102 protein-coding genes and 1 tRNA gene (1 of these 103 running past the window's edge) are annotated in these 115,343 nt (G+C 71.6%); 38 read left to right on the forward strand and 65 right to left on the reverse strand.

Annotated features, from left to right (window positions below; translation table 11 throughout):
* Nucleotides 1–543: 543 nt before the first annotated feature.
* Nucleotides 544–1,356 carry a polysaccharide deacetylase family protein gene (locus K313_RS20075; RefSeq protein ID WP_169516821.1) on the reverse strand — a complete coding sequence of 271 codons (813 nt, stop codon included), beginning with the start codon at nt 1,354–1,356 and terminating at the stop codon, nt 544–546.
* Nucleotides 1,357–1,580: 224 nt separating this feature from the next.
* Between K313_RS20075 and ccrA the strand changes: the two genes are divergently transcribed.
* The 5 genes from ccrA to K313_RS0104830 all read left to right on the forward strand — a co-directional run bounded on the left by ccrA (nt 1,581) and on the right by K313_RS0104830 (nt 7,268).
* Complete coding sequence (ccrA, locus tag K313_RS0104810) at nt 1,581–2,918, forward strand: crotonyl-CoA carboxylase/reductase (protein WP_029210657.1); 1,338 nt, start codon at nt 1,581–1,583, stop codon at nt 2,916–2,918.
* A 73-nt stretch (nt 2,919–2,991) separates the two neighbouring features.
* Complete coding sequence (locus K313_RS0104815; protein WP_034251846.1) at nt 2,992–4,320, forward strand: AI-2E family transporter; 1,329 nt, start codon at nt 2,992–2,994, stop codon at nt 4,318–4,320.
* A 241-nt stretch (nt 4,321–4,561) separates the two neighbouring features.
* Entirely contained in the window at nt 4,562–5,086 is a 525-nt protein-coding gene (locus K313_RS0104820) for a serine O-acetyltransferase (RefSeq protein ID WP_169516822.1), read from the forward strand.
* Nucleotides 5,086–7,029: an HAD-IIIC family phosphatase gene (locus K313_RS0104825; RefSeq protein ID WP_029210660.1), complete on the forward strand. Its 1,944-nt coding sequence runs from the start codon at nt 5,086–5,088 to the stop codon at nt 7,027–7,029. The genes K313_RS0104820 and K313_RS0104825 overlap by 1 nt, the downstream gene beginning before the upstream one ends.
* A complete protein-coding gene (locus tag K313_RS0104830; RefSeq protein WP_019285639.1) occupies nt 7,026–7,268 on the forward strand; it encodes an acyl carrier protein in 243 nt (80 codons plus the stop codon). Before K313_RS0104825 ends, K313_RS0104830 begins: the two co-directional genes overlap by 4 nt.
* A gap of 17 nt (nt 7,269–7,285) precedes the next feature.
* On the opposite strand, the gene K313_RS0104835 is transcribed toward K313_RS0104830, so the two are convergent.
* The 4 genes from K313_RS0104835 to K313_RS0104850 all read right to left on the reverse strand — a co-directional run bounded on the left by K313_RS0104835 (nt 7,286) and on the right by K313_RS0104850 (nt 11,963).
* Nucleotides 7,286–8,029 (reverse strand): alpha/beta hydrolase, encoded by a 744-nt coding sequence (locus K313_RS0104835; protein ID WP_019285640.1) that lies wholly within the window; start codon nt 8,027–8,029, stop codon nt 7,286–7,288.
* A 130-nt stretch (nt 8,030–8,159) separates the two neighbouring features.
* Nucleotides 8,160–8,438 (reverse strand): hypothetical protein, encoded by a 279-nt coding sequence (locus K313_RS20080; RefSeq protein WP_034251810.1) that lies wholly within the window; start codon nt 8,436–8,438, stop codon nt 8,160–8,162.
* 64 nt (nt 8,439–8,502) lie between these two features.
* A complete protein-coding gene (locus K313_RS20085; protein ID WP_029210661.1) occupies nt 8,503–10,137 on the reverse strand; it encodes a polysaccharide deacetylase family protein in 1,635 nt (544 codons plus the stop codon).
* A 65-nt stretch (nt 10,138–10,202) separates the two neighbouring features.
* A complete protein-coding gene (locus K313_RS0104850) occupies nt 10,203–11,963 on the reverse strand; it encodes a 3-hydroxyacyl-CoA dehydrogenase family protein (RefSeq protein ID WP_338021324.1) in 1,761 nt (586 codons plus the stop codon).
* A 184-nt stretch (nt 11,964–12,147) separates the two neighbouring features.
* On the opposite strand from K313_RS0104850, the gene nucS reads away from it, so the two are divergent.
* Nucleotides 12,148–12,843, forward strand: coding sequence for an endonuclease NucS (nucS, locus tag K313_RS0104855; RefSeq protein ID WP_019285645.1), 696 nt, complete (start codon nt 12,148–12,150; stop codon nt 12,841–12,843).
* Between the two features lie 59 nt (nt 12,844–12,902).
* Nucleotides 12,903–13,817, forward strand: coding sequence for a beta-1,6-N-acetylglucosaminyltransferase (locus tag K313_RS0104860; protein ID WP_156911145.1), 915 nt, complete (start codon nt 12,903–12,905; stop codon nt 13,815–13,817).
* Nucleotides 13,818–13,827: 10 nt separating this feature from the next.
* Here the strand turns inward: K313_RS0104860 and K313_RS0104865 are convergent, their stop codons facing one another.
* From K313_RS0104865 to K313_RS23840, 3 genes are all read right to left on the reverse strand, one after another.
* Nucleotides 13,828–14,451 (reverse strand): histidine phosphatase family protein, encoded by a 624-nt coding sequence (locus K313_RS0104865; protein WP_019285647.1) that lies wholly within the window; start codon nt 14,449–14,451, stop codon nt 13,828–13,830.
* 6 nt (nt 14,452–14,457) lie between these two features.
* Nucleotides 14,458–16,503 carry a protein meaA gene (locus K313_RS0104870; RefSeq protein WP_420804897.1) on the reverse strand — a complete coding sequence of 682 codons (2,046 nt, stop codon included), beginning with the start codon at nt 16,501–16,503 and terminating at the stop codon, nt 14,458–14,460.
* Between the two features lie 68 nt (nt 16,504–16,571).
* Nucleotides 16,572–16,931, reverse strand: coding sequence for an STAS domain-containing protein (locus K313_RS23840; RefSeq protein ID WP_169516823.1), 360 nt, complete (start codon nt 16,929–16,931; stop codon nt 16,572–16,574).
* A 181-nt stretch (nt 16,932–17,112) separates the two neighbouring features.
* Here K313_RS23840 and K313_RS20095 point away from each other — a divergent pair, with 181 nt between their 5' ends.
* Nucleotides 17,113–17,733, forward strand: a complete 621-nt coding sequence (locus K313_RS20095; RefSeq protein WP_034251814.1) for a cob(I)yrinic acid a,c-diamide adenosyltransferase — start codon at nt 17,113–17,115, stop codon at nt 17,731–17,733.
* Between the two features lie 50 nt (nt 17,734–17,783).
* On the opposite strand, the gene K313_RS0104890 is transcribed toward K313_RS20095, so the two are convergent.
* Nucleotides 17,784–18,209 (reverse strand): DUF2550 family protein, encoded by a 426-nt coding sequence (locus K313_RS0104890; protein WP_019285650.1) that lies wholly within the window; start codon nt 18,207–18,209, stop codon nt 17,784–17,786.
* A gap of 18 nt (nt 18,210–18,227) precedes the next feature.
* On the reverse strand, nt 18,228–18,506 hold the full coding sequence (locus K313_RS0104895) for a F0F1 ATP synthase subunit epsilon (protein WP_019285651.1): 279 nt from the start codon (nt 18,504–18,506) through the stop codon (nt 18,228–18,230).
* 343 nt (nt 18,507–18,849) lie between these two features.
* On the opposite strand from K313_RS0104895, the gene K313_RS0104900 reads away from it, so the two are divergent.
* The 4 genes from K313_RS0104900 (at nt 18,850) to K313_RS0104915 (ending at nt 22,737) form a co-directional block, all read left to right on the forward strand.
* Nucleotides 18,850–19,866 (forward strand): glycosyltransferase family 2 protein, encoded by a 1,017-nt coding sequence (locus K313_RS0104900; protein WP_019285652.1) that lies wholly within the window; start codon nt 18,850–18,852, stop codon nt 19,864–19,866.
* A gap of 53 nt (nt 19,867–19,919) precedes the next feature.
* Nucleotides 19,920–20,822: a YveK family protein gene (locus K313_RS0104905; RefSeq protein ID WP_019285653.1), complete on the forward strand. Its 903-nt coding sequence runs from the start codon at nt 19,920–19,922 to the stop codon at nt 20,820–20,822.
* Nucleotides 20,823–20,968: 146 nt separating this feature from the next.
* Nucleotides 20,969–22,180 (forward strand): O-antigen ligase family protein, encoded by a 1,212-nt coding sequence (locus K313_RS0104910; RefSeq protein ID WP_169516824.1) that lies wholly within the window; start codon nt 20,969–20,971, stop codon nt 22,178–22,180.
* On the forward strand, nt 22,177–22,737 hold the full coding sequence (locus K313_RS0104915) for an acyltransferase (protein ID WP_019285655.1): 561 nt from the start codon (nt 22,177–22,179) through the stop codon (nt 22,735–22,737). The genes K313_RS0104910 and K313_RS0104915 overlap by 4 nt, the downstream gene beginning before the upstream one ends.
* Before the next feature lie 78 nt (nt 22,738–22,815).
* Here K313_RS0104915 and K313_RS0104920 read toward each other — a convergent pair whose 3' ends face one another.
* From K313_RS0104920 to K313_RS0104930, 3 genes are all read right to left on the reverse strand, one after another.
* On the reverse strand, nt 22,816–23,703 hold the full coding sequence (locus K313_RS0104920) for a DUF4124 domain-containing protein (protein WP_156911147.1): 888 nt from the start codon (nt 23,701–23,703) through the stop codon (nt 22,816–22,818).
* Between the two features lie 254 nt (nt 23,704–23,957).
* Nucleotides 23,958–24,512, reverse strand: a complete 555-nt coding sequence (locus tag K313_RS0104925; protein ID WP_019285657.1) for a serine O-acetyltransferase — start codon at nt 24,510–24,512, stop codon at nt 23,958–23,960.
* A gap of 4 nt (nt 24,513–24,516) precedes the next feature.
* Nucleotides 24,517–26,061: a lipopolysaccharide biosynthesis protein gene (locus K313_RS0104930; RefSeq protein ID WP_029210669.1), complete on the reverse strand. Its 1,545-nt coding sequence runs from the start codon at nt 26,059–26,061 to the stop codon at nt 24,517–24,519.
* 203 nt (nt 26,062–26,264) lie between these two features.
* Here K313_RS0104930 and K313_RS22105 point away from each other — a divergent pair, with 203 nt between their 5' ends.
* From K313_RS22105 to K313_RS0104945, 3 genes are read left to right on the forward strand one after another with little or no spacing between them, the layout of a single operon-like run.
* Nucleotides 26,265–27,254, forward strand: coding sequence for a glycosyltransferase family 2 protein (locus K313_RS22105; protein WP_019285659.1), 990 nt, complete (start codon nt 26,265–26,267; stop codon nt 27,252–27,254).
* Nucleotides 27,251–28,123, forward strand: coding sequence for a glycosyltransferase family 2 protein (locus K313_RS0104940; protein ID WP_019285660.1), 873 nt, complete (start codon nt 27,251–27,253; stop codon nt 28,121–28,123). Before K313_RS22105 ends, K313_RS0104940 begins: the two co-directional genes overlap by 4 nt.
* A 25-nt stretch (nt 28,124–28,148) precedes the next feature.
* Complete coding sequence (locus tag K313_RS0104945; RefSeq protein ID WP_029210671.1) at nt 28,149–29,423, forward strand: glycosyltransferase family 4 protein; 1,275 nt, start codon at nt 28,149–28,151, stop codon at nt 29,421–29,423.
* A 98-nt stretch (nt 29,424–29,521) separates the two neighbouring features.
* Here the strand turns inward: K313_RS0104945 and atpD are convergent, their stop codons facing one another.
* The 22 genes from atpD to K313_RS0105055 all read right to left on the reverse strand — a co-directional run bounded on the left by atpD (nt 29,522) and on the right by K313_RS0105055 (nt 52,046).
* Entirely contained in the window at nt 29,522–30,982 is a 1,461-nt protein-coding gene (gene atpD, locus K313_RS0104950) for a F0F1 ATP synthase subunit beta (RefSeq protein ID WP_029210672.1), read from the reverse strand.
* Nucleotides 30,983–31,012: 30 nt separating this feature from the next.
* Nucleotides 31,013–31,942, reverse strand: coding sequence for a F0F1 ATP synthase subunit gamma (locus K313_RS0104955; protein ID WP_019285663.1), 930 nt, complete (start codon nt 31,940–31,942; stop codon nt 31,013–31,015).
* Between the two features lie 122 nt (nt 31,943–32,064).
* On the reverse strand, nt 32,065–33,699 hold the full coding sequence (atpA, locus tag K313_RS0104960) for a F0F1 ATP synthase subunit alpha (protein ID WP_029210673.1): 1,635 nt from the start codon (nt 33,697–33,699) through the stop codon (nt 32,065–32,067).
* A gap of 71 nt (nt 33,700–33,770) precedes the next feature.
* Entirely contained in the window at nt 33,771–34,583 is an 813-nt protein-coding gene (locus tag K313_RS0104965) for a F0F1 ATP synthase subunit delta (RefSeq protein ID WP_019285665.1), read from the reverse strand.
* Complete coding sequence (locus K313_RS0104970) at nt 34,583–35,212, reverse strand: F0F1 ATP synthase subunit B (RefSeq protein WP_019285666.1); 630 nt, start codon at nt 35,210–35,212, stop codon at nt 34,583–34,585. The genes K313_RS0104965 and K313_RS0104970 overlap by 1 nt, the downstream gene beginning before the upstream one ends.
* Nucleotides 35,213–35,263: 51 nt before the next feature.
* Complete coding sequence (locus K313_RS0104975; protein ID WP_205621819.1) at nt 35,264–35,476, reverse strand: ATP synthase subunit c family protein; 213 nt, start codon at nt 35,474–35,476, stop codon at nt 35,264–35,266.
* A 109-nt stretch (nt 35,477–35,585) separates the two neighbouring features.
* Nucleotides 35,586–36,386 (reverse strand): F0F1 ATP synthase subunit A, encoded by an 801-nt coding sequence (gene atpB, locus K313_RS0104980; RefSeq protein WP_019285668.1) that lies wholly within the window; start codon nt 36,384–36,386, stop codon nt 35,586–35,588.
* Nucleotides 36,387–36,459: 73 nt separating this feature from the next.
* Complete coding sequence (locus K313_RS0104985; protein ID WP_019285669.1) at nt 36,460–36,702, reverse strand: AtpZ/AtpI family protein; 243 nt, start codon at nt 36,700–36,702, stop codon at nt 36,460–36,462.
* Complete coding sequence (locus K313_RS0104990) at nt 36,699–37,139, reverse strand: Cg1360 family ATP-synthase-associated protein (protein WP_156911149.1); 441 nt, start codon at nt 37,137–37,139, stop codon at nt 36,699–36,701. Before K313_RS0104990 ends, K313_RS0104985 begins: the two co-directional genes overlap by 4 nt.
* A 97-nt stretch (nt 37,140–37,236) precedes the next feature.
* The gene (locus tag K313_RS0104995) at nt 37,237–38,373 is read right to left on the reverse strand and encodes a glycosyltransferase family 4 protein (RefSeq protein ID WP_029210676.1); all 1,137 of its coding nucleotides are present in this window, start codon (nt 38,371–38,373) and stop codon (nt 37,237–37,239) included.
* Between the two features lie 21 nt (nt 38,374–38,394).
* Nucleotides 38,395–39,672 carry a serine hydroxymethyltransferase gene (locus tag K313_RS0105000; RefSeq protein ID WP_019285672.1) on the reverse strand — a complete coding sequence of 426 codons (1,278 nt, stop codon included), beginning with the start codon at nt 39,670–39,672 and terminating at the stop codon, nt 38,395–38,397.
* A 60-nt stretch (nt 39,673–39,732) separates the two neighbouring features.
* A complete protein-coding gene (locus K313_RS20105; protein WP_019285673.1) occupies nt 39,733–40,539 on the reverse strand; it encodes an L-threonylcarbamoyladenylate synthase in 807 nt (268 codons plus the stop codon).
* 10 nt (nt 40,540–40,549) lie between these two features.
* A complete protein-coding gene (gene prmC / locus K313_RS0105010; RefSeq protein ID WP_029210677.1) occupies nt 40,550–41,479 on the reverse strand; it encodes a peptide chain release factor N(5)-glutamine methyltransferase in 930 nt (309 codons plus the stop codon).
* A complete protein-coding gene (prfA, locus tag K313_RS0105015) occupies nt 41,476–42,561 on the reverse strand; it encodes a peptide chain release factor 1 (protein ID WP_029210678.1) in 1,086 nt (361 codons plus the stop codon). The genes prmC and prfA overlap by 4 nt, the downstream gene beginning before the upstream one ends.
* 84 nt (nt 42,562–42,645) lie before the next feature.
* Nucleotides 42,646–42,858, reverse strand: coding sequence for a 50S ribosomal protein L31 (gene rpmE, locus K313_RS0105020; protein ID WP_019285676.1), 213 nt, complete (start codon nt 42,856–42,858; stop codon nt 42,646–42,648).
* A 297-nt stretch (nt 42,859–43,155) separates the two neighbouring features.
* Nucleotides 43,156–45,477, reverse strand: coding sequence for a transcription termination factor Rho (rho, locus tag K313_RS0105025; RefSeq protein WP_029210679.1), 2,322 nt, complete (start codon nt 45,475–45,477; stop codon nt 43,156–43,158).
* Nucleotides 45,478–45,878: 401 nt separating this feature from the next.
* Complete coding sequence (locus tag K313_RS0105030; RefSeq protein ID WP_051274005.1) at nt 45,879–46,820, reverse strand: homoserine kinase; 942 nt, start codon at nt 46,818–46,820, stop codon at nt 45,879–45,881.
* Nucleotides 46,821–46,830: 10 nt separating this feature from the next.
* Nucleotides 46,831–47,919 carry a threonine synthase gene (gene thrC, locus K313_RS0105035; protein WP_029210681.1) on the reverse strand — a complete coding sequence of 363 codons (1,089 nt, stop codon included), beginning with the start codon at nt 47,917–47,919 and terminating at the stop codon, nt 46,831–46,833.
* A 1-nt stretch (nt 47,920) separates the two neighbouring features.
* Nucleotides 47,921–49,255: a homoserine dehydrogenase gene (locus K313_RS0105040; protein ID WP_029210682.1), complete on the reverse strand. Its 1,335-nt coding sequence runs from the start codon at nt 49,253–49,255 to the stop codon at nt 47,921–47,923.
* Nucleotides 49,256–49,438: 183 nt separating this feature from the next.
* The gene (gene lysA / locus K313_RS0105045) at nt 49,439–50,872 is read right to left on the reverse strand and encodes a diaminopimelate decarboxylase (RefSeq protein ID WP_029210683.1); all 1,434 of its coding nucleotides are present in this window, start codon (nt 50,870–50,872) and stop codon (nt 49,439–49,441) included.
* Nucleotides 50,873–50,874: 2 nt separating this feature from the next.
* A complete protein-coding gene (locus K313_RS0105050) occupies nt 50,875–51,636 on the reverse strand; it encodes a hypothetical protein (protein WP_029210684.1) in 762 nt (253 codons plus the stop codon).
* Entirely contained in the window at nt 51,633–52,046 is a 414-nt protein-coding gene (locus K313_RS0105055) for a response regulator (RefSeq protein WP_029210685.1), read from the reverse strand. The genes K313_RS0105050 and K313_RS0105055 overlap by 4 nt, the downstream gene beginning before the upstream one ends.
* A gap of 85 nt (nt 52,047–52,131) precedes the next feature.
* On the opposite strand from K313_RS0105055, the gene K313_RS0105060 reads away from it, so the two are divergent.
* Both K313_RS0105060 and K313_RS22110 read left to right on the forward strand, forming a co-directional pair.
* Nucleotides 52,132–52,203, forward strand: a tRNA-Arg gene (locus tag K313_RS0105060).
* Between the two features lie 142 nt (nt 52,204–52,345).
* Nucleotides 52,346–54,994 (forward strand): S8 family serine peptidase, encoded by a 2,649-nt coding sequence (locus K313_RS22110; protein ID WP_029210686.1) that lies wholly within the window; start codon nt 52,346–52,348, stop codon nt 54,992–54,994.
* Between the two features lie 91 nt (nt 54,995–55,085).
* On the opposite strand, the gene K313_RS0105070 is transcribed toward K313_RS22110, so the two are convergent.
* Both K313_RS0105070 and K313_RS20115 read right to left on the reverse strand, forming a co-directional pair.
* Nucleotides 55,086–55,880 (reverse strand): DNA-3-methyladenine glycosylase family protein, encoded by a 795-nt coding sequence (locus K313_RS0105070; RefSeq protein WP_240483936.1) that lies wholly within the window; start codon nt 55,878–55,880, stop codon nt 55,086–55,088.
* 117 nt (nt 55,881–55,997) lie between these two features.
* Entirely contained in the window at nt 55,998–56,747 is a 750-nt protein-coding gene (locus tag K313_RS20115) for a hypothetical protein (protein WP_029210688.1), read from the reverse strand.
* 69 nt (nt 56,748–56,816) lie between these two features.
* On the opposite strand from K313_RS20115, the gene K313_RS0105080 reads away from it, so the two are divergent.
* The 3 genes from K313_RS0105080 to K313_RS0105090 all read left to right on the forward strand — a co-directional run bounded on the left by K313_RS0105080 (nt 56,817) and on the right by K313_RS0105090 (nt 61,181).
* On the forward strand, nt 56,817–57,620 hold the full coding sequence (locus K313_RS0105080) for a TIGR03089 family protein (protein WP_029210689.1): 804 nt from the start codon (nt 56,817–56,819) through the stop codon (nt 57,618–57,620).
* 364 nt (nt 57,621–57,984) lie between these two features.
* Nucleotides 57,985–59,223, forward strand: a complete 1,239-nt coding sequence (locus tag K313_RS0105085; protein ID WP_029210690.1) for a SpoIID/LytB domain-containing protein — start codon at nt 57,985–57,987, stop codon at nt 59,221–59,223.
* Nucleotides 59,224–59,255: 32 nt separating this feature from the next.
* On the forward strand, nt 59,256–61,181 hold the full coding sequence (locus K313_RS0105090; protein ID WP_029210691.1) for an N-acetylmuramoyl-L-alanine amidase: 1,926 nt from the start codon (nt 59,256–59,258) through the stop codon (nt 61,179–61,181).
* Between the two features lie 139 nt (nt 61,182–61,320).
* Here the strand turns inward: K313_RS0105090 and K313_RS0105095 are convergent, their stop codons facing one another.
* Genes K313_RS0105095 through glf form a run of 5 tightly spaced genes read right to left on the reverse strand, consistent with a single transcriptional unit; the run spans nt 61,321 to nt 68,161 of the window.
* On the reverse strand, nt 61,321–63,345 hold the full coding sequence (locus tag K313_RS0105095) for a DUF6541 family protein (protein WP_029210692.1): 2,025 nt from the start codon (nt 63,343–63,345) through the stop codon (nt 61,321–61,323).
* Nucleotides 63,342–64,094, reverse strand: coding sequence for an ABC transporter ATP-binding protein (locus tag K313_RS0105100; protein WP_240483937.1), 753 nt, complete (start codon nt 64,092–64,094; stop codon nt 63,342–63,344). The genes K313_RS0105095 and K313_RS0105100 overlap by 4 nt, the downstream gene beginning before the upstream one ends.
* 2 nt (nt 64,095–64,096) lie before the next feature.
* Nucleotides 64,097–64,987 carry an ABC transporter permease gene (locus K313_RS0105105; protein ID WP_029210694.1) on the reverse strand — a complete coding sequence of 297 codons (891 nt, stop codon included), beginning with the start codon at nt 64,985–64,987 and terminating at the stop codon, nt 64,097–64,099.
* Between the two features lie 16 nt (nt 64,988–65,003).
* Complete coding sequence (locus K313_RS0105110) at nt 65,004–66,977, reverse strand: glycosyltransferase (RefSeq protein ID WP_029210695.1); 1,974 nt, start codon at nt 66,975–66,977, stop codon at nt 65,004–65,006.
* Nucleotides 66,974–68,161: a UDP-galactopyranose mutase gene (glf, locus tag K313_RS0105115; RefSeq protein WP_029210696.1), complete on the reverse strand. Its 1,188-nt coding sequence runs from the start codon at nt 68,159–68,161 to the stop codon at nt 66,974–66,976. The genes K313_RS0105110 and glf overlap by 4 nt, the downstream gene beginning before the upstream one ends.
* Nucleotides 68,162–68,288: 127 nt before the next feature.
* On the opposite strand from glf, the gene K313_RS0105120 reads away from it, so the two are divergent.
* Entirely contained in the window at nt 68,289–69,701 is a 1,413-nt protein-coding gene (locus K313_RS0105120) for a lipopolysaccharide biosynthesis protein (RefSeq protein WP_029210697.1), read from the forward strand.
* Nucleotides 69,702–69,705: 4 nt separating this feature from the next.
* Here K313_RS0105120 and K313_RS0105125 read toward each other — a convergent pair whose 3' ends face one another.
* Nucleotides 69,706–70,743 carry a hypothetical protein gene (locus K313_RS0105125; RefSeq protein WP_029210698.1) on the reverse strand — a complete coding sequence of 346 codons (1,038 nt, stop codon included), beginning with the start codon at nt 70,741–70,743 and terminating at the stop codon, nt 69,706–69,708.
* A gap of 9 nt (nt 70,744–70,752) precedes the next feature.
* Nucleotides 70,753–71,604, reverse strand: a complete 852-nt coding sequence (locus K313_RS0105130) for a glycosyltransferase (RefSeq protein WP_029210751.1) — start codon at nt 71,602–71,604, stop codon at nt 70,753–70,755.
* Nucleotides 71,605–71,696: 92 nt separating this feature from the next.
* Here K313_RS0105130 and K313_RS0105135 point away from each other — a divergent pair, with 92 nt between their 5' ends.
* From K313_RS0105135 to K313_RS20125, 3 genes are read left to right on the forward strand one after another with little or no spacing between them, the layout of a single operon-like run.
* A complete protein-coding gene (locus tag K313_RS0105135) occupies nt 71,697–72,380 on the forward strand; it encodes a glycosyltransferase family 2 protein (RefSeq protein WP_034251820.1) in 684 nt (227 codons plus the stop codon).
* Nucleotides 72,377–72,820: a DUF2304 domain-containing protein gene (locus K313_RS20120; protein WP_029210700.1), complete on the forward strand. Its 444-nt coding sequence runs from the start codon at nt 72,377–72,379 to the stop codon at nt 72,818–72,820. The genes K313_RS0105135 and K313_RS20120 overlap by 4 nt, the downstream gene beginning before the upstream one ends.
* Nucleotides 72,807–74,132 (forward strand): LCP family protein, encoded by a 1,326-nt coding sequence (locus K313_RS20125; protein WP_029210701.1) that lies wholly within the window; start codon nt 72,807–72,809, stop codon nt 74,130–74,132. Before K313_RS20120 ends, K313_RS20125 begins: the two co-directional genes overlap by 14 nt.
* Before the next feature lie 118 nt (nt 74,133–74,250).
* On the opposite strand, the gene K313_RS0105150 is transcribed toward K313_RS20125, so the two are convergent.
* The 3 genes from K313_RS0105150 to K313_RS0105160 are packed head-to-tail and all read right to left on the reverse strand — an operon-like array spanning nt 74,251 to nt 77,197.
* Nucleotides 74,251–75,084 (reverse strand): glycosyltransferase, encoded by an 834-nt coding sequence (locus K313_RS0105150; RefSeq protein ID WP_029210702.1) that lies wholly within the window; start codon nt 75,082–75,084, stop codon nt 74,251–74,253.
* Nucleotides 75,081–76,022 (reverse strand): glycosyltransferase, encoded by a 942-nt coding sequence (locus K313_RS0105155; protein WP_029210703.1) that lies wholly within the window; start codon nt 76,020–76,022, stop codon nt 75,081–75,083. Before K313_RS0105155 ends, K313_RS0105150 begins: the two co-directional genes overlap by 4 nt.
* 8 nt (nt 76,023–76,030) lie before the next feature.
* Nucleotides 76,031–77,197: an acyl-CoA dehydrogenase family protein gene (locus tag K313_RS0105160; RefSeq protein ID WP_029210704.1), complete on the reverse strand. Its 1,167-nt coding sequence runs from the start codon at nt 77,195–77,197 to the stop codon at nt 76,031–76,033.
* Nucleotides 77,198–77,327: 130 nt separating this feature from the next.
* Between K313_RS0105160 and K313_RS0105165 the strand changes: the two genes are divergently transcribed.
* Both K313_RS0105165 and K313_RS0105170 read left to right on the forward strand, forming a co-directional pair.
* Nucleotides 77,328–77,543: a hypothetical protein gene (locus K313_RS0105165; protein ID WP_029210705.1), complete on the forward strand. Its 216-nt coding sequence runs from the start codon at nt 77,328–77,330 to the stop codon at nt 77,541–77,543.
* A complete protein-coding gene (locus tag K313_RS0105170) occupies nt 77,540–78,814 on the forward strand; it encodes a cupin domain-containing protein (protein ID WP_029210706.1) in 1,275 nt (424 codons plus the stop codon). Before K313_RS0105165 ends, K313_RS0105170 begins: the two co-directional genes overlap by 4 nt.
* A gap of 91 nt (nt 78,815–78,905) precedes the next feature.
* On the opposite strand, the gene K313_RS0105175 is transcribed toward K313_RS0105170, so the two are convergent.
* The 9 genes from K313_RS0105175 to K313_RS0105215 all read right to left on the reverse strand — a co-directional run bounded on the left by K313_RS0105175 (nt 78,906) and on the right by K313_RS0105215 (nt 90,120).
* Nucleotides 78,906–80,969: an acyltransferase family protein gene (locus K313_RS0105175; RefSeq protein WP_029210707.1), complete on the reverse strand. Its 2,064-nt coding sequence runs from the start codon at nt 80,967–80,969 to the stop codon at nt 78,906–78,908.
* A gap of 67 nt (nt 80,970–81,036) precedes the next feature.
* Entirely contained in the window at nt 81,037–82,713 is a 1,677-nt protein-coding gene (locus tag K313_RS0105180; protein WP_029210708.1) for an alpha-amylase family protein, read from the reverse strand.
* 85 nt (nt 82,714–82,798) lie between these two features.
* Nucleotides 82,799–83,755: a TIGR03885 family FMN-dependent LLM class oxidoreductase gene (locus K313_RS0105185; protein WP_029210709.1), complete on the reverse strand. Its 957-nt coding sequence runs from the start codon at nt 83,753–83,755 to the stop codon at nt 82,799–82,801.
* Nucleotides 83,756–83,873: 118 nt separating this feature from the next.
* A complete protein-coding gene (locus K313_RS0105190; protein ID WP_029210710.1) occupies nt 83,874–85,106 on the reverse strand; it encodes an aminotransferase class I/II-fold pyridoxal phosphate-dependent enzyme in 1,233 nt (410 codons plus the stop codon).
* Nucleotides 85,103–86,140, reverse strand: a complete 1,038-nt coding sequence (locus K313_RS0105195) for a GDP-mannose 4,6-dehydratase (RefSeq protein WP_051274002.1) — start codon at nt 86,138–86,140, stop codon at nt 85,103–85,105. Before K313_RS0105195 ends, K313_RS0105190 begins: the two co-directional genes overlap by 4 nt.
* A 2-nt stretch (nt 86,141–86,142) precedes the next feature.
* Complete coding sequence (locus K313_RS0105200; RefSeq protein ID WP_029210712.1) at nt 86,143–87,201, reverse strand: nucleotidyltransferase family protein; 1,059 nt, start codon at nt 87,199–87,201, stop codon at nt 86,143–86,145.
* Nucleotides 87,198–88,376, reverse strand: a complete 1,179-nt coding sequence (gene neuC / locus K313_RS0105205; protein WP_034251823.1) for a UDP-N-acetylglucosamine 2-epimerase — start codon at nt 88,374–88,376, stop codon at nt 87,198–87,200. Before neuC ends, K313_RS0105200 begins: the two co-directional genes overlap by 4 nt.
* The gene (locus K313_RS0105210) at nt 88,373–89,443 is read right to left on the reverse strand and encodes an N-acetylneuraminate synthase family protein (RefSeq protein ID WP_029210714.1); all 1,071 of its coding nucleotides are present in this window, start codon (nt 89,441–89,443) and stop codon (nt 88,373–88,375) included. Before K313_RS0105210 ends, neuC begins: the two co-directional genes overlap by 4 nt.
* Nucleotides 89,440–90,120 carry a NeuD/PglB/VioB family sugar acetyltransferase gene (locus K313_RS0105215; protein WP_029210715.1) on the reverse strand — a complete coding sequence of 227 codons (681 nt, stop codon included), beginning with the start codon at nt 90,118–90,120 and terminating at the stop codon, nt 89,440–89,442. Before K313_RS0105215 ends, K313_RS0105210 begins: the two co-directional genes overlap by 4 nt.
* A 156-nt stretch (nt 90,121–90,276) precedes the next feature.
* Between K313_RS0105215 and K313_RS0105220 the strand changes: the two genes are divergently transcribed.
* From K313_RS0105220 to K313_RS0105230, 3 genes are read left to right on the forward strand one after another with little or no spacing between them, the layout of a single operon-like run.
* Nucleotides 90,277–91,260, forward strand: coding sequence for a Gfo/Idh/MocA family oxidoreductase (locus K313_RS0105220; RefSeq protein ID WP_029210716.1), 984 nt, complete (start codon nt 90,277–90,279; stop codon nt 91,258–91,260).
* Nucleotides 91,257–92,108, forward strand: coding sequence for an acylneuraminate cytidylyltransferase family protein (locus K313_RS20130; protein ID WP_029210717.1), 852 nt, complete (start codon nt 91,257–91,259; stop codon nt 92,106–92,108). Before K313_RS0105220 ends, K313_RS20130 begins: the two co-directional genes overlap by 4 nt.
* On the forward strand, nt 92,105–92,890 hold the full coding sequence (locus K313_RS0105230) for an SDR family oxidoreductase (RefSeq protein WP_029210718.1): 786 nt from the start codon (nt 92,105–92,107) through the stop codon (nt 92,888–92,890). The genes K313_RS20130 and K313_RS0105230 overlap by 4 nt, the downstream gene beginning before the upstream one ends.
* Here K313_RS0105230 and K313_RS23845 read toward each other — a convergent pair.
* On the reverse strand, nt 92,844–93,998 hold the full coding sequence (locus K313_RS23845) for an acyltransferase family protein (protein ID WP_169516825.1): 1,155 nt from the start codon (nt 93,996–93,998) through the stop codon (nt 92,844–92,846). The two genes, K313_RS0105230 and K313_RS23845, sit on opposite strands and share 47 nt — an antisense overlap.
* 121 nt (nt 93,999–94,119) lie before the next feature.
* Here K313_RS23845 and K313_RS22115 point away from each other — a divergent pair, with 121 nt between their 5' ends.
* Nucleotides 94,120–96,378 (forward strand): FG-GAP repeat domain-containing protein, encoded by a 2,259-nt coding sequence (locus K313_RS22115; RefSeq protein WP_029210720.1) that lies wholly within the window; start codon nt 94,120–94,122, stop codon nt 96,376–96,378.
* A 97-nt stretch (nt 96,379–96,475) separates the two neighbouring features.
* On the opposite strand, the gene purE is transcribed toward K313_RS22115, so the two are convergent.
* The 6 genes from purE to K313_RS0105270 form a co-directional block, all read right to left on the reverse strand.
* Nucleotides 96,476–97,009 carry a 5-(carboxyamino)imidazole ribonucleotide mutase gene (gene purE, locus K313_RS0105245; RefSeq protein WP_034251826.1) on the reverse strand — a complete coding sequence of 178 codons (534 nt, stop codon included), beginning with the start codon at nt 97,007–97,009 and terminating at the stop codon, nt 96,476–96,478.
* Nucleotides 97,006–98,238 carry a 5-(carboxyamino)imidazole ribonucleotide synthase gene (locus K313_RS0105250; protein ID WP_029210722.1) on the reverse strand — a complete coding sequence of 411 codons (1,233 nt, stop codon included), beginning with the start codon at nt 98,236–98,238 and terminating at the stop codon, nt 97,006–97,008. The genes purE and K313_RS0105250 overlap by 4 nt, the downstream gene beginning before the upstream one ends.
* Nucleotides 98,239–98,337: 99 nt before the next feature.
* A complete protein-coding gene (locus K313_RS0105255; protein WP_029210723.1) occupies nt 98,338–100,563 on the reverse strand; it encodes a hypothetical protein in 2,226 nt (741 codons plus the stop codon).
* 116 nt (nt 100,564–100,679) lie between these two features.
* Nucleotides 100,680–101,483 (reverse strand): enoyl-CoA hydratase/isomerase family protein, encoded by an 804-nt coding sequence (locus K313_RS0105260; RefSeq protein ID WP_029210724.1) that lies wholly within the window; start codon nt 101,481–101,483, stop codon nt 100,680–100,682.
* Nucleotides 101,480–102,682, reverse strand: a complete 1,203-nt coding sequence (locus K313_RS0105265) for an adenylate/guanylate cyclase domain-containing protein (RefSeq protein ID WP_029210725.1) — start codon at nt 102,680–102,682, stop codon at nt 101,480–101,482. The genes K313_RS0105260 and K313_RS0105265 overlap by 4 nt, the downstream gene beginning before the upstream one ends.
* 61 nt (nt 102,683–102,743) lie before the next feature.
* Nucleotides 102,744–103,544, reverse strand: a complete 801-nt coding sequence (locus K313_RS0105270; RefSeq protein WP_034251828.1) for a biotin--[acetyl-CoA-carboxylase] ligase — start codon at nt 103,542–103,544, stop codon at nt 102,744–102,746.
* 23 nt (nt 103,545–103,567) lie between these two features.
* Here K313_RS0105270 and K313_RS0105275 point away from each other — a divergent pair, with 23 nt between their 5' ends.
* The 6 genes from K313_RS0105275 (at nt 103,568) to K313_RS0105300 (ending at nt 110,773) form a co-directional block, all read left to right on the forward strand.
* A complete protein-coding gene (locus tag K313_RS0105275; RefSeq protein ID WP_029210727.1) occupies nt 103,568–105,172 on the forward strand; it encodes an acyl-CoA carboxylase subunit beta in 1,605 nt (534 codons plus the stop codon).
* Nucleotides 105,173–105,200: 28 nt separating this feature from the next.
* Complete coding sequence (locus K313_RS0105280; protein WP_029210728.1) at nt 105,201–105,500, forward strand: acyl-CoA carboxylase epsilon subunit; 300 nt, start codon at nt 105,201–105,203, stop codon at nt 105,498–105,500.
* Nucleotides 105,501–105,537: 37 nt separating this feature from the next.
* On the forward strand, nt 105,538–107,274 hold the full coding sequence (locus K313_RS0105285) for a DUF885 domain-containing protein (RefSeq protein WP_034251945.1): 1,737 nt from the start codon (nt 105,538–105,540) through the stop codon (nt 107,272–107,274).
* A gap of 186 nt (nt 107,275–107,460) precedes the next feature.
* On the forward strand, nt 107,461–109,320 hold the full coding sequence (locus K313_RS0105290) for a Na+/H+ antiporter (protein ID WP_029210730.1): 1,860 nt from the start codon (nt 107,461–107,463) through the stop codon (nt 109,318–109,320).
* Nucleotides 109,321–109,343: 23 nt separating this feature from the next.
* Nucleotides 109,344–110,069 (forward strand): alpha/beta fold hydrolase, encoded by a 726-nt coding sequence (locus K313_RS0105295; protein WP_029210731.1) that lies wholly within the window; start codon nt 109,344–109,346, stop codon nt 110,067–110,069.
* Between the two features lie 59 nt (nt 110,070–110,128).
* On the forward strand, nt 110,129–110,773 hold the full coding sequence (locus K313_RS0105300; protein WP_029210732.1) for a Maf family protein: 645 nt from the start codon (nt 110,129–110,131) through the stop codon (nt 110,771–110,773).
* A 98-nt stretch (nt 110,774–110,871) separates the two neighbouring features.
* On the opposite strand, the gene K313_RS0105305 is transcribed toward K313_RS0105300, so the two are convergent.
* Both K313_RS0105305 and K313_RS0105310 read right to left on the reverse strand, forming a co-directional pair.
* Nucleotides 110,872–112,422, reverse strand: coding sequence for an acyl-CoA carboxylase subunit beta (locus tag K313_RS0105305; protein ID WP_034251834.1), 1,551 nt, complete (start codon nt 112,420–112,422; stop codon nt 110,872–110,874).
* Nucleotides 112,423–112,461: 39 nt separating this feature from the next.
* Nucleotides 112,462–113,655, reverse strand: coding sequence for an acyl-CoA dehydrogenase family protein (locus K313_RS0105310; RefSeq protein ID WP_019287271.1), 1,194 nt, complete (start codon nt 113,653–113,655; stop codon nt 112,462–112,464).
* A gap of 126 nt (nt 113,656–113,781) precedes the next feature.
* Between K313_RS0105310 and K313_RS0105315 the strand changes: the two genes are divergently transcribed.
* Both K313_RS0105315 and K313_RS0105320 read left to right on the forward strand, forming a co-directional pair.
* Nucleotides 113,782–114,168, forward strand: coding sequence for a MerR family transcriptional regulator (locus K313_RS0105315; protein WP_019287270.1), 387 nt, complete (start codon nt 113,782–113,784; stop codon nt 114,166–114,168).
* A 92-nt stretch (nt 114,169–114,260) separates the two neighbouring features.
* Nucleotides 114,261–115,343 carry the 5' portion of an excalibur calcium-binding domain-containing protein gene (locus tag K313_RS0105320; RefSeq protein ID WP_029210735.1) on the forward strand. Its footprint extends 624 nt past the window's final position, so the window shows 1,083 of its 1,707 coding nt (coding positions 1–1,083); it begins with the start codon at nt 114,261–114,263; its stop codon lies off the right edge, out of view.

Below are 115,343 nucleotides of genomic sequence, written 5' to 3' on the forward strand. Positions count from 1 at the left end.
AATCCATCCTCCGTCCCCAGTCTCGGCGCGCATCCCCCGTCTTGAGCTGCAGCACGAGACGAAGGACGGCAGGACAGACGGGGGACGGACCCTGAGACAGGGGATGGCGGCGCAGACGCGAGGACACGGCGTCAGCGGAGCGGCGGCGTGGTCGGCGGAGCCGGAGCGGCGGCGTGGCGCCGGAGCCGGGGCGGTGATGCGGGCCGGCCGAATCCATCCTCCGTCTGATGCTCCGTCCCCAGTCTCGGCGCGCATGCCCCGTCTTGAGCTGCAGCACGAGACGAAGGACGGCAGGACAGACGGGGGACGGACCCTGAGACGGGAGATGGCGGCGCAGACGCAAGGACACGGCGTCAGCGCAGCGGCGACGGGGACGCCGGAGCCGGGGCGGCGGTGCGGGCCGGCCGAATCCATCCTCCGTCTGATGCTCCGTCCCCAGTCTCGGCGCGCATCCCCCGCCTTGAGCTGCAGCACGAGACGAAGGACGCCAGGACAGACGGGGGACGGCCCCTGAGACAGGGGATGGCGGCGCAGACGCGGGGGTCAGCGGATGCGGCCGGAGCGCACGAGCTCGCCCACCGGCACGGAGCTCAGCCCTCGCGCGGCCAGGGCCTCCAGCAGGTGCGGCAGCGCCTCCACCGTCTGGTCGCGGGGGTACTCCTGGGCCCAGCGTCCCTCCACCCGGCCACCGTCGTGCGCCAGGACCACCGCGCCGGGGTCGAGCGCCTCGCCCAGGCCGGTGCCCCCGACGCGCGCGCCGTCGTGCAGGCACGCCTCGAGGCAGGAGCTCCAGAAGGCCTGACGCTCCCCCAGCGACCGGGCGACCTCGGCCACCGAGGCGCTGGTCCGGCCCACGGGCGGGCGCAGCAGCCGCGGCCCCGCGTCCCCGATGACCCGGCGGCCGCGGGCGATCTGGTCGCGGACCTCGGCGTCGGAGATCTCCGTCAGGTGGGCGTGGTCGTGGGTGTGGTTGGCCACCTCGTGGCCCTGCGCCCGCATCCGCGCGACCAGGTCGGGGTGGGCCGCGGCGTTGGCGCCGACGACGAAGAAGGTGGCGCGGGCGTCATACCGGCGCAGGACGTCCAGGACCGCGGGGGTGTAGCGCGGGTCCGGCCCGTCGTCGAAGGTGAGCGACAGCACGGGCCGGTGGGTCCGGACATAGCTGACGCAGTCGCGGTCCGCCGCGCGGCGCGACTGCGGCGAGGAGGTGGGTCCGAGGGCGAGCTCGAACCGGCCGTCGTCCGCCACGGCGAGGCCGGCACCGGAGACGGCGCACAGCACGGCGCCGGTCAGCGCCGTCCGGCGCGACACGACGAGCGCACCCAGGCCCGACGGCCCGGTCCTCCCCACCCGCATGGTCCCCCGCATCCCCCGAGGCACGAACGACTCCGACTGCCCCATCGCGCTCGGCTCGCCCGGGCGGTGCGGCCATGCTAGCGCCCGTGCCACGTGAGCGACGTCACCCCTGTGTCGGAGGTCTCAGACCCCTATCGCCGTGAGGTGACCCGCCAGTAGCGTCCCGGGTGAGGCGGCACGCAGTGGTGCCCCATGCCCGAGGAGCAGACATGACGAACGACGCCATGACCGCCATCCGCGACGCCATCCTGAGCGGGGACCGGTCGGCCGAGACCTACGCCGGCCTGGCCGTCCCCGAGTCCTACCGGGCCGTCACGGTGCACAAGGACGAGGTCGGCATGTTCGAGGGTCGCGCGAGCCGGGACAAGGACCCCCGCGAGAGCCTGCACCTCGACGAGGTCCCCCTGCCCGAGCTGGCGCCCGGCGAGGCGCTCGTGGCCGTCATGGCGAGCTCGATCAACTACAACACCGTGTGGACCTCGATCTTCGAGCCGGTCCCGACGTTCGGCTTCCTCGAGCGCTACGGCCGCACGAGCGACGCGGGCAAGCGCCACGACCTGCCCTACCACGTCGTGGGGTCGGACCTGTCCGGGATCGTGCTGCGCACCGGGCCGGGCGTGCACATCTGGGCCCCCGGCACCGAGGTCGTCGCCCACTGCCTGTCGGTCGAGCTGGAGCACCACGACGGGCACAACGACACGATGCTCGACCCCGAGCAGCGGATCTGGGGCTTCGAGACCAACTTCGGCGGCCTCGCGCAGCTGGCGATCGTCAAGGCCAACCAGCTCATGCCCAAGGCCGAGCACCTCACCTGGGAGGAGGCCGCATCCCCCGGCCTGGTCAACTCCACGGCCTACCGCCAGCTCATCTCGCGCAACGGCGCTGGCATGAAGCTCGGTGACCGCGTGCTCGTCTGGGGCGCCTCGGGCGGCCTCGGGTCCTACGCCACGCAGATGGCCCTGGCCGGTGGCGCGACCCCGATCTGCGTCGTCTCCTCCCCGGAGAAGGCCGAGATCTGCCGCAAGATGGGCGCCGAGCTGGTCATCGACCGCAACGCCGAGGGCTACCGGTTCTGGAAGGACGAGCAGACCCAGGACCCCAAGGAGTGGAAGCGCCTGGGCGCCAAGATCCGAGAGCTGACCAACGGCCACGACCCGGACATCGTCTTCGAGCACCCCGGCCGCGAGACCTTCGGCGCCTCGGTCTACGTCACGCGCAAGGGCGGCACGATCGTGACCTGCGCCTCGACGTCCGGATACATGCACGAGTTCGACAACCGCTACCTGTGGATGAACCTCAAGTCCATCGTCGGCTCGCACTTCGCCAACTACCGCGAGGCCTGGGAGGCCAACTCCCTCATCCGCCGCGGCCTGATCCACCCGACGCTGTCCAAGACCTACGCGATGGACGAGGTCGGTCAGGCGGCGCTCGACGTCCACCGCAACGCCCACCAGGGCAAGGTCGGGGTCCTCACCCTCGCCCCCGAGCAGGGCCTCGGGGTTTCCAGGCCCGAGATGCGGGCCGAGCTCCAGACCGAGATCGACCGGTTCCGCGACGTCTGAGCCGTATGACGAGGGGCCCGGCCGCCCGCGTGTGACCCACGTGGCGGCCGGGCCCGCGTCATACCCTCGGACCGTGAGGATCCCCCTGGTCGACCGGACGGTCGCGGCACGGCGACGCTGGCACGCCTATCGCGCCCGCCAGCGCGAGGCCCTGGCCGAGAGCAACCGGATCAGGGGCGACGCCGCCGACCTCCCGGTGGGCGGGGACGCGGGCGAGGGTGTGGGCGGGGACGTGGGCGGCGGCGTGGACACCACGCTGACCGGCGGGACGGTCGAGCCGACGGCGTCAGGGACCGGCGACCCGACCACCACGACGACCACGTCCGGCGCGACACCTTCGGCCCCCACGCGGACGGGCGTCCCGCTCATCCATCAGTCGCCGTTCACCGTCGGCTTCGTCGGCGCCATCGGCGTGCTCGCCGCCGCGACGCTGTGGAGCATGATCGGCGCGCTCAGCCTCACGCTGACCCTGCTGACCGTCGCGTTCTTCCTCACCCTCGCCCTCGACCCGCTGGTCCAGCGGCTCGTGACGGGTGGGCTGCGCCGCGGCGCCGCGGTCGGGATCGTGTTCCTCGGCCTGCTCGTCGTCTTCGCGCTCCTGGCGGGCCTCGTCGTCCCGCCGGTCGTCGAGCAGTCCTCCGCCCTGATCAAGAACGCCCCCGACTACGTCACCCAGCTCCTCGGCCAGCCCTGGGTGCAGAACCTCGACAAGGACTACAACCTCACGGCGCAGGTGCAGCAGCAGCTCACCGAGCGGCTGCGCGACCAGACCTTCCTGTCCACGGTGGCGGGCGGGCTCATCGGGGCGGGGCAGGCGCTCGGCAGCGGCATCTTCCAGACCTTCACGGTCCTCATCCTCACGCTGTACTTCCTCGCCAGCCTGCCCACGACCAAGAAGGCGGCGTACGCGGTCGTCCCGGCCAGCCGTCGCGCCCGCGTCGTCTACCTCTCCGAGGAGATGATGCGTCGGGTCGGCAGCTATGCGATCGGTCAGGTGGGCGTGGCGACGATCAACGGCCTCCTCAGCTGGATCGCCATGCGGATCCTTGACGTCTCGTATGCCGAGGTGCTCGCCGTCACGGTCGCGTTCCTCGGGCTGATCCCCATGGTCGGAGCCACCCTGGGTGGAGCGCTCGTGACCGGCGCCGGCCTGATCCAGAGCCCCCAGACAGGGCTGATCCTGCTCGTCTACTACGTGATCTACCAGCAGGTCGAGAACTACATCATCGTGCCGCGGATCATGCAGCGCACCGTGGCGGTGCCCGGGGCGGTCACGGTGGTCGCGGCCCTCGCCGGCGGCACGCTGCTGGGCATGCTGGGTGCGCTGCTGGCGATCCCGACGGCCGCGGCGCTGCTCCTGCTCTACGAGGAGGTGCTCGTCCCGCGTCAGCGGCGCCTGTGACCTGCCGCTCACCTGCTGCCGACGCAGCGTGATGCTTCGTGATCGTGAGCGCCCGGTCCGGTGAACCTTGCGCCGCCCCCCAGCCCCAGCCGCACCCCGGACGCAACCCTGCCATAACGTGAGTGTTGTCGAGAGCGCGAGGGGGAATCGCATGACGGTGGAGAGCACGACTACGCCAACGACAACGCCGACGACCGTGCCACGACGGCCCTGGGTCAGGTGGCTGCGGACCCACCTCTCGGTGGTGGACCAGCTGCGCGAGGACCGCCAGGCTCACGACGGCGACGTCACGACGCCAGGATTCCAGGCCGTGGCGTCGGCGCGGATCGGCGCCTGGGTGGACGCCGGCGAGGCGCCCCGGTGGGCGCGGGTCCCCGCAGACCTGGTCAGCCGGGCCGGATATCTGATGTGCCGCAACGTCTACGGCATCGAGCTTCCCCGCACGGTCGCGCTCGGCCGGCGTGTGCGGATCGCGCACCAGAGCGGCATCGTCATCCACCCGCACGCCACGATCGGCGACGACTGCGTCATCCGGCAGAACGTCACGCTCGGCGCCGGCAGCGGCAAGCCCGAGACCTTCCGTCGGCAGGCGCCGCGCATCGGCAACGGCGTCTCCATCGGCGCTGGCTGCGCGATCGTCGGGGGTGTCCGGGTCGGCGACGGGGCCAACCTCGGGCCCAACACCACGATCATGACCAACGTCCCCGAGGGCGCCACCGTCGTGGACCAGCAGCCCCGGGTCCTGCGCATCCCCACGGTCCGCTGATGGCCGGGGAGCTGATCGCCCGCGCCCGCGGCCAGCTGGCCGAGCACGACCTCGCGCAGGGCCTCGCCACCCTGGGGCGGGTGGCCACCGAGACGGACGACCTGACCACCTGGCTCGCCGCCGACCGCCTCCTCGGGCAGCTGTGGCAGCGCGCGGACGGGCACGACGCCCCTCCCGGGCTGCGCAGGACCGTGCGCCTCGCCCTCCTGAGCAGCCACACGAGCGGCCAGCTCGCGGTCGCGCTGCGGGTGGCGGCGCTCGCGCACGGCATCCGGCTGGAGGTCCACGAGACCCCTTACCGGGCCTACGAGGAGCAGGTGCACGATCCGACGTCGGCGCTCTACGCCTTCGGGCCGGACGTGGTGGCCCTCGTGATCGACCGCCGTGACCTGCACCTGCCGCCGATCAGCGACGACCCGGTGGTGGACGTCGCCGCCGAGGTCTCCCGCTGGACGCGCCTGTGGCAGGTGCTGCAGGAGCGCACCGGCGCCCGGATCGTGCAGACGACCTTCGTCCCGCCCACCGACGACCCCTACGCAGGCCTGGCCTTCGCGTCGCCGGGTGGCCGCGTCGCGATGATCCGCCGCCTCGGGCTGGAGCTGGCGGCAGCAGCCCCCGACGGCGTGCACCTCGTGGATGCCGAGACGGTGGCCGCCCGGGTCGGCGAGGCGCAGTGGCACGACCCGCGCTACTGGTACCACTCCAAGCACGCCGTCGGCCTGGCGGCGCTCCCCACCCTCGCCACCGCGATCCTCGACGTCACGGCCTCGGCCCTGGGGCTCGGACGCAAGGTCGTCGTGCTGGACCTGGACAACACGTTGTGGGGCGGTGTCGTCGGCGAGGACGGCGTCGGCGGGATCCAGCTCGGATCGGGAGCCGCCGGCGAGGCCTACGTCGACCTCCAGGCCTGGCTCAAGGAGCTCACCCGCCGAGGCATGCTGCTCGCGGTCGTCAGCAAGAACAACCCCGACGACGCACGGGAGCCCTTCGAACGCCACCCGGACATGCGGCTGACCCTGGACGACATCGTCGCCTTCGAGGCCTCCTGGGACGACAAGCCGCTCGCCGTGCAGCGCGTGGCCGCGCACCTGGACCTCGGGCTCGACGCCCTGGTCTTCGTCGACGACAACCCCGTCGAGCGGGAGGCCGTGAGGCAGGCGCTGCCCCAGGTCGGTGTCGTCGAGCTGCCGGCCGCACCGACCGAGTACCTCCGCACCATCGCTCGGTTCCCGGGGCTGCAGGCCGTCGCCCTGACGCACGAGGACACCCGCCGCACCGCGCAGTACCGCGCCCGCGCACAGGCCGGCGCGTTCGCCGCGCAGGCCGGCTCTCGGGAGGACTTCCTCGCCGGGCTCGAGCTCGCGGCCACGATCGAGCCGTTGGACGAGGTCAACGCCCAGCGGATCGTGCAGCTCATCGGCAAGACCAACCAGTTCAACCTCACCGGCCGACGGCATTCGGCGGCCGACGTGGAGCGTCTCGCCGGCGTCGACCGGGCCGTCGTGTGGGGGATGCGCGTGCGGGACCGTTTCGACGACCACGGCCTGGTCGCGGCGCTCGTCGCCGTGCCGGACGGGGACGACCTGGTCGTGGACACCTTCGTGATGTCCTGCCGCGTGATCGGGCGCACCGTCGAGCAGAGCCTGCTCGTCGCACTGGCCGAGCACGCCCGCGACGCCGGGTTCGCGCGCCTGCGCGGCGAATTCGTGCCCACCGCAAAGAACACCCCCTCGCGAGACGTCTACCGGTCCAGCGGGTTCACCCGCGACGAGCGTCGTGCCGACGCTGCCGACGCGGGCGTCAGGCCCGACGCTGCCGACGCCGCACCCCGGCCTCAGGACCCGGACGCCCCGCAGACCTGGAGCCTCGACCTCACCCGGCCCCTCCCGCAGCCGCCGACCTATGTCGCCGTCGCGCTGCCTGCCCTGAAGGAGCATCGATGACCGAGCCGACCACCCTCGAGCAGGTCCAGGAGATCTTTCGCGACGTCCTGGCCGATCCCGACCTCACGCTGACGCGCGAGACCGTCGCCGACCAGGTGGACGGCTGGGACTCCCTGGCGCACGTGAGCCTCATGTTCAGCGTGGAGAACGCCTTCGGGATCCAGCTGTCCGACGCGGAGATGTCGGGGCTGAGCGACGTCGGCGCGCTGGTCGACGTCGTGGACGCCAAGCGCGGCTGAGCCGCCCGCCGGCGGGCTCAGTCCTCGACGACCTCGCCGTCCCACGTCGTCGGCAGGGGGCCGAAGCCCGGTCGCACCCGGGCAACGATCTCGTCCAAGGCGCGGCGGACATAGGTCTCGCCGACCCACAGGTGCTTGCACCCGTCGACGCCGACGACCTCGGCCTGCGGCACGACCGAGAACTTCTCCCGCGCCTCGGCGGGCTGCAGGTAGTCGTCGTGCTCCGGCACCAGCGCGACGAGGGGCCGCCCGTCGACCGCCCACTCCCGCAGGTGCTCGGACCCGGTCCAGCGCAGCGGCGGGCTGAGCAGGATCGCGCCCTCGATCGCCGGGTCGAGGCCGTACATCAGGGTGAGGTCCGTGCCGAAGGACCAGCCGACGAGCCAGCGGTGCGGCAGCGGCGGCGTCTCGTGGAACTCGGCGTACTCGATGGCGGCCGCCACGTCGAACCGCTCCCCCTCGGCGTGCTCGAACTCCCCCTCGCTGGTGCCGCGAGGCGAGCTCGTGCCGCGGGTGTTGAAGCGCAGCACGGCGACGTCGGCCAGGGCCGGCAGCCGGTTGGCGGCCTTCTTGTAGACGTGGCTGTCCATGAAGCCGCCGTGCGTCGGCAGGGGGTGCAGCGTCACGAGGGTCGCCACGGGGTCGCGGTCCACGGGGAGCGCGAGCTCGCCGACGAGTCGCAGCCCGTCGGCGGTGTGCAGCTCGATCTCCTCCCTGCGGGACGGGAGGACGGTGTTGGCACGGATCTCGTGGCTGGGCAAGGGGGTTCGGCTCCTCTGACGGTAGGGGCGGGGTCTGGGCGGCGGGCGGTGTGTCGGGACGATGGGCGGTCGCGGGACGGCGGGCGGTGGGGACGGACGGACGACGGGTCGACGGGCCGTATGCCGGGGGCTAGTGGCGGTGGTCCCGGGCGGACCAGCACGGGGTGTGCCAGTGCCGCCGGTCCGGCAGCCCTCGCAGCCCCTCGGCCGGCCACGCCACGACGTGCGCGATGGCATCGCTCAGGGTCTGCTGGCAGCCCGGGCAGCGATAGACCTTGCCCGTCGAGGCCCCACGGACGCCCCGCACGATCCACGCGCCGTCGGGGTGGACCTCACGGCGCTCCATCCCCGCCAGGCGGCCCATCGCGAGCGGGACGTGCTGCTCGCTGCGTCGGTTGGCTCGGGGCATGCGCCCATTGTCGCAAAAGCTGTGGCCGCAGGCGCGCACCCGCCGTCGGGCCGGACCCCCTCGATCAGCCGCGGCTGCGCTGGGCGGAGTAGTAGCTGCGCCCGGCGTCGAGGTCACCGAGCAGCTCGGAGACGGTGACGAGGGAGTAGCCGCGGGCCTTCAGCTGGTCCACGATCCCAGGGACGGCGCGCGCGGTCGACGGGTGGATGTCGTGCATCAGCACGATCGCGCCGCGGTGCGCCCCGGCCAGCGCGCGACGGGTCGTCGCCGCCGCGTCGCGGTTCTTCCAGTCCTCGGTGTCGACGTCCCACAGCACGAAGGGCAGCCCCGCGTGCGGCGTGCTCGCCGAGAAGGCGCCGTACGGCGGACGGGCCGCGACCGGGTCCGCCCCGGTGACCTCGCGGATGGCGGCGGACGTGCGGGTCAGCTCGCCCCTGGCCTGCTCCGCCGGGATCCGGTTGAGCTGCTTGTGGGTCCAGGTGTGGTTGCCGACGTCCATGCCGAGGTCGCGCATGCGGCGCACGACACCCGGCTGGGCCTGCACCGCCGGTCCCATGGTGAAGAACGTCGCCCGGGCGCCTCGCGCCGCGAGGGCGTCGAGGATGGCCGGCGTATGACGGCCCGGCCCGTCGTCGAAGGTCAGGGCGATGCACCTCGCCACGGCGCAGTCCACGCGAGCGCCGGCCTTTGGTGACCTGGTGGTGGCGGGCGTGGTGGCGGGCGGGGCGGGCACGGTCGTCGGCTCCGTCGAGGGGGTCGGGGTGGGCGGTTCGCTCGGGGCCGGGACCTCTGGTGAGGCTGGCGGCCCGGCGGGGGCCGAGGTCGTCGGTGCCGCCGCAGGTCCGGTGTCCGGCCGGGACGCCACGGCGGCGTCGCGCACGCGGCGTCCCGCCTCGGTCAGCAGCTCGTCGCTGCGGGCGCGGTCGATCGTCACCATCAGGCGGCCCGCGTCGCTGGCCGCGAGCTCCCCGGACGCGACGACGAGCCGCAGCCCTCCCTCGCGGGTGAACGACACGTCCGCGAGCAGCGCCTCGGCGGAGGGCGTGTCACCGGGCTCGGCGGTGCCACCCTCGGGAGCACGGACCACACCCGCGGCGCGGGCGGACGCCAGGACGTCGGTCACCAGGCGCTCGTGGCCGTCGCCCCGCACCAGGTCGGCGCCCCGCCATACCGTCGAGCCGTCCCGCGTGCCGTAGGTGGTCCGTGAGTCGTCGCTGGTGCTCGCGCCGCCGAACTCGGTCGAGGTGAGGCGGATCCCGACGACGCCGTCGTGGTCGGCCGTCACCGACCACGTCGTCGTCAGGTCCGGGACGGCGTCGCCGAGCTCGGCGCCGGCGTCCTTGCGGAACGACGCGATGCGCCCGCGGACGGTCGCGTCGAGCGCCTGGTTGAGGCGCTTCGCCCCGGGAACGAGGGGCCACTTGGCGTGCAGCGTGGGACGGGCCCACGAGTCCTCCGTCACCACCTGGAGCTCGGGGACGTCAACGGCGCCGGGGTCCTCGCCGTCCCCCAGCGCCCGCACCTGCACGCCCGGGACCGCCCGGGACGCGGTGCCGGAGGCCGTGCCGGAGACGGTGGCGGACGTGGCGGAGCCGCCGCCCGGACCCGTCGGGGCCGCGGTGCAGGCGCCGAGGGCGACGACGAGGGCGACGACGAGGGCGGCAGCGATCACGGCGGGGGCGGTGCGTCGAGCGGTCACGCTCCTATGACGCCGCACGTCCGCCCCCGGTGAGCCGCGACCCGCCGACGGGTCCCCCGTGCGGGTCAGTAGGTGCGGAAGCCCCGCTTGGTCTTGCGGCCGAGGTAGCCCGCCGTGACCATGTGCTCCAGCAGCGGCGCCGGGGCGTAGCCGCGGTCGCGGAACTCGAGGTAGAGCTGCCGCTGGATCGCGTAGGACACGTCCAGGCCCACGACGTCCAGCAGCTCGAACGGGCCCATGGGCAGGGCGCAGCCGTTCTTCATCGCCGTGTCGATGTCGTCGGCCGTCGCGTAGTGGGCCTCGAGCATCTTGACGGCGTCGTTGAGGTAGGGGAAGAGCAGCGCGTTGACGATGAAGCCGGCGCGGTCGCCGCAGCGGACCGGCACCTTGCCGATCGTGCGGCACAGCTGCAGCACGGTCTCCTCGACGTCGCCCTCGGTGGAGACCGTCGTGACGACCTCGACGAGCTTCATCACCTGGGCGGGGTTGAAGAAGTGCATGCCGATGACGTCGCTGGGACGGCTCGTGGCCGCCGCGACCTGGATGACGGGCAGCGAGCTCGTGGTGGTGGCGAGGATCGCCCCCTGCTTGCAGACCTCGTCGAGCCGGCGGAACATCTCGGTCTTGACGTCGACGTCCTCGGCGATGGCCTCGACGACGAGGTCGACGTCGGCGAGCGCGGACACGTCGGTTGCGGTGGTGACGCGACCGAGCGCCTCGGCCTTGGCCTCCTCCGTCGCGCGCCCCTTGCTGATCGCCCGGTCCATGCTCGTGGCGATGGCGGCGGGCACCCCGGCGGCCTTGTCGTCGGTGCGGCCGACCACGACGACGGGGTAGCCCGCCTTGGCGAACACCTCGACGATGCCGGCGGCCATGGTGCCGGTGCCGACGACGCCGACCGTCGCGACGTCACGGGTGGGCCGGGGAGACTCCGACTCGACGGGGGTCAGCGCGTCCGCGACGATCCTGCCGGAGCCGGGCGCCTCATAGGTGTAGAACCCGCGGCCGGTCTTGCGGCCCAGCAGCCCGGCCGTGACCATCTGCTTGAGGATCGGGCTGGGGGCGTGGAGCTTGTCGCGTCCCTCGCGGTACATCGTGTCGAGGACCTGGTAGGCCGTGTCCAGGCCGATCAGGTCGAGCAGCGCCAGCGGGCCCATCGGGTAGCCGCAGCCGTGCTGCATGGCGGCGTCGAGGTCCTCGCGGGTGGCGTAGCGCGACTCGTACATGCTCATGGCGTGGTTGAGGTAGCCGAAGAGCAGGTAGTTGCCGATGAACCCGGCCTTGTCGCCCACCACCACGGGGGTCTTGTCGAGGCGCTCGGCGAGCTCGCGGGCGGCCGTGACGATGTCGGGGTCGGTGACGACGGTGGAGATGATCTCGACGAGCTTCTGCACGGGAGCGGGGTTGAAGAAGTGCAGGCCGAGCACGCGCTCGGGGTGGCTGGTCGCCACGGAGATCTCGGTCACGGACAAGCTCGAGGTGTTGGTCGCGAGGACGCAGGACTCCTTGACGATGCCGTCCAGCCTCGCGAACAGGTCCCGCTTGATGGCGAGGATCTCGGGGACCGCCTCGACGACCAGGTCGCAGTCGACGACCGCCTCGAGGTCGGCCGCGAAGGTGATCCGTCCGAGGATCTGCTGCTGCTCCTCGGCCGGCATCTTGCCGCGCTCGACGGCCCGGTCCGTCGACCGCTCGACGTGCCCACGACCACGGTCGACGGCGGCGTCGTCCATGTCGACGGCGACGACGCTGAGGCCGTGCCGTGCACAGACCTCGACGATGCCCGCACCCATGGTGCCGAGCCCGACCACTCCGATGGTGTCCAACGATCGCTCCATGCCTGGAAGTCTTGAGGGGGGTGATGCTGGTGGCAAGACTGTCGGACTGCGGGCTTGGTCACAAAACTACTGGCGGGTATGCCGGTCGCCCGGCGCTCTCGCGGTGGTTCGGGCACGCGGCGGGCCGGCGGCATACGGCCCGGACCGCTCGCGCGGACTAGGGTGATCTGTCGTGCGACTCGTCATCTCCCGCTGTGCCGTCGACTACGAGGGCCGGCTCGCCGCCCACCTGCCCCTGGCCACCCGGCTGCTGATGATCAAGGGCGACGGCTCGGTCCTGGTGCACTCCGACGGCGGCAGCTACAAGCCGCTCAACTGGATGACCCCGCCGTGCGCCCTGGCCGAGATCAAGCCCGACGAGACCGAGGCCGCCGAGGGCGCCACGGCCGTGTGGGTCGTCCGCAACGCCAAGTCGGGCGACGCCCTGCGCATCGTGATCCACGAGGTCCTGCACGACAGCTCGCACGACCTGGGGGTGGACCCGGGCCTGGTCAAGGACGGCGTCGAGGCGCACCTGCAGAAGCTCCTGGCCGAGCACATCCACACCCTCGGCGACGGCTACTCGCTGGTGCGCAGGGAGTACATGACGGCCATCGGGCCGGTCGACATCCTGTGCAAGGACGAGGGCGGCGGCCACGTGGCGGTCGAGATCAAGCGGCGCGGCGAGATCGACGGCGTCGAGCAGCTGACGCGCTACCTCGAGCTCCTCAACCGCGACCCCGCCCTCGCTCCCGTCACCGGCGTCTTCGCCGCCCAGCTCATCAAGCCGCAGGCCCGGACGCTGGCCACCGACCGGGGCATCCGCTGCGTGACCCTGGACTACGACGACCTCAAGGGCATCGACACCTCGGCCTCCCGCCTGTTCTGACCTCGCACTCACCCGGGAACGGCCACCACAACCCTCACCGCCCGGTAGAGTCGGTCGGTGTGACCGAGCCCCGATTCTGCTACGTCCTCATGTGCCACACCCGTGGTGATGCCGTCGCTCGTAATGCCCGGCGCATCCGCGAGCTGTCGCCGACCAGCGACGTGATGCTGCGCTATGACGTCCCGGGGCTGATGGACGAGCGGGCGTGCGCCGAGATGGGCGTGCAGACCTACGAGGACGACATCACGGTGCGCTGGGGAGACTGGACGATGGTCGAGGCGCAGCTCCGTGCCCTGCGGGAGGCACGGCGCCGGTCGGACGCGTCGCACTTCGTGCTGCTCTCCGGTCAGGACTACCCGATCCGTGACCTGGCCTCCTGGGAGTCCGGCGTCGCCGCGGACGGCAGCGACGCGGTGCTGGACCTGCACGGCGACTCCCCCGAGACCTACACGTGGACCTGGCGCCACCTCCCGGGGCCCGAGATCCTGCGGCGCGTCACCGGCCCCCTGGCCTGGCGAGCAGCCCACCGGCTCCCGGGCCAGCTGCAGGCCGTGCGCTCACCGACGTCCCACCACTGGTACGTCGGCGTCCCCCGACGAGCGGCCGCGCCCGTCCCCGTGGTCAAGGCCGCTGTATGGACCACGTTGTCCGCCCGGGCGGTGGACCGGCTCCTCGCCGTCACCGACCAGCGCCCCGAGCTCCCCCGCTTCTTCCGCACCACGAGGACGCCCGACGAGCTCTACACATCCTCCGTGCTGTCCGCCCAGGCGGACCTCCAGGTGCGCACCGGTCGCACCACCTACGCCGACTTCCCGGAGGACGCCTCCAACCCCGAGTGGGTCGATGCAGCGCTCTTGGCCCGGGCCGCGGACACCCCGGCCGCCTTCGTCCGCAAGATGCATCCCGACGTCGACCCCGACGTGCTGCGGCTGGCGGACGAGCTCGTGGACGCACGACCTTCGCCCTCGCACTGATCCTTTGCGCTCAGGCTCGCCGGTGACCGGGCCACTCGTCGAGGACCCAGCCGTCGGCGTCGACGCGCACCCGTGCGGGCACGCCGTGCGGCACCACGTGGTCGATCGCCAGGTCGTCACGCACGTTGTGGCACAACCGGGGCAGGACGACGGACATGATCCACCGGTGGGCCAGCACGAGCACGGACTCCCCACGGTGCTGGTCGGCGATGGACTCCATCGCCTGTCGCGCGCGGCGGACCACCTGGTAGCCGTCCTCGCCCCCCGGGACGGCGGCGCTCAGGTCGCCGGTCGTCCAGGCGTGCATGACGTGCGCCATGACGGGGTTACCCACCTGCTGTCCGGCCAGCTCCCCGACCGCGCGTTCCTCCAGCCCGCCGACCACCTCGTGGGGCACCCCGAGCGCGTCGGAGACGAGTCGCCCGCTCTGCACGGAGCGCGCGAGAGGGCTGCTGTAGACGGCGGAGATGCGCACCGACGGGTCCGCGGCCAGTCGCTCGGCCAGGACGACCATCTGGGTGGCGCCCACGTCCGTGAGCCACCCGCCGTCGTCGGTGAGGAGGCCCGGGTGGGCGTACGCCGCATGGCCGTCGCGGGCGACGAGCAGCGTTGCAGGGCACTGCAGGTCGCTCATGGGCCCTCACTCTAGCCGCGGTGCGAGCCCTCGTGCCTCACGGATGACGTTAACCACCTGGACCATGATGTCGTTGAGCCCGAAGTCTCGAGGCGTGAACGTCGCGGCCACCCCCAGCTCCCGCAGCCGGCGGGCGTCGGCGTCCGGGATGATGCCACCGACCACGACGGGCACGTCCGTCACGCCGGCTTCGCGCAGACCGTTCAGCACCTCGGGGACCAGGGACATGTGCGACCCGGACAGGATGGACAGGCCCACGACGTGCACGTCCTCGGCCACCGCGGCAGCCACGATCTGCTCTGGCGTCAACCGGATGCCCTGGTAGACGACCTCGAACCCCGCGTCACGTGCCCGCACCGCCACCTGCTCGGCGCCGTTGGAGTGCCCGTCCAGCCCCGGCTTGCCCACGAGGAAGCGCAGGTGCGTGCCGAGCTCGTCGCCGGTGCGCCGCACCGCGTCCCGGACGTCGGCCAGCTCACCGCGCCAGTCGGTGACCCCGCTGTCCTCGGCGGTCGACATACGGTCAGGACCGCCCGCCACCGGCGCGGAGGAGACGCCCGTGTGCGCGCGGTACTCGCCGAAGACCTCCCGCAGCGCGTCGGTCCACTCCCCCGTGGTGACGCCGGCCCTGGCGCACTCGATGGACGCGGCCATCAGGTTGGTCGTGGAGGCCGCGTCGGTGCGCAGCCGCTCCAGCGCGTCCCGGGCCGCCGCACGTCGGTCCGGGTCAGCGTCGCGCTCGTCCCGCCAGCGGCGCACCGCCTCGACGGCTCGCTCCTCCACGTCGGGGTCGGCCACGTGGATGGCCGTGTCGAGGTCCGCCGTGAGCGGGCTGGGCTCGGTACCCTGGAAGCAGTTGACGCCGACGACCTTGTCGACGCCCGCCTCGATGCGCCGCCGGCGCTCGGCGTGCGAGGCGACGAGCGCGGACTTGAGGTAGCCGGACTCCACCGCCTCGATGACGCCACCCATCGCCTCGATCCGAGCCATCTCCTCCTTGGCCCCGGCGACCAGCTCGGCGACCCTGGCCTCGACCACGGTGGAGCCGGCAAAGATGTCCTCGTGCTCGAGCAGGTCCGACTCGTAGGCCAGCACCTGCTGGATGCGCAGGGACCACTGCTGGTCCCAGGGCCGCGGCAGACCGAGGGCCTCGTTCCAGGCCGGCAGCTGCACGGCCCTGGCGCGGGCGTCCTTGGACAGGGTGACGGCGAGCATCTCGAGGACGATGCGCTGCACGTTGTTCTCCGGCTGCGCCTCGGTCAGGCCCAGGCTGTTGACCTGCACGCCGTAGCGGAAGCGACGCTGCTTGGGGTCCTGCACGCCGTAGCGCTCCTGCGTCAGCTCGTCCCAGAGCTGCACGAACGCCCGCATCTTGCACATCTCCTCGACGAAGCGCACGCCGGCGTTGGCGAAGAAGGAGATGCGGCCGACGACGTCGCCCAGGCTCTCCTGAGGCACCTGACCCGCGGCGACGACGGCGTCGAGCACGGCCGTGGCCGTCGACAGGGAGTAGGCGAGCTCCTGCACGGGGGTCGCGCCGGCCTCCTGCAGGTGATAGCTGCAGATGTTGATCGGGTTCCACCGCGGGATCTCGGTGACGGTGAAGGCGATCATGTCGGTGATCAGCCGCAGCGAGGGTCCCGGGCCGAAGACGTGGGTGCCGCGGCTGAGGTACTCCTTGACGATGTCGTTCTGCGTGGTGCCCGCCAGCCTGCGCCGGGTCTCGAGGGGGTCGGCTCCAGCGGCCTCGGCCTGCTCCTCCGCCACGGCGTCGTAGAGCGCGAGCAGCCACATGGCGGTGGCGTTGATGGTCATGGAGGTGTTCATCTCCGCGAGCGGGATGCCGTCGAAGAGCGCGCGCATGTCGCCGACGTGGCTCACCGGGACGCCCACCTTGCCGACCTCGCCGCGCGCGAGCACGTGGTCCGGGTCGTGCCCCGTCTGGGTGGGCAGGTCGAAGGCGACGGACAGACCCGTCTGCCCCTTGGCGAGGTTGGTGCGGTAGAGCGCGTTGCTGGCGGCGGCCGAGGAGTGGCCCGCGTAGGTCCGCATCACCCACGGTCGGTCCTTGGGGCGCTCGGTCATCTGCTCGTCAGCCATGTCGGCAAACTACCGGCGGGTCAGGCCTGGGCGGGAGGCCTGCCGACGGTGATGGTCGACACAGGTGCGGAGGTCGCACGACGGCGGCGCTGCAGGACCTTGCCCAGGCGCATCGCGGCGACCACCCGCTCGAAGCGGTCGGAGGGGTCGACGATGACCAGCGTGCGTCCCTCGCGCGCCGCCCTGTGGTGCACGCCGGCCACGAGGGCGAGCGCGGTCGAGTCGTGGATCTCGGCCTCCGCCAGGTCGAGGACCAGCTCACCCTCGCCGAGGACGATGGCCCGGTGCAGCTCCTCGCGCAGCTGGTGGTCGTTGCCGGCGTCCAGTCGACCGGTGACCCGCAACTCGGCCCCGGGCACGACGACCTCCACCGTCGTCACCGAAGGATGCGTGCGCGCTCTGGCCATGAGGGCCCCCACGTGGCTGACCGGTGCGACCACCGGCAGCCGAGTACTCAAGTGATGTGTCGTCACCCATTGAACACCTAGGGTGCCCTTCCTCGACAGGGCTGCGTCGGTTCCCGGCCGAGGCCGGCTCAGACGCGCGTGCGACGATGCCGTCATGGTCAACCTCACGCGCATCTACACCCGGACCGGCGACGACGGCACCACCCACCTCGGAGACTTCTCGCGCACCAGCAAGACCGACCCGCGACTGCAGGCCTACGCGGACAGCAACGAGGCGAACGCGGCCCTCGGGATCGCGGTCGCCGCCGGGTCGCTGCGCGAGGACGTCGTCTCCACCCTCACCCGGATCCAAAACGACCTTTTCGACGTTGGAGCGGACCTGTGCAACCCGCTGCGGAGCGAGACCCCGGAGTACCCGCCCCTGCGGGTCCAGGCGCCGTGGATCGACGAGCTCGAGGCCGACTGCGACCGCTACAACGGCGAGCTCGACAAGCTCCGGTCGTTCGTCCTCCCGGGCGGGACGCCCGGATCGGCCTACCTGCACCTCGCGTGCACCGTCGTGAGGCGGGCCGAGCGGAGCACCTGGGCGGCCATCGAGCGGTATGGCGACCAGCCCGCACCCGAGGGAGCCGACAAGGGCGAGGGCGGCGTCAACGTGCTCACCGCGAAGTACCTGAACCGCCTCTCGGACCTGCTGTTCATCCTCGCCCGCGTCGCGAACCTCGACGCAGGTGGCGACGTCCTCTGGCAGCCGGGCGGCGGTCGTTCCAGCTGATCGTCCAGTCACGGCTGAAGGGCTCTGTGGCCCCCGCGCGCGGGGCGAGCTCAGGCTGCGCGCGGGGGACGCCCTGGTGGCCGCGCCTCCTGCCAGGACCGGACCGCGGTGCAGTCGTCACGAGGCAGAGCCAGGTCGAAGGCCACCTCGCCCTGGGCGCACCGCATGACGAGCGGGTCGTCGATCAGGGACGGGGACTCTCCACGGGACGGCGTGTGGACGCCCAGCACCTCGACCCCCGCTCGCGGCATGACGTGGCTCGGGACGAGGGACACCCCGGAGAGGGTGAAGAAGAGCAGAGCGTCGGTGTCGTAGCGCGCCAGTCGCAGGCGCCACGGGTCCTCACGCGTGGGACGGACGGCACAGAGGAACATCGGTGCGCCGTCGGAGATCAGGCGCCGACGCACGAAGACCAGCGTCGTGAGCACGACGAGCAGCAGGAGGGCACCGGCGACCGCGATCTCCGCGACCTCCATGCCCGCCACCGTCGCGACCTAGTGGCGCTCGGCGCGAGGTGCCGCGTCGGTGTCAACGTGCTCCGCGACCAACGTCACCTTGTCGTCGTGCACGGAGAGGAAGCCGGAGTCGATCTGGACGACCTGGCGCCCCTCGCCGGAGGTGATGGAGACCTGGCCCTCGACCAGGACACCCAGCAGCGGTGCGTGGCCCGGCAGGATGCCGAGCTCGCCCTCGGTGGTGCGGGCGGTGACGGCGGAGGCCTCGCCCTCCCAGACCGGACGATCCGCGGAGACGAGTTGGACCTGCAGTGGCACGGAAGGCTCCTCCACCCTCGGGGACGATTCGTCTCATGCTACAAGCCCGGACGAGGAGCCACGGACCGCGCCGAAAGGGCGAAATCCATGATGGTGTCCGTTGCGTGGTGACTAGTCCGAAAGAATGGTGAAATGTGACTAGATGTCGATCTAGTGCTTACACATTGCGTAATTTCCGACTACCACGAGGCACCTAGTTCCGCACATGGAGTGGGCTTCGACAAGGGGCTGCCGTCAGGCGAGCACGCTGGGTAACCTGGACGCTGAATGCCAAGACCAGCCAGGGATGCGGCTCGCGCGAGTCGGCCCTGGGTGGTGCCAGCACCTCTGGGGGGAGACGACCATGACCGCGAACGACAGACCGCCACTGGTCTCCGTCGTCGTACCGACGTACAAGCGGACCGCGATGCTGCGCGAGGCCCTGGGGTCGGTCCTCGGACAGACCCTGCGGGACCTGGAGGTCATCGTCTGCGACAACGCCGACGACCCCGAGACCCGCGAGGTGGTGGCCTCGTTCGACGACGACCGCATCACCTACGTCGGCCGTCCGGAGAACATCGGGATGATGGCCAACGCGATCGACGGCTTCCGCCGGGCCACCGGCGAGCTGGTGATCAAGCTCGACGACGACGACGCCTTCGAGCCGGATGCGCTCGAGACGCTCGCGGCACCCTTCGCGGACCGGCCCGAGCTGACCGCGTCGTTCTGCGACCTCCAGCTCGTGGACGTCGCAGGGCACGAGCTGGCCGAGGCGACCACCACCTTGCAGCACGACACCCACCGGGAGTCCCTGGCGGAGGGATTGCACGCACCGTCCAGCGCGATCGCGGCCCAGGGAGCGGTGAGCCTGTCCGGCGCACTCCTGCGGCGCGCGGCCATCGACTGGTTCGCCGTCCCGGAGCAGGCCGGGACCTCCTACGACCTCTACCTCACGGTCGCCGCCGCCCAGGACGGAGCGGCCGCCTGGTACACCCGGCGTCCCCTGGTCCGCTACCGGATCCACGGCGCCAACGACAGCGTCAAGAACGTCATCCCCAGCCTGGAGGCGTCCCAGTTCATCCTCCGGGAGGCCCTGGAGTCCGGGCGCCACGGCGACCCAGCACCGTTCCAGGAGCGCATGGCTCAGGGTGATGCCAGGTTGGCGCGGGAGTATCTCCTCTGCGGCGACCGAGGTCGTGCCCTGCAGCGTGCCCTGAGGAGCCTTCGCGTGCACCCCACGCGAGCCGCCGTCGCGGCCATCGCACTGAGCCTCCTCCCCCGCGGCCTCGGCACCGCGGTGAGCCGCCGCCGCCGCGCCGCCTATCTCGGCACCGCGGAGCGCCGGGCGGCCACCAGGCCGCCGACCGCCATCGACAACTGATTTCGCACCCAGACAGCACCACGACGGTCCGACCGTCCCTCTGAAGGAGTCTCGTGACCACAGCACATCCCCAGACCACCCCGTCCTCCCCGCTCTCGGCGCTCGCCAAGCGGTGGTGGCTCGCGGTGGCCCTCCCGCTCGCGCTCGCCGTCGTGGGTTACATGCTCGGCGCGGCCAAGGCGCCGGTGTACACCGCCGAGGCGCGGACCTCCGTCGGTAGTGGAAACATCTCGGCGGGGGCGATCGCGGGATTCCCCCAGGCTACCCAGCAGATGGCCGCCAACTACGCGCGCTGGGTCAACGATCGCGGCGTCGAGGGCAAGGGCGACGTCCCCGCCGGCACCGAGGTCACCGCCTCCCCCGTCCCTGACTCCAACGTCATCCGCATCGAGGCCAAGAGCCCGGACAAGGAAGCTGCCGTGCAGTCGGCGCAGAAGGCCGCCGACGACCTCGCTGAGGCGGTCAACTCCAAGAAGGGCGAGAGCGACCCCGCCGTCACGCTCCAGCAGCTGAACAAGGTCGCGTCCGACTGGGGCCAGGCCAAAGCGGCAAGCGACTCGGCGAGCACGACCGCCAATCGCGCCATCGGTGCTGATCGTCCCGCGGCCACCATCGCGGCAGCTCAGCGGCGGGCGGCGGAGACGGCGGCAAAGTCGGCCGTCCTGCAGGCGCAGATGGACGCCCTGTCAGAGAAGTACCGTCAGCAGATCTCCCAGGGGTCCCAGGCCGCCAACCTGATCGTGGTCAAGCCCGCGGCCCTTGCGGACTCCACCAAGGCCGCCAACCAGCAGCGCTACGCCCTCGGCGGCCTGGTCCTCGGCCTTGGTCTGGCCCTGCTGCTGGCGATCCTGCTGGACCGTCGTCGTGTGCGTTCGCACAACCGCCGGATGGCGCGGGCCGAGGGATCGCACGTGGCAGAGACCACCGACGACGCCCGGTCTGACATCCGGTCGTGACGACGACTACAAGCACCCACCCGGCGCTGGAGCCGCTCCCCCCTGCGGGAGCACCGCCGGAACGGATACCTGCGTACGTCTGGCTCTTCCTTGGGTCGACGGCACTCAACGTCTTCTCGGGCAACAGCGGCTTGATGGGCTTCCCCGTGCCGCCCGACCGCGTGTTGCTCCTGGGGTCGCTGATGCTGCTGGCACTTGAGCCGCGTCGCGACCGGTTGCGGAGCATGCCCGTCTACGCCGTAATGGCTGTCCTCACGCTGTGGACTGCCTGGTCGGCGCTGACCGCCGGCACCCTGATGACCGCGAACGGGTTCTATGCACTGCTGGACCGCATCATGGTGCCGTTCCTGATGTTCGCAGTCGGCGGACTGATCTTCTCCAGCACCCGTCGCCGTGACCTCCTGCTGCAAACGCTGGCGGTCGTCGGGCTCTACCTCGGAGTGGTGTCCGTCCTCTCCATGGTCGGACCCCAGCGACTGGTGTTCCCGCGCTACATCATGGACTACCTCACCAACAGTCCTATGGCTAAGAACGATCCGCGAGCCGTGGGTCCCTTCCTCTCGAGCGAGGCCAACGGGATGGCGTTGGCCCTGTGCGCGTTCGCGGCCGCCCTGCTATGGGTACGTACACGCAATGCTGGGTGGCGAGCCTTGGTGCTCCTCACCATCCCAGCGTGCACGGCGGGCCTGATCCTCACGCTGACCCGATCGTCCTGGCTGGCTGCGGTGCTCGGGGTCGTTCTCGTTGGTCTTATCGTTCCAGGGGCCAGGCGTTGGCTCGCCCTCGTGGCAATGCTCAGCACGGCGGCCCTAGGCGCGGTCTTGGTGGCCGTGCCGAGCTTGATGGAACTAGCTACGGGGCGCCTGACCACCTCCCGTTCCCTCTACGACCGGGCCAACACCTATGAGGCAGGCTGGAGGGCATTGGCAGAGCAACCCCTGTTCGGTATCGGCTGGAGTCGCTTCATCGACATCGGCACCGAATGGGTGCGGCAAGCACCTGACTACCCGATCACGACGGTCACCATCGAGATCCACAACGTCTTCCTGTCGCGAGCCGTAGAGACCGGCATCCCCGGCGCCCTCTTGTGGATCGCAATCGTCGTGATGGGGCCGCTCACCATGCTCTGGCGCGCTCGGCGAAGCCGGGGAGAGCTGCGGCTGTGGTGGCTCTTCCTGTTGTTCGCACTGGTGGTGTGGTTCGTCCCCAGCATGACGAGCCCCAACCCTTACCCCTTCCCGAACTACTTGATGTGGCTCATCGCCGGCATCGCTGGGCGGGCGGCCTTGGTGCATAACCTGACGACCAAGACCGGCGATGACGGCATCGAGCGACGCCGGGTCCAGGAGGACTCATGATTCCCATCGCCAAGGAAGTGGTTCGCCATGTGCGCGACACGACTCTGCCCTTGCAGCGACTTCGCCTAGCCAACCCCAACGCTCGGCTGACTCGGGGCGTGCTCTTCGACGGACGCGTGACGGACGTGACCCTGAAGGAGCGAGTACACGTGGCTGGCCCCAGTGTCCTGTCGGTCTCCAACGGCGGAGGGCTCGAGGGCGCTCGACTTGAGATAGGTGCCAGGACCTACGTGGGAGAGTTCAACAACATTCGCTGCGCGGGTGCTCCTATCGTCATCGGGCCAGACTGCCTCGTGTCGCAACAGTGCACGCTGGTGGGGTCCAACCACGGCACGCGGGCTGACCAACTCGTCAGGGACCAACCTTGGCACGGTAATGGCATCGTCATCGGTCGCGACGTCTGGATCGGGGCCGGCGCCACCATCCTGCCTGGGGCGCGCATCGGAGACGGCGCAGTGATCGCGTCCCGCTCGGTCGTTCGAGGTGAGGTTCCTGCCCTGGCCATCATGGCTGGCGCCCCCGCACGTCAGGTGGGCACGAGGACAAACAGCAACTGACTCACGAATGAATGAGACGGTGGGGCCACGAGGATTTCCTCGTGGCCCCACCGTCTTGCGAGTCGTATCGCTACCGCTTCACGATGCCGGCTTGCCATACTCCTGCTGGATTACCTGCATCTTGTCCCAAGGGAAGCCCTCCAGCTGCTTGTAGTTGGGCACGCCTCCTAGAATCGGCCCCCACGGATCCTTGCCCGTCTTAGCCTGCTGCGCTTGACCGCTCTCGGCGATAACCGCGACAGCGTGGGCGGTGTCCACCACGATGAATCCGTGCTTCTGGGCAGCCTTGGCAATAGCTTTTGCCAACGGGGTCATCTGGAGGGCATCAACGTTCACCGAGGGGTCCAGGCGCAATCTGGCCCCTTCAGGGATGGCGTTCGGATTGCTGGAGTTTCCGTCACTGCGGTTCGCTGGGTACCAAATCCGACTGTGGTGACCAGTCTCGATCAGGTTGAGTGCCATGGCGTGGTCGATCTTGCCGGACGCCGCTTCCTTGAGTGTCACCATCGAGCCAGTCGTCACTAGGCCGGACGCGCTGGCACCGTAAGGCGAATCAAAGAACCCTGGGGATTTAGAGACGTTGTCGATGCGCCCACCCCAGCATGCCTCCCACTTGTTAGGGTTCTTGGCCTGCTTGCGCAAAACCCAGAACTCCCACAGCTGGTCCGTGGTGGGGTCATAGAGCGTCAGAGTAGAGTCGGTTCCTGCAGCGGGGATCGCCCCGGCCGGGATGGGCACCTGCTTGAACATTGCCGGCCCATCCATCAGCCCCTCTGGCACGCCCGGCTTGTTCTGGCAGTTGAAGAACTCCAGATCAACCCGGGGAGTCTTACTATCGACGACGTAGTAGCTGGGGTTGTACCGATCATTGTTGAATGCTGCGATACCGCCCCAGTGGGGGGTGATCTGACTGCGAAGGTTCTGGATCATCGCGGCAGAGTTGGAGTGGGTGGGAGCCTTGCTCACGTCCACTTTGAATACATTGGTGCCAGAGTTGAATATCTGACTGGGGGGCGTATCCGGCGCCTTGGGATCAGGGACTGGGGTGGCGGTGTATCCCGGAGTCGCCATCACCGTGGGAAGGGCTGGCGCGCTGGAACTTGGTTCTACTTCGCTTGGCGCAGGCTTCGGCCCGCCGGTCTCCGACTGGCAGGCAGCCGAGGCCAGGACTCCCAAGGTCAGAGTCGCAGCCATCCATGCACGCTTGTCCCTCGTGGTGTTCACCATTTCATCTCCCCCTGGCCACCCGCGACTCGTCGAGCCGGGATGCCCACGTAGCTGCTATCGGTTTCCGTGCTCGTGAGCAGGACCGCATTTGCCCCTACCTGGGTACCGTCCCCCAGCACAATCGGTCCCAGGATCTTGCTACCGGCGCCCAGCATGGCACGATCCCCGATCTCAGGTGCGCCGTTTGCGTCCCGTACTCCCACCGTCACCTGGTGGTAGATCTTCACGTCGGCCCCGATGCGGGTCTCTGGGTGTAGCACCACACCTCGACCCGCGTGCGCCAGGCACAAGCCAGGCCCTGCGACGACCTGAGGTGGGAGCTCGGCCCCGATCACCCCACGCACCCACACGGCGTCCGCCAGCTGGCAGAGACGTCTGAGAGCAAAGGCCCGAACGCCGGGGACGCCGCTAAGGACCTGTCCCGCACGCCACACGATGAGCGTCAGGATGCTGCCCGCCTGGTCATTCACCTTCCGGTCGGACGCGCACAGACGTCGAAAGGCCTCTGCCGCGCCAGTGAGGTCCTTGTCTGCAAGGTCGTGCTTCACGCTTTCACCTTCCCAGTCGGATTCGTCCGCTGACCAAACGACCGACCATCGAGCGGAGTTCCGATGGGCCGATCACGAGCACTGCATACACGCAAGCCGCGGGAGCCGCGGCCAGACCGCAGAGGAGCAACGCAAGTGCACCAGTTGGGACGACGCTCCCGACCAGCATCTGGGCGCCGTAGACGCACAGATAAGAGATTGAAGCGGCCAGTGCTGCGACGTCGTAAGGAATCTGCCGCCATGGTGATGGCGCCAGATGCGGTAGCGACCGCCTCATCATTACCGTCAGTGCAATGGACGCGACCAACTGGGCGACCACTGTGGCCAAGATGGTCCCCACCACCCCGTAAGGAATAACGAGCAGCAGGGTCAGACTCAGGTTGAGTCCAGTGGCGATAAGGCCGTACTTGAGCTCAAGGTCCGATCGGCCCACCGCCAAGCACCACAAAATCTGGATGATACCGATCAGGTAGAACAGGTGCCCGACCAGGAGCACAGCGCTCACCAAACCTGGCAGGGAGGAGCCCATCTTGACCCAGTGCGTGACCCCGTAGTAGGCGGCGGGTGCGCCGACGGCGACCCAACCGACGACACCGAGCACCCACAGCCTCTGGATCCGAGCAAAGTCGGCGACTGCTGCCGCCTCGCCCTTACCACCCACCGAGCGACCCAACATGGCCTGAACGGGGCTGAAAGCGTTCATCGGGACCATTCGCAGTTGCTGGGCGAAGTTTGCCCCGGGCCCGAACTGTGGCTGCTGCGCTGCCGCAAACTTAGAGACGATGAGCATGTCACCCTGGAGGGACACCATGTCGAGAAGGCTGGAGAACTGCACCTTCCACGAGTACCCAAAGAACTCTTTGAGGTCGGGCCAAGCCAGCATCCCGACCCCGGCCTTCGACAGGTGTCTGAGCGCGGCAGGGATGATGGCAAGGGTCGCCATCAGCTGCTGGACGATGAACGTCAGGGCGATGCCCTTGAGCCCATGGTTGCCCTCGATCGTCCAGACCAGCCCGATGACGTAGATGACGTGCCCTGCAAGGCCGGTCGTGGTCGTGATGGCGAACTTGTGCTCGGCAAAGAGCACGTAGGCGAACAGGCCACGGATCTGGGCCATGGCGACCAGCACCACCATCGTGCGCAGCAGGAAGGCTGCCCCTTCGGGATCCGGGCGCGTGACGGGGAAGAAGTCGATGATCGCGGGAGTGGCGAGGAAGAAGAAGCCGAAGACCACCGTGGTCGTCCCCAGAACGATGGTGAGTAGCGTGACCAGCAGCCGTGTGGTCGCCGCCGCGTCCTCCCTGCCTGCGTAGAGGGTGAAGTACCGGCTCGCGCTAGGCCCGATGCCCCCGTCGAAGCTCGACATGAAGAGCTGAATGGTGTTGATGAGTAGGAAGATTCCGTAGATCTTCGCGCCCAGGCCCTCGATGATGTACGGGGTCAGCGCCAGGTTGATGATGAGGGGCAGGAACTGCCCCAGCGCCTGCCACGTGGTGCCCTTCAGCAGCGTCTTGAGCATCCCTCCGCCGACGGTGTCGCCTTCCGCCATCAGCGGAGGCGCTCGTTGGTCAGAGCGTCAGAAGGAGTGCAGGCCATGCCTGCCATCATAGGGAGTGATCTGGACGGGCACGGCAATCCGGCAAAATCCAGACCCTCTTATGGCGTCCACCTAGACTGGTCGACACCAGGACGTCGTCAGAGGCGGTGAGGGACTCTGACAGGACGTCCACGCACCCACGAATTGGAGTACCCATGCCAGCGCGCCAGCCGCTCGTGACGGTGGTCATCCCGGCATACCAGGCCGAGGCGTTCCTCGGCGCAGCCGTGACGAGTGCCCTCACGCAGACGTACCCGAACATCGAGGTCGTCATCACGGACGACGGCTCTAGCGACCGGACCGGGGCCATCGCCGCGGCCTACGGGGACCTCGTCCGGGTGGTCACCCAGGAGAACCGCGGCCTGCCAGGCGCCCGCAACTCCGCCATCCGCGAGGCACGCGGCGAGCTCGTCGCCCTGCTGGACGCGGACGACATCCTGCTGCCGCCGTACGTCCAGACGGCGGTCGAGACCTGGCTGGCGGCCGACGACGAGCGGGCCTTCGTGACCTGCGACGCCCAGATCATGAGCTCGGCCGGGATCGTGCCCGGTCGCACCGTCTTCCCGTCGGGCACGCCAGCGCCGGGCACCCAGCGCCTCCGCATCCTGGAGAACAACTTCGTCTCCGGCTTCGCCGTCTTCCCCCGCCGCATGTGGGAGGAGGTCGGTGGCTTCGACGAGTCCATGCGGGTCTGCGAGGACTACGACTTCTGGGCGCGCGCCATCTACGCCGGCTGGACCGCCCGCTTCGTCACGGCTCACCACGCGCTCTACCGCCGCGTCGCGGGGACGCTGTCCACCCAGAGCGAGCGGATGTATGCCGGAGAGCAACAGGTGCTGGCGCACGTCGCCGAGCTGCACGGCCCACGCCTCAGTGCCGAGGAGCGCCGGTTCCTCGACCTGCGGCTCGAGCGCGGCTCGGCGGTGCAGCAGGTCGACCTCGGTGAGTCCGCGCTGCGGCGCGGTGACGTGCCGACGGCGGCCGATCACTTCGCCGTCGCCTCGCAGCTCATGCCCAGCGCCCGTCGGATCCGGCTCAAGGCCGAGGTCCTGCGCCGGGTGCCTGCCCTCGGCGCCGTCTATGCCCGCCGACTCGCTGCCAAGGACCGCGAGACCGGCCGCACGTCCGAGGACACGCGCCCGTGAGCACGCCCGACATCGCCCCACGCGCCTCCGTGATCATCCCGGCCCATGACGAGGGCGGGGTGATCGACCGCTGCCTCGACGCCCTCGACGAGGACGTCCGCGCTGGGCGCCTCGAGGTCGTCGTCGCGGCCAACGGGTGCACCGACGACACGGTGGCGCGCGCCCGCCGTCATACGGGCGTGCAGGTCCTGGACCTCCCCACCCCGTCGAAGGTCCAGGCCATCAACGCGGCCGACGCCGTCGCCACGGCCTTCCCCCGCATCTATCTGGACGCCGACATCGTCCTCAACGCGGACGCCCTGGACGCCATGGTCCGGGTCCTCGACACGGATCTGCCGCGAGCCGCTGCTCCCCAGGTGCGGTTCGCCACCGACCGGGCCACCTGGCCCGTCCGCGCGTTCTACGACGTGTTCGCCGAGCTGCCCTACGTCCAGGACAAGCTGGTGGGCCTCGGCGTCTACGGGATGTCCCGCGCCGGCCGGTCCCGCTTCGTCGAGTTCCCCGACCTGCTCGGCGACGACCTGTTCGCGCAGCGCATCTTCTCCCTGGACGAGCGGATCATCGTCGACGGCACCTTCGAGGTGCAGGTCCCGCGGACGCTCCGCCAGCTCGTCAAGGTGCGCACCCGCGTGGCTCGCGGCAACGCCCAGCTGGCGCAGGAGGATCCGGGCGCGATGGTCGACGACGGCCGCACGCCGGACTTCTCCACGTCCACGCGATCCACCTCCAAGGCCCTCGTCGACCTGATCGTGCGGCGTCCGTCCATGATCCCGTCCGCCCTCGTCTACGTGCTCGTCACGGCCTACGCCCGACGCGAGGCCCGTCGCACCACGACCGCCGCGTGGGAGCGAGACACGTCCACGCGCTGACCAGCCCGTCACCCCAAGGAGCTCCGTGACCACCGCCCAGCCGCAGGCGTCGGACGACCTCGCCGTCGCCTATCTCGTCAGCCAGTACCCCGCCCTCTCGCACGCGTTCATCGAGCGTGAGGTGCATGCGCTCCGGGAGCGTGGCACCCGGGTCGACACCTTCACGCTCAACACCTGCCCTCAGCAGCAGCTGGTCTCGCAGGCGATGCGCGAGGACGCACGCACGACCTATGTCGTCAAGGACGAGCGCCGCGCCGCCCTGGCCAACCTGGCGCTGCTGCGCACCCAGCCAGATGCCTGGCTGCGCGGCCTCTCCCGGGCCCTGCGCACCGGCGAGCTGACACCGAGGGCCCGCCTCTGGCAGCTGTTCTACTTCGCCGAGGCCGTGACCCTGCACCGCGAGATGCGCCGCCGCGGGCTGCGCCACGTGCACGTGCACTTCGCCAACGCGGCGGCCGACGTCGCCCGGCTGACGGTGGCCCTCGCGAAGGACCTCGGCGAGGACTGGTCCTGGAGCTTCAGCATGCACGGACCGACCGAGTTCGAGGCCGTGCAGCGCTTCGACCTGCCCGCCAAGGTCCGATCCGCAGGGGGCGTCGCCTGCATCTCCGACTTCTGCCGCAGCCAGCTCATGCGCATGGTCGACCCCGCCGTGTGGCCACGGCTCGACGTCGTGCGGATGACGGTCGACCCCGAGGCCTATCCCCCGCCGCCCGAGGGCCGCGTGCGGACCGAGGGCGAGCCCCTGCGGGTGCTGTATGTCGGTCGCCTGGTCCCCGAGAAGGGTGGGCCGGTCCTGCTCGACGCCGTGACCGAGCTGCGCGACGCCGGCGTCCCCCTGAGGGTCCGCATGGTCGGCGCCGGGCCGCTGCACGAGACGCTGGCCGCCACCATCGCCGAGCGTGGGCTCGGGGACGTCGTCGAGCTCGTGGGTCCCCTGGGCCAGGACGACCTACCCCTCGAGTACCGTCAGGCCGACGTGTTCTGCCTGCCGAGCTTCCAGGAGGGCCTGCCCGTCGTGCTCATGGAGGCGATGTCCACCGAGCTGCCCGTCGTCACCACCCGCATCGCGGGGGTCACGGAGCTGGTCCGCGACGGTGAGACCGGGCACGTGATCCCGGCCGGCCGCGCCGACCTCCTGGCGCAGGCGCTGCGCGAGGTCGCCGCCGACCCCGCACGCCGGGCGACCCAGGGCGCCGCCGGCCGCGCCGCCGTGCTCCAGGAGTTCACCCCTGGCACCGCAGCACCGGCCATGCAGGCCTTCCTCGCCCGTTTCGGGGCGGCGCGCGCACGGCGCTGACCACGGATCCGACCGGGCACCCGGCATACGGGCGGCAACGAAGACGGCGGGCCATCTCCCTGGAGGAGATGGCCCGCCGTCGTGCTGACGGGTGAAGGTCAGAGGTTCTTCTGGATCTCCGCCCACTGGCGCTCGACGTCGTCGAGGCCACCGCACATGAAGAAGGCCTGCTCGGCGACGTGGTCGTAGTCGCCGTCGCAGATCTTGGTGAACGCCTCGATGGTGTCCTCCAGCGGGACCGTCGAACCCTCGATGCCGGTGAACTGCTTGGCGACGTAGGTGTTCTGCGACAGGAAGCGCTGGATGCGGCGAGCCCGGTTGACGAGGATCTTGTCCTCCTCGGAGAGCTCGTCCATGCCGAGGATCGCGATGATGTCCTGCAGCTCCTTGTTGCGCTGCAGGATCCCCTTGACGCGGACCGCGGTGCTGTAGTGGTCCTGGGAGATGTAGCGCGGGTCGAGGATGCGGGACGTCGACGTCAGCGGGTCCACGGCCGGGTAGATACCCATGGAGGCGATGTCACGAGAGAGCTCGGTGGTCGCGTCTAGGTGGGCGAAGGTCGTGGCCGGGGCCGGGTCGGTGTAGTCGTCGGCGGGCACGTAGATCGCCTGCATCGAGGTGATCGAGTGACCACGCGTCGAGGTGATGCGCTCCTGGAGCACACCCATCTCGTCGGCGAGCGTGGGCTGGTAGCCCACGGCGGACGGCATACGACCGAGGAGGGTCGAGACCTCCGAGCCGGCCTGCGTGAAGCGGAAGATGTTGTCGATGAAGAGCAGCACGTCCTGCTTCTGGACGTCGCGGAAGTACTCCGCCATCGTCAGGGCCGACAGCGCGACGCGCAGACGCGTGCCCGGCGGCTCGTCCATCTGGCCGAAGACGAGGGCGGTCTGCCCGAGGACACCCGCCTCCTCCATCTCGACCATGAGGTCGTTGCCCTCACGGGTGCGCTCGCCGACACCGGCGAACACCGACACACCACCGTGGTCGCGGGCGACACGGGCGATCATCTCCTGGATGAGGACCGTCTTACCGACGCCGGCGCCGCCGAACAGGCCGATCTTGCCGCCCTGCACGTACGGGGTCAGCAGGTCGATGACCTTGATGCCCGTCTGGAACATCTGCGTCTTGGACTCGAGCTGGTCGAAGGCCGGCGCCTGGCGGTGGATGCCCCAGCGCTCGTTGACCTCGAAGCGCTCGCCCTCGGCGAGGTTGAGCACCTCGCCGGTGGTGTTGAAGACCTTGCCGAGCGTCACGTCGCCGACGGGGACGGTGATCGGGCCGCCGGTGTCACGCACCGTCGCGCCGCGGACGAGGCCGTCCGTGGGCTGCAGGGACACGGCGCGCACGAGGTTGTCACCGATGTGCTGGGCGACCTCGAGGTTCAGCGTCTTGTTCTCTCCGCCGAGCTCGACGTCGACCTTGAGCAGGTTGTACATCTCGGGCATGGCGTCGGCGGGGAACTCCACGTCGACGACCGGGCCGATGGAACGGGAGACCCGACCGACGCCGCCCTCGGCGGGGGCGCCCTGCTGGGCCTCGTTCATGGTGGCAGTCATGGCTGTCTCTACCTTCTTGTGTTGGGCGGCTTACTTGGCGTCCGCGAGGGCGTTCGCGCCGCCCACGATTTCGCTGATCTCTTGGGTGATCTCGGCCTGACGAGCCTGGTTGGCCAGACGCGTGTAGGTCTTGATGAGCTCCTCGGCGTTGTCCGTCGCCGACTTCATCGCGCGCTGGCGCGACGCGAGCTCGGAGGCGGCCGCACCCAGCAGGCAGGTGTAGATGCGTGAGGTGACGTACTTGGGCAGGAGCGCGTCGAGCACGGTCTCGGCGTCCGGCTCGAACGAGAACTGCGGCTGCAGGCCCTCGTCGTCCGGCTCCTCCAGGAAGCCCTCGTCGACGTCCACGCGCTGACCCCGCTCCACGACCTCCAGCGGCAGCAGGCGCAGGGCGCGCGGCTGCTGGGTGACCATGGTGCGGAAGCGGGTGTAGACGACGTGGATCTCGTCGCAGCCGCCGTCCTCGGTGTCGCGCAGGAAGTCCCGCATGACGCGCTCGCCGATCTCCTGCGCGTGAGCGAACTTCGGCGCGTCGCTGAAGCCCTCCCAGGCCTCGGCGTACTGGCGGTCGCGGAACTTGAACCACGCCACGGCCTTGCGACCGACGAGGTAGGGCACGACCTCCTTGCCCTCGGAGCGCAGGCGCTCCATGAGCTCGTTGGCGGTCTTGAGCGCGGACGCCGAGTAGGCCCCGGCCAGGCCGCGGTCGCTGGTGATGATGAGGACGCCGGCCCGTCGGCCCTCGCTCGTGCGTGTGGTCAGCGGGTGATCCTCGTTGGCGTATGACGCCGCCGCCGACACCGCACGCGTCAGCGCGTGGGTGTAGGGGGCTGCGCTCATGACGGCCTCGCGGGCCTTGACCACGCGGGAGGCGGCGATGAGCTCCATCGCCTTGGTGATCTTCTTGGTCGCGCTGACGGACCGGATGCGCTGGCGGTAGACCCGCATCTGCCCACCCATGTAGTTGCCGCCTTCCTGGGGTTCTTGCCTGGAGTGTCTGGTGTCCGGTGTGCCGCTGGTGACGGTGGCCGGTGCCGGGGTGTCCCCGCGGGGTCTCCCCCGGCACCGACGCGCGCGTCAGGTCAGTGGCGCTCGATCTGCGCGCGGTCCATCTCGTCGTCCTCGATGGAGTCGAACTCCTCGTGGCCGGGGTGGATGCCCGCGTGCTCGGTGCCCGGACGGAACTGCTGCTTGAACGCCGTCATGGCGTCGTCCATGGCGGCCTTGGCGTCGTCGTCCAGCTTCTTGGTCTCGCGGATCGCGTCCAGGATGCCGCCGCGCTCGCGCCGGACGTAGTCGATGAACTCCGCCTCGAAGCGGCGCACGTCGTCGACGTCCACGTCGTCCAGCTTGCCGGAGGTGCCGGCCCAGACCACGAGGACCTGGTCCTCGACGGCCATCGGCGACGCCTGCGGCTGCTTGAGCAGCTCGACCAGACGGGCACCGCGGGCCAGCTGCTGGCGCGACGCGGGGTCCAGGTCGGAGGCGAACATGGCGAAGGCCTCCATGGCGCGGAACTGCGCGAGGTCCACCTTGAGGCGGCCGGAGACCTCCTTCATCGCCTTGATCTGCGCGGAGCCACCGACGCGGGACACCGAGATGCCCACGTCGACGGCCGGACGCACGTTGGCGTTGAACAGGTCGCCCTGCAGGTAGATCTGGCCGTCCGTGATGGAGATGACGTTGGTCGGGATGTAGGCCGACACGTCACCGGCCTTGGTCTCGATGATCGGCAGACCCGTCATCGACCCGTGCCCGAGCTCGTCGGACAGCTTGGCGCAACGCTCCAGCAGCCGGCTGTGCAGGTAGAACACGTCGCCGGGGTAGGCCTCGCGGCCCGGCGGGCGGCGCAGCAGCAGCGACACGGCGCGGTAGGCCTCGGCCTGCTTGGACAGGTCGTCGAAGACGATGAGGACGTGCTTGCCGTCATACATCCAGTGCTGGCCGATGGCCGAGCCGGTGTAGGGGGCGAGGTACTTGAAGCCCGCGGCGTCGGAGGCCGGGGCCGCGACGATCGTGGTGTACTCCATCGCGCCGGCCTCCTCGAGGGTGCCACGCACCGAGGCGATGGTGGACCCCTTCTGGCCGATGGCGACGTAGATGCAGCGGACCTGCTTGTCCGGGTCGCCGGACTCCCAGTTGGCGCGCTGGTTGATGATCGTGTCCACCGCGACCGTGGTCTTGCCGGTCTGGCGGTCGCCGATGATCAGCTGACGCTGGCCACGGCCGATCGGGATCATCGAGTCGATGGCCTTGATGCCGGTCTGCATCGGCTCGTGGACCGACTTGCGCGAGACCACGTTGGGCGCCTGCAGCTCGAGGGCGCGGCGGCCCTCGGCCTGGATCTCGCCCAGGCCGTCGATCGGCTGGCCCAGGGGGTTGATCACGCGGCCCATGAAGGCGTCGCCGACGGGCACGGACAGCACCTCGCCGGTGCGCTTGACCGGCTGGCCCTCCTCGATGCCGGAGAAGTCACCCAGGATGACGACACCGATCTCGTGCACGTCGAGGTTGAGGGCGAGGCCGAGCGTGCCGTCCTCGAACTCGAGCAGCTCGTTGGTCATGGCCGAGGGCAGGCCCTCGACGTGGGCGATACCGTCACCGGCGTCGACGACACGACCGACCTCTTCGCGCGAGGCCGCACCAGGGTGGTACGACTGCACGAAGCTGTCCAGGGCGTCCCGGATCTCGTCCGGACGGATCGAAAGCTCCGTCATCTCTAACTTCTCTCCTCGTAGCGGTCGCGCGGACCGACGTTGGTGTGTCTGGTGGTGCGTCGGACCCGCACTCAGGCGCCGAAGTGACGGCGCGCTGCGTCGAGCTTGGTGACGATGGTGCCGTCGACGACCTCGTCGCCGACCTGCACCCGGATGCCGCCGACGACCTGCGGGTCGAGGACGACCTTGAGCAGGACGGGACGGCCGTAGGTCTGGCCCAGCGCGGCGGCCAGGCGGTCGTGCTGCTCCTGCGAGAGCGGGCTGGCGACGGTCACGACCGCGCTCAGCTGCTCACGCCGGGCGGCGGCGACCGAGAGGTACTCCTCGATGGCGGTCGAGACCTTGCGGCCACGACCCGCGACGACGGCCTGGTGGGCCAGGCGCCGCGTCTCGGGGTGGGCCTTGCCCGCGAGGAGCTGGTCGACGACCTGGCCCTTGCGCTCGGCCGGCAGCTGCGGGTCTGAGAGCGCCTCGCGCAGCTCGGGCGACCCGGTGACGGTCCGCTCGAACCTGAAGAGCTGCTCCTCGACGTCGTCCGCGCGTCCGGCGCTCTCCGACATCGCGACCTGGGCCTCGACGGCCAGCAGCTCCACGGCGTCGGACAGGTCCCGCGCCTTGGACCAGCGCTGGGAGGCGACCGCACCGAGCACGTCGAGCGTGCCGGGCTGGACCTTGCCCTCGAGCAGGCGGCGCACCAGGCCCCGCTTGCTCTCCGCGTCCCGCGAGGGATCGGCGAGCGCGCGGCGCAGGGTGGCGGACCCGTCGATGACCCCGGCGACCGAGAAGAGGTCCTCGGACACGGCGGACCAGTCGGCCCCCGACTCCAGGACGCCCTGCAGGGCCTTGCGGCTCTCGATGAGTCCTCCGCGCGACGCGCCCTGCATCAGAACGCCCCGTCCGTCTGCTCGCCGGCGCGGGACGAGCCGGCGGCGGCGCCGCTGCCGACGGCCTGCGGACGGATGTCACCGGACTCGAGCTCGGCGAGGAAGCGGTCGACGATGCCCTTCTGGCGGGTCTCGTCGTGCAGCGACTCGCCGACGATGCGGCTCGCGAGGTCGGTCGAGATGCGGCCCACCTCGGAGCGCAGCGAGACGACCGCCTGCTGGCGCTCGGCCTCGATCTGCTTGTGCGCCGACTCGGTGATCCGGTTGGCCTCGGCCTGGGCCTGACCACGCATCTCCGCGACGATCGCCGCGCCCTGCTCCTTGGCCTCCTCGCGGATGCGAGCGGCCTCGTCACGAGCCTCGGCGAGCTGCGCCTTGTACTCCGCCAGGGCGGCCTCGGCCTCGCGCTGCGCGGCCTCGGCCTTGTCCATGCCGCCCTCGATCGCGGCGGTGCGCTCGGCGTACGCGCGCTCGAGGTTGGGCACGACCTTCTTGGCGACGACGAACCACAGGATCGCGAACACCACGAGGGTGAAGATGAGCTCGGGGATGTGCGGGATCAGCGGCATGTCGTTGCCGCCCTCGGCGGCAGGCACGGCCGCGACGAGCGACGTGGCAGTTAGCTGCACGTTCTTCTCCTACCTAGACGACGGACTTCGAGCGGGTGACGCGCGAGGTCGTCAGTTGTTGATGAAGAAGAGGACGAAGCCCAGGATCGCGAGGGCCTCGGCCACGGCGAAGCCGAAGATCGCCTGCGGACGCAGGAGACCGGCGGCCTCGGGCTGGCGGGCGATGCCGTTGATCAGGGCGGCGAAGATGAGACCGATGGCGATGGCCGGGCCGAGCGTCGCGATGCCGTAGCCGACGAGGGACATCGAGCCGCTGATCTCCAGGAAGTGCTGCATCTCTAGATTTCTCTCTCTGTGGGTGACCCGGGAGGCTGCCCGCCCGGGAGTCTGTGGGGTGTATTCGGTTGTGGTCGAACGGCGCTGGGCCGGTGGATCAGTGCTCGTCAGCCACGGCGCCACCGAAGTAGGAGGCGGCGAGCATGACGAACACGTAGGCCTGGATGGCCTGGATCAGCAGCTCGAGGAGCTGCATGAGGAAGCCCATGACGAAGGCGCCGACGCCGGCGACCATGAAGCCCGGGTTGCCGGACAGCAGGAGATAGGCACCGCCGAGGATGAACACACCCATCAGCATGTGGCCGGCGAACATGTTGCCGAACAAACGGAGGGTGAGCGTGAGCGGCCGGATGAGGAAGAAGCTCGCGAACTCGAGGATGAAGATGATCGGCGCGAGGAAGATCGGGACGCCGGCCGGCACGAGCATCTTGAAGTAGCCGCCGAGGCCGTGCTTCTTGATGCCGGCGTAGTGGTAGCCGATGTAGACGATCGCGACGAGCGGGATCACCATGCCGATGCGGCTGAGCGTCGGGAAGTTGGTGAACGGCGTGGAGCCGAACCAGTTGTTGACGATGATGAACAGGAACAGCGCGAACAGCAGCGGGGTGAAGCGCTTGAAGTCGCGGGAGCCGATCATGTCGCGGGCCACGCCGTTGCGCACGAAGTCGTAGGCCTGCTCGAGGAACCACTGACGCTTGGTGGGGACGACGGCCACGCGCTTGGACGCCCACAGCAGCCACCCGACCAGGAGCACGACGGACAGCAGGGCCAGCAGCATCGGGCGGGTGAACCAGTCACCGATCAGCGGGACGTAGAAGTCGCCGGGAGAGGGCGGGGTGAATCCCTCGCCGCTGGACGCCGGGAGGCTACCGACGGCAGGCCTGGCGGTGACGATCACTGTGTCTCCTCGTTGAAGCTGAACAGGACGATGTGGACGCGAACGGCAACGGGGCGTGGACTCGTCATCACAGTCAGGCCCTACCGTACCGGACCCATACGACATACAGAGAAAGGGCGAACCCGACGGCGATGCCCACGGGCAGCAGGAATCCCGTGCCCCACCAGACGTCGAGACCCTTGCCGATCAGCCCGAAGGCGACCGGCCCCGAGATGAGGTACGAGGTGACGTCGGTGGCGGTCGAGTGCGCCAAGGCGTCCGCGGTGCGCGGGGTGTGCTGCTCGTCGGCGGGGTCTCGCTGGTCAGAGGTGCTCATCGGCGGCCTTCACCACCCAGGCCGGGGTAGATCTCGTGACGTCCGCGGGCGAACGCGACCGTGTGGCAGACCTGCCACACGAGCACCCCGGCGACCGCTCCCCCGGCGAAGGCCATGGGCTCCACGAAGCCGGCCTCGCGCAGCAGCGCGTAGACGAGGAACAGCAGGCCCAGCTGCGTGGCGTAGACCACGAAGGCGCCGGGCAGGACCGTTGCAGCGGGCCCCTTGACCAGGGCCGAGACGGCCACGACGCCGAGGGCGAAGAAGGCGGTGGTGGTGGCGGCGCCCAGCGAGGCGCTGGCCAGGCCGCGCCACCCGCGGTAGAGGGCGCCCGCCCCGGCGACGAGGGGCAGCGCCGCCACGGAGCCGAGGACCGCTGTGCGCAGCATCGCGGACGAGACGTCCGGGCTGGGGGTGCGGGGGCGCCGTGCGGGCAAGGGGCTGTCCTCGGGTCGGGGTGGGGCTCGAGCAACGGGTCGGGCGGGGCGGGTGATCAGCCTCCGCACACTCGCCGTCGAGCGCTTGTGAACGCTATCACAAGGTCTGCCGGTCGAGGGAGCTGCGATGGCTGAACGTGAGATAGCTCGCGACGAGAATCGCTGCAGCGACCGCGATCACGGGGATCCAGCCGTCGAACATAGCGACCGCCAGCACGCCGACCGACACGATCGCCGCCCACAGGTAGAGGAGCAGCACGGCGTGGGGATGGCTGTGCCCGGCCCGCAGCATCCGGTGGTGCAGGTGGTGGGCGTCGGGGTGCCACGGACGGATGCCGGCCCGGGTGCGACGCACGACGGCCAGCACCACGTCGAGCAGCGGCAGGGACAGGATCGCGAGGGGCAGCACCAGCGGCATCCACGCCAGCACCGCGGTCGAGCGGCCAGCCGCCATGCCGACCTGCGTGGGGTCGAGGGAGGTCATCGAGATGGTCGCCGCGGCGAGCAGGAGGCCGAGCAGCAGGGCGCCGCTGTCGCCCATGAACAGCCGCGCGGGGTGGAAGTTGTGCGGCAGGAAGCCCGCGCAGCACCCGACCAGGGCGGCCGAGATGAGCGTCGCCGACGAGAACACGTTGGGTGGGTTGTAGGACATCGAGACGACATAGCTGTAGGTGAAGAAGGTGAGCGCCGCGATGCCGACGATGCCCGCCGCGAGCCCGTCGAGCCCGTCCACGAAGTTGACGGCGTTGGTCGTCACGACCACGACCAGGATCGTGAGGGCGATCATGACGGCGAGCGGCAGGACGGTCTGGCCGAACACCGGGACCGACAGCAGCTGCAGGCCCTGGTAGGCCATGATCCCGGCCGCGAGGACCTGCCCGGCGAGCTTGGTCAGCCAGTCGAGCTCGCGGACGTCGTCCACGGCACCGACCAGGCACACGAGGACGGCACCGACGACCACCCCCGTCATACGGCCGTCGCTGAAGACGCTCTCGGCCGCCACCCGCCCCTCGACATAACCACCGAGGAAGGGCAGCCGCCAGGCCAGCAGCACCGCCCCGAGGAAGCCCAGCAGGATCGCCACTCCCCCGAGCCGCGGGATCGGGACGACGTGCACGTCCCGGTCCCGGACCGCCGTCATGGCACCGGTGCGGACGGCGAGCCAGCGCACGAGAGGCGTCGTCAGGAAGGTGATCGCCGCAGCGACCACCATGACGAAGAGGTACTCACGCACGCCGGCTCGCCCTCGGCCAGGTCAGCGGGGGTAGGCCGGGAAGCGCGTGCAGAGGTCCTCGACCGTCGCCCGGATGTCCTTGGCCACCGGGTGCTGGGGGTCGCCGTCGGTCTGGGTGACGGCCCGGTGGATGACGTCGGCGATGACGTCCATCTCGGGCAGGCCCATGCCCTGCGTGGTCACCGAGGGGGTGCCGACGCGGATGCCGGAGGCGACGTTGGCCTTCTGCGGGTCGAAGGGGATGGCGTTCTTGTTGAGGACGATGCCGGCCGCGTCGCAGCGCGCCTCGGCGTCGGCGCCGGTGACGCCGACCTTCTGCAGGTCGAGCAGGGCCAGGTGCGTGTCGGTGCCGCCGGTCGTCGGGCGGACGTCGCGCTCGGCCAGGCCCGCGGCCAGGCGCTGGGCGTTGGCGATGACGTCCTTGGCGTACTGCTGGTAGTCGGGCTGCATGCACTCCTTGAAGTTGACGGCCTTGGCCGCCACCGTGTGCATCTGCGGGCCCCCCTGCATCATCGGGAACACGGCCTTGTCGAGCTTGGCGGCGTGCTCCTCGCGGCAGACGAGGGCGCCGGAGCGCGGCCCGCGCAGGACCTTGTGCGTCGTGAAGGTGACGACGTCGGCGTGCGGCACCGGAGACGGGATGGCCTTGCCGGCCACCAGGCCGATGAAGTGGGCCGCGTCGACCCAGAAGATGGCGCCGACCTCGTCCGCGATGTCGCGGAAGGCCTGGAAGTCGATGAGGCGCGGGATGGCGGACCCACCCGCCAGGATCACCTTGGGGCGGTGCTGCCGCGCCAGGTCGCGGACCTGGTCGTAGTCGATGTCCTCGGTGTCCTTGTCGACGCCGTAGTGCGCGACGTCGAACCACTTGCCCGAGAAGGACACCTTGGCGCCGTGGGTCAGGTGGCCGCCGTGCGGCAGCGACATGGCCAGGACCTTGTCGCCGGGCTGGCAGAAGGCGCCGTAGACGGCCTGGTTGGCGCTGGCGCCGGAGTGGGGCTGGACGTTGGCGTGCTCGGCCCCGAACAGCTCCTCGCACCGGTCGATGGCGATCTGCTCGGCCTTGTCGACCTCGGAGCAACCGCCGTAGTAGCGACGACCCGGGTATCCCTCGGCGTACTTGTTGGAGAGCGTGGACCCGAGGGCGGTGAGCACCGCGGGGCTAGAGAGGTTCTCGCTGGCGATCAGCTGCAGCCCGCTGCGGATGCGGGTCAGCTCGGACTGCAGGACGCCGGCGATCTCCGGGTCGAGGGCCTCGAGGGCGGCGTAGTCGGAACCGTAGAACGGGGTGTCGGACATGCGTGTGCTCCCGGGTGCGTGGGGTGGACGGTGACGGGCGGCGGTGGCCTGGGCCTCAGCCTAGAGGGTGGGGCCGTCGGGACGTCCGGACGGCGTGCCGGGGTCGAGGCGCGGGAGGCCGGCGAGCCGGTCGTCGTGCGCGCTCTCCTGCCTTGCAGATTCACCATCGCCGAGGTCACCCTCGCCGAGGTCACCTTCGGCGGGGTCGTCGTCGCCCTCGAGGCGCACCGACCCGAGGACCTCGCGCAGCGCGTCCTCGTCGATGGCACCGTCGCGCAGGACGCGGGGCCGCTCCTGCGTGCAGTCGAGGATCGTGGAGGCCTCGCCGTCCTCGCAGGGGCCTCCGTCGAGGTAGACGCCGACCGCGTCGCCGAGCATCGCCTCGGCCTCCTCGGCGGTCATCGCGGCGGGCTCCCCCGTCAGGTTGGCGCTGGTCACGGCCATCGGACCGACCTCGGTCAGCAGCGCGATCGCGGTCTCGTCCTGCGGGATGCGCAGCGCCACGGTGCCGTTGGTCTCGCCGAGGTCCCACATCAAGGAGGGCTGGGCCAGCAGCACGAGGGTGAGGGGGCCCGGCCAGAACCGCTCCATCAGGTCCCGGGCATAGGGCGGGACGTCGATCGCGAGGCCGTCGACGGTGCGGGCGTGAGGCACGAGCACGGGCGGAGGCATGTGCCGGTCGCGACCCTTGGCCGCCAGGACGGCCGCGACCGCGTCGGGGTTGAACGCGTCGGCCCCGACGCCGTAGACGGTGTCGGTCGGCAGGACGACGACCTCGCCGCGTCGCACGGCGTCGGCCGCCGCGGCCACGCCCTCCTGTCGCCCCTCGGGCGTCGTGCAGTCGAAGTGCGCAGGGCTGTCGCTCATGCCGCCGAGCCTATCGGCCCGAGGGCTCCCCCTCGGTGACGCGACCGGAGCGACGAGCGGTGGTCGTGCGGGGCCGGTTGGCGAGGTCGCGGTGGTCGCGCACGTCCTCCCACTCCCCCGTGCGACGCAGGGCGGCAGGCAGGGTGTCCCCCTGCGAGTCGGCGTGCTCCATGACGAGCAGGCCGCCGGGGCGCAGCAGCACCGCCGCGGTGCGCGCCACGTCGAGCGGTATGCCGAGCCCGTCGCCCGGCCCGCCGTAGAGCGCCATGGTCGGGTCGTGGTCGCGGACCTCGGGCTCGCGCGGCACGGCGTCCTGGGGGACGTAGGGCGGGTTGGACACGACGACGTCGACCCGGCCGGCCACGGGGCTCAGAGGTGCCAGGTCCGGTGCGTCGCGCGGGTCACCGGTCGCATCCGCGAGGATCACCGTCACGTCGAGGTCGAGCCTCTCGGCGTTGTGCCGCGCCCGACGAAAGGCCAGGTCGGAGGCCTCCACGGCGTAGACCCGCGCTGGAGGGTGCTCGTCCTTGACCGCCAGCGCGATGGCCCCAGAGCCCGTGCACAGGTCAACGACCACGGGGCGATGTTCGAGAGCCGCGAGACGGGAGAGCTCAGCCAGCACGAGCTCGACGGCGAGCTCGGTCTCGGGTCGTGGCACGAAGGTCCCCGGCCCGACGGACAGCTCCAGCCGCCGGAACCCCGCCCGGCCCGTGAGGTGCTGGAGGGGGACGCGGGCGGCGCGGTGGTCGAGCAGCTCGGCATACCGGCTCGCCTGTCCCTCGGTCAGGCGGGTCCCGAGGACCATGCCCCGGTGCACCTCACCGGGGTCGCAACCGAGCACGTATGCCGCCAGCGCCACCGCGTCGACCTGCGGCGAGGGCACACCGGCCCCCGTGAGGCGGGCCGTCGCCGCACGGACGACGCCGCGCAGGTCGGTCACGCGTCGGACCCCGCCACCGCGGCCAGGCGGGAGGCCTCGTCGAGCTCGACCGCCGACGCCACGACGGGGTCGAGGTCGCCGTCGAGGACGTGGTCGAGGTTGTAGGCCTTGTAGCCGGTGCGGTGGTCCGCGATGCGGTTCTCGGGGAAGTTGTAGGTGCGGATCCGCTCGGAGCGGTCGACCGTGCGCACCTGCGAGCGACGTGCGTCCGACGCTGCGGCCGCCGCCTCGTCGCGGGCCATCTGCAGCAGCCGCGCGCGCAGGACGCGCATGGCCGACTCCTTGTTCTGCAGCTGGGACTTCTCGTTCTGGCAGGAGACGACCGTGCCGGTCGGCAGGTGCGTGATCCGCACCGCCGAGTCGGTGGTGTTGACGCTCTGCCCGCCCGGACCTGACGAGCGATAGACGTCGATCTTGAGGTCGTTGTCGTGCAGCTCGACCTCGGCGACGTCCTCGACCTCGGGCATGACCAGCACCCCGGCGGCGGACGTGTGGATGCGCCCCTGCGACTCCGTGACGGGGACGCGCTGCACCCGGTGCACGCCGCCCTCGTACTTCAGCAGCGCCCAGGGAGCGTCGCCCGGCTCGAGCGTGCCCTTGGCCTTGACCGCCACGGACACGTCCTTGTAGCCGCCGAGGTCGGACTCGGTGGCATCGATAATCTCGGTGCGCCAGCCGCGACGCTCGGCGTAGCGGAGGTACATCCGCAGCAGGTCGCCAGCGAACAGCGCCGACTCCTCGCCGCCCTCCCCCGCCTTGACCTCGAGGATGACGTCGCGGTCGTCGTCGGGGTCACGTGGGATCAGCAGCCGTCGCAGCCTGTCCTCGGCGTCGTCGCGCGTGCCCCGCAGGGCCGGCAGCTCCTCGGCGAACGCCGCGTCCTCGGCCGCCAGCTCCTCGGCCGCGCCCACGTCCGCGATCGCCGCGCGCCACGCGTGGTATGCCGCGACGGTGGGCGCCAGCGCGGCATACCTCTTGTTGAGGCGACGCAGCACGGCCTGGTCACCGTGGACCGCGGGGTCGGCCAGCTGACGCTCGAGGTCGGCGTGCTCGTCGACGATCGACCGGGCGGACTCCAGCATGACGACTCCTGTCAGGGACGGGGTGGGACGCGAAGGGCCGGTCCCCCGACGTGATGTCGGAAGGGACCGGCCCAGGCGAGGTGCTTACTTCTGGCGCTTGCCGTAGCGCGCCTCGAAGCGGGCGACGCGACCACCGGTGTCGAGGATCTTCTGCTTGCCGGTGTAGAACGGGTGGCACTGCGAGCAGACGTCGGCGCTGATCTTGCCGGAGGTCGCCGTGCTCTTGGTGGTGAACGTCGCGCCACAGGTGCAGGTGACCTGGGTCTCGACGTACTCCGGGTGGATGTCCTTCTTCATGGTGGTCTCCCTCTGAGATCGTTGCGCCGGGTCGAGCGAGTTCTCGTGAACCGGCAACCTCTCCATTGTGCCAGATGGCGGCACGCCGGTCCTAACGCGGTGGGCGCGGGAGGCATTCCCGCTGGGCCGGAGCGGCGGCCCGCCCGACACAGTGGTCACAGATCCGACATCAGACGCACCCTCACGTCGTATCCGTGACCACTCTGTCGGTGAGGACGGCTCAGTCGTCGTCGTGCCTGATGGCGCCGACTCTGCCTCGCCTGCGGGCCTCGCTCGTGCCTCGCTCGTGTCCTCGGCTCAGTCGTCGTCGCCCTTCAAGGGGGAGTTGGACTGCACCTGCATCAGGAACTCGACGTTGCTCTTGGTCTTCTTGAGGCGGTCGAGGAGGAGCTCGATGCCGGCCTGCTGGTCCAGGGCAGCCAGGACGCGGCGGAGCTTCCACATGATCTTGAGCTCCTCGCTGGACAGCAGGATCTCCTCGCGGCGCGTGCTCGAGGCGTTGATGTCGACCGCGGGGAAGATGCGCCGGTTGGCGAGCTGACGGTCGAGCTTGAGCTCCATGTTGCCGGTGCCCTTGAACTCCTCGAAGATCACCTCGTCCATCTTGGAGCCGGTCTCGACGAGAGCGGTCGCGAGGATGGTGAGGGAGCCGCCGTGCTCGATGTTGCGGGCCGCACCGAAGAAGCGCTTGGGCGGGTAGAGCGCGGCGGAGTCGACACCACCGGACAGGATGCGACCGCTCGCCGGGGCGGCGAGGTTGTAGGCGCGACCCAGCTTGGTGATCGAGTCGAGCAGCACGACCACGTCCTGGCCCATCTCGACGAGCCGCTTGGCCCGCTCGATGGCCAGCTCGGCGACCGTCGTGTGGTCCGACGCCGGGCGGTCGAAGGTCGAGGAGATGACCTCGCCGCGCACGGCGCGCTGCATGTCGGTGACCTCCTCCGGACGCTCGTCGACAAGGACGACCATCAGGTGGCACTCGGGGTGGTTGCTCGTGATCGCGTTGGCGATCGCCTGCATGACCATCGTCTTGCCGGCCTTGGCCGGGGCGACGATGAGGCCGCGCTGGCCCTTGCCGATCGGCGACACCAGGTCGATGATCCGGGTCGTCAGGACGTTGGGCTGGGTCTCCAGCCGCAGGCGCTCCTGCGGGTAGAGCGGGGTGAGCTTGGCGAAGTCCACCCGGCTGCGCGCCTCGTCGGGCGCCTGACCGTTGATCGCGTCCACCCGCACCAGGGCGCTGAACTTGCCCTGCTTGCCGTGCTGGTGCTGGCCGGTGCCGTCCTCGCCCGGGTCCTTGATGACGCCCTGGACCGCGTCGCCCTTGCGCAGGCCGAACTTCTTGACCAAGCCGAGGGTGACGTAGACGTCGCCCGAGCCGGGCAGGTAGCCGCTGGTGCGCAGGAAGGCGTAGCTGTCGAGCACGTCCAGCACGCCGGCGACGGGCAGCAGCACGTCCTCGTCGTTGTAGGACACGTCCTCACCGGCGCGGAAGTCCTCGGTGCGGCCACGACGCTTGCGGTCGCGGTTGCGCTGACGGCCACGGCGACGGCCGCCCTGCTCGTCGTCGTACCGGTCGTCGCGGTTGTTGTCGCGGTTGTCGCGCTGGTCACGGCCACCGTTGTCGCGGGCGGCGCGGTTGGTGCCGGCGTTGTCCCGAGCCGTGTTGTCACGGTTGTTGTCGCGGTTGTCGCGGTTGCCACCGTCACGCTGGTCACGACCGCCGTTGTCGCGCTGGGGGCGGTTGGCGCCGTCCCGGTTGTCGCGGCCGGCGTTGTCGCGGTTGTCGCGGTTGTCGCGGCCGGCGTTGTCGCGGTTGTCGCGGTTGTCGCGGTTGCCGTCACGCTGGTCACGGCCGCCGTTGTCGCGGTTGACGTCACGCTGGTCGCGACCGCCGTTGTCGCGGTTGTCGCGCTCGCGGCGGGGGCGCTGCTCGTCGCGGGGAGTGTTGTCGCGCTGGTCGCGCCCGGACCCAGAGGTGTCAGTGCCATCTGCGGCCTGCTGGGCTCCGGCCTGCTGGCCTTCGGCCTGACGACGGAGCTCGGCGGCCAGGTCGGCGGTGCGACGGTCGGCCTCGGCGTTGCGCTCGCCCTGCGGCGCCGCGCTCGGCGACGAGGCGACCCGGCGACCACGGCGGGTACGCCGCTCGGGCCGCTCGCCGGGCTCGTCCCGGTCGGTGCGGTCCTCGGCCGGCGCAGCGGACTGCGGGGCCTCGTCACGCACGACCTTGTGCCCCTCGTCGCGGCGCAGCCGCTGGGCCTCGTCGCCGCGGGGCTGGTCCTGACCCTCGTCACGACGCAGCTGGGGGACCTCCTCGCGCCGGGAGGACTGACGCTCCGCCGGCTGACGCTCCGGCGCCGGGGCGCTGGAGGCGGGAGCGGTGGCCGGAGCCGGGGCGGACGCCTGCGCGGCCGGGGCGGACTCGGCCGCTCCGGACGTGCGACCGCCACCACGGCGCTCGCGGATGGCGGCGACCAGGTCGCTCTTGCGCATCTTGGCGGTGCCGGAGATGCCCATCTCGGAGGCCACGGCCTGCAGCTCGGGCAGACGCATCGCCGACAGAGCGGTCGTGCGTCGCTGAGTCCCACCGGTCACGGTGGTCTCGGTGTTGTCGGTCACGAAGGTTCCTTCCCCCTCGTCGTCTGCCCGGCATCCGCGCCTGGGCAGGTGATGTAGCCGAGAACAGCTCTCGGCGGTCGGTCCACCTCGCGGCTCTGCCCGCCTCGCAGCGCTCGCGCCGCGGCCGGTGGCCTCTGACCGGTGATCGGTCGGTGGGATCGCATCGTGTCGGGTCCCCGTGCGCTCGGTGCCGCACACCCGGAGGTGTCGTGGGCGATGAGGTCGGAGCCGCGACGTCGCGGGTCGGCCGGGAAGCGATGAGGGCCTGGACGCAGGACCGTGAGTCCTGCAGATCCGGGATCATCGGGCCGAACCACCGTCGTGCTCGATGCATACCCAACCTATCATCCGGGGTGGGTGCTGGGCGCCAAGACCCCACATCCGGGGCCGCGCGGCGCGGCTCAGCCCTCCAGCCGGACGGCGCGGACACCGACGGTGGGTATGCCTGGCGTCGCCGACCGCCACCCCTGCGGGAGCGGCAGGGCGGGGACCTCGGCGGCCCGGTCGGCGGTCGTCAGCACCAGGACCGTCGGACCCGCCCCGGAGATCACGGCCGCGTGGCCGAGCTCGCGCAGCCGGTCGAGCAGCCGCATGGACTCGGGGTAGGCCTCGCGGCGCTGCTCCTGGTGCAGCCACTCAGCGGTGGCGTCCAGCAGCAGCTCGGGACGACGGGACACGGCCTCGACCAGCAGGGCCGCCCTGGCGGAGTTGAGGGCCGCGTGCTTGAGCGGCACCTGCGGCGGCAGCACGGACCGCGCCGTCGAGGTGGACAGCGTGAGGTCGGGCACGAGCACGACCGGCACGACGTCCGGGTGCACCTCGACCTGCACGGTGCGCACGGGAGCCACGGCGGGCGGCCGCGTGGACCAGGACAGGGTCATCCCGCCGTAGACGCTGGCGGAGGAGTTGTCGGGGTGGCCCTCGTGCTCGCCGGCCAGCTGGTTGACGAGGTCGAGGTCGACGTCACCGTCGCCACCGCGGGCGACGTCCACGAGAGCCGAGGCGGCGGCATACCCGGCCACCGCCGCCGTCGCCGAGGACCCGAGCCCCCGCGAGTGCGGGACGCCGTTGCGGCACACGAGGTGCAGGCCGGCGGGCTCGTCGACCCCGAGCCGGGCCAGGCCGGCTGCGAGGCAGCGATGGACCAGGTGGGACGCGTCGCGGGGCACCTCGTCGGCGGCCTCGCCCGTCACGTCGATGACCAGGGAGTCACCCGTGACGACCACGTCGTAGGAGTCCCACACGCCCAGCGCGAGACCGATCGCGTCGAACCCCGGGCCGAGGTTGGCGCTGCTGCCCGGCACGTTGACCCGGACGGCGGCGCCCTCGGGCAGGGCGGTCACCGCGGACACATCAGCCCTCGAGCCCGAGGGCTGACGCGACGGAGACGGCGTCGACGGACACCTTGACCGGCTCGACCTCGGAGCCGTCGGCCATGCGCAGGGCCCACTGCGGGTCCTTGAGTCCGTGGCCGGTGACCGTGCAGACGATGCGTGCGCCGCGCGGGACCAGGCCGGCCTCGGCCGACTTGAGCAGACCGGCGACGGACGCGGCCGAGCCGGGCTCGACGAAGACGCCCTCGCGGGAGGACAGCAGGCGGTGCGCGGCCAGGATCTGGTCGTCGGTCACGGCGTCGATGAGCCCCTCGGACTCGTCGCGCGCGGCCTCGGCCTGCTGCCAGGAGGCGGGGTTGCCGATGCGGATGGCGGTGGCCACGGTCTCGGGGTGGTCGATGGGGTGGCCCTTGACGATCGGGGCGGCCCCCTCGGCCTGGAAGCCCCACATGCGAGGACGCCGCGTGGCGACCGGCGCGAGGCCGTCGGTGATCTCGGCATACTGCCGGTAGCCGCGCCAGTAGGCCGTGATGTTGCCGGCGTTGCCGACGGGGAGGCAGTGGATCTCGGGGGCGTCCCCGAGGGCGTCGACGACCTCGAAGGCCGCGGTCTTCTGCCCCTCGATGCGCGCGGGGTTGACCGAGTTGACCAGCTCGACCGGATAGGACTCGGCGAGCTTGCGCGCCACGGTCAGGCAGTCGTCGAAGTTGCCCTCGACCTGCAGCAACGTGGCGCCGTGGGCGATGGCCTGGGAGAGCTTGCCCATGGCGATCTTGCCGTCGGGCACGAGGACCGCGCAGGTCATGCCGGCCTTGGTGGCGTAGGCCGCGGCCGACGCGGAGGTGTTGCCGGTCGAGGCACAGATGACGGCCTTGGCGCCGGCGCGGGCGGCGACCGAGATCGCCGTGGTCATGCCGCGGTCCTTGAACGAGCCGGTGGGGTTGAGCCCTTCGTACTTGAGGTAGACCTGCGCCCCGACGAGCTCGGAGAGGTGCTCCGCCTCGATGAGGGGGGTCCCGCCCTCGTGCAGCGTCACCGTGGGCGCGCCGGCCAGCATCGGCAGGCGCTCGCGGTACTCCTCGATCACGCCCTTCCACTGGTGGGCCATGTCACTCTCCTTCGACGCGCATGACGGACGACACCTCACGGACCTGCGGCAACGCACCGAGCGCCTCGACCGTGGCGCCCAGCGCCGAGTCGGCCGCGGCGTGGGTCACGATCACGAGCTCGGCGCGCTCCTCGGTGTCGTGCTCGTCGCCGGTGAGCTGCTGCTGGCGCACCGTCTCGATCGACACGTGGTGGCGGGCGAACTCCGTTGCGACAGCGGCCAGCACGCCGGGCTCGTCGGCCACGTCGAGGCTGATGAAGTAGCGGGTGCGGGCGTCGCCCATGTCGAGCGTCGGCAGGTCGGCGTAGGCCGACTCCCCCGGCCCGCGACCGCCCAGCACGCGGTGCCGCGCGACGGCGACGACGTCGCCGAGGACCGCGCTGGCCGTGGGGTCTCCCCCGGCGCCGCGGCCGTAGAACATGAGCTCGCCGGCCGACCGGGCCTCGACGAAGACGGCGTTGAAGGCCTCACGGACCCCGGCCAGCGGGTGCGTGGTGGGGATCATGGCCGGGTGGACCCGGACGCTGATGCCGGTCGGGTGCTCGGGGGTCGCCTCGACCCGCTCGCAGATGGCGAGCAGCTTGACGACGCAGCCCATCGACTCGGCGGCCTGGACGTCGGCGGCGGTGACCTCGGTGATGCCCTCGCGATAGACGTCGTTGCCGCTCACGCGGCTGTGGAAGGCGAGCGAGGCGAGGATCGCGGCCTTGGCGGCAGCGTCGAAGCCCTCGACGTCGGCGGTCGGGTCGGCCTCGGCGTAGCCCAGCGCCTGGGCCTGCTCGACGGCCTCGCCGAAGCCCGCACCGGTCGTGTGCATCTTGTCCAGCACGTAGTTGGTGGTGCCGTTGACGATGCCGAGGACCTTGCGCACGTCGTCGCCGGCGAGGGACTCGCGCAGCGGACGCAGCAGCGGTATGGCGCCCGCCACCGACGCCTCGTAGTAGAGGTCGACGCCGGCGGATTCGGCCGCGGCGTAGAGCTCGGGTCCGCTCTCGGCGAGCAGCGCCTTGTTGGCCGTCACGACGCCCGCGCCGTGCTCGAAGGCCCGCAGGATGAGGGTGCGGGCGGGCTCGATCCCGCCGATGACCTCGACGACGACGTCGGCCCGGGTCACGAGCTCGTCGGCATCCGTGGTGAACAGCTCCGGGTCCACGCTGGCGGCGCTGCGGTCGCGCCCGAGGCGGCGGACGGCGATGCCGACCAGCTCGATCGGGGCACCGATGCGGGCCGCGAACTCGTCGGCCTGCTCGGTCAGCAGCCGCGCCACCGCCGATCCGACGACGCCGCAGCCCAGCAGGGCCACCCGGATCGGGGTCTGCTTGTCGCTGTCCTCCACGGGTGGGGCTCCTTGCTCGTCAGGTCGTGTGACGGTCGGGTCGAGGCTCGAGGACGCGCCCGGTCGTGCGAGACGCTGACGAGCATCCTCGAGCGGCATGGTCGTCACCCTCAGTCTCGACCGGTCCCGTGGTGGCGGCGGCCGTTTGTCCGACATACGGGACGCGAACGTCTCGTATGCCGATCAGGCGTCGGCGACGTCCAGGGCGAGGAGGTCCTCGACGGTCTCGCGCCGCACGACCAGCCGGGCCACGCCGTCGCGCACCGCCACGACGGGCGGGCGCGGGGTGTGGTTGTACTGGCTGGCCATCGCGCGGCAGTAGGCGCCGGTCCCCGGCACGGCGATGAGGTCGCCGGGGATGACGTCGGACGGGAGGTACTCGTCGCGCACGACCACGTCGCCGCTCTCGCAGTGCCGGCCCACGACACGGGAGATGACGGGGGCGGCGTCGCTGCGGCGGTTGGCCATGGTGCAGGAGTAGTCGGCGCCGTAGAGGGCGGTGCGGATGTTGTCGCTCATGCCGCCGTCGACCGAGACGTAGAGGCGGGTGGCGCCGCGGTCGACCTGGACCGGCTTGACCGTGCCGACCTCGTAGAGCGTGAAGGTCGACGGTCCGGCGATGGCGCGCCCCGGCTCGATGGAGACGCGCGGGGCGTCGATGCCGAGCGAGGTCACCTCGCGACGGACGATCTCGGCCATCTGCTGCGCGAGCTCGGCGGGCGGCAGCGGGGTGTGCTGGGTGGTGTAGGCGATGCCGTAGCCGCCACCGAGGTCGAGCTCGGGCATGGCCACGCCGAGCTCGTCGCGGACGCGGGCGTGCAGCTGCAGGACGCGCCGCGCGGACAGCTCGAACCCGCTGGTCTCGAAGATCTGCGAGCCGATGTGGCTGTGCAGGCCGAGGAGGCGCAGGCCGGGCCGGGCGACGATGCGCTCGCACGCCGCGAAGGCTGCTCCCCCGGCCAGCGAGAAGCCGAACTTCTGGTCCTCGTGGGAGGTGGCGATGAACTCGTGGGTGTGCGCCTCGACGCCGACCGTCACGCGGACCATGACCCCCACCTCGACGCCCCGGGAGCGGGCGACGGCGGCGACGCGGTCGATCTCGGCGTGGCTGTCGACGATGATCCGCCCGACGCCGGCGTCCACCGCGGCCTCTATCTCGGCGACCGTCTTGTTGTTGCCGTGGAAGCCGATCCGCTCCCCCGGCAGGCCGGCGCGCAGGGCCACGGCCAGCTCGCCGCCGGTGCACACGTCGAGGCAGAGCCCCTCGTCGCGGATCCAGGACGCGACCGCGGTGCACAGGAAGGCCTTGCCCGCGTAGTAGACGTCGGCGCCGCCGCCCAGCTCCGGGTCGGCGAAGGCCGCGGCATACGCCTGCTTGAACTCCCTGGCGCGCGTGCGGAAGTCGTCCTCGTCGATGACATAGGCGGCGGTGCCGAACTCGTCCCGGATCCGGGACACGGGCACGCCCGCGACCGCCAGCTCGCCCGCCGCGTCCTTGGTGACGTTGCGCGCCCACAGGCCGGGCTCGAGCTCGTTGACGTCGCTGGGCCACGGGAGCCACTCGGGGGCGGCGGAGTAGCCGTCGGCGTGCAGGGCACCGGCCTCGTGTGCGTGCATGGTCACAACCTTTCGAGCGGGGTGGCCCCGGACGCGCGCAGACCGTCGGCCAGGGCGTCCCGGGCCGCGACGACGACCCGGTGGTCGAGGTCGCGCGGGCGGGGTTCTCGGGTCCAGACCAGCACAGACGCGCCGTAGGCCGCGAGCCAGTCCGTCAGGTGGTGCACCCGGCCGTCCGCCGCGAGCCGGTCGCGCACGCGCCAGGCGTCGACGAGGCGGACGAGGACGTCATGGGGCGGGAGCCGCTCGCCGGGCGGCTGCTCCGCCAGGCGGCACAGCCGGGAGTGGGCGAGCTGGGCGGCATACCGGGGGTTCGTCGGGGTGCGCGCGGTGGCCCGCCGGGTGGTGGCCGGCTGGGTGGCGGGGCCGGGTGCGCGGTCCGCCCACCCGGGCGGCAGCTCGAGCGCCAGGGCCACCAGGGTGGGGTCGTCCAGCCGTATGCCGAGCAGCCCGCGCGGCAGCACGTCGGCGTCGACGGCCGGGGCGAGGGCCTCGACGAGGCGGGTCGCGTGGCGGGCGGCGGCGGCCGGGTCGCCCGCGGCGAGGCGCAGGGGCAGCGAGGAGATCCAGTCAGGGTGGCGGGCGGGTGTGTCCGTGTGGCGCGCCGGTGTGTCCGGGCGGCGCGCCGGTGTGCCCGGGCGGCCGCCACGGGACGGCTCGAGCGGCACGTCGTGGGGGTCGATGTCGTGGCCGGCGCGCGCGGCGGCATACGAGATCTGCTGGGGGAGAATGAAGCTCGACCCGTGAGCCGGGCTCCCGCTCACGCGCGCCCGCTCGCGGCGAGGATCCCCACCATCGCCAGCAGCTCGTCCGGCTCGAAGGGCTTGGCGATGAACCCGTCGACCTCGGCCTGCTCGGCCTGGACGCGGTGGTGCGGCTGCACCGAGGCCGTGACCATGACGATCGGGATGTCCTCGAGCGCCGGATCGGCCCGGATCATCCCGACCATCCACCACCCGTCGCGGCGCGGCATGAGCGCGTCGACCGTGATCACGTCCGGCCGGGGCATGGCCGGGTCGCGGAGGATCTCCAGGGCCTCGACCCCGTCACCGGCCTCGATCACGTCGTAGCCGTCGAGCTCGAGGTTGAGCCGGATCAGCGTCCGGATCTGGTCGGCGTCGTCGCACACGAGCACCGTCCCCAGCCGCTCGCCGTCGCCCTGGTCCCATTCCATGTTTGCGAGCCTAGGCTGGTATGGTCGACCTTCGCACGAACCGGTCGCTGCGCCATGGCGCGTCGCCCCTCGATCGTGCTGCTGGGCCCCCATAGCTCAGGGGATAGAGCACCGCCCTCCGGAGGCGGGTGCGTAGGTTCGAATCCTACTGGGGGCGCCCGACGCGAAGGCCCGGTCCTGATGGACCGGGCCTTCGCCGTGCTCGGTCTCGACGCACCGGGGCTTTCACGCCATCCAGACACCGAGGGTGATCAACTACTACTCTGCGTGGTTGATCCTCTGGTGAATGGAGCCACCCCATGCCGGCCCCCCTCCCCCTGGCCCGACGGTCGCGCATCGTCGCCGCCGGCGCCCTCGCCCTGCTGGTCACCGCCCCCGCGGCGGCCGCGAGCACGTCGGCCACGAACCCGTCGGCGGCGAGCCCGTCCGCCACGCCCACCGCGACCGCGCAGGGCACGGCGCCCACGAGGGCCACGGGCCCCGCCAAGAGCACCGCGAGGGGCCACTTCATCGTCACGCTCAAGGCACCCCCGGCCGCCGTGGCACCCCGGACCAAGGCACCGAAGGGCGGCCGCTTCCAGTCGACGAGCGCCGCCGTCCGCGACCACCGCGCGAGCCTCGAGACGACGCAGCGCGCCGTGGCCGCCCGCCGCTCGGTCGCGATCGAGCGGCAGTTCACCGTGGCCACCAACGGGTTCAGCGCCCGCCTGGACGCCGGGCAGGTCGCCGCCCTGCGGTCGGACCCCGAGGTCGCCGCCGTCGATCCCGTGCAGCGCCGGCGCCCCACCGTCTACCAGACCCCTGACGCGCTCGGCCTGACGGGCACGTCCGGCGTGTGGGCCCGGGTCGGCGCCGGGTCCACTCCCCCGACGAGCGCCGCGACGGCCGGCCGGGGCGTCGTCGTCGGCGTGCTCGACACGGGGGTGTGGCCCGAGAACGCCAGCTTCACGGGACCGGCGCTCGGGACGGCGACCACGAGCACGGTGGGATCGGCATACAGCCTGGACCGCGGGGCCACGACGACGCTGACCAAGGCCGACGGCGGGACCTTCCGCGGGAGCTGCACGGGCGCGGTGGGCAGCAACCCGGTCGAGGTCTGGACCTCGGCCCTGTGCAACCAGAAGCTCGTGTCCGCCCGCGCCTTCCCGACCGGCGACCCGGACTGGCGCAAGACGTCCCCGAGCGCCGGCAACCCGGACTACTGGTCCCCCCGCGACAACGACGGTCACGGCACCCACACGGCCTCGACCGCCGCCGGTCGCGAGGTCGACATGGGCGGGGCCTGGGGTCGCAGCGCAGGGATCGCGCCCGGTGCCGCCGTCGCGGCCTACAAGGTGTGCTGGGACTTCGACGGCGTCGACCAGGACCGCGACGGGATCAACGACAACTACTGCCTCGACGACTCCGTCGTGGCCGCCGTCGACCAGGCCGTGCTCGACGGGGTGGACGTGCTCAACTACTCGATCTCGGGGTCCTCGGACCGTGTGACCGATCCCGTGTCGCTGGCCTTCCAGCGCGCCGACGCGGCGGGCGTCGCCGTCGTGGCGGCCGGGAGCAACGACGGGCCCAGGGCCGGCACCGTGGACCATGTCGCGCCGTGGGTGACGACCGTGGCCGCCGCCAGCCACACCTCGCCGATGGCGGTGGCGGACTTCTCGGGTCGCGGCCCGACGTCGGCGTCGGGCTCGGGCATCATCAAGCCCGACCTGGCCGCGCCCGGCGTCGGCATCGTGGCCGGGTCGGTCCCATGGCGGGCCGGCTGGTCGACCACCGCGCCCTCGGTCTACGAGAACATGTCGGGCACGTCCATGGCGAGCCCCCACGTCGCCGGCCTGACCGCGCTGCTCGAGGCGCGCCATGCGCGGGAAGCAGCATGGACGCCGAGCGCCATACGGTCCGCGCTCATGATGACCAGCGTCGACACGACCACGACCGACCCGTTCGCCCAGGGGGCGGGGTATGTCGCCCCGGCCGCCGCCCTCGACCCGGGCCTGCTGCTCGACGCGACGCCGGAGGACATGGCGAGGTTCGCGCAGGGCCAGGGCGTCGACACCGGCCGGACGCCGCTCGACCCCACCGACCTCAACCTCGCCTCGATCGCCGTGCCGCTGCAGGGCGGTGACGTGCGGGTGACGCGGCGGTTCACCGCGACCCGGAGCGGCACCTGGTCGGTCCGCGCCTCCCTCCCGGGGTATGTCGTGACCGCGCCCGCCAGCATCACCGCCACCGCAGGGTCGCCCGTCACGCTGTCGCTGGTCCTGCGACCGTCGACCGCGACCAACGGCGCCTGGGCCAAGGGGCGGGTCATGCTGACGCCCACCGCCGGTGGCTCGACGCTGCACCTGCCGATCGTGTCGCGGTCCGGGTTCTCCCAGCCGGGAGAGCTGTCGGCGACCGGACGCTCCGGTCGCCGACCCATCCGGGTGGCGAGCCCCACGTCCGGCCGGTTCACGCCCGTGACGGGGCTGGCGGCCGGACGCCGTGACCCGGGCACGGTGAGCCAGGGCGGCACGTGGGCCACCCCGTCCCTGACGGTGGCTGCCGGGTCGCCCCTGCTGCGGGGAGACCTCGTCGCCGCGAACGGCGCCGACGACCTGGACCTCTACCTCCAGCGGCTGGACGGCAGCACCTGGACCACGGTCGGGGCCGCGGAGACCGAGTCGGGCGACGAGACGCTGGACGTCGGCAGCCCGGCGGCCGGGACCTACCGGTTCGTCGTGCAGGGGTATGCCGTCACCGGGACCGCCTCGTTCACGCTCGAGAGCTTTGCGGTGCAGAGCGGCCGCGACGCGATGTTCACGGTCAACCCGCGCACGTCGCTGCTGACCAGCGGCGCGACCGCCACGCCCTGGCTGGTGTGGCAGGGCCTGGAGCCGAGCCGGGTCTACCTGGGCTACGTGCGCTACCCGACGTCGGCGCGAGCGACGCTGCTGCGCATCGCCACCTGACCTCGGGCGCGGTGGCCGCGGGCGAAGTCGGGCGGATGTGCCTACCTCAGGTCGTCACATCCGCCTGGCGTGCCAAGTCGGGCGGACGTGACTACCTGAGGTAGGTGCGGGGCAGGTGGGTGCGCGGCGCCATGCGCGGACCGCGGCGCGGGCGCACCTGGCCGCTCAGCTCGAGCAGCCGCGTGACGCGGAACCGGTGCCCCCGATAGGGCTCGAGCAGCTCCGCCATGCCCTGGTCGTCGGTCTCGCGGCCGACCAGCGCCCACCCGACGTTGCGCGCCACGTGGTAGTCCCCGAAGCTCACCGCGTCGGCGTCGCCGAGGGCCCGCTGCCGCACCTCGGCGGCCGTCCACACCCCGATGCCCGGTATGGCGAGGAGCCGCCGGTGGGCCTCGCGCGGGTCGAGGTCGACGCACTCCTCCAGGCGCGGAGCCACCGCCAGCGCCCGCTGGATGGTCGCCGAGCGAGCCCCGTCGACGCCGGCCTGCAGCCAGGCCCAGGACGGCACCTGGCGCCACACCTGCACCGACGGGGCGACCGTCAGGCCGAGACCCTCACCGGGGCCCGGCGCGGGCTCGCCATACGTCCGCACGAGGCGGCGATAGCCGCCGAAGGCCTCCTGTCCTGTGACCTTCTGCTCGATGACGGCCGGGACCAGGGCCTCGACGACGAGGCCGGTCCGCGCGATCCGGAAGCCCGGGTGGCGGCGGTGGGCGTCGCGCACCACGTCGTGGACGGGCACCAGCCCGGTCGCGTCGTCGTGCTCCCCCACCAGCCCCGGCAGGTGCTCCAGGGACCACGCGGCCCCCGAGCCCCAGGCCTCGCCCACCACCTCGTCGCCCTGGCGCTCGAGGTGGATCGTCACCGAGCCGTCGGGGGTGCGCATCGCCCGCCACCACCCACCCGTGGCCGTGCGGCGTCCGGTCGGGTCGCCACCGCCCCGCTGGAGGGTGGCCAGGGTCGACCGGAGGTCCAGCGGACGGTCGAGCCGGATCCGGCGCACTCAGCGTCGCCGCAGCGTCAGCCGGGCCAGGGCGTAGGCGCTGCCGTCGGTGCGCTCCTGCTCGTCGTCACGCGCGCCACGGACGGCGGCGGTGAGGCGCCGCCCCACCTCGCCGTCGAGGTCGCCGACGAGTCGGAGACCCCACCCGTCGGCGCGGGCCTCGAGGGCCCGCAGGTCGGCGCGCCCCAAGGCTCCCTCGGCGTCCGCGTCGCCGACGGGCACGGTCACCACGACGACCCCGCCCGGACGCAGCACGACCCCGGCCAGCTCGAGCACGGCGTCGACGTCGTCCGCCACCGCGCCGGCCGGGTGCAGGCGGGCCAGCAGGTCGACGCTCCCCCGCTCGTGCGGGACCTCGCGCGACACGGCGAAACCCAGCGCGCGGCACCACCGCGACAGCGGCGACCAGCGACCTCCGAGATCGACGACCTGGCTGCGGTGCGTGCCGTCGTCGACGAGGCGCAGCAGCGCGGCGAGGGCACCCATCGCCGCCCACGCGTTGACCTCGTCGAGGACCATCGGGAGCCCCAGGTCGTCGGCCGCCTCGCGGTGCTCCTCGGCCTCGGCGTAGGACGCGAGCACGTCGGTCGGCAGCACCCACTCGGGCAGGTCGCCGGCCGCGCCGAGCCGCGCCCGCACGCCCCAGCGCGAGCTCGCGTGCAGCCGTCGAGCGGCGTCCGTGGCGATCGCCGCCCCGGCGGTGACGCCCGCGACCCGCCCCAGCGTCCTCGCCACCTGGCCCAGCGCCATCCGTGATCCTCCGTCGTCCTCGAGATCGGCTCCCGCCAGCCTAGTAGGTCCGCTCGCTAGGCTGGGCCGATGCCGACCCTGCGCGAGCTCCTCCCCGCCCTGCAGTCCCGCGACGTCAGCCAGCCGGCGATCACGTGCTACGACCGCACAGGGGGCGCGACGCACGGCGAGCGGATCGAGCTGAGCGGGCGGGTGCTGCTCACCTGGGCCAGCAAGGCCGGCAACGCGCTGCAGGACGAGTGGTCCCTCGAGCCCGGCAGCACCGTGGGCCTGGCCCTGCCCGCGCACTGGCGGGCGGGCTACTGGGCGCTGGCGACCTGGTGGGCCGGGGCGACGCTGGTGACGGGGGCCGAGGCGCTCGAGGCCGACCTGCTCGTCACCGACGACCCGACGCTCGCCGCCGAGGCGCCGGGCGACGCCGTGCTCGTCACGCTCGCGGGCCTGGCCCGGTCCCACCCCGGCCCCGTGCCCGCCGGGGTGATGGACGAGGCCCGCGAGCTCGCGACCTACGGGGACCGGTTCGACGCCCTCGACTCCCCCGGGCCCGGCGCCGTCGCCTGGCGCCGGAGCGACGGGACCAGGCTGTATGACGACCCGCTGCGAGCCGACGACCGCCGCACCTGCCTGGTGGTGGGCGAGGAGGCGGTCCGTCATACGGCCGACCTCGAGGACGCGCTCGACCGGATGGTCCGCGGGTGGTCCGGCGACGGCAGCCTCGTGCTGGTCCGCACGGGGGCGCCCGGCTCCGGCGGCCCCGGCGACCCCGGCGTTGCCGGTGACGGTCTCGCCGGGGTCGCCGGGATCGACGGGATCGACGGGATCGACGGGATCGTCGAGGCCGAGCGCGCCGAGCTCGTGCGGGGACCGGCCTGAGCGGTCGCCGGGGGCGGCTACCTGCGGTGTTAGCGAGGTAGTCACTCGCCCGTCGACGGGCTAGTCACGGGCGCTCATGCCCTGTTTGCCCGATCGGGCCAGGGTGCGTGGTGGGGGGAGGCTGAACACGCCCCAACTGTCACAAGTGCCCCATCAACCTCACAAGACACACGCGTGTAATTAGTCCAAAAAGGGCGACATCGGCGCCAAAGGTTCCGCGACGACGTCTACCTGTGATCACATACGGACAGTAACGAGACGGTCACCCTGCGTGATTTGATCGTTCTGGGGCGAACTAGCCATCCAGCTCGACACCGCTCGAGAAGAGTCCTGGGCCAGCCCCCGCCGAGGACCTGGGAGACCCATGCGCATCACACCTACGTCGCGACGCGCCGCCGCCGTCGCCGCCGTGTCCGCCGCCGTCATCGCCGGCTCGGGCGCTCCTGCGTCCGCGGCCGAGTACTACAGCCGGCCCGCCGACGGCACCCTGGAGATCACCGGCCGGGGCTTCGGCCACGGCCGTGGCATGTCCCAGTACGGCGCCATGAACGCCGCCAGGCAGGGCCGTTCGTGGCAGCAGATCGTCAGCCACTACTACCCGGGCGCCACGCAGACCCGGCTGGCCGACCCCAGCATCCGCGTGGGCGTGGCCGGTCGCCTCGGCAACGCCGCCCGCGTCGCTGCCGAGCCCGGACTGGTCGCCGACGACGGCCGCGGCCAGGTCGTGCGCCTGTCCCTGGTCGACGGCACGGTCCCCGTGCGGTCCTGGCAGGTCGACCGCCCTGCGTCAGGGGGCACCACGACGACCGCGACCCTGTGGTTCACGACCTCCGCCGGCCAGCGCAAGGCCCTGCGGTCGACCTCCTCCGGCCGGTGGACGATCCGGGCGACGGACGGCACCGTCACCGCGGTCGGCTCCACCGGCGCGCCGGTCGCGACCTACCTCGGCAGCCTCACGGGCATCCGCTCCGGCACGACCATCTCCCCCGTCGTCACGACCACCCTCGAGAGCTACGTGCGCCAGGTCGTGCCCTTCGAGAGCCCCGGCAGCTGGCCGGTGCAGGCGCTCGCCGCGCAGTCCGTCGCGGCCCGCTCCTACGCCGCGAGCTGGCTGCGCAAGCCCCGCACCTCGACCTACGACATCTGCGACACCGCCGCGTGCCAGGTGTTCGGCGGGATCACCAGCGAGACCACCAACTCGCGCACCGCCGTCGCGGCCAGCAAGGGCATCATCCTCACCCGGGCCGGCATCCCCGCCCACACCGAGTTCGGATCCTCCAACGGTGGCCAGACGGTGTACGGCAACGTGTCCTACCTGCCCGCCCAGGCCGACCCCTACGAGACCGGCCTCGCCCCCACCACCAACACCTGGGGCGTCTCCGTCCCCGTGAGCAAGCTCGAGCGGGCCTACCCCGCCATCGGGTCCTTCCAGCGGATGACCGTGCTCGCGCGAGACGGCAAGGGCCTGTGGGGCGGTCGCGTCCTCATGGTCCGGCTGCAGGGCACCCGCGGCTCCGTCGACGTCTCCGGCGAGCGCCTGCGCAGCGTCGTCGGCGGCACCGCCCTGCGCTCCACCTACTTCAAGCCCGTCAGCTCCCTGTGACCCGTCCGTCTCGACACCCTGGAGACCCCCTCGTGAAGACCTCCCGCACCACCCTCGTCAAGGGCACCACGCTGCTCTCCGCCACCCTCGGCCTGAGCTTCGGCTTCGTCGCCCTGCCGTCCGTCGCCGTGCAGGCTCCGGTCCCCTCCGCGGTGCCGGCCAAGAACGGCCCGATCACCCCGGACGTCAAGAAGCACGCCCTCGCCGACAAGGTCCGCACCACGGTCCAGCAGGCCGGGCCCCAGACCAAGGTCGTCCAGGACGCCTCGCTGCCCAAGGATGCCGCGGGCAAGCCGGTCGCCACCCCGGGCAAGGGCACCGTGGACCCCGCGCTCGAGGCCGGAGCCACCACCGACACGGTCGTGGACCTCCCCGCCACCGGCAACCTGGTCGGCGTCACCTGGCCGGGCACCACCACCATGGCGGCCAAGGCCACCGTCGCCGTCCGTGCCCAGACCGCCAAGGGCTGGCAGGAGTGGCAGGAGCTGGCCATCGACGCCGTCAAGGAGCAGACGACGGGCAAGGTCACGAAGTACGGCACCGAGCCCATCTGGGTCGATGGCGCCACCCGGGTCCAGGTGCGCGTCGCCGCGTCCGCCAAGGACCTGCTCAAGACCGCGTCCCTCGCGGCCGTCACCTCCCGCGAGACGGCGGCGGACGCGCAGCTCACCCCCACCGCCGTGGCGGGTGCCGCGAACGCGGCATACGTGCCGTCCGTGATCTCCCGCGCCGGCTGGGGCGCCAACGAGTCTCTGCGCAAGGGCTGCGTGCCCTCGGTCCGCGAGACGTCCAAGGTCGTCGTGGTGCACCACACCGCGGGGCAGAACAGCTACACCAAGGCGCAGTCGGCGTCGATCATCCGCGGCATCTACGCCTACGACACCGGCGGCCTGGGCTGGTGCGACGTGGCCTACAACATGATCGTCGACAAGTACGGCCAGAAGTTCGAGGGCCGCTTCGGCGGACTGAGCCGCCCCGTCAAGGGCGCCCACGCCGACTCGTTCAACAACTACACCTTCGGCATCTCGATCCTCGGCAACTACGACACCACCCGGGTCCCCGAGGCCGGCATGTCGGCGCTCAAGCAGGGCATCGCCATGCGCCTCTCGCAGTTCTACATCGCGCCGTACGGCAGCACGACGCTGTACTCCGAGTACAACGGCACCACGTCCAGGTACGCCAAGGGCAGCGCCTACTACGCCAAGAACATCGCCGCGCACCGCGAGTCCAGCAACACCGCGTGCCCCGGCCGCTACCTCTACCCGCGCATGGACGAGCTGCGAGCCGGCGCCGCCGCCCTCGCCGGCTGGAACGGCTCGGGCTTCAACAGCCCGATCTACAAGCGGTATGTCGGGCTTGGGGGCATGAACTCCCTGGGTCGAGTTGCCATCGGAGAGAGCACTGTGTCCAACGGCCTACTCAAGACCGTCTTCACCGGTGGCAAGCGGATCTACTCCGGTCCTGGTGGAACGCGTGTGCTCGGGTCCGGCATGGAGAACACGTGGGGCAGGTACGGCAGTATCAATCACGGCTACCCTGCCAGCGACGAACTCACCGCCGTAGATGGCACCTACATGACGACAACCAGAGGCAAGGTCATCTCCTGGAACCGCGGTAATGGGGGGGTCCTCAGCGGGAGCTACCTGCAGGTCTGGCTCAAGGGCGGTGGCTCGCGAAACGCAACGCTAGGGGCCGCTGCCGGCCCGGTGGGAGCGGTGCGGGGCGGGACGGCCCAGGCGTTCACCCGTGGCTCGGTCTACACGATCCCGGGCACCTCGGGCTACCCCGTGGCCGGGGGGATGCGCAGCGCCTACAACTCCGTGGGCTCGAGCAACTCCAGGCTGGGATTGCCCACGTCGGGTGAGAAGCGCTTGGCCAACGGCATCGTGCGCCAGAACTTCCAGGGCGGCTACATCACGTTGGTGAGTGGTCAGGGTGCGAGCATCCGCGTCTACTGAAGGGCATAGCCGCTAGCTTCGCTCGCGGCCATGGGTGGGGGCGAGACGAGCGATGTCTCGCCCCCACCTCCGGTGAATCCATCCAGCCCCGCAGAAGTCACGCAGGGGATCGACAAGGCGAGGTTGTCCCCGTCGCTCGTCATCCGCGGCCACACCCCGTCACGCGATAGATGGCGACCGAGTCCTCATGGGCCACTCGGGTCAGGCCACGCACATTCTGCAGGTCCATCAGTCCGGGGTAGGTGCGTGTACGGCGGTCCCAGGGTTGGAAGTAGTCCTTGTCCTCGGTCGCGTAGCCCACGTTCAGTCGGCGAACCGCAGCACAGACGGCCGGGTCCGAATCAAGCTGGTTGAACCGCTCCTTGAGCAGGGTACGGTCTGCGTCAAGCGTCGTGACGAGGTGCCCGAATACCGGTTCACGCCCACTGGCGGCGCCCGCTAGGGATGCACCGTTCCACGGATTTCCTACGACCTTGGCGGCGTCCTGAGGCCCGTTGCGAACGAGGTTCTCGGCATACAGACGCTGCTCGGCAGGATCCAGCAGAATCTCCTCGGGGCTGGCTGGTCGGTAGGACTTCGCCAGAGTGATGTAGGGGCCGAAGGGCGACAGGTTGCCCGGCGTCAGAGACACCAACGCAGCGACGGTGACACCGAGGGCGCCCCATCGAGGCAACGACGCGCTAACCCGGCGGCCCCGGACGAGCCGGCAACCTCCGGCGCGCAACCGGTCGAACGCCTCGACCAGGGCCAGCGCTGCGAGAGGGACGGCCGTGATCGCCAGCATGGCCGCCAGTCGGAACCTGTCGTTGTACCAGAACATCGTCAGATCGCTGGAGAGCTGGTCGTCGCTACCGGCCGCCTGCACGTAGAGGTACACGAGAGCTGCATGCGTCACGACCAGCCACCGACCCTGACGGCGGCGCAGGCTGAGACCGGCCCCAGCCAGGACTAGGCCTCCAACCAGCCAAGCCGCCGGGGAGAACTCCGTGCTGAGGGCGATCGCCTCGCCGAACGCTTGCTCCAGGGTGCGCGTGGCGGGCCAGTCGAAGGACCGGACCGGTTTGAGCAGCGGATCGTCCAGGATGCCCGGCCAGAACCACTTGACCGCGCCGGCCACCACTGCCACCAGTGCCAGGGAACCCCACCGCCTGCCGCCACCCTGCGGCCACGACTGCAGGACGAGCTTGGCCAGGGCAGCTGTCCCCATGGGGACGGCAAACGCCATCACGGAGAACACCGACCCCGGGTGTGCGTAGGCCAGACCGATCGCCGACACCAGGCCCAGGACCGTCGCCCTCCCCCGTCCGACCCCCGGCACGCGGACGAGCCCGAGAACCACCGCAACCAGCGCGACTACGGCGGGCACCACGGCCAACCCCAGACTGTTGGGCCACAACACGCCGAAGGACAGCGGTAGATACGGGAACACCGCGAGGGTGGCTGCCGCCAGCCCCGCCGGAATCAGTACCTGGATCCGCGATCCAAGTACCGCACTGGTGAGGAAGAGCACGCTGACCGGCCAGGCCACCGCCGCGATCACCAGCGCCAGAACGTTTGCGGCCACAAAGGGCGTGGCACCGGTCAGCAAGACCAGCAGCGAGCCGATCGCGTGGAACAGTGGCGGATAGAACGGCACCGGCGTGGTGCTGACAGCGGTGGACGACACCATAGTCGGCGAGGCGTCGCGGTGCTCGGCCACTCGTTCGATGGCATTCAGGTGAAAGACCGCGTCGAGGTTTTGCGGCATCGACGAGACGTCCCCGATGGCGTGGACAGTGATCGCCGCCATCCACGCGCTCGTCGCGATGACCGCGATCGTGTAGGCCCCGGTGGGTAGCAACCTCCGCCACCTGGACGCTCGGTTGACTCTCGTCGCACCCCCTTCACGACGACGCCGCCGGTCCAGGACCCTGGGGGCCAGCCCGACGACGGCCCCCAGGGCCGTCAGAACCAGGGTGCCGACCAGGACCGGCACCAGACCCCATGCGAGGGCGAGCCGGGTGTGCAGAAGGACGCCGAGGGCGACGGCTGTCAGCGAGAGCAGAGGAGCCAGCCCCCAAAGAGCGTCACGCCGCAACCCGGCCGCGAGGCCGGCGATGAGTCCTGGGACCGTCAACACGAGACCAGCCGTAACAACGGACGACAGGAAGGGAAACCAGGTCATCGTGCGCCCCCGCGGAGGTGCTCGACGGCGCTGACGATCGACCCGTCGTGCACCACGTGGCCGCGCTCCAGGACGACTCCCCGGTCACAGACGCGCTGCACCATGTCGAGGTCGTGGGTCACGACCACCAGGGTCTGTCCCTGCGCCTTGAGCTCGGAGACGCGCTCGAGGCACTTGCGCTGGAAGGGCTCGTCGCCCACGGCGAGGATCTCGTCGATGAGGAAGATGTCGGGCTCCGAGTGAGCGGCGACCGCGAACGCCAGGCGCAGGAACATGCCGGAGGAGTAGAACTTCACCTCGGTGTCGATGAACTTCTCGATCTCGCTGAACGCCACGATGGCGTCGAACTTGGTGTCGATCTCCGCCTCGGACATGCCGAGGATCGAGCCGTTGAGATAGACGTTCTCGCGGCCGGTGAGGTCAGGGTGGAAGCCCGCGCCCACCTCGATCAGCCCGGCGATCCGACCCCGGATCCCGACGGTGCCCCGGTCGGGCAGCATGACGCCCGACAGCAGCTTGAGCAGCGTGGACTTGCCGGAACCGTTGAAGCCCAGGAGCCCGACGGACTCGCCGCGCTCGATCTGCAGGGTGATGTCCTCGAGAGCCAGGAAGGTCTCGGACAGCTCGCCCTGGCGGCCCCGCACGGTCCACATGGCCCACTCCTTGAGGGAGTGGGAGTGGCGCAGGGTGAACCTCTTGTCGACGTGGTCGACGCGGACCACGGTCAGGTCGGCACGGGTGTCGGTCACGATCACAGCTCCTGGGCGAAGCGGCCCTCGAGCCGGCGGAAGACGAGCTGACCGAGCAGCAGGACGAAGGACGACAGGGCCAGGCCGAGCACGCTCCACCACACCCAGTGGGGAGGCATCAGCGCGGCGGCGTCCTGCCCGGCGGGCACGACGCCGGACGTGGGGATCCAGAAGGCGTAGTGCGCCAGCTCGACCGCAGCCGTGAGGGGGTTGGCCTGGTAGATCGTCCACGCCCACCCCGGGACCTCGTCGTGCACCTTCTGCCAGGTGTAGAGCACCGGAGACAGCCACGTGGCGACCATGACGATCAGGTCGACGAAGTTCTCGGCGTCACGGAACAGGACGTTCATCGACCCGAACAGCAGGCCCATCCCGAGCGCGAGGACGCCGACGATGGTCACGCAGCCCAGGCCGGCCAGCAGGTTGAGCGGCCCGGGACGCCACCCGGCGATCAGCGCCCCGACCAGCAGCACCAGCAGCTGCGGGACGAAGTGCACGAAGGCCACCCACACGCTCGCGACCGGGAACAGCTCGCGCGGCAGGTAGATCTTCTTGACCAGGTCGGCGTTCCAGACGATGGACTTCGTGGTGTTGCCGAAGACCTCGTTGAAGAAGTTGACCATGACGATCCCGCCGAACATGTAGATCACGTAGTTCGGGATCGACTCCTCCAGCCGGAGGAACTTGCCGAGCGCGAGGTAGAACACCACGATCTGCACGGCCGGCTTGACATAGCTCCACAGCAGCCCGAGCGCCGAGCCGCGGTAGCGCACGCGGAGCTCCTTGCGGACGAGGAGCCGGAGCAGGAACCGCCACTTCGGGATCTCCAGGAGCCCGGCGCTGTGGCCGGGCTCTCGGAAGGGTTGAGCGGTGATCGTCGAGGGGTTGTCCACGGAGCGCTGCTCGTCCCTACTGCTCGGTGCCGCGGTCTCGCGGCTCGATGCCGAAGGTCCGCTCCCACGCCTCGAAGGACGTGATGCGCGGCAGCGCCTCCTGGTACTCCTTACGCAGCCGAGGGAACTCGGCGAGGATGCGGGCGTGGTTGGTGGCCGACTCCCGCAGCATCGAGCGCACCAGCTCGGGCTTGCGCCGGTACCACGCGATCCCGGTGCCCTCGGCGTTGGTGACCAGCGCGCTGTCGTACTGGGCGACGTTCCACCACTTGTTGTCCTTGTGGGCGATCAGCGTCTGCGGGTTCTCCTGGGCGCCCTCGCGCAGCGGCAGGACCTGGCGCGCCAGGGCCTTGCCGCCCTCGAGCACGAGTCGTCCGACCGGCGGGGTCTTCCACTTGCGCGGGCGACGCGGCTTGGGCGACCTGACCTGGGGGAACTCGTCCACCTCGGGGCGCAGCACGCTGTCGTCGTGCGCCGTCATACGGGCACGCAGCTCGGGCAGCCTCTTGGGGAGGATGTCGTGGAGGGCGTCCGGTCCCGCGAGCAGGTCGCGCTGCGCCTGCAGGCGCCCCTCGACCGTGTAGTACTGCATGGACACGAGGTGCTTGACGTCGTCCATCTCGGCCCGCCGCACCAGCTCGCCGCCGTAGGGGTAGGGGCTGTGCAGCAGCCCGGAGATGAGGCGGTTGCGGGTGTGGAAGTAGGCCTGCCACCCCACCAGGTCGTCCTTGTCGATCCAGGAGACGTGCCAGCAGGCCGCCCCCGGCAGCGAGACCGTGTGGTAGCCGGCCGCCTTGGCGCGCAGGCCGTACTCGGCGTCGTCCCACTTGATGAAGACGGGCAGGGACAGCCCGATCTCGCGGATGACCTGGGTGGGGATGAGGCACATCCACCAGCCGTTGTAGTCGACGTCGACGCGCTGGTGCATCCACGGCGTCTTGCGCAGCGGGGTGCGCGCGAAGTCGTGGCCGAGGTACTGGTCGGGTCCCGGCAGCGTGGGCTGCCAGCGGTAGGGGTCGATGATCTCGCCGAAGGTGTGCAGCACCGACTTGTTGAGCAGGTCGAACATGTGGCCACCCACCAGGGTGGGCTTGCGGCACAGGTCGGCGAAGGTGGTGATGCGGATGATCGACTCGGGCTCGAGCTGGATGTCGTCGTCGAGCATGACGACGTAGTCGCTCTTGCCGCCCACCGCGGCTTCGTACTGGTTGCGGGCGAAACCGCCGGACCCACCGAGGTTGTCCTGCCGGATGACGCGCAGCTGCTCGCCCATGCGCTCGGCCAGGCCCGGGAAGTCGGGCTCGTCCTCGACCAGCTTGTTGCCCTGGTCGACGATGATCAGCTCGTCGAGGACGGCGCGCAGGTCGTCGTCCTCGGCGACGACGCCGATGTTGCGGACGCAGTAGTCCGAACGGTTGAAGGTGGTGACGCCGAGGGTGACGGTGCCGTAGGGGCGGTCGTTCTCCGCCACGGACCAGTCGGCACCGTCGAGCACCATGCCGTCGATGCCCGAGACCAGGTCGAACCAGTACCAGCCCCCGTCCCCGAAGGTCGTGAACGGGAGGTCGAACGTGGACGTGGCCTCACCGTCCACCCGCACGGAGTCCACGCGCTGCTGGTTGCCGCGCGCGTTGGAGCGGTAGACGATCACCGCGCCCTCGCCTCGCGTGCGGACCGTCAGGCGGGTCTCGCTCGCGACCGTCCACCGTCGCCAGTAGGACGCTGGGAAGGCGTTGAAGTAGGACCCCATGGACAGTCGTCGACCCGGGCGGACCCGCACGCTGTGCCGTCCCAGGACGTCGTCCGGGTGGACCTCCTCCTGGCTGGCTCCCTTCGGCAGGTCGATGTAGAGGTTGAGGGTGTCCAGGTCGCCGTCGTACGGGAAGATGACGCGCATCGCCGTGCGGCGCCCCTCACCGGCCAGGTCGTCGACGGGACGGCGACCTCGCGTCGGACGTCGGGTCGTCATGGTGGTCCCAGCCTCGCTCATGCGTCCACTCCTCCACTGACCAGCGCCTCGCCCTGCTCGAAGTGCGGGGCAAGCTTGTTGTCGACCATGCTCAGCGCGGCGCCGATGGCCATGTGCATGTCGAAGTACTTGTAGGTGCCGAGGCGGCCTCCGAACAGGACCCCCTGCTCCGCGCGCCCCAGGTCGCGGTAGGCCAGCAGCTGCTGGCGGTCCTCGGGCGTGTTGACCGGGTAGTAGGGCTCGTCGCTGTCGCCGGCGAAGCGGGAGTACTCGCGGTGGATGATCGTCTTGTCCTTGGCCATGTCCCGCTCGGGGTGGAAGTGCCGGAACTCCAGGATGCGGGTGAAGGGCACGTCGGCGTCGGGGTAGTTCATGACCGGGCAGCCCTGGAAGTCGCCCACGTCGAGGCGCTGCTCCTCCAGGTCGATGGTCCGCCAGCCGAGGCGGCCTGCCTGGTAGTCGAAGTAGCGGTCCACGGGGCCGGTGTAGACGACCGGAACGTTGCCCACGACGTTGCCCCGGGACAGCTCCTGGCCCTCGTCGAAGAAGTCCGTCTCGAGGCGGACCTCGATGTTGGGGTGGTCGGCCATGGTCTGCAGCCAGTGGGTGTAGCCGCGGGTCGGCAGGCCCTCGTAGGTGTCGTTGAAGTAGCGGTTGTCGTAGGTGAACCGCACGGGCAACCGGCTGATGATGTCGGCCGACAGCTTCTCGGGGTCGGTCTGCCACTGCTTGGCGGTGTAGTGCGCGATGAACGCCTCGTAGAGCGGGCGCCCGATGAGGGACACGCCCTTCTCGACGAAGTTCTCGGGCTCCTTGTCCCCCAGCTCCGCGGACTGCTCGCGGATCAGCGCGCGCGCCTCGTCCGGCGAGTAGGACGAGCGGAAGAACTGGTTGATCGTGCCGAGGTTGATCGGCATGGGGTAGACCTCGCCGCCGTGGCTGGTGTACACGCGGTGCTGGTAGCCCGTGAAGGACGTGAACCGGTTGACGTAGTCCCACACCCGCTCGTTGGACGTGTGGAACAGGTGCGCGCCGTACTTGTGCACCTCGATCCCCGTCTCGGGGTCGATCTCGCTGTAGGCGTTGCCCCCCACGTGGTGGCGCCGGTCGAGGACCAGGACCTTGCGGTCGAAGCGCTCCGCCACCTGCTGGGCGACGGTCAGCCCGAAGAGGCCGGCGCCGACGACGACGAGATCTGGGTTCACGCGATACTCCCAAGAGGTGTGCTGCCAGGTGTCGGTTCACCCTACTTCACCCCTTCCCGTCGGCTCGGCGGCCGCCGGTCGCGTGTCCGAGGTGAACGACTGGCTGCCCTCGTGGTTGCCTTGCGCCATGAGTTCGACGGCCGCGAACGGCAGCAGCAGGGCGATCCTCGGACGCGGCATGATCTACACGATCGGCACGGCTGCGCCGATCCTGGCAAACGCCCTCGTCACGCCTGCGGTGACTCGTGCGGTGGGAAGCGTTGAGTTCGGTCGCGTCTCGCTCCTCATCCAGCTCATCCAGGTCACCATGCTCGTCTGCAGCCTTGGGCTCGCAGCCGCCATCACCCGTCACGGTCTGATCGAGGCGTCGGGGGTCCCCGGCGCCTCGGCCCTGACGCTGCGAGCCTCAGGGATCGCGGCCGTCCTCTGCCTGATGGGCGCCTTCGGCTCCCCTGCACTGGACCTTGTCGTGGGGGTTGACGATCCCTGGTTGGTAGCGCTGGGGTGCGTTGCCGCAGCGGGATTCGCCTGCATGGCCAACGCCCAGGCCTTCCTGCGTGTGGTCGACCGGCCGCTGCCCTTCGTGATGCTGGCACTCGTCGCGACCTTGGGCGGCCCCGTGATCGGCCTCGGCCTGGTGCTTCTCCACCAGGCCTCCGCGGTGGACTTCGTGAGCGGGCTCGCGGCCGGCTACGTGCTGGCGGGGGCTGTCGGTCTGGCCCTCACGCTCCGGGGTGCTCGTCCCCGCCCCCTTCCCGGCGACCTCGCCCGAGCCCTGCGGATCGGCGTCCCCACCGTGCCTCACGCGGTCGGCCTCTACCTCTCCACCGCCGTCCTCGTCTTCGTCGTCGCACACACGTTCGGCACCGCGGACGCGGGCCGAATGCAGCTCGCCATCCTGCTGGGATCGGCCCCGAGCGTCCTCACAACGGCTCTCAACAATGCCTGGGCGCCACTCGTCTACGCCGCCCCGAGGGGTGAGCGCGCGTCCCTGATCGAGGGCACGGGCCGCGACATCGCCCTGATCACCGCCGCTGCCTCGGGCTTCGTCGCCGCCGTCGCTCCCCTGGTGCTAGTAGTTCTGGCCGACGCGCGGTTCGATCCCGCCCCGATGACGCCGGCCGTCGCGTGGATGGCCCTCGGGGGCCTGATCTCCGTGGTCTACCTCGGCAGCGTCCACCTGGTTTTCGCCGAGGGGCGAAGCACCGGGCTGGCGATCGTCACACCGCTCAGCGTCGCGGTCGGGACGGCCGCGGCGGTGGCGCTGAGCCGTACCGGGGACGTGCCTCTGACCGCGGCGGGCATGACCGTGACCTATACGGCGCTCGCCATCGGCGCGTGGCTCCTCGCGCGCCGCGTGTCCCCGGAGCGGTGGCGGCCGACGACCATGGGTCCCGCCGTCGCGATCGGCTCCGCCCTCTGCCTAGCGGGCGCGCTCGCGCCGATCGACGGCCCGGAGGGCTGGCTCACCCGCACCGTCCTCGCGATCGGGTGCGTTGCCCTGGCCTGCGGCAGGTTCGTCCGCGTCATGCGGGGGTGAGCCCTCAGGACGCGAGTGGTGCGTCCCCTACGTGGAGTGGCTCGGGCAGGGGCTTCACCTGGGGCAGCCGCCGGGGCAGGCCTCGGGGAAGGTGGGAGAGCGGGTGGCGCAGCCACAGCATCGGGTCCGGTCGGCCCTTGCTTGCCACGAAGCCCTCGTCGCGCTTCCCCACCCCCACGACGTTGAGCGCCTTCTGCATCGGTGCGCGCAGCCAATAGTCGATCGCCGGGCCGGGGCTCGCCGGCCGGGTCCAGCCGAAGGCATCGCGGAGCTCGCGCGGCGGCAGGACGTGCTGGAAGCCGAGCTCGTCCCGCGCGATCGCCCGGACCGTGGCGTCGTGGGTGCTCGCCGCGTGGAACTCGGGCCACAGCTCCTCGATCCTCCGGATCGCCGCATCGCTCTCAAACGCGAAGGACAAGGGGTCGCCGTGCACCGCGACCTCCCGGCCGATGGACGCGGCATACAGGATCGACGTCATGAGCCGGTTGGACACCACACGACGGTGACCCAGGATCATCGCGAGGACGCGGGGCAAGAAATCGACATCGCCTCGGGCGCCCGCCGACACGAGCGTGTGACCGGCCGCGGTCCAGGCCTGGATCACCTCGGGGCGGCCGAGGTCCTCGACGTGCACCGAGATCGTGCACGGTCCCTCGGTCTCAGCGTAGTAGCGAGCCAGCGCCGCCTGGTCGCCGACCACGGCGTCGATGTGCGAGCCGTGCAGGGGGAAGACCAACGTGCCCTCGCCCGGGGAGGTCAGGTCGAGCGCGGTCTCGGCGACCAGGTAGGCCCACGGCGCCCCGACGGCCCGCGTTCGCCGCGACTCGTCCGCTGGGTCCCAGCCCCGAGCGTGGTGGGTCCACACGAACAGCTCGCGCCGCCCCGACGCCTCGACGAACGGGAAGTCCGCGAAGTGGGTGGCCATCGGCGACTCGACCGTCCACCCGTGCTGCAGCAGGCCCCGCACGTGTCGGGGGCGCGACAGCCCGGCATGACGAGCCATGACGGAGGCGTGGCCGTAGTGGTGGTTCTGGATGTCCACGAGGGTCCTTCAGCGTCGGAAGAGGGCGGAGTAGGCGCGGGTCAGGAGTCGGCTCGGGAGCAGCCGGAACCCCAGTCGCAGCACGAGGTTACGGCAGCGCTGCCACCCCGACGTGATGCCATAGGACCGGAGGTTGCGCTGCATCTGCCACTCCCCCGCCAAGATCCGCAGCCCGGTCCGCCGCCTCATCGTCTCCCCGCTCATGCGGAACAGCACGAGCGGCTCGTCCAGGTTGGCGAAGCGACGCCCGTCGGCGACCAGCCGGGCCATGAGGTCGTAGTCCTCCATGAACGGGACGGCGCGGTAGCCGCCGACGGCACGGACGGCCTCGGCGCGGACGAGGAGAGTCGGGTTGTTGACCGGGTTGTTGAGCCTCAGGTATGACGCGATCGCGTCGTGGCCCGATGGGAGGCGCCGCACCCCCAGGACCTGGCGCTCGCCGCCGGCCTCCGCGCCGCCAGGTTCCGCGAACTCGGTCATCGCCGATCCCACCACGTCCAGCGGACGGCCCGTGGCCTCCGCCTCGTCCACCGCGGCGAGCTGACGCTCGAGGCGGTGGGGCAGGGAGATGTCGTCGGCGTCGGCGCGGGCGACCCAGTCCCCGGTGACCGCGGCCATCCCCGCCTCCGATGCCGGCCCCGAGCCGAGGTTGCGGGGGAGGCGGACCAGACGCGTGCGACAGGCCGGACGATGCGCCGCTAGCACTGCCTCAAGCTCCGGCGTCAACGGCCCGTCGGCCACCACGACCAGCTCGTCCGGCACCCGGGTCTGGGCGGCGACGCTGTCCAGGGCCTCCTGCAGGTGAGGTGGCCGCACCCCGGCATACACGGTCAGGAGGACGGTCACGGCCTGGTCGGTCATGCGCCCACCCTAGACGGGCGTTCCTCGACGCCCGCGCTTCCCGCCCGCATGGCGCCGTCCTCCTCGGCGCAAAGGCACGTATCGTGTCGCGCGTGAACGAGAACGTCTGGCTGGTCGTCCCCCTCTACAACGAGGCGACGGTGATCGGCGACGTCGTCACCCATGCCCGACGCACCTTCCCCAACGTCGTGTGCGTCGACGACGGGTCCAAGGACCAGAGCGCAGCGCGGGCACTCGCCGCGGGTGCACGGCTCGTGCAGCACCCGGTCAACATGGGCCAGGGCGCCGCGCTGCAGACCGGTTTCGAGTTCGCGCTAACCGACCCCAGCATGCAGTACGTCGTGACCTTCGACGCCGACGGCCAGCACCAGGTGGACGACGTCCTGCAGATGCTCGACCGCATCCGCCGCGACGACCTGGACGTGATCTTCGGCTCACGCTTCCTCGACGAGCGGACGCAGCCGAGCGCGCTGAAGAAGCTCGTGCTTCGCCTCGCCGTGGCATACACCAATCTCTCGACGGGGACGCGGCTCACTGACGCCCACAACGGGCTGCGGGTCCTGTCGCGACCCGTCGTCGAGCGGCTCGACATCACGATGAACCGGATGGCTCACGCCTCCGAGATCGTCGCTCAGATCGGAGCCCTGCAGCTCGAGGGCCGCAAGGTGCGCTACGCCGAGGAACCGGTCCACATCCTCTACACCGACTACTCGGTCTCCAAGGGCCAGTCCCTGTGGAACTCGGTCAACATCCTCGTGGAGCTGATGTTCAAGTGAAGGCCCTCATCCAGCTCGCGCTGATCGCCGCCGTCGTCGTCGTGCTCCTGCGCATGACCACGGCGAGGGGCGCCCGCACGCAGGCCATCCGGCGGCTCGGCATGTTCGCGTTCGCAGCTTTTGCCGTGTATTCCATCATCTTTCCCTCGGTCTGGGTCGGCCTGGCCCGGTCTGTCGGGGTCGGTCGAGGCACGGACCTGGTGCTCTACATCCTCGTCATCGCGTTCCTCGGCTACATGATGAGCACGCACCTGCGCTTCCGCGAGATGGACGTGCGGTTCACGCGGCTCTCGAGGCGCATCGCGCTCGACGAGGCCGCCGCACGACACCCGGAGGTGGCGTCCAGGTCGCAGGGACAACCTGCGGCTACGGTGATGCGTCCAGAAGACATGACCGACGTCCCCGACCCGGAGGCCGACCCGAGCGATGACCCCCGCTGACGAGCGAGACCCGCACGACGACACCGAGTCCTACGTCGTCGACACGCGCAGGCGGCGCGGACGGATGTCCAGCCCGCGCAACCCGCTCGGCGGCGCGAGCCGCATCACCGGTCGTCGGCGTCCCGACGAGGACCAGCGTCCTGGGCCGGACCCTCGGCGCGAGGACGGGTGGGGCGACGAGCCCGTGGACCAGGCGCGTGGGGGCGGCGCGGCCTACCCGGCGGGCGCGGCATACGACGATCGCTGGGACGACGGGGGCCGGTCCAGCACCCGTCAGATGCCGGTCCAGCCGTCCCGACCGGCCCAGCCGCCAGCCTCTCCCCCGCAACGACCCCGCGGCGCAGGACCCGGTCGGCCGCCGCGCCGGGTCCACCGCCGCCGGCGGGCCGTGGCCCTGGTGCTGGTGGCCCTGCTCGCCTGGATCGTCTTCCTCGTCGTGACCCCCTTGCACGCGTGGAGCTCGGTGTCCAACGTCGACGCCTCGCCCGCGGGGGATCGTCCGGCGCGGGTGAGCGGCTACAACTACCTGCTCGTGGGTTCCGACTCGCGAGCCGGGCTCAGCGCCGAGGAGCAGCAGCAGCTCGCGACCGGAGACGACGCCGGGCAGCGGACCGACTCGATCATCCTGGTCCACGTCTCCGAGTCCGGGCAGAAGTCCGCGCTGGTCTCGCTTCCGCGCGACTCCTACGTGCCGATCCCGGGCCACAACCGCAACAAGATCAACGCGGCCTACTCCATCGGCGGGCCGAAGCTCCTCGTCGAGACGGTGGAGCAGGCGACGGGCGTGCACGTGGACGGCTACGTCGAGATCGGCTTCGGCGGGTTCGCCCGGGTCGTCGACTCCCTCGGCGGCGTGTCCGTGAACGTGCCGTTCGACATGAACGACGAGAAGGCCGGCATCAACCTCAAGAAGGGCGAGCAGACCCTGACCGGTCCGCAGGCCCTCGGCTTCGTGCGGTCCCGCTACTCCGACCCCGAGGGCGACCTCGGCCGGGCCAAGCGCCAGCGCCAGTTCCTCGGCGCGATCATGCGCAAGGCCGCCAGTCCCGCGACCGTGCTCCTGCCGTGGCGCTACTGGGGCTTCACGCACAGCGCGGCCGAGGGGGTCAAGGTCGGTGACGGGACCACGCCGGCGGACCTGACGCGCGTCCTGCAGGCGATGCGATCGTCCTCGGGTGGCGACGGGCAGTCCCTGGTCGTGCCGATCTCCAACCCGGCCTACCCCACGGCGGCGGGGGTCGCCGTCAAGTGGGACACCGCCAAGGCGCAGGAATTCTTCGGCAAGATCAAGGACGACCAGCCGCTCCCCTGAGGATCTACCTGAGGTAGTCACACTCGCCTGGCGTGCGAACCCGGGCAGATGTGCCTACCTGAGGTAGTCACACTCGCCTGGCGCGCCAACCCGGGCGGATGTGCCTACCTGAGGGAGGTCAGCGCTCGCCGCGGCGCGCCATGATCGCCCCGTAGGCCACGCGTCGCAGCTGCTCGGGCACGAGACGGTAGACGCCGCGCACCAGGACGTTGCGCACGCACTGCGCCGGCGTCGTGAACCCCATCCGGAGGAAGCGCCGCTGCAGCGCCAGCTCGGTGCGCAGCATCGACCACCCGCCCCGGCGGGCGTAGGCACCCTCCCCCACCCGGTAGCACAGCAAGGGGTCGGCGACGTTGGCCACCCGCGCCCCGCCCTGGATCATCCGGGCGAACAGCAGGTAGTCCTCCATCTGCTTGAAGTCCTGGTAGCCGCCGGCGGCCTCGACGGCGGAGCGGCGGTAGACGACGGTCGGGTGGTTGAACGGCTGCGCCATCCGGGAGGACTCGACGATCCGCTCGGGCGTGAGCGGCGGCACCCGCCGCCCCACCACGTCGTCCCGGCCCGAGCCGATCTCGAGCATCCCCGACCCGACCACGTCGGCGCCGCCCTCGACGACGGGCAGCTGCACCGCGAACCGGTCGGGCAGCGAGATGTCGTCGGCGTCCATCCGGGCGACCACGTCGTGGGCGCACCGGGCCAGGCCGGCGGTGAGGGCGACGCCGAGACCGCGGTTGACCGGGAGCCGGACCAGCTCCACCGGCACCACCGGCTCCGCGACCAGCCGCTGGATCGCCTCGTCGAGCGCGGTCGGCACCGGCCCGTCCTGCACCAGCACGACCTGGGCGGGACGTCGCACCTGCTCGACCGTCACGGAGTCGAATGCCTCGCGCAGGTGGGCCGGGTCGTCTCCGCGGTAGACGCACATCAGCACGCTGAACGGCAGCTCCGTCATACGGCTCGCCCCTGCTCCCCCACGGCCGCCGACAGGACGTCCTCGGTGCGCCGCGGGCCGTGCAGCACCCCGTCGCGCACACCCCTGGCCAGTCCCCGCACCAGCGTCCCGCGGTCACCGGACCGCGCGACGGTCCGGACCCAGCGCCGCAGGGAGGACCCGCCGTAGACGACCTTCTCCACCGGCGTCAGGGACCGCGACCGCGTCCACATCCACACCTTGTTGCGGACCTCGTAGTAGAAGCGGGGGCCCGGGTCGGCGTCGGTCGAGCCGAAGGTCTTGGTCTTGTGCACCACCACCGACCCCGGGCAGGCGAGGCCGCGGCCACCACGGATCAGGCGCGTGGAGTACTCGAAGTCGTCGTTCCACAGGAAGTAGTCCGCGACCGGCAGCCCGCGCTCGCGCACCGCGGCGGCGTCGCACAGGATCGACACGAAGGACGCGGATCGCACCGGGACGCAGCCGATCGACGCCGCGGCCTCGCGCTGCCGCGCCGACGCGAAGGGCGACGGGCGCGGGGTGTTCATCGGGTGGTCACGACCGTCGGTCCACACGACCCGGCTGGCGACGACCGCCGGTGTGCCGAGCGGGAACTCGCCGCGGGCGCGCACCAGGGCGGCCAGCGCCTCGGGCTCCGGGACAGTGTCGTCGTCCATCAGCCAGACGGCGTCGCACCCCAGCTCGAGCGCCCGCCGTATGCCGATCGCGAACCCCCCGGCTCCACCGGTGTTGGTGCGCGCGGTCACCGTCACGACGTCCTCGCCCTGGGCGCGGAGCGTCTCGGCGGTGCCGTCGGTGGAGGCGTTGTCGACGACCACGACCCGCGAGACCGGCAGGGTCTGGGATCGCAGCGCCGACAGCACCTCGAGGAGCAGGTCGTGCCGGTTCCAGGTCACGACCACGGCGACCACGGCGACGACGGAGGCGTCAGGCGTCATACGGTCGGTCAGCCCTTGAGCAGCTGACGTGCCATGACCAGGCGCTGGACCTGGTTGGTGCCCTCGTAGATCTGGGTGATCTTGGCGTCGCGCATCATCCGCTCGACCGGGAAGTCCTTGGTGTAGCCGGCGCCGCCGAGCGCCTGGACGGCGTCGGTGGTGACCTTCATCGCCACGTCGGAGGCGAAGCACTTGGCGGCCGCGCCGAAGAACGGCAGGTCGGCGTCGCCCCGCTCGGACTTGGCGGCCGCGACGTAGACCATCTGGCGTGCGGCCTCGAGCTCCATCGCCATGTCGGCGAGCATGAACTGCATGCCCTGGAACTCGGCGATGGCCTTGCCGAACTGCTTGCGCTCCTTGACATAGGCCACGGCCTGGTCGAGGGCGCCCTGGGCGATGCCGACGGCCTGGGCGCCGATCGTGATGCGGGTGTGGTCGAGGGTGCGCAGCGCGATCTTGAGGCCGTCGCCGACCTCGCCGACGCGCCGGTCGTCGCCGATCCGGACGTTGTCGAGGTGCAGCTCGCGGGTGGGGCTGCCCTTGATGCCGAGCTTGCGCTCGGGCTCGGAGAAGCCGAAGCCCTCGTCGCCCTTCTCGACCACGAAGGCCGTGACGTTGGCGCCGCGGCGGCCGTCGGGGTCGCTGACCGTGAGGACGGTGTAGAACTCGGAGACGCCGGCGTTGGTGATCCACGCCTTGGTGCCGTTGAGGACCCACTCGTCGCCCTCGCGGCGGGCCCGGGTGCGCATGCCGGCGGTGTCGGACCCGGCCTCACGCTCGGACAGGCCGTAGGAGAACATCGCCTCGCCGCGCGCCATCGGCGGCAGGTAGCGGCGCTTGACGTCCTCGGACCCCGCCAGGATCAGGGGCATCGAGCCGAGCTTGTTGACGGCCGGGATCAGCGAGGAGGAGGCGCACCCGCGGGCGACCTCCTCGATGACGATGCAGGTGCCGAGGGCGTCGAGGCCGACCCCGTCGTACTCCTCCGCCACGTGCGGCGCCTGGAGGTCGACCTGGCACAGGGCGTCGTAGGCGACCTGGGGGAAGATGCTCTTGTCGTCCACCTCGGCGGCGGCGGGCGCGATCTTGTCGGCGACCACCTCGCGCAGCATCGCGCGGAGCTCCTCGTGCTCCTCGGAGGTCTTGAACAGGTCGAAGTCGGTGTTGGAAGCCACGGGCCGAGCCTACCTGCGCCCGGCTCTCCCGGCGGCGGCCGGGAGCGTGTCCCTCACCACCTGCCACGTATGCCGGGGGCCTCGGCTCGGTATGGTCCTAGGACCAGACCCGCGACGCGAGGAGGCAGGCATGACCACGCAGCAGCCAGAGGAGCCCTCGGTGATGGACCAGGCCCAGGACGGTGACGCCGGCCAGGTGTCGCGCTCCGGGCTCTATCCCACCAAGGACGACCAGGACGACAACCAGCAGGCCTCGTCGGGCGGGGACGACCCCGAGCTCGCCGGCGCCGACCTCGACGAGGACCAGTCCGAGGGCCGCGGCCCCACGATCGAGCCCGGGGCATGACCGCCGGCACCGCCAGCAGCACGACCGGGAGCGCCGGGAGCACGGACGACGCAGCCGCGCCCCAGGAGCGCCCGGCGCTCGCTCGTCTCGTCGGTGACCTCGAGACCTTCGCCGCCGAGGTGTGGAGCCGCCGGCCGCTGCTGCGCACCGGCGCCGAGGCCCTGGCCGAGGACGGGCGTGACTTCAGCGACCTGTTCGGTCCCGACGCGGTGGACGAGATGGTGTCCCGCCGGGGCCTGCGGGCGCCCTTCCTGCGGCTGGCCAAGGACGGGTCCCCGCTGCCCGACAGCCTGTTCACCACCGCCGGCGGCGTGGGGGCGAGCGTCCGCGACCAGGTCGGCGACGACCAGCTGCACCGCGAGTTCGCCGGTGGGGCCACGATCGTCGCCCAAGGCCTGCACCGCACCTGGCCGGCGCTGGTCGACCTGGGCCAGCAGCTGGCGGTCGACCTCGGCCACCCGGTGCAGATCAACGCCTACATCACGCCGCCGCAGAGCCAGGGCTTCGCCGACCACTACGACGTGCACGACGTCTTCGTCGTGCAGACGAGCGGCCGCAAGCGCTGGGTGCTCCACGCGCCGGTGCTGGAGGCGCCCCTGCGGCACCACCCCTGGGCGGAGCGCCGCAGCCAGGTCGAGGAGGCGGCCCGCACCGAGCCCGTCCTCGACGTGACGCTCGAGCCCGGCGACGTGCTCTACCTCCCGCGGGGGACGATCCACGCGGCCTCGACCTTCGGCGAGATCTCGTCGCACGTCACCATCGGGGTCCACACCTGGACGCCGTATGCCGCCGCCGAGGTCATCGGGGAGCTCGCCCTCGACCGCGCGGCCTCCGACCCCGACGTCCGCCGGTCGTTGGACCTGGGGGTCGACATCTCGACGGACACGAGCGGGTTCGCGGTCGCGCGGGCAGCGCTGGTGCGCGCGGTCGAGGAGCTGGACGACGCCACGATCTCCCGAGCCCTCACCCGCCGTGACGAGGCCGGACGGCGGCTGTCGCCGATCTCGCCGATCGCCCAGGTCCAGGCGGTGCTCGACCTCGGCGACACCACCCGGTTGCGGCTGCGGCCGCACCTGCGGGTCACGGTCTCGCCGGTCCCGGCCGACGACGAGCAGCTCATGCTGGACAGCCGCCTCGGGCTGCAGCGGATCCCCGCGACTGGTCGGCCGGCTCTCGACATACTCCTCGACGGTGGTGAGACCACCGCCGCCGAGCTGGGGCAGGAGGCCGCGCGGACCCTGCTGCGCGCCGGGGTCCTCGTCCCCGCCTGACCCCACCACCCCCACCAGAGATCGTGAGGGTTCGGTCCAACATCTTTGGACCGAACCCTCACGATCTGTGTCGGGGCGAGCGAACGGCGGGTCAGAGGGGCAGCTGGGCCTCCAGCCACCGCGAGATCGTGCGCACGTAGGTGTCGCTCAGGTGGTTGTCGCGGTAGACGAGGACGTTGCCGACCACGGCGGGGCAGCTCGTGGCGCTGCACAGCACCGTCGCCGGGTCGATGACCGTGACCCCCGTGACGCCTCGTGCGGCCTCGGCCAGGGGTCGGTCGTGGGGCTGGAACGCCACCGAGCGCGGCGTGTCGCACCGCTCGACGTGATCGGGGTTCGCCTTGACGCACGCCGGCACCCGCTGGGCCGTGCGAGGGAGCTCTCCCACCGCCGCCACGCGCACGCCCGACCTGACCAGCCGGTCCAGCACGCTGCGGTAGCCCGCCACCTGCCGGTCGTAGGACGGCCACGTCCATCGCAGGTCCTCGGCGTAGGACCGGGGCGACATGGCGCTGGTGACCACGACCTGGGGACGCAGGGTCAGGATCGCGTCCAGGGCACCGCGGTTGTGGGCCCGGCAGTTCTCGAACGCCACCCCCTTGTCAGCCGGTGGTTCCGCGCTGAAGGGGCAGCCGTTGTGGTCGATGATCTTCAGCCGCCAGTCCGGGCGGCGCCGGACCAGGTCGATCAGCACGGTGGAGTACTGCCCCGCGTGGGAGTCACCGACGAGCACGACGAGGTTGGGCGCCTTCGGGTCGCCGTAGGTGCAGTGACTGTCCGAGGCGGGGTGCTTGGCGAGGTCGTACCCGTCGCACCCCTGACGGAAGCCGTCCGACACGTCCTGGAGCGCCACCTCCGGCGGCGGCACCGGGGCCACCCCAGGGTCCGGCCTGCTGGTCTCGATCCGACCACCGGTGGCGGCGTAGCCACGGTGCTGCGCGTCGACATAGCCCCCCTTGATGGTCTCCTCGAGCTTCACGTGGCCATAGGCCCAGCCCGCGCCCCCGACCAGGGCCGACGTGCTCACCATGGCGACCCCGGCCAGCAGGACCTTGGCACGAGGGAGCCGCCGCCGCCGGAAGGGGTCCTCGACCAGCACCTTGGACAGGCCGGCCAGCACCAGCGCCGACAGGACGACCACGGGCGCGCCCCAGGTGCTGATGCGTCCGGTCGGGCTGGCCGCCATGGCGAACACGATCAGCGGCCAGTGCACGAGGTAGAGGCTGTAGGAGATGTCGCCGACGTAGTGCCAGGGCTGGCGTCCGAGCCACCAGGACACCTGTCCGCGGTCGGGCGCGACGTCCGGGCGGCCGGCGAGGATCAGCATGGCCGCTGCCGACGTCGGCACGAGGGCCACCCAGCCGGGGAAGGCCAACGTGGTGGTGTAGGTCAGCGCGCACACCAGGACGATCGCGAGTCCCGCCCACCCCAGGACGAGCCGGACCCGACGGGTGAGGAGCCACCGGGGCTCGAGGATCGAGATCAGCCCGCCGACGCCCAGCTGCCACATGCGGGTCGGGGTGATGTAGTAGGCGGCCCCCGGGTCGACCGGGGTGTAGGCGATGGAGAAGACCAGGGACGAGAACGTGACCAGCCAGACGAGCACCGTCACGGCACGCCACGAGACCCCGCGCCCGCTGCGACGAGCCCACCACATCAGCGCCAGGAACATGAGGGGCGTCAGGATGTAGAACTGCTCCTCCACCGCCAGCGACCAGAAGTGCTGGACCGGCGAGGCGTCGGCCGTCGCCTCGGCGTAGTCACCCGTCTCCGCCGCCAGCACCCAGTTCTGGACCTGCAGGGCGCTGCCGACGACGTGACGCAACGTGCGGGGCCACGCACCCGGAACGTTGGTGACCATCGTCCACACCGCCACGGCCAGCAGCGTCACCGTGGCCGCGGGCAGCAGGCGGCGGGCACGCTTGGCGTAGAAGTCCGGGAGGTTCAGCCGGCCCGCGACGGTCGAGCGCGCGAGGCTGCCCATGATGAGGTAGCCGCTGATGACGAAGAACACGTCGACCCCGAGGAAGCCCCCCGGGACACGGTTGGGCCGCAGGTGGTAGACGAGGACCAGCAGGACCGCCAGCGCGCGCAGGCCCTGGATGTCGGGACGTAGACCGGCCGTCGGGCTGGGCTTGCGGGTGGCGTCAGGCACGCCAACGCAGCCTGCCGCACCCCCTCGGGCGCGTCCACCCGCCGCGCCGCGGCCCGAGACCCGCGCCTCAGTAGAGGCGGCGGTCGTCCGGGCCGTGCACGCGATACCAGCGGTAGCCGTAGCCGTCGAGCACGACCTCGATCCGGCCCTTGTCGTCCAGGCGGCACTCCTCACCGGTGAAGACGTCGACCAGCACCGTGCCCGGCTCCTCGTCGAGCGAGAACGCCACCGTGACCCCGTCCGCCGAGAAGTTGTGCAGGGTGATGACGCTGTTCTCGTCGTGCCGGCAGCGCAGCGCGAGGACGGCCGTGTGCGGCTGCTCGACCACCTCGTGGTGACCCCACCCCAGCTCCGGGTGCTGCCGGTAGCGGAAGATCAGGTCGCGGACGAAGGCGTACTGCGAGTCGGGGTCGCTGCGCTGGTCGGCCACGTTGACGTGCTCGGGCGAGTAGCCGTCGGACGGCAGCGGCGCCACGAGCTTGCGGACGCCAGCCGTGCTGAAGCCGGCGCTCGGCTCGGGGGTCCACTGCATGGGGGTGCGCACCGCCATACGGCCCTCCTCGGAGAGCACCTCACCCATCCCGATCTCCTCGCCGTAGAACAGGGAGGGGGTCCCCGGGAGGGAGAACAGCAGCGAGTAGGCCATCCGGATCCGGCGGGGATCGCCGCCCATCATCGAGGGCAGGCGACGCTTGAGCCCGCGGCCGTAGACCTGCATCTCCGGCTCCGGGCCGAAGGCGTCGAAGACCTCCTGGCGCTCCTTGTCGGTCAGCTTGTCCAGGGTGAGCTCGTCGTGGTTGCGCAGGAAGTTGGCCCACTGGGTGCCGTGGGACAGCTGCGGGCGCTGCCCGAGCGCCTTGACCAGCGGCGCCGGGTCCTGCCGCGCCAGCGACAGGTAGGCCGCCTGCATCCCGATGAAGTCGAACTGCATCGTGAGGCCGTCACCGTGCTCCTGCCCGAAGAAGGTGTACTGGTCCTTGTAGGGGATGTTGACCTCGCCGAGGATGATCCCGTCACCGGTGCGGCGCCCGACCATGGCGCGGATGTCGCGCAGGAAGTCGTGCGGGTCGCCGAAGGCCTTGATCTCCTCCGGGGTGTTGCCCTCGGTGGAGAAGATGAAGGGCACCGCGTCGATCCGGAAGCCGTCGACGCCCAGCTGAGCCCAGAACCCGATGACCTTGAAGATCTCGTCGCGCACCTTGGGGTTGGCGATGTTGAGGTCCGGCTGGTGCTTGTAGAAGTTGTGGAGGTACCACTCCCCCGTCTTGTCGTCCTGCTCCCAGATGGAGTCCTCCTGGTCCGGGAACACGACCTTGTCGGAGGTGTCCGGCGGGGTGTCCGAGCGCCAGACGTACCAGTCGCGGTAGGGGTTGTCGGTGCTCTTGCGGCTCTGCTTGAACCACGGGTGCTGGTCGGACGTGTGGTTGATGACCAGGTCGATGATGACCCGCATGCCCCGGTCGTGGGCGGTGCGGGTGACCTCCACGAAGTCACCCAGGCTGCCGAGGCGCGGGTCGACGTTGTAGAAGTCGGTGATGTCGTAGCCGTCGTCGAGGTCGGGGCTGGGGAAGAAGGGCATGAGCCACAGGCAGGTCACCCCGAGCTCGGCCAGGTAGTCGATGCGTCCGGCGAGGCCGGCGAAGTCGCCGATCCCGTCGCCGTTGCCGTCGTTGTAGGTCTCGACGTCGAGGCTGTAGATGACGGCGTTCTTCCACCACAGGTCGCCGGTCTCGGTGATGCGCATGGGTTCTCCTCGGGTGCTCGGTCGGGGGCCGGGGATGCGTATGCCGCGCGCCCGCCGCGTGCCGGGGCGGGGCGATGGGCGCGGCTCAGCCGCGCAGCTGGGGCACCACGTGCTCGGCGAAGGTCTCGATGAACTGCGCCTGGGACTGGCCGACGTGGTGCAGGTAGACCTCGTCGAAGCCCAGGTCCACCATCTCCTTGACCTGGGCGGCGATGGCCTGGTGGTCCGAGCTGACGATGACCGACTGGGCGATCTGCTCGTCGGAGACGTTCTGGCTGATGACGTCGAGCTGGGTCGTGGTCAGGTCCCAGCACACCGGCGGCGGGAACACGTTGGTGCTCCACTGGTCCCGGGCGATCTCCCAGGCCTCGTCCTCGGTCGGGGCCCACGAGACGTGCACCTGCAGGGTGAGGGTGCCGGCTCCGCCGGCCTCGCGGTATGCCGCGACCAGGCCCTTGAGCTTGTCCAGGGGCTGGTTGATGGTGGCCACCCCGTCCGCCCAGGCCGCTCCCTGGCGGGCGGTCTCGACGGAGACCGCAGGCTGGATGAGCTCTGGCGGCTTCTCCGGCAGCGTCCAGAGCCTGGCCTCGTTGACCGTGACGTGGCCCTGGTGCGTGACGGTCTCGCCGCGGTGCAGGCGACGGATGATGTCGGCGCACTCCAGCAGACGCTCCTGCCGCTCGGCCTTGGGCGGCCAGGCCTCGCCGGTGATGAACTCGTTGGAGTACTCCCCCGTGCCGAGCGCCACCCAGAAGCGACCGGGGAACATCTGGGCCAGGGTGGCCGAGGCCTGCGCGATGATCGCGGGGTGGTAGCGGTAGCCCGGCGCGTTGACGCAGCCGAGGCGCAGGTCGGTGCTCGCGAGGGCGGCGCCGAGCCAGGACCAGGCGAAGCCCGACTGGCCCTGCCTGGAGCCCCACGGCGCCCAGTGGTCCGAGCACATGGCGGCGTCCCAGCCGGCCTGCTGCGCCAGCTGCACGTCGGCGAGCAGCTGGCGTGGAGAGATCTGTTCGTGCGAGCAGTGGAATCCAACGACAGTCATTGCTGACCCCTACCCGGTGCGTCGGCGCCGGAACCTCGCCCGATCAGCGGTTGTCCGACCCGGAGAGTCGTGTGCGCCCCGGGTGGTCACCGGGGCGCACACGATCACGAGGTGCGCGTCAGTAGAAGAAGGTCAGGACGGCCTCGACGACCCGCTCCTGGTCGGCCTCGGTCAGGTCGGTGGAGCAGGGCAGGGACACGCCGCGGGCGAACAGGTCGTCGCCGACGTCCCCACCGAGCACCGTGGAGCCGGCGAACGGCGGTTGCGCGTGCAACGGCCGCCACAGGGCCCGGCCCTGGACCTGGCGCGAGTTCAGGTGCGCGATGAACGCGTCCCGACCGCCCTTGTCCTCGGGCACGAGGACGGAGTAGAGCCAGTCGTTGGACTCGGTCCCCTCGATCCGCGGGGGGAGCGTGAGCGGCAGCTCGGCGAAGGCCTCGTCGTAGCGCCGCGCGATGCGGTGCTTGGCCTCGAGGAAGCCCGGCAGCCGCTCCAGCTGCGCGAGCCCGAGGCCGGCGGCGATGTTGGTGAGGCGGTAGTTGTAGCCGACCTCGTCGTGCAGGTAGCCGATGTCGGGCACCTTGGCCTGGGTGGTGAGGTGCTTGGCCCGTCGGGCCAGGGCCTCGTCGTCGGTCACCAGCATGCCCCCGCCGCCGGTGGTGGCGACCTTGTTGCCGTTGAACGAGTAGCACCCGATGCGGCCGACGGTGCCCGTATGACGTCCCGCCAGCTCCCCGGTCGTCCAGGTCGCGCCGAGCGACTCGGCGGCGTCCTCGAGCACGGCCACGCCGAACCGCTCGCAGATCTCGACGAGCCGGTCCATGTCGGCCGGCTGGCCGAGCACGTGAACCACCTCGAGGACCTTGGGCAGGGGCTCGCCCGCGTCGACGCGTCGCTGGAGCTCGGTCTCGACCAGGTCGGGGTCGAGGTCCCAGGACGCGTCGCTGTCCACGAGGACGGCGCGGGCGCCGAGGTAGGCGATCGGGTTGATGGACCCGACGAAGGTGAAGTCGCTGACCATCACCTCGTCGTCGCGCTCGACGCCGAGCAGGATCAGCGCGACGTGCAGGGCGGCCGTGCCCGAGGAGGTCGCGACGGCGTAGCCGGCGCCGACATACTCAGCGAACCGCTCCTCGAACTCGGACACGAAGGGCCCGACGGAGGACACGAACCCGGACTCGACGGCCTCCAGCACGTAGCGCCGCTCGAGCTCGCCGATGTTGGGGACGGACAGCGGCACGAAGCCCTGCTCGTGGGCACCGGGGGCGTTCGCCTCGCCGCCCACGCTGTGGCGGGCGCTCGTCGCGGCGCCGGCGTCCGGGGTGCCTGAGGCGGTCTCGGCGTCGCTCATCGGTGGTACCTCGCGGCCTTGTCGGCGTCGACGCGCGGGCGCAGCCACTCGGCCACCTGGGCCAGGCCGTCCTCGAGCGAGACCGTGGGCTCCCAGCCCAGCAGCTCCTTGGCCTTGCGGGGCTCGGAGAGCAGGATCTCGACCTCGGACCCGGCGGGACGGATGCGCTCCTCGTCGGTGACGATGCGGGCGGACGAGCCGGTGACCTGCTTGCAGATCTCGACGATCTCGCCGATGGAGTCCGTGCGGCCGGTGCCGAGCTGGATGACCTCGCCCGGCGGGACGTCCGTCAGCGCGGCGCGCACGAAGCCGTCCGCGGTGTCGGTGGCGAAGGTGAAGTCGCGCTTGGGCGAGACCGCCCCGAGGCGGATCTCCTCGGCACCCACGAGCATCTGCGACAGGACCGTCGGGATGACGGCGCGGGTCGACTGGCGCGGCCCGTAGGTGTTGAACGGCCGCAGGATCGCCACCGGCGTCTCGAAGGACAGCGCGTAGGACTCGCACATCTTGTCCGCGCTGATCTTGGTGGCGGAGTAGGGCGACTGGCCGCGCAGCTCGTGGGTCTCGGTGATCGGCACCTCCTTGGGGGTGCCGTAGACCTCGGAGGTGGAGGTGTTGACCAGGCGCGGCGTCCCGTGCCGACGGACCGCCTCGAGGACGTTGAGCGTGCCGATCACGTTGGTCTCGACGTAGGACCGGGGCGCGACGTAGGAGAAGGGGATCGCGATGAGGGCCGCCAGGTGCAGGACGACGTCCATGCCCTCGACCGAGGCCATCACGTGCTCGGGGTCACGGATGTCGCCGAGCACGACCTCGGCCTGCCCGTCCTTGAGCGCCTGCTGGAAGCTCGGCGACTCGTCGAGCCAGCCCAGGGACCCGTTGGAGTTGTAGAGGCAGAAGGCCGAGACCTGCGCCCCGTCGGCGACGAGCCGCTCGACGAGGTGCGAGCCGATGAACCCGTCCGAGCCGGTCACGAGGACCCGCTTGCCCTTGAGAGTGGCTACGGAGGACGAGTCCTGCTGCGGTGCGGTCATGTTCACGCCTGTCCTTTCGCGCGGGCAAGGTCCTTGGGGGTGCCCACATCGATCCAATCCGATGACATCGTCCACGTGGCGACCCGATCACCACGGTCCAGCAACTGTTGCACGAGCTCCGGCATGGTGCTGGGTCGCCCGTCCGGGAGGAGCTCGAGGGCGTCGGCGTCGACGGCATACACGGCCGTGTTGATGTCGACGCTGATCGTCGGCTTCTCGCTGATCCCCGTCACGAAGCCCGCGTCGTCGCAGTCCACGACGCCGAAGGGGATCTCGTGCTGGTAGCTGCGGGTCGCCATGGTCAGCCGGGCCCCGCTGCGCTCGTGCCGGTCGATGAGCTCCTGGGCGCCGAACTGCACCATGAGGTCACCGTTCATCACGAGGACGGGGTCGTGCAGGTCCGGGCGCCGGTCGCGCAGGAGCGTCAGCGAGCCGGCGGTCCCGAGCGGGTTGTCGGGCTCCTCGCGCAGGTAGTGCACCTGGCACCCGAGCCGGGACCCGTCCCCCAGGTGCTCCTCGATCTGCTCCGCGAGGTAGTTGACGCTGACGTAGATCTCGCGGATGCCGTCGCCGACGAGGTTGAGGATGATCCACTCGAGGATGGTGCGCCCGGCGACGGTCATCAGCGGCTTGGGGCGGTCCCTGGTGAGCTCGCCGAGCCGGGTCCCCTTGCCACCGGCCATGATCACGGCGACGTTGGGCAGCGGCTCGCTGCCGACCACGTCGAAGAGCGTGTGCAGCCCGACGAGCCGGCCACCCTCGTCGACCTCGGGGACCACGGTGAGGTGCCGTGCGCGCAGCAGGTCGAGCACGAGGGCCCGGGGCGACCCGGCGCTGACCGTGGACGGGGTCTTGGTGGCGAACGGCAGGGCCGGGTCGTCCAGGGCGGCGCCGGCCAGGAGAGCACGCCGGATGTCCCCGTCGGTGAGCAGCCCCTGCAGCACCCGGTCGGGCGAGGTGACGAGCGCGACCGTGGTGGCGGCCGCGTCGATGACCTGGAGCGCCTCACGGATCGTCCCCGTCTCGGCGATGCAGGTGCGGTGCAGGTCGCGCGCGGTCATCGGTCGGCTCCTTCGATCTCGGCGAACGGCTTGGTGCGGTCGCTCGCCGGCGCCCGGCGGACCACCGCCAGGACCCGCGCGGCGGCGTCCCCACGACCATAGGGGTTGACCACGACGGCCGCTGCGGCCCGGCCCTCGGGCGACAGGGCACGCTCGATCGCGGCACGCACCGCGGCGTAGCCCTCGGCGGCGTGGATGACGTTGTCGCCCCGCAGTCGTCCCCGCTGCCGCTCGCCGACGTCCACCGCGGGGACGTGGGCGCTGGCGGCCTCGATGATCCCGGACGAGGAGTTGCCGACGACGACGTCGACGGCGTGCAGCGCCCGGGGGTAGCGGCTGCCCAGGGACTCGACGACCACCAGCTGGGGGTGGTCGAGCGCCGCCTGCTCGAGGACGGCGAGGATCTCCTCGCGGCCGGTGTCCAGCCCCGGGTGCGTGGCGAGCACGGTGCCGCAGGTGTCCAGGGTCGCCTGCAGGGCCTCGGCCGCCCACTCCCCCACCGGCAGGTCGCCCTCGGCGGTGGGCGGGTGGTAGGTGAACATCGCGAGCGGTCGCAGCACGGGAACGCCGAGGAGGTCGGCGAGCTCGGCGTCCGTCAGCGCGGTCGACGACGCGAGCCGATCGAGCCCCGGAGCACCGGTCACGTGGACCCGGTCGGCGGGCTCCCCCATCTGCCGCACGCGGCGCGCGGCGTCGGGCGATGCCACGCAGTGCTGGTCGGCGAGCTTGGTCACGGCGTGGCGGACCCGCTCGTCGACGGCCCCCTCGGTCACCTCTCCGCCGTGCAGGTGCACGACCGGTATGCCGAGCAGGAAGGCCGCCGGCACGACGTGGAGGAGCTCCCAGCGGTCGCCGAGGACCACGAGGGTGTCGGGGCGCAGCGCGGGCAGCAGGCGCCCCGCGCCCTCCGCCAGGTGGGCGCCGTGCCGGACCACGGCCGCCGGGTCGAGGTGCTCGACCGGCGGGCACAGGGCATGGAGGCGCCCGTCGACCACGGCGTGCGGGGCGACGTCACGCAGCGCGGACGCCAGGGAGTCCACGTCGTAGGCGACGCCGGTGAGCAGGTGCAGCTCGACGTCCGGGTCGTCGGCCAGGGCGGTGATGACGGGCGAGAGCGGGCCCAGGTCGGCCCGGGTGCCGACGAAGACCGCCACCCTCTGGGGGGTCCGCGTCATCGGGCCGCCCTAGCGGCGGGTGCGTCCGGGGCGAGGTCCGCGTCGACGATCTGGGCACCTGCAGCCACGTCGCGGGCCAGCACGCGCCCGCGGATGTCCACGGCCGGGCTGATGCCGCCCTCGGGTCGGAGCAGGGACAGGTCGGCACCGTCCAGCGTCGAGCCCGCGCGCAGGTCGCGGCCGGCGTGCCAGCTGCGGCGCACGAGCACCGCGTTGTCCTGCTCCGAGGGCTGGCGCACCTTGACCCCGTCGCCGAGACCGACCGTGAGGGCCTTGGTGGACCTGACGTAGTCCGCGAGCTCGGCGGGCTCGAGGCTGGCCATGTGGTCGGGTCCGGGCATCGTGCGGTCGAGCGTGAAGTGCTTCTCGAGGACGGGGGCGCCGAGGGCCACCGCCCCGAGCGCCGTCTGCAGGCCGGGCGTGTGGTCGGACCAGCCCACGGGGACGCCGTGCGCGGCCTGCAGCGCGGGGATCGCGCGCAGGTTGCACTCCTCGATGGGCGCGGGATAGGCCGACACGCAGTGGAACAGCACCAGACCGGGGGCCTCGGCGCAGGCGTCGACGGCCGCGGCGACCTCGTCGGAGGTGCCCATGCCGGTCGAGACGAGCATCGTCACGCCCAGGCGGGCGAGCTCGCGCAGGTAGGGCAGGTTGGTGAGCTCGCCGCTGGAGACCTTCATCGCCGGCAGGCCCAGCTCGGCGAGCGCGTGGGCGCTGTCGAGGTCGAACGGGGTGGACAGGAACTCCAGCCCGCGCTCGTGGGTGTGGGCCTGGAGCTCGGCCCACGCCGTCATTGGCAGGGTGAGCGCCTCCAGCAGCGATCGCTGGTCCTGGGCACCGCCGCGGTCCCGCTGGTACGGGGTGGTCGCGGCGACGCTCGACACCAGCTTGGCCGCGTCGAAGGTCTGGAACTTGACCGCGTCGGCGCCCGCCTCGGCAGCGGTGTCGACCAGGCGGTGGGCGGTCTCCAGGTCGCCGTTGTGGTTGACCCCGGCCTCGGCGATGACGTAGACGTCCCGCTCGGTCGGGATCGTCCTGTCCCCGATGCTCGCTGCTCGCACGCTCACTGCTGCTCCTCCGTCTGCTCGTCCTGCTCGTCGTCATGGTCGTCGATGCTGCGCGCCGGGACCCCGGCCACGCGGTGGCCGTCGGGCACGTCCCGTATGACGACCGCGCCCGCCGCCACCACGCATCCGGCCCCGACGCGGACCCCGGGCAGGACGCGGGCCCCGCTGCCCACGAGCGTCAGGTCTCCGACGCTCGCGCCCCCCAGCACCACGGCCCCCGGCGCCACGTGAACGCCGTCGCCCACCACGACGTCGTGCTCCACCACGGCGGCGGTGTTGACGATCACGGCTCGGCCGATGCGAGCCGACGGACCGACGTGCGCGTGCTCCAGCACGACCGTGGCCTCGCCGACGATGCCGTCGGGGGCGACGGTGGCGGTCGCGGCCACGACGGGCGGCATCGAGGCGTGCGGCCGCGCGGCGTCCACGACGCGCAGCCGGACGTGGTTGGCGCCGATCCCGGGGACGAGGGCAGCCCCCTGGCTGCGGGCCAGGGCGAGGGCCGCCGCGTCGTCGGCCAGCAGCTGCACGTGGTCCGGCCAGGTCCCCTGGGGGGTGCCGCTGACCGCGACCACCCGTGCCCCCGCGCGGCGCAGGACGTCGGCGACGCTGCGCGCATGACCCCCGGCTCCCAGCACGGCCCACGGGGCGTCGGTCTGAGGGTTCGGTGCGGGCACCCGTCCAGCATAGTGACGAGCACCGCTCTCCCCCGCCACCGCGCCGGGGGGCCGGGCGGGCAGGACGGGCAGGGCGGGCAGGACGGCGGCGTGTGACCCCGCCGGCCCAGCGGGCGCGTGGCACCATGGGGCGCACATCGCAGCCAGGAGGTGCCCGTGCACGCAGTCGTCCGAGGGGGCGGGTCGATCGGCGCACGGCACGTCGAGGTCCTGCGCTCCCTGGGCCTCTCCGTCGACCTGTGGCCGGTCCGGCCGCGTCCCCCGGCTGCCGGGATCCTCGACGACCAGGACGGGCCGGCGGCCTGCGCCACGGCCGATCTCGTGGTGGTCGCCACCGACACCGGACGGCACGTCGGTGACGCCCTGGCCGCGCTCGACGCGGGGGCGGACCGCGTCCTGGTCGAGAAGCCCCTGTCCCCCACCGCCGCCGACGCCGAGCCGCTGGTCCGGCACGGTCGGGCCGACCGGGTGCGCGTCGCCGCGCCCCTGCGCGGGCACCTGGCCTACGCCGCCGTCCTCGACCTGGTCGGTGGCGCGAGCCGACCGCTGTCGGCCCACGTCTCCTGCCAGTCCTGGCTGCCCGACTGGCGGCCGGGGCGCGACTACCGCGAGAGCTACTCCGCGCGAGCCGACGAGGGCGGGGTGCTGCGAGACCTCGTCCACGAGCTCGACTACGCGACGGCCCTGCTCGGGCGGCCCGAGCTGTCCTGGGCCGCCCTCGACCGCTCCGGCCCCCTGGAGATGAGCGCCGAGCAGGCCGCGACGCTCGCGTGGACGACACCGGCCGGCGACCGGGTCCTGGCCCGGCTGGACTACGTCTCCAGACCCGGCCGCCGGCAGCTGTGCCTCGACGGACCCGACCTCCGCGTCGACTGGGACGTGCTGTCCCACACCGTGGTCCACGTCGACGCCCAGGGGCAGGGGCACGAGCGCACCTACGCCGACGACGCCGACCGCAACGCCGTCATGGCCCGTCAGGCCAGGGCCCTTCTCGACGAGGGCCCTGGCCCGGCGGCACCGCCCGACCCCGCCGCACCACCCACGCTCGCGGAGGCGCTCGAGACCGTGCGCCTGTGCGATCGCGCCCGGGGGACCGACCCCCCGTCGGTCCCCACCCGTCCCGATCGGAGGACCCCATGACCGGCCCGACCAGGAAGCCCGGCCCCCCGACCCCGGCGGGGCCCGGCGACGGCGCCCCGCGCGTGCTCGCGGTCATCCCCGCCCGGGGCGGGTCCAAGGGCCTCCCCGGCAAGAACGTCCGTGAGCTGGCCGGGCTGCCCCTGATCTGCCACAGCATCAAGGCCGCCGCCCTGTGCCCGGGCATCACCCGCTGCATCGTCTCCACCGACGACCCGGAGATCGCCGAGGTGGCGCGCACCCACGGCGGGGACGTGCCCTTCCTGCGTCCGGACCGGCTCGCGACCGACTGGACCCCCATGGGGCCCGTGATGCAGCACGCGCTCGAGACCGTGGAGCAGCAGGAGGGTTCGACCTACGACGTCTTCGTCCTGCTCGACCCGACCAGCCCCTCACGGATCCCGCAGCAGATCGCCGAGGCCATCTCCCAGCTGCACGAGTCCCCGGACCTCGACGGCGTCATCAGCGTGTCCGAGCCGACCTTCCAGCCCACCTGGGTCGGCGTCCGCGAGACCACGCCGTCCGGACCCGTGGAGCGCTACTACGCCGAGGGGCGGGGTGTCACCCGCCGCCAGGACACCGGCCGCTTCCTGCGCATCAACGGCAACTTCTACGTCTGGCGCGCGGACTTCGTGCGCCGCCTGCAGGTGTCCTGGTTCGACGAGGGCCGGCACGGGATGTACGAGATCCCCGAGCCGCAGGCCTTCTCCATCGACGACGAGTACGAGTTCCGGCTCATCGAGGCGCTGCTGGGCGCCGGGCTGCTGGACCTCCCGTGGCTCGGCGCCGGCGCCGGCAGCAACAGCGACAGCGGCAACGACAGCGGGGACGCGCAGGAGGCAGGACGATGAGCGGCCACGCCGGGTCCCTCGAGGGCCGCACCGCGATGGTGACCGGCGGGGCCGGTCCGCTCGGACGCACGTTGTGCGCCTCGCTCGCCGAGGCCGGTGCCCGGGTGGTCGTGGTCGACCGCGACGCCGGCCTGGTCGACCAGGCCCTGGCCGAGCTGCCGGCCGGCGATCATCGCGGGATCGCCGGCGACCTGCTGGACGCCGACGCCCTGGCCTCGGTGGTGGCGCAGGTCGAGCGGCTGGGCGCCTGCGACGTCCTCGTCAACAACGCGGCCTTCACCGGCACCTCGGGCGTCCCTGGCTATGCCGTCCCGTTCGAGGAGCAGACCGACGACGCCTTCGAGCTGGCGCTGCGGCTCAACCTCACGGTGCCCTTCAGCCTGACCCGGCGCCTGCTGCCGCTCCTGCGACGCACCGGCCACGGCAGCGTCGTCAACGTGTCCAGCATCTACGGCCTGGTCGGTCCCAACATGGGCCTGTATGCCGGGACGGTGATGGGCAACCCCGCGGCCTACGGTGCGTCCAAGGGCGGGATCGCCCAGCTGACGCGCTATCTCGCGACGGTGCTCGCCCCCGACGTGCGGTGCAACGCCTTCGCACCCGGAGGGATCGCACGCGGGCAGGCCGAGGAGTTCGTCGAGCGCTACGAGGGCCTCACGCCGCTGCGGCGCATGGCCACGGAGGACGACTTCCGCGGGGTCGTGCGCTGGCTCGCGTCCGACGAGTCGGCCTATGTCACCGGACAGGTGATCGCCGTGGACGGGGGCTGGACGGCCTGGTGACAACCCGCCGCAGCGTGTCGCGGACGCGGCCGAAGTGCCGCTCGAACAACCACCACCACAACACGCCCGCCCCGTTGCCCGCGGCCACGAGCAGGACGTAGAGCTCGATCCCCGTCACGCGGCCCTCGACCAGGTGCGCGAGCCAGATCATGACCGAGAAGTGCACGAGGTACAGCGAGTAGGAGTAGTCCGAGACGAAGGCCACCGGCCCGCGAGCTGGGCCGAGCACCCGTGACCAGTCGAGCATGTGGAAGCCGGAGACCACGGCCACCCCCGTCAGGACGCACACCGTGGGAGCGTAGACACCGAGGTGGACGACGTCGAAGCACCACCACAGCCAAAGGACCGCCAGAACGGTGAGTCCCGCGTGCACGGGCCGTGGGACGGCCCGCATCGCCGGCGCCCACCAGGCATAGGCGAAACCGACCAGCCAGGAGAGCATCAAGCCGCTCCCCGTCTCGACGGTGCCGAGGACCGTGGCAGCCGCGAAGACCAGCGCGGGCAGGGCGGCGAGGCCGCGCCCGGTCGTCGGTCGGTGCAGCAGAACGAGGGCGACCAGGCCGAACCCGACGTAGATCCACCACTCCAAGGCAACGGTCCACCACGGCGCTGCGCTGCCCAGAGACCGTGCCGCGAGCGGCGCTCCCGTGGCGGCAGCAGCCTGGCGCAGGACGGAGTTGTCCTGCAGCATCAGGAGGTTGCTGAGCATGGTGGTGATGTCGTGCCTCACGACGATGAAGCGCGAGGAGGCGCCGCCGGAGAAGACCAGGCGGTCGATGAGGACGACGGCCACCATCGCGGGCAGCAGCGGGGTGAAGATACGGGCCCACCGGTCGACGAGATAAGCCCTGAAGCCGTAGGACGGGTCGCGTCGCCGACGCTGCACGGACATGGTGATCAGGTAGCCGGAGAGCACCAGGAAGATCACCACGCCGTAGGACTGGACGTGGAACTGGTCCGGCCGAGCACCCAGGCGGCCATCGCGCCCGCGGGCGGCGAACAGCGCCGGCAGGGCCAGCACGCTGGCGTGCCCCAGCACCACGAGCTGGGCGGACAGACCCCGGACCAGGTCGAAATAGGTCATCTGGTGCTTGAGGCCCGACGTCATGGCCGCCACCCTAACGACCACCAGGCGGCACCCCGCGAAGGACTCTCGTGAGCCGCCTGCCAGAATTCTCCCAGGGATGGCACTATGTAGCCATTCATCACTCTTAGTAACAAGGGGAGACATGTACCAACGTCTACGCCTGCAGCGGGGAACCTCCCGTCTGCCCCTCGCCGTCACCGGTTCCCTCGCCATCGCTCTCGCCGCACCCGCCGTCGGGCTGGCCTCCGCCGAGAACGGTGCCGGCCCGAACCGTGACCGGATGACGACGACGTCGTCCGCCGAGCGGCTTCGTCCCGCCCCGGCCCGACCGTCCTCCTCCCCCGAGACCGTCGACCTGGGCCGGATGCAGGAAGGCACCTCGACCCGCAAGGGCCCCACCAGGAGACAGGGCTCCACCACGGGCTCCGCCACCGCGGTCACCCCGCAGTGCGCGGCCTTGGACCTGGACATCTCCCAGCTTCGCGATCGCACCACGCTGCTGTGGAAGCCGTCGGCCGCCCCGACCGGCACCATCACCGTGCAGCGGCGCATCTCGACGGGCACCCAGTGGCGAGCTGTGACCGCGGCCGCCGGGTCCGCCGGCGTCGCCATCGACCGCGACACCGCGCCGAACGCACCGGTGGAGTACCGCCTCGTCGTGCCGTTCTCCACCGGGGTGCAGACCTGTTCGTTCGTCGACGGGAACGGCAGTCCCGTCGACGGCCTCGCGATGTTCGAGGATGCCGGGCGTGGCACTCCCGACCTTGCGGTGTCGACGTGGGACGACGGCCCGCTCGTCATGCAGAACGACACGTCCGCCGGCATTCCGGTCGGCTCCGACGCCGGCACCGAGACCCCAGCGTTCTCCCCCGACGGCATGTGGCTCGCCGTCACCCGTGCCAACGCCTCCCAGGGCGGCGACCTCGTCCTGCGTCGCGCGGACGGGACCGGGGCAGTCACCACCGTCGCTCCCGGCGGCACCGACTACCACTCCGAGCCGTCGTTCTCACCTGACGGACGCAAGCTCGTCTGGACGGTCTACGACACTGACGGTGTCGCCCTGCGCACCATGGTGAGGGTCCTCGACACCGGCGCCACCACCACGGTGCCCCGCACCGCCGGGAGCGTCGTGCCCGAACGTTCCACGTTCCTCGCCGACGGCATCACCACGGTGGGCGTGCGTCACGCCGCTGGGGGCTCCAGCGACCTGGTGCGCACGAGCACCGCCACGGGAGCCCAGTCCGTCATCGGCGCCCCGGCCGCCTATGACGTGTCGGTCGCCGCCAACGGGGCGATCCTGGCGGCGATCCGCAACGGCGACCAGTCGTCTTCTCTCGCCATCGTGAGCCCCGCGGGCCAGGTCACGGTGCGGTGGAGGGGGGCGGTCGGGCAGCGAGTGGCCAATCCTCGGCTCACGCAAGACCGTCGGGCCTACTACCTGCGCATCGACACCGACCCGACGCCGGCCGACGCCACCAACGGCGACGCGTACACCGGCATCTACCGCCTGACCGACAGTACGCCCCAGCTGACCCGGGGCGGGGCGACTGCACGCGACCCGCTAGCCGTCGCCAAGTACTTCGACCTACGTCAGACCTCCCCGAAGTCGACCTCCGACTTCACCGGGGACGGGTACAACGACCTGCTGGCCAAGGATGCCTCCGGGACGCTCTGGCTCTACCGCAACAGCACCAGCCCGCAGAGTCCGCTGTCGGCCCCGCGCACGTCCCTCGGGTCGGGCTGGGGGGTCTACAACCACGTCTTCTCGGTCGGCGACTGGGACGGCGACGGCCACGGCGACCTTGCCGCCCGTGAGCCCAGCGGCGCTCTGTGGTTGTACCGCGGCAACGCCGCAGGCAGCCTCCAGCCGCGAATCTCCATCGGTGGCGGCTGGCACAAGTACGTCCCGGCGTTCGGTGGCGACTGGGACGGCGACACCAAGCCTGACCTCGTGGCACGCGACTGGAACGGCGTGCTGTGGCTGTACCCCGGCAACGGGCGCACGAGCTCGCCCGGCGCCGGCATGTTCTCCCCCCGTGTGCAGCTGGGGACCGGCTGGGCGCCCTTCAACGTGATCCTCGGGGTCGGCGACGCCAACTACGACAACCACTTCGACCTGCTCGTCCGCAACCGCAACGACGGCACCCTGCGCGTCTACACGTCCAAGGGCGTGGCGGCCGGAACCTTCGCGGGTGTCTATCAGCCGCGCGCCGGCAGCTTTGCCGCGATCCCCCAGATGACCGCCCCCGAGCGCTTCACCGGCTGGTTCAACAGCTTGTTGATGATCTCCCAGGACGGTCTCCTGCGGGACGTGCCCTTCGTCGACGAGTCCAGCCTCGGTTGGCCGGACTTCCAGCAGCACGTGGGCGGCGGCGGCCTGTCCTACACCTGGCAGTCCTGACCACCCGCACGTGAAGGGGCTCGCGCAGTGGCGCGGGCCCCTTCACGTGCGTCGGGCCGTTGCCGGACGAGCCCGTCGTTCGCGCACCCGGGGGACGTCAGGAGGACTGGCGGGAGCGCAGCTTCTCGCCCTTGGCGTGCGCCTCGTCGCGCAGCGCCGCCTGGAAGGCCATCATCGCCTCGCGCACGCGCCGCGCCTCCTCACCCGGGCCAGAGCCGATGATGCGCGCGGCCAGCAGGCCGGCGTTGCGCGCGCCGCCGATCGACACGGTCGCGACCGGCACGCCGGCCGGCATCTGCACGATCGACAGCAGCGAGTCCATGCCGTCGAGATGCTTCAGCGGCACCGGGACCCCGATCACCGGCAGCGGCGTCACGGCCGCGAGCATCCCGGGCAGGTGCGCCGCACCCCCGGCGCCGGCGACGATCACCTGCAGCCCGCGCGAGGCGGCCTGCTCGCCATACGTGATCATCTCGGTCGGCATGCGGTGGGCCGAGACGACGTCCGCCTCGTAGGCGATGCCGAGCTCGTCGAGGGCCAGCGCCGCCTGCTCCATGACCGGCCAGTCGGAGTCGGAGCCCATCACGAGCCCGACGGCCGGGCCCTGAGAGTCATGGTCGGACCGTGTCATTCGGTGATCACTCCCTGGAGGTAGTCGCAGGCGTGGCGCGCTCGCGCCCGCAGGTCGTCGAGGTCGTCCCCGCTCACGTCGACGTGCCCGATCTTGCGGCCGGGGCGCACGTCCTTGCCGTAGAGGTGGAACTTCATCGCGGGGTCGCGCGCCATGAGGTGGCGGTAGGTCGCGTAGAGCTCGGGGTAGTCGCCGCCGAGGACGTTGCCCATCACGGTCCAGCGCGCCCGGGAGCGGGTCGAGCCGAGCGGCAGGTCGAGGACCGCCCGCAGGTGCTGCTCGAACTGGCTCGTGACCGAGCCGTCGATGGTCCAGTGGCCCGAGTTGTGGGGGCGCATCGCCAGCTCGTTGACCAGGTATGCCGGACGGCCGTCGCCGTCACGCGTCTCGAACAGCTCCACCGCCATGACGCCGGTGACACCCAGCTCGCCGGCGATGCGCAGCGCGGACTCGCTCGCCCGCGAGGCCAGCTCGGGGTCGAGGTCCGGCGCGGGGGCCAGCACCTCGGTGCAGATCCCGTCGGTCTGCACGGTCTCGACGACCGGCCAGACGGCGGCCTGCCCGGACGGCGAGCGGGCGACGAGGACGGCCAGCTCGCGCGTGAACCCGACCATGGCCTCGGCGAGCAGCCCGTCGGCCATCGTGGTCCCGTGCTCGCCGTCGGTCCCGCCGGCACCGGCGGCCTCGACGGCCTCGACGGCCTCGAGCCAGTCGCGAGCGTCGTCCAGGCCGGTGACCACCCGGACCCCCTTGCCGTCGTAGCCCCCCCGCGGCGTCTTGAGCACGAGGGGCCAGCCCACCCGTCGGCCGAAGGCCTCGAGGTCGGCGCGGCTCGTCACGTGCGCCCAGTCCGGGCAGGGGATGCCGAGGGCCGTGAGCCTGCGCCGCATGACCAGCTTGTCCTGCGCGTGCAGGAGCGCGTCGGGCGACGGCTCGACCCGGACCCCGGCGTCCTGGACGGCGGCGATGACCTCCGGCGGCACGTGCTCGTGGTCGAAGGTCACGACGTCGCACCTCCGCGCGAAGGCGAGCACGTCCTCGATGCTGGTGTGGTCACCCACCGGCGACGAGGGCACGACCTGCGCGGCCGACGCGGTCTCCGACTCCGCCAGCACCGACAGCGTGACGCCGAGCCCGACGGCGGGAGGTGCCGTCATACGCGCCAGCTGTCCACCCCCGATGATGCCGACGACGGGGAATCCACCTGGTGCGGTGCGGGGAGATGTCACAGGCCACAGGGTACGGTGCGGCCGCGCCCGCCACCACGCGCCGGCCGGTCCGGGCCTGCTGGGAGCACCCACGCCCCCGGGAGCCTTCGGGCGGCAGGGTCAGGGGCAGCGGAGCCGGAGCACCTGGACCCCGTCGGCGACGAACAGACGCTCGCCCACCTCGGACAACCGTGGGCTGACGGGGCCGTAGGCCGCATCCGCCAGGATCCACCGGGCGCCGGACCGGCAGACCCGGGTGACCGCCTCGGGGTCGGCGCGCTCGATCACCTGCAGGTTGGTCCGCAGGAGCGGGGGGTCCCAGAAGGCCAGGGTCGGGTAGGGGCGGGTGCTGGTCGCCCCCCGCGCCAGGATCCTGCGGTCGTAGCCCCAGCCGGAGACCAGGGTGCGGTGCCCCCCGAAAGCGCTCACCCAGAAGCCGCGTGCGTCGCAATGGCCGGCGATCCGTTCCCTTGGGCGTAGGCAGCTGGTGTTGGTGACGACGACGTCCTCCGGTCGTGCCGTCGACCTCAGGACCGCCGCCGCCTCCAGCTCGGCCACCCGGAGGGGATTGGGGTTGTCGGCCCGGATCGCGGCCGCGACGGTCCCCCGCTCCGTCGGCACGACGTGGCCCAGCGTCGTCCCCAGCCCGGCCGCCAGCACCATGGCCCAGGGGGCGAGCGTCAGCAGGTCGTCCCGGCGGCGCGTCGCGACCCACGCGGCCAGCGCCAGGACGGCCACCGCGACGGCATAGCCACCGAGGCGCACGGCCCCCAGCACGGCCCAGGGTTCGACGACGAGCTGCTCGAGCAGCCGCGCGCGGGTCAGTGCCGTCCAGGCCACGGCCCCGACCGCCACGGCGACGAGCAGCCGGAGGCGCAGGCGAGGTGACGCGGCCTGCCAGGTCGGCGCCAAGGCTCCCGCCGCCGACATCGCCAGGAGCGGGAAGGCCGTGCGAAGGAAGAACACCTCGCTCGTGCCCGGGTGGGAGAGCAGCAGCGTCGCGCCCAGCCCGGCGGCTCCCCCGCCGAGCAGCAGCGGGGCCAGGACCGTTTCTCCGCCCGCCGGCCGGCGGATCCCGGGCCAGACGACGGCCAGGGTCGAGACGGCGAGGACGGCCACGAGGACAATCAGCACACCGACCCCGGTCGCCGACGTCCAGGCCTGCGACACCGACCGTGGGACCGAGTCGGCGAGCATCGCGTCGCGACCGACCATCGAACGCCACACGTAGGCGAAGGGGCGGACCACCAACCCGTCCACCGAGCTGCCGTACACCAGCCCGCGGGCCCCCAGGAAGGCCGCTCCGACCAGGAGGCACCAGGCCGACGCGCGGGCGGCGTCACGCCACCGCCTGCGGGCGACCGCGACCAGCAGCACGGAGCCGACCCCGACCCCGAGGACCGGGAGGACCGTCGTCTTGGCGACGGTGAGCACGGCGAAGAGCCCCGCCCCCAGCACCAGCGACGGGACCGGCCGCCAGGCCCCGCCGAGCTGCCCGACGATCGCGGCGAGGGTGGGCATCATGAGCAGCAGGGCATAGCTCATGGAGGGGCTCGCCCAGGAGTTCTGCGTGATCGTGAGGGGAGCGGTGGCGAGCGCGGTCGCGCCTCCGATCGAGGTCCAGCCCATGGCGATCCACGCGGCCCAGCTGCCGGTGCTGCGGTCGGAGAACATCTCGCCGGCCGCCGCGGCCAGCGCCAGTGCCGTCAGACCGGTGACGTAGGGGTACCAGAGCTGCAGCACGACGACCGGGTCGGGCACCCTGCCCAGCTCGCCGACGGCCGCCATGGCGACGTTGGCGAACCAGTGGTAGGGCAGGCCCTCGCCGGCGACCTGGGGCAGGGTGAGGGGCAGGGCCCGATGGGCCTCGGCGGTCAGCGACAGGTTGAAGAGGACGTCGGGGTAGTAGGTCCGCGAGGTGCTCTGCCAGTGGTCGGTCCACCGGGTGAAGTCGCCGACCGTCCACCCCAGCACGAGCAGGACGAGTCCCGAGAGCGACGCGGAGACACCCCGTGACAGGCGCCCCGCGCTGCGATCGAGCACCCGGCGCCGCGTGGTGGGCAGCGCCAGCAGAGCCACGACGACGACGGCGTGGGTCAGCGCGCAGGGCACCCCGAGGTGCAGCTGTCCCCACCAGGCCGGCAGCAGCAGCGCCGTGCCGACCGCACCGCCGAGGGCCAGGTCGAGCGCGAGCGGCTGACCTCGCCCGCGGACGGCGCGCACCACCATCAGCCCGACGACGCAGAGGGCCAGCTGGACGGTCGTCCACCCCAGGACGTCGCCCGGAGCGACCCCCTGCACGAGGGCGACGAGGGCGCAACCCAGCACGAGCAGGAGGTAGGGCACAGGGCCATGATGCCCCGGTCGCCGCGCACCGTCGCACACGGTGCACCTCTGCGCGCGGCGTCAGGCCGTCAGGGCCCCCGTTGCGTGGGGAGCCGGGCCGGGGTGGGCGGGTGTCGTCAGACGCCGGGCCAGGCCGGTCGACGCTTCTCGGCGAAGGCGGCGACGCCCTCGCGCCGGTCGCCGCTGAACGCCGTCGCCCGCCAGCAGCCGTCCTCGATCTCCAGCCCGGCCGCCAGGTCGACGTCGGAGCCGAGGCGCATGGCCTTCTTGGCGTTGCGCACCCCGACCGGCGAGTGCGTGGCGATCAGGGACGCCAGCTCCAGCGCGTGCTCGCGGGCGGTCCCGGCGTCCACGACCTCGTCGACCGCCCCGAGCGCGAGCGCCTCGGCCGCCGTCATCCTGCTCGCGCCGAAGATGATGCGCGACGCCCGCGACCAGCCGACGCGGCGGGTCAGCAGCTGGGTGCCGCCACCGCCGGGGATGACGCCCACCGACACCTCGGGCAGGCCCACGGTCGCGCCGGCCCCGCAGACGATCACGTCGCAGGACAGCGCGATCTCGAAGCCCCCGCCGAGCGCGAAGCCGTCCACGGCCGCGATGACGGGGACGGGCAGGTTCAGCACGCCGGTGTAGGCGGCCCGCGCGATCGGTCGCTGCGCCATGAGGTCGGCGTCGGTGAAGCCGTTGCGCTCCTTGAGGTCTGCGCCGACGCAGAAGGCCTTGGGGTGCGTGGAGGTCACGACCACCGACCGCACCTCACCGCTGAGGGCGAGCGCCGACAGCTCGGCGGTCGCGGCGCCGAGGTCGCGGGCCATCGCGGTCGAGACGGCGTTCATCGCCTCGGGCCGGTCCAGGGCGAGCTCGGCGACGTGGCCGTGCTCGCCGTGGCGGGTGATCGTCACGTTGTCGTCGTGGGTCATCGGACCTCCAGGTCGCGGACGGGGTCGGGGAGCTCGTGAGGTGATGGGTCGGGCAGGGCCGGATCGGGCAGGGCCGGATCGGGTAGGGCCGCGTCGGGCAGGCCGTGAGGCACGGCGACCGTGCGGTGGAGCAGGGACGGTGCGACGACGCCCACGCCGCGCAGCGTGCGGCTGCGCTGGCGCACCGCCGTCAGGTCGGGGGCGTCGGCGAGGCGGGCGACGAGCCCCTCGTCCGCCAGCACCTTGCCGGAGGGGGCGACGGCGGTCAGGCGCGCGGCGCGGTTGACGGTGGTGCCGAAGACGTCGCCGAGGCGCGACACGACGTGGCCGTAGGCCAGGCCCACGCGGACGGGAGGCAGCATGTCGTCGTGGCGGATGGCGTCGACCAGGTCCAGCGCGATCCGGGCGCCGTCGGCGGGCACCTTGGCGACATACAGGACCTCGTCCCCCACGGTCTTGATCACCCGGCCGCCGTGGCCGGTGATGACGTCGCTGCACAGCGCCTCGAACCTCTGCACCACGGTGGCCAGCTCGCGCTCGGACAGCCGCCGCACCAGCGACGTGAAGGAGACGAGGTCGGCGAAGCCCACGCAGCGCCGCAGCCCCTGCTCCCCCACCGACGGGTCGGCGTCGGCGACCATGCGCGCCGTGGCCGCCGCCAGGTGCCGCCGCCAGGCATAGACCAGGAGCGGCTCGAGCTCGTCGGCCAGCTCGGCGACCTTGCGCGCGGCGGCCAGGGCGGTGTCCTCGTCGGGCTCGGCGCGGGTGGAGTCGTGGCTCTCGTCGGAGACGGCCACGCGGCCGAGGTCGACCTCGCCCTGCGCCCACGGGCTGAGCGACTCGGCGAACACCGAGCACTGCCACACCGACAACCGGTCCGCCGTCCGCGCGAAGGCCCGGGTCAGGCTGAGCGCCGACTCCTCGTCGAGCTCGCCGCGGCGCACCAGGGCGGCCACCCCCCGCAGCGCCGTCAGGTCGAGCTGGGAGAACACCGCCTCCCCGTCCTCGTTGCCGGGGAAGCCGAGGGCGTGCCAGAAGCGCTCGGCGGTGCGCAGGGAGACCCCGACGGTGCGGGACACGTCGCGGCGGTCGAGGTCCAGGGGGCCGCCGAGCAGCTCGCGCTGCACGCGTTCGACCAGGGGGTCGAGGCCGGCCGGGGCCTCCGACAGCCGGATCGACTCCTCGCGGGGGTCCGCCACCGTCGCCTCCTTGCCGTCCAGCGGGACGACGCTGGCCGTCGACCGCTCCCGCCATGATGCCTCAGGCCGACAGCCTCGCGTGCACCACGTCACCGGCCGCGTGGATGCGGTCCCCGTGAGCGGTGCGTATGACGAGACGACCGGCCTCGTCGACCCGCACCGCCTCGCCCGGCTCCACCGCACCCGAGGGCAGGTGGATGGCGACCTGGCGCCCGAGCGTCGCGCACGCCGCGGCGTAGTCCGCCCGCAGCGCCGGCATCCGCGACGCCGTCGCCCACTGCCGGTGCCGGTGGGCCAGGGCGCGCAGCACGGCGACCACGACCTCCTCGCGTCCGACCTCGAGGCCGCACAGCGCGAGCGAGGTCGCCGTCTCGACGGGCAGCTGGTCGCGGGTCTGGTGCACGTTGATCCCCATCCCCAGCACGGCGACCCCATCCCCAGGACCAGGGGCCGGCGCCAGCTCGCACAGCACCCCGCACACCTTGCGGTCGCCGTCGGTGGCGACGAGCACGTCGTTGGGCCACTTGAGCACCGCCCCCGCCAGCCCGAGCCCGACGAGGGCGTCCCGCACGGCCAGGCCGGTGAGCAGGGGCAGCCACCCCGCGTCCGTCATACGAGCCGGTGGGACGGGCACGCAGGCCGACAGCGCGACGGCGGTGCCGGCCGGGGTCTCCCAGGACCGGGCGAGCCGACCGCGTCCGGCCTGCTGGTGGTCGGTGGTGAGCACGTGCCAGGGCCGGGGGTCCGCCAGCAGCGCCGCGTTGGTGCTGGCGACGGCGTCGCGGACCTCCACATCGAGCCACGGGGACATGGCGTCCGTCACATGGCTGGTCAGAGCGCTTTGTCGCAGAGCGGAGGTCACGAGGCCAAGGCTATGGTGTCGCCATGGCTGACGCTCCGACGACGGACACCTTCGACCTGGCCACGACCGCAGGTCGGCTCGCCGACATGCACCACCGCAACGAGCAGGTCCTGCACGGGGCCTCCGAGAAGGCGGTCGAGAAGCAGCACGCCCGCGGCAAGCAGACCGCCCGGGAGCGCGTCGAGGCCTTCCTCGACGAGGGCTCGTTCGTCGAGCTGGACCAGTACGCCCGCCACCGCTCGACCTCCTTCGGGCAGGACAAGAACCGCCCCTACGGCGACGGCGTGATCACCGGCTACGGCACCGTCGACGGTCGTCAGGTGTGCGTGTTCGCCCAGGACTTCACGGTGTTCGGCGGGTCCCTCGGCGAGGTGTTCGGGGAGAAGATCGTCAAGGTCATGGACTTCGCCATGAAGATCGGCTGCCCGGTCGTCGGCCTCAACGACTCCGGCGGCGCGCGGATCCAGGAGGGTGTCGCCTCGCTGGGGATGTATGGCGAGATCTTCCGCCGCAACGTCCTCGCGTCCGGCGTCATCCCGCAGGTCTCGCTGATCATGGGGCCCTGCGCGGGCGGGGCGGTCTACTCCCCCGCCATCACGGACTTCACGGTCATGGTCGACCAGACGTCCCACATGTTCATCACCGGCCCGGACGTCATCAGGACCGTCACGGGCGAGAGCGTCGGCATGGAGGAGCTGGGCGGCGCGACGGCGCACAACTCCAAGTCCGGCTGCGCGCACTACATGGGCTCCGACGAGAACGACGCGATGGACTACGTCAAGGAGCTCCTGTCCTACCTGCCGAGCAACAACCACGAGGACCCGCCGGTCTTCGAGGCCGAGGTGGACCTCGAGATCAACGAGCTGGACGTCGCCCTGGACACGATCATCCCGGACTCGCCCAACATGCCCTACGACATGCACGAGGTCTTCACGGCGATCCTTGACGACCAGGCCTTCCTCGAGGTCCAGCCGATGTTCGCGCCCAACATCCTCACCGGCTTCGGGCGGGTCGAGGGGCGCAGCGTCGGCATCGTCGCCAACCAGCCGATGCAGTTCGCCGGGTGCCTGGACATCGACGCCTCCGAGAAGGCCGCGCGCTTCGTGCGCACCTGCGACGCGTTCAACGTGCCCGTGCTGACCTTCGTGGACGTGCCGGGCTTCCTGCCGGGCACCGACCAGGAGTGGAACGGCATCATCCGCCGCGGCGCCAAGCTCATCTACGCGTATGCCGAGGCCACCGTCCCGCTCGTCACCGTCATCACCCGCAAGGCCTACGGCGGCGCGTACGACGTCATGGGGTCCAAGCACCTCGGCGCCGACGTCAACATCGCCTGGCCCACCGCGCAGATCGCCGTGATGGGCGCGCAGGGCGCGGTCAACATCCTCTACCGCAAGGAGATCGCCGCGGCCGAGGCGGAGGGCCGCGACGTCGACGCGACGCGCGCGCAGTTCATCAAGGAGTACGAGGACCACCTCGCCAACCCCTACGTCGCGGCCGAGCGCGGCTACATCGACGCGGTCATCGCCCCGCAGGAGACCCGCCGCAACGTCGTGCAGGCCCTGCGGGCCCTGCAGACCAAGCGCGAGAACCACCCGCCCAAGAAGCACGGGAACATCCCGCTGTGACCGCTCGCCGACGCAGGAGGGTTCGCCGATGACCGACGACGTGAAGACGGACGTGAAGACGGACGCAGCGCCGGCCGTCCCCTCGGCCGTGGCCGCTCCCGAGGACGCGGCGGCGGTCGGCATACCGACCCTGCTGTCCGTGACCAAGGGCAACCCGACCGACGAGGAGCTCGCGGCGCTGCTGCTCGTCGTGGCCGCCGCGGCGGGCGGGGAGCCTGCCGCCGAGGATCAGCCCACGGGCATCTGGGCCAGCCGGGCCCGCAACCTCGGCGTCTCGTCGCTCGGCGCCCGCCGCCGGTCCTCGTGGGGATGGCGATCGGCGCGCTGACGAGCCGGCTCACGCGACCTTGGGTAGCGTGCTCGAGGTGACCAGTGCCCAGGAGACCTCCCCCACCTCCCGCCGCAGTGCCGCCGACCGCAGCGCCGCCGACCGCAGCGCCGTCGACCGCATCGCCGACGAGTTCGTCCGCGAGACGCTCGAGCTCAGCCCGCTGACCGCGACCTACGTCGGCATCCCCGGTCACGACGACCAGATCGACGACTTCTCCCCCGACGGGCTGCGCGCCCAGTCCGAGCTGCGCCGGCGCACGCTCGCGGCGCTCGCCTCCGTCCAGCCCACGAGCGACACCGACGGGGTCACGGTGACCGCCATGACCGAGCGGCTCGGTCTCGCCGAGGAGATGTATGCCGCAGGCATCGTCGAGTCCTCGCTCAACGTCATCGCCTCCCCGCTGCAGGACATCCGCGCGGCCTTCGACCTGATGCCGACCGAGACGGTCGAGCACTGGGCGACGATCGCGCTGCGCATGGGCCGGATCCCGCTCGCCCTGGAGCAGTACCAGGAGTCCCTGCTGTCCGCCCGCGACAAGGGCGCGGTGTCGGCCCGCCGCCAGGTCGAGGCGTGCATCCAGCAGTGCCGCGACCTGGTCGAGCCCGAGGGCTACTTCGCGGGCTTCCTCAAGGGCGCGCTCGCTCCCCACCGCGCCCTGCCGCCCGAGCTGCGCGAGCGCCTGACCCGCGAGGTGGGGGCGGCGGGCGACGCCTACGCCCGCATGGCGGAGTTCCTGCGCGTCGAGCTGCTCGACGAGGCGCCGGAGGAGGACGCCGTGGGCCGCGACCAGTACTCCCTGTGCTCGCGCTACTTCCTCGGTGCCGACGTCGACCTCGAGGAGACCTACCGCTGGGGCCAGGAGGAGGTCGCCCGCATCACGGCGGCGATGCAGGACGTGGCCCAGCAGGTAAGCCCGGGCGCGACGGTGGCCGAGGCGATCGCGCTGCTCGACCAGGACCCCGCCTACCGCCTGGACGGCACGGACGCCCTGCGTCGCTGGATGCAGGACGAGGCCGACGCGGTCGTCCGGCTGCTCGACGGCGAGCACTTCGACATCCCCGCGCCCGTGCGCGAGATCGAGTGCTGCATCGCGCCGACCCAGACCGGCGGCATCTACTACACCGGCCCCTCCGACGACTTCACCCGCCCCGGCCGCATGTGGTGGTCGGTGCCCAAGGGCGTCACCGAGTTCACGACCTGGCGCGAGCTCACCACCGTCTACCACGAGGGCGTCCCCGGGCATCACCTCCAGGTCGCCCAGACCGTCCACAACCGCGAGCAGCTCAACACCTGGCGGCGCCAGTTCTCGTGGACCTCGGGCCACGGGGAGGGGTGGGCGCTGTATGCCGAGCGCCTCATGGCCGACTTCGGGCACATGGACGACCCGGGCAACCGCATGGGCTGGCTGGACGGGCAGTCGCTGCGCGCGGCCCGCGTGGTCATCGACATCGGCGTGCACTGCGGCTTCGAGGCGCCGGCCGAGGTCGGCGGCGGCGAGTGGACCTACGACAAGGCCTGGGCCTACCTGACGGCGCACGCCAACATGGAGGAGGCCGTGCTGCGGTTCGAGCTGGACCGCTACCTCGGCTGGCCGGGGCAGGCCCCGTCGTACAAGGTCGGCGAGCGGCTCTGGCTGCAGCTGCGCGACGAGGTGCAGCGGCGCGAGGGCGAGGCCTTCTCGCTCAAGGACTTCCACCGTCGGGCGCTCGACATCGGCGGGGTCGGCCTGGACACGCTGCGCACCGCCGTCCTCCACCCCTACCTCAGGTAGTCACGTTCGCCCGACCTCGCACGCCAGGCGGATGTGCCGACCCCAGGCGGATGTGCTGACCCCCGGCTGATCACCCGCCCCCGGTAAAGGCATCGACCGGCCTTCGTCCCCCAGGCTGATGCCTCGGCCCCCGGCGGGTCTGAACGCGGGCCGCGCCACCGCCCCGCCGGTGGGAGGATGTGCGCCGTGGAGATCCTCACGCTCGTGGTCGGCCTCGCGCTGACCGTCCTCGCCGTCACGACCCTGTCCAACCGCTGGGGCCTGTCGGCACCCCTGGTGCTCATCGTCGTGGGGCTGGTCGGCTCCTACCTGCCGTTCATCCACGAGCCGACCCTGTCCCCCGAGCTCGTGCTGGTGGGCATCCTGCCGCCCCTGCTCTACACCGCGGCGCACAACACCAGCCTGATGGACTTCCGCGACAACCTGTCCGCGATCGGCTGGCTGTCGATCGGACTCGTGCTGTTCACGGCTGCGGGGATCGGCCTGCTGGCGTGGGCGCTGCTGCCGCTGCCGTTCGCAGCGGCGTTCGCCCTGGGCGCCATCGTGGCCCCGCCCGATGCCGTGGCCGCGAGCGCCGTCGCCAAGCAGATCGGCCTGCCGAGACGGGTCGTCACCATCCTCGAGGGCGAGTCGCTGGTCAACGACGCGACGGCCCTGGTGTCGCTGCGCACGGCGACCGGTGCCCTGACTGCGGCGGTCACCGTCGGCGCGGTCCTGCTGGACTTCGCCAAGGCGGTGGTCATCGCGATCGTGGTCGGCGTGGTCGTGGCCAAGGCGGCGTCATACGTGCTCAAGCGCACCAGCGACCCCGTCGCCACCACGGCCCTGTCCTTCCTGCTGCCGTTCATCGCGTTCGCGCCGGCCGAGCACTTCCACGCGTCAGGCGTGCTGTCGGTCGTCGTCGCCGGTCTGCTCATCGGGCACGTGGCGCCCGTCGTCGAGACGGCGCAGTCCCGCGTCACCACCCGCATCAACTGGAAGACCATCACCTACCTCCTCGAGAACTCCGTCTTCCTCCTCGTCGGGCTGCAGACGCGCTCGATCGTCTCCGCCGCCTCCAGCTCCCCGCTCGGCTGGGGCCGCATCGTCGCCGCGTGCCTGCTCCTGCTGGTCGGGGTGATGGTGCTCCGCGTCGCGTGGATCATGGCGACGCGGTTCGTCGTGCGGGCGCGCGGCCGCGACGGCGTCACCCCCTGGCAGGAGTCGGCGCTCATCGCGTGGGCGGGCATGCGTGGCGTGGTCACCCTGGCCGCCGCGCTCACCCTGCCGCTCGCCACCCCGCACCGCCCGGTGCTCGTGCTCGTCGCGCTCGTCGTCACCGCCGGGACGCTCCTCATCCAGGGCCTCACCCTCCCCGTCCTCGCCCGCCGCCTGGACGTGCACGGCCCCGACCCCCGCGAGGACGCGCTGCAGGAGGCGACCGTCTATGCCCGCGCGGTCGAGGCCGGGCGCCGCGCCATGGACGCCGAGGCCGGCCCCGACGACGCCGCCACCATCGCCACGCTCCGCGACCAGGCCGAGCGCCGCGTCAACGCCATCTGGGAGCGGCTCGGCCGCCCCGACGAGCGCAAGGAGACCCCGAGCCAGACCTACCGCCGGCTCCGCACCGCCGCCATCCGGGCCGAGCGCGAGGAGGTCCTGCGGGTGCGCAGCGAGGGCGAGGTCGAGTCCGAGGTGATTTCGGCGGTGCTGGCCTCGCTGGACTTCGAGGAGACCTCGCTGATCCGGGTCGAGCAGCGCGCCCGTCGGCTGCGGGCCCTCTCCCCCGCCCTGCCCGACGCGCCCTGTCAGCACCTGGCGGAGGCGCCGACCTTCGTCGAGCCGCGCACCCACGGCGAGTGCATCGGCTGCCTCGCCGAGGGCACCACGCCCGTGCACATGAGACTGTGCCTGACCTGCGGGTATGTCGGCTGCTGCGACTCCTCCGAGGGGCGGCACGCGACGCGGCACCACGAGGCGACCGGTCACCCGACCATGCGGTCCTTCGAGCCGGGCGAGTCCTGGCGCTGGTGCTTCGTCGACGGCCTGCTCGCCTCCGGCGACTGACCTACCTCAGGTAGGTTCGCGGCATGGGCCCCACCCCGACACCCACCCTGGTCCTGCTGCACGGCACCCGCATGAACGCCGGCTTCTGGCGCGACTACCCCGCGCTGCTGCCCGGCGTCCGCGTCGTCACCCCGGACCTCCCCGGCCACGGCTCCCGCGGCGCCGAGGACTTCACGTGGGAGGGCGCCCTCGCGACGGTCGAGCAGGCCCTGCCCGCTGACGGCCCGGTCGTCCTCGCTGGCCACAGCCTGGGGGGTTATGTCGCGATGTCGTATGCCGCCGCGCAGCCTCACCGCCTCGCGGGCCTCGGGCTCGTCGGGGCCACCGGTGTGCCGGCCGGTGCGGGCGCGGCCGTCTACCGCGGCTTCGCCCGGCTCGTGCCCGTGGTTGGGTCGGCGCGGATGGCCCATGTCGCCAACGGCGTCATGCGCCGACTCGCTGGCGGTCGCGACATCAGCCAGGTCACCGACGACGGGCAGGGCTACGCGGCGATGCCCGCGGCCTGGTCGGCGGTGATGGCGCAGTGCGGTCCCCACCTGCTGGGCGGGCTCGACATACCCGTCCTGCTCCTCAACGGAGGGCTGGACCAGATGCGGCTCGGGGTGCGGGCCTATGCCGCCGCCTGCCCCGCCGCGCAGGTGGTGACGGTGCCGCGGGCGACGCACTTCCTGCCGCTGACGCACCCCGAGGCGTGCGCGACGCACCTGCGGGGGCTGCTCGACCGCGCCACGCAGACCTACCGGGGGTAGAGGCATCAGCCTGGCGGACGAAGGCCGGTCGATGCCTCTGCCCCCGGTAGGGTCGCGCCATGGTCGTCCAGCTCGTCCTCGCCTCCGCCTCCCCCGCCCGCCTCGCCACCCTGCGCTCGGCCGGCCTGGCTCCACGCGTCCAGGTCTCGAGCGTCGACGAGCCCGCCACGATCGCCGCGCTGGAGGCCGGCGGCACCCGCCTCGGCCCGGCCGAGCACGCCCTCGCCCTGGCCCGCACCAAGCGTGACGACGTCGCGGAATCCCTCGTCCCAGAGGCGGGCTCGACGAAGACCCCCACCCTGGTCCTCGGGTGCGACTCGGTCCTGGAGTTCGGCGGCGAGGTGCACGGCAAGCCCGAGACGGCGTCCGTCGCGGTCGAGCGGTGGCGGCGGATGCGTGGTGGCGAGGGCGTCCTGCACTCCGGCCACGCCATCACCGACCTCGCCACCGGCCGCCAGGTCTCGCGCACGGCGTCGACCGTCGTGCACTTCGCCGACCTCTCGGACGCCGAGATCGACGCCTACGTCGCGACCGGCGAGCCCCTCTGGGTCGCAGGCGGATTCACCGTCGACGGTCTCGGCGGCGCCTTCGTGATTGGCATCGAGGGCGACTACCACAACGTGGTCGGCGTCTCCCTGCCGCTGCTGCGCGAGCTCCTGCTCGAGCTCGGCATCGGCTGGTGGGACCTCGAGCGAGCCGTATGACGCCCCACCCGCCCACCGCATCACCAACGGGTGGAGAGCACCACCGATGACGGTGGCCTTCTCCACCCGTCGTCACCCTCACCTGCCCGGCGCAGCCGTCAGACCGGCGAGATCCCCGTGTGCCGCTCGGTGAAGTGGCGCGACCGACCACCGGCATAGCTCAGACGGTGGATGATGGTGTCCCGCAAGGCTTCCGGCTCGACGATGTCGTCGATCACGAGGTCGGCGGCGAGGCGCTCGAGGTCGATGTCCTTCTCGTACTCCGCCCGCTTCTCGGCGACGAACGCGTCCCGCTCCGGCCCCTCGGGGATCTCGGCGATCTTGTTGGCGTACACCGCGTTCACGGCCGCCTCGGGACCCATGACCCCGATGCGCGCCGTGGGCAGCGCGATCGTCGCGTCCGGCGCGAAGCCCGGGCCCCCCATCGCGTACAGCCCGGCGCCATACGCCTTGCGCACCACGACGCACAGCTGCGGCACGGTCGCCGCCGACACGGCATAGACCATCTTGGCGCCGTGCCGGATGATGCCGCCGCGCTCGACCTCGGAGCCGATCATGAAGCCCGGCACGTCGGCGAGGTAGACCAGGGGGATCGAGTAGGCGTCGCACGTCGTGATGAATCGCGTTGCCTTGTCGGCGGAGTCGCTGAACAGCACGCCACCCTTGACGGCGGAGTTGTTGGCCACGAAGCCCACGGTCTGCCCGGCCATCCGGCCGTAGCCCACGATGAGCTCCGCGGCGAAGGTCGGCTTGACCTCGAAGAACTGCTCGTCGTCGACGAGCCGGTCGATGACCTCGTGCATGTCGAACGGCACGGACTCGACCTCCGGGATGTCCTCCCGGGTCAGGGCCGCGGTCGGCTCTTCCACGGAGAAGTGCGGCGTCGGCTGCCGCCACGACAGCGGCATGTAGGAGAAGTACTCCTTGGCCAGGTCGATGGCCTCCGCGTCGTCGCCCGCGAGCAGGTCGCCGACCCCCGAGACGGTGCAGTGCATCCGGGCGCCGCCGAGGTCCTCCAGCGAAACCTTCTCCCCCACGACCATCTCGGCCATGCGGGGCGACCCGAGATACATCGAGGCGTTGCCGTCGACCATGATCACGATGTCGGTGAAGCTGGGGATGTAGGCCCCGCCGGCCGCGGACGGGCCGAACAGGCAACAGATCTGGGGCACCTTGCCCGACAGCGCGACCTGGTTGTGAAAGATCCGTCCGGCCCCGCGCCGCCCCGGGAACATCTCGACCTGGTCGGTGATGCGCGCCCCCGCCGAGTCCACGAACCAGAAGACCGGCAGCTCCTCGCGCAGCGCGCTCTCGGTGGCTCGCACGATCTTCTCGACGGTCCGCGCGCCCCACGAACCCGCTTTGACGGTGGGGTCGTTCGCGACGACGATCGCCGGTCGCCCGTCCACGAGACCGCGGCCGGTGACGACGCCGTCGGCCGGCAGCCCGGTCGCCATCGCGTTGGCGTAGCGCCCGTCCTCGACAAAGCTCCCCTCGTCGAACAGCAACGAGATCCGTTCGCGGACATAGAGCTTGCCCTGGGAGGCGAGCTTGGCGGCGGCCTTGTCGGGTGGTGTGGCCGAGGCCTCGAGCGCCGCCTCGAGCCGCTCCCGGACGTCGGCGACCTTCGGATCCGGTTGGTGGGCCATCAGATTCCCTTCGGGGGTCGTATGTCGGGCGCGCCGGGGTCAGGCGGTGGGGAGGCCCAGGCCGCGGCCGATCAGCATGCGCTGCACCTCGGAGGTGCCCTCGCCGATCTCGAGGATCTTGGAGTCACGATAGAAGCGCGCGACGGGATACTCCTCCATGAAGCCGTTGCCGCCGAAGATCTGGGTCGCCATGCGGGTCGAGGTCACGGCCGCCTCGGAGGTGTAGAGCTTGGCGATCGAGGCGGCCTGCTTGACCTCGGCGAGGCTGCGCCGCCCGGCGTCCATCTCGTCCTTGAGCCACGCGGCCTTGTAGGTGAGGAGGCGGGCGTTCTCGAGCATCACGGCCAGGTCGGCGATCTGGAAGGACACGCCCTGGTTGACGGCGATGGGCCGCCCGAAGGCGAGGCGGCTCGTGGAGTAGGCGATGCACTCCTCGAGCATGCGGGCGATGCAGCCGACGGCGAGGGCGGCGATGGCGATGCGGCCGTCGTCGAGCGTGGCGAGGAACTGCCCGAAGCCCTTGCCGCGCGCGCCCAGCAGGTTGCTCTCGGGGACGCGGACGTCGCTGAAGGACAGGCCGTGGGTGTCCGAGATGTTCCACCCGAGCTTGTGATAAGGCGGCGCGACCTCGAATCCCGGTGTGCCGGAGGGGATCATGATGGCGCTGATCTCGGGCTTGCCGTCCTCGCGGGTGCCGGTGCGCGCGGTGGCGGTGACGACCGAGGTGATCTCGGTGCCCGAGTTGGTGATGAAGGACTTGGCGCCGTTCACGACCCACTCGCCGCCCTCGAGGACGGCTCGCGTCTTGGTGCCGCCGGCGTCGGAGCCCGCGTCGGGCTCGGTGAGCCCGAACCCCGCGAGGGTGCGCCCGGCGGCCAGGTCGGGCAGCCAGCGCTCCTTCTGCTCCTGGCTGCCGAAGGTCAGGATCGGGTTGATGCCGAGGCCGACGCCCGCCTCGAGGGTGATGCCCATGGACTGGTCGACGCGGCCGAGCTCCTCGATCGCGACGCACAGATAGGTGAACTCGCCGCCCTCGCCGTCCGCCGACTTGTGGCCGCCGAACTCCTCGGGGACGACCAGGCCAAACAGCCCGAGCTCCCCCATCTTGGGGATCAGGTGGGCCGGGAAGTGGTGCTCGCGGTCCCACTCGGCGACGTGCGGCGCGATCTCGCCCTCGGCGAAGTCGCGCACGGTGCGGCGGAAGTCCTCGTGGTCCTGGCTGAGCTCGTACACGGGTGGGGCCTTTCGACGACGGTGGCGATCGGGGGATGGGTGGGAGAGCGGCTGAGGGATGACGGGCGGTGACGGCATACGGACAGATGCTTGACGTTGACGTAAACGTAAAGCACGATGGCGCCCATGACAACCCCCGAGGAGTGGACGATCGCTCAGGTCGCCGACGACTTCGGCGTGACCCACCGCACGATCCGGCACTACGAGGATTTGGGGCTGCTCGCGCCGGAGCGCCGCGGCACGCAGCGCGTCTATCGCCGCCGCGACCGCACCCGCCTCTCCCTGATCCTGCGCGGCAAGCGCCTCGGCTTCCCGCTGGAGGAGATCAGGACCATCGTCAACATGTATGACGAGGCGCAGGGCCCTACCTCACAGCTGCGCTACGTCCTCGAGCAGATCGACGACCGGCGGACCGACCTCGAGCGACGGCTCGCCGACCTGCAGGAGTCGATGCGCGAGCTGGACGCCTTCGAGCGCCGGTGCCGCGAGGAGCTGGGTCGCCGCGTCACCTGACACCCGTTCGGCCTATCGACGGTACTTTGAGTAATGGTTTGACCGTTCCATTCGGTATCCTGCGACAGAACGTGGCCGACCGAAGGACGCGCATGCACCAGCACCTGAGCGCTCGCTCCGCCCTGGGATCCACCGTCCTGCTACTCGCGCTGACGGCCGGCAGCACGTCGCCCGCGTTCGCGTCGCCCGCGCCAGTGGCCCCGGCCACGTCTCTCCCGGCGGCTCCCTCGACGGCTCCCTCGCCGAACAGCGACGTCGTCGCCCCGGCCCCGACGCCCACCCGTTCCACCACGCCCGCGGTCCCCGCGAGCCAGCCCGCCCCGCGGACGCCGGCGCCCACCACCCCTGCCGCACCACCGGCGCCCCCCTCGGAGCAGGTCGCCCCGGTCACAGCGCCGTCCGCCACGCCCGTCCCGACCACCGCCGCCCCGACCACCCCGGTCGCTGCCGCACCCGCCCTCCCGCCCGCCGACGCCGCCCTGCAGCCGGCCCGGCCCGCGGGGGCCACCCCCGTCACCATCGTCCTGCCGGGCACCGGCGAGCGCCGGACCGTGCTGGCCCTCCCCTACTCCCTCGACCGGGACCACGACGGCGTCCGCGAGTCCACCGCCCTGGTCATGGAGCCCGACCTGCAGGTGCCCACGAGCTCCAGCGTCACCCTCGGCGTCGAGCAGGAGTGGTCCAGCGACTCCTCCACCCGCGCCGTGCCCGACCCGGCCGAGTGGGACCGCATCCGTGCCCGGGTCGCCGGGATCGCCCGCGCCGTCGCGGACCAGCCGACCCGCGTCGCGCTCGCGCAGCGGGCCGGCCTCGACGCCACCGCCGGCACGCCCGCCGAGGTGGACCAGCTCGTGCTGCAGGCCGCCCAGCTGGCCGTGTGGCAGCTCTCCTCCGGCGTCACCGTCGCCCCTGAGGTGCCGTATGCCGGGGACGCCCGCCACGCCGCCACCCTCGGCGCCCTAACCTCCGGCCTCGTCCAGGACGCGTCGCTGACCCCGTCCGGCGCCGTCGACGTCTATCGCATCCAGGCGCCCACCGCGAGCGCCGCCCCCGGAGCCGCCCTGCGCATCACCGGCGGTCGCAGCATCGTGGCGGCGGGGGCGACCGCCGCCACCCCCGCCCTCGTCGTGGCCCGGCCGACCGCCGCCGCCCGGCCCAGGATTGGGCAGGCCGCC

The sequence above is a fragment of the Arsenicicoccus bolidensis DSM 15745 genome, assembly GCF_000426385.1.
In the GTDB taxonomy this organism is placed as follows: domain Bacteria; phylum Actinomycetota; class Actinomycetes; order Actinomycetales; family Dermatophilaceae; genus Arsenicicoccus; species Arsenicicoccus bolidensis.

Bases quoted from the DNA above. Each gene is read 5' to 3' on its own strand.
- K313_RS0104930 (WP_029210669.1), bottom strand. From the start codon at position 26,061: ATGGCGGAAGGCGACACCGTCGGCGGAGGGATGCTCAAGACGCTGCTG.
- K313_RS20105 (WP_019285673.1), bottom strand. From the start codon at position 40,539: ATGAGCGACAGCCCTGCGCACTTCGACTGCACGACGCCCGAGGGGCGA.
- K313_RS20080 (WP_034251810.1), bottom strand. From the start codon at position 8,438: ATGCCCCGAGCCAACCGACGCAGCGAGCAGCACGTCCCGCTCGCGATG.
- K313_RS0104965 (WP_019285665.1), bottom strand. From the start codon at position 34,583: ATGCAGGGCGCGTCGCGCGGAGGACTCATCGAGAGCCGCAAGGCCCTG.
- K313_RS0105000 (WP_019285672.1), bottom strand. From the start codon at position 39,672: ATGTCCGACACCCCGTTCTACGGTTCCGACTACGCCGCCCTCGAGGCC.
- K313_RS0105150 (WP_029210702.1), bottom strand. From the start codon at position 75,084: ATGACGGAGCTGCCGTTCAGCGTGCTGATGTGCGTCTACCGCGGAGAC.
- K313_RS0105295 (WP_029210731.1), top strand. From the start codon at position 109,344: ATGGGCCCCACCCCGACACCCACCCTGGTCCTGCTGCACGGCACCCGC.
- K313_RS20075 (WP_169516821.1), bottom strand. From the start codon at position 1,356: ATGCGGGTGGGGAGGACCGGGCCGTCGGGCCTGGGTGCGCTCGTCGTG.
- K313_RS0105260 (WP_029210724.1), bottom strand. From the start codon at position 101,483: ATGACCCACGACGACAACGTGACGATCACCCGCCACGGCGAGCACGGC.
- K313_RS0105085 (WP_029210690.1), top strand. From the start codon at position 57,985: ATGCGCATCACACCTACGTCGCGACGCGCCGCCGCCGTCGCCGCCGTG.
- K313_RS0105230 (WP_029210718.1), top strand. From the start codon at position 92,105: ATGAGCGGCCACGCCGGGTCCCTCGAGGGCCGCACCGCGATGGTGACC.
- ccrA (WP_029210657.1), top strand. From the start codon at position 1,581: ATGACCGCCATCCGCGACGCCATCCTGAGCGGGGACCGGTCGGCCGAG.
- K313_RS0105195 (WP_051274002.1), bottom strand. From the start codon at position 86,140: ATGACCGCACCGCAGCAGGACTCGTCCTCCGTAGCCACTCTCAAGGGC.
- K313_RS0105280 (WP_029210728.1), top strand. From the start codon at position 105,201: ATGACCGACGACGTGAAGACGGACGTGAAGACGGACGCAGCGCCGGCC.
- K313_RS20125 (WP_029210701.1), top strand. From the start codon at position 72,807: ATGACCCCCGCTGACGAGCGAGACCCGCACGACGACACCGAGTCCTAC.
- atpA (WP_029210673.1), bottom strand. From the start codon at position 33,699: ATGACGGAGCTTTCGATCCGTCCGGACGAGATCCGGGACGCCCTGGAC.
- K313_RS0104870 (WP_420804897.1), bottom strand. From the start codon at position 16,503: ATGCGGACCTACGCGGGCCACTCCTCGGCCGCCGCCAGCAACGCGCTC.
- K313_RS0104985 (WP_019285669.1), bottom strand. From the start codon at position 36,702: ATGAGCACCTCTGACCAGCGAGACCCCGCCGACGAGCAGCACACCCCG.
- K313_RS0105185 (WP_029210709.1), bottom strand. From the start codon at position 83,755: ATGACTGTCGTTGGATTCCACTGCTCGCACGAACAGATCTCTCCACGC.
- neuC (WP_034251823.1), bottom strand. From the start codon at position 88,376: ATGACGCGGACCCCCCAGAGGGTGGCGGTCTTCGTCGGCACCCGGGCC.
- K313_RS0104915 (WP_019285655.1), top strand. From the start codon at position 22,177: ATGATTCCCATCGCCAAGGAAGTGGTTCGCCATGTGCGCGACACGACT.
- K313_RS0105095 (WP_029210692.1), bottom strand. From the start codon at position 63,345: ATGACCTGGTTTCCCTTCCTGTCGTCCGTTGTTACGGCTGGTCTCGTG.
- K313_RS0105110 (WP_029210695.1), bottom strand. From the start codon at position 66,977: ATGAGCGAGGCTGGGACCACCATGACGACCCGACGTCCGACGCGAGGT.
- K313_RS0105165 (WP_029210705.1), top strand. From the start codon at position 77,328: ATGACCACGCAGCAGCCAGAGGAGCCCTCGGTGATGGACCAGGCCCAG.
- K313_RS0104900 (WP_019285652.1), top strand. From the start codon at position 18,850: ATGACCGCGAACGACAGACCGCCACTGGTCTCCGTCGTCGTACCGACG.
- K313_RS0105170 (WP_029210706.1), top strand. From the start codon at position 77,540: ATGACCGCCGGCACCGCCAGCAGCACGACCGGGAGCGCCGGGAGCACG.
- K313_RS0105055 (WP_029210685.1), bottom strand. From the start codon at position 52,046: ATGGAATGGGACCAGGGCGACGGCGAGCGGCTGGGGACGGTGCTCGTG.
- K313_RS23845 (WP_169516825.1), bottom strand. From the start codon at position 93,998: ATGACGTCGGGCCTCAAGCACCAGATGACCTATTTCGACCTGGTCCGG.
- K313_RS0105120 (WP_029210697.1), top strand. From the start codon at position 68,289: ATGAGTTCGACGGCCGCGAACGGCAGCAGCAGGGCGATCCTCGGACGC.
- K313_RS22105 (WP_019285659.1), top strand. From the start codon at position 26,265: ATGCCAGCGCGCCAGCCGCTCGTGACGGTGGTCATCCCGGCATACCAG.
- K313_RS0105300 (WP_029210732.1), top strand. From the start codon at position 110,129: ATGGTCGTCCAGCTCGTCCTCGCCTCCGCCTCCCCCGCCCGCCTCGCC.
- K313_RS0105130 (WP_029210751.1), bottom strand. From the start codon at position 71,604: ATGACCGACCAGGCCGTGACCGTCCTCCTGACCGTGTATGCCGGGGTG.
- lysA (WP_029210683.1), bottom strand. From the start codon at position 50,872: ATGCACGCACACGAGGCCGGTGCCCTGCACGCCGACGGCTACTCCGCC.
- K313_RS0105180 (WP_029210708.1), bottom strand. From the start codon at position 82,713: ATGCGCATCACCGAGACCGGCGACCTGTGGTGGAAGAACGCCGTCATC.
- K313_RS22115 (WP_029210720.1), top strand. From the start codon at position 94,120: ATGTACCAACGTCTACGCCTGCAGCGGGGAACCTCCCGTCTGCCCCTC.
- thrC (WP_029210681.1), bottom strand. From the start codon at position 47,919: ATGGCCCACCAGTGGAAGGGCGTGATCGAGGAGTACCGCGAGCGCCTG.
- atpD (WP_029210672.1), bottom strand. From the start codon at position 30,982: ATGACTGCCACCATGAACGAGGCCCAGCAGGGCGCCCCCGCCGAGGGC.
- K313_RS20115 (WP_029210688.1), bottom strand. From the start codon at position 56,747: ATGGCGCTGGGCCAGGTGGCGAGGACGCTGGGGCGGGTCGCGGGCGTC.
- K313_RS0104890 (WP_019285650.1), bottom strand. From the start codon at position 18,209: ATGGAGGTCGCGGAGATCGCGGTCGCCGGTGCCCTCCTGCTGCTCGTC.
- K313_RS0105155 (WP_029210703.1), bottom strand. From the start codon at position 76,022: ATGACGCCTGACGCCTCCGTCGTCGCCGTGGTCGCCGTGGTCGTGACC.
- prfA (WP_029210678.1), bottom strand. From the start codon at position 42,561: ATGCTGGAGTCCGCCCGGTCGATCGTCGACGAGCACGCCGACCTCGAG.
- K313_RS0104865 (WP_019285647.1), bottom strand. From the start codon at position 14,451: ATGAGCGACCTGCAGTGCCCTGCAACGCTGCTCGTCGCCCGCGACGGC.
- K313_RS0105200 (WP_029210712.1), bottom strand. From the start codon at position 87,201: ATGACCGCGCGCGACCTGCACCGCACCTGCATCGCCGAGACGGGGACG.
- K313_RS0105070 (WP_240483936.1), bottom strand. From the start codon at position 55,880: ATGCGCACCCCCGACGGCTCGGTGACGATCCACCTCGAGCGCCAGGGC.
- K313_RS0104955 (WP_019285663.1), bottom strand. From the start codon at position 31,942: ATGGGTGGGCAGATGCGGGTCTACCGCCAGCGCATCCGGTCCGTCAGC.
- K313_RS0104825 (WP_029210660.1), top strand. From the start codon at position 5,086: ATGGCCGGGGAGCTGATCGCCCGCGCCCGCGGCCAGCTGGCCGAGCAC.
- K313_RS20095 (WP_034251814.1), top strand. From the start codon at position 17,113: ATGGTCAACCTCACGCGCATCTACACCCGGACCGGCGACGACGGCACC.
- rpmE (WP_019285676.1), bottom strand. From the start codon at position 42,858: ATGAAGAAGGACATCCACCCGGAGTACGTCGAGACCCAGGTCACCTGC.
- K313_RS20130 (WP_029210717.1), top strand. From the start codon at position 91,257: ATGACCGGCCCGACCAGGAAGCCCGGCCCCCCGACCCCGGCGGGGCCC.
- K313_RS0105305 (WP_034251834.1), bottom strand. From the start codon at position 112,422: ATGGCCCACCAACCGGATCCGAAGGTCGCCGACGTCCGGGAGCGGCTC.
- K313_RS0104830 (WP_019285639.1), top strand. From the start codon at position 7,026: ATGACCGAGCCGACCACCCTCGAGCAGGTCCAGGAGATCTTTCGCGAC.
- K313_RS0105190 (WP_029210710.1), bottom strand. From the start codon at position 85,106: ATGAGCGACGCCGAGACCGCCTCAGGCACCCCGGACGCCGGCGCCGCG.
- K313_RS0105315 (WP_019287270.1), top strand. From the start codon at position 113,782: ATGACAACCCCCGAGGAGTGGACGATCGCTCAGGTCGCCGACGACTTC.
- K313_RS22110 (WP_029210686.1), top strand. From the start codon at position 52,346: ATGCCGGCCCCCCTCCCCCTGGCCCGACGGTCGCGCATCGTCGCCGCC.
- purE (WP_034251826.1), bottom strand. From the start codon at position 97,009: ATGACACGGTCCGACCATGACTCTCAGGGCCCGGCCGTCGGGCTCGTG.
- K313_RS0105080 (WP_029210689.1), top strand. From the start codon at position 56,817: ATGCCGACCCTGCGCGAGCTCCTCCCCGCCCTGCAGTCCCGCGACGTC.
- K313_RS0105275 (WP_029210727.1), top strand. From the start codon at position 103,568: ATGGCTGACGCTCCGACGACGGACACCTTCGACCTGGCCACGACCGCA.